This is a genomic window from Streptomyces sp. NPDC001941 (assembly GCF_040296945.1).
In the GTDB taxonomy this organism is placed as follows: domain Bacteria; phylum Actinomycetota; class Actinomycetes; order Streptomycetales; family Streptomycetaceae; genus Streptomyces.
In genome coordinates this window covers 1-115343 of record NZ_JBEOYE010000014.1, presented here as the reverse complement: position 1 = coordinate 115343, position 115343 = coordinate 1, and the positions used below count along the sequence as shown (strand labels likewise).

The window sequence follows — 115343 nt, the reverse complement described above, 5'->3', positions numbered from 1 at the left end:
GCCCCGCGCCGACCGGGACGGCCGCCGCCGCGTACCGCGGCCGGCTGAGGATCGCGCTGGGCATCACGGTGTCCGTGATGGTGGTGGAGATCGTCGGCGGGCTCGTCTCGGACTCGCTGGCGCTGATAGCGGACGCGGCGCACATGGCCACCGACGCGATCGGGCTCGGCATGGCGCTGCTGGCGATCCACTTCGCCAACCGCCCGGCCACCGGCAACCGCACCTTCGGGCTGGCCAGGGCGGAGATCCTGGCCGCGCTCGCCAACTGCCTGCTGCTGCTCGGCGTGGGCGGCTACGTGCTCGTCGAGGCGGTGCAGCGGTTCATCGAGCCCGCCGCCACCCGGGGCGGCCTGACCATCGTCTTCGCGCTGGTCGGCATGGTGGCGAACATGATCTCGCTGAGCCTGCTGATGCGCGGCCAGCGGGAGAGCCTGAACGTGCGCGGCGCCTACCTGGAGGTGCTCGCCGACACCCTGGGCTCGGTGACCGTGCTGGTCGCGGCGGGCGTCATCCTGCTGACCGGCTGGCAGGCGGCCGACCCGATCGCCTCGCTGGTGATCGGCCTGATGATCGTGCCGCGGACCGTCAAGCTGCTGCGCGAGACCCTCGACGTGCTCCTGGAGTCGGCGCCCAAGGGCGTGGACATGGCGGAGGTACGGGCCCACATCCTGGGCCTGGACGGGGTGGAGGACGTCCACGACCTGCACGCCTGGACGATCACCTCCGGCCTGCCGGTGCTCTCCGCGCACGTGGTGGTGCGCCAGGACGCGCTGGAGGGCGCGGGCCACGAGAAGATGCTGCACGAGCTGCAGGGCTGCCTCGGCGACCACTTCGACGTGGAGCACTGCACGTTCCAGCTGGAACCCGGGGGTCACGCGGTGCACGAGGCGAAGGTCTGCCACTGACCGCCGCCCCCGGGCCCTGTCACCGCCCCCTGTTACAGTCGGAATGTACGGAGACAGGAATGTGCATGGACGCGCGTGTCACGCGTGGTGAGAGGAGCTGAGGTTGATGACGGTCACGGTGAACGCTGCCCCGCGCAGTGCCCGGTCCATCCCCCAGCTTCCGGCTTCCCGGCTGATCCGACGCTGATCCGACCCAGCGGTCCGTCGGCCGGGAGCCCTCCCCAGACAAGGGTTCCCCACGTTGTCCGACAACGAGAACACCACCAGCACCACTGACACCCCCGACACCACCTCCGTCACCGACATCACCGACGCCTTCTGGGCGCTGCACCACGGCCTGCCCCGGCAGAGCCCGGGTTCGAACGCCACCACGCGCCGCTTCCTCTCCCTGGCGGGACCGCTCCCCGGGCGTCCGCGCGTCCTGGACCTGGGCTGCGGCCCGGGCCGCGCCGCGCTGCTCCTCGCCGAGGAGGCCGGCGCCGAGGTCACCGCGGTCGACCTGCACGAGCCGTTCCTGGCCGAGCTGGACCGCGCCGCCGAGGAGCGCGGGCTGGCGGGCTCGATCCGTACCGTCCGCGCCGACATGGGCGACCTGCCGTTCGAGGACGGGTCCTTCGACCTCGTCTGGGCCGAGGGCTCGGCCTACTGCGTCGGCTTCGACACCGCGCTGCGCGAGTGGAAGCGGCTGCTCGCCCCCGGCGGGACGCTCGTGCTGAGCGAGTGCGAGTGGACCGTCGCCGAGCCGAGCGCCGGGGCCCGCGCCTTCTGGGACCCGAGCTACCCGCTGCGCACCGCCGCCGCCAACAGCGCGGCGGCCGTCGCGGCCGGCTACCACGTGCTCGGCACGTACACCCAGCCCGACAGCGACTGGGACGCCTACTACGGCCCGCTGGCCGAGCGCGCCGCGGTGGCCGACCCGGCGGCGCCCGGCATGGCGGAGGCGCTCCGGGCCACCCGCGCGGATCTGGCGGCCCGCCGCGAGCACGGTGCGGAGTACGGGTACACGGGCCACGTCCTGCGCCCGGCGGACCCGCGCTGGCGCACCCGGCCCGAGACCGCGGCCGACGCCGCGGCGGTGCGCGCCGTCAACGAGGCGGCCTTCCCCACTCCGGGCGAGGCCGACCTGGTGGACGCGCTGCGCGCCGACCCCTCCGCCTGGGTGCCGGGCCTGTCGTACGTCGCCGAGGACGCGGCCGGAGCCGTCGTCGCCCACGCGCTGGTCACCCGCTGCCACGTGGACGGGGAGCCAGCGCTGGCGCTCGCCCCGTGCGCCGTCGACCCGGCCCGGCAGGGCACGGGGGCCGGCCAGGCGGTGGTCCGGGCGGTGCTCGACGCGGCCCGGCTGCGCGGCGAGGAGCGCGTCGTCCTGGTGCTCGGGCACCCGGAGTACTACCCGAGGTTCGGATTCGTACGGGCGTCGCAGTACGGGATCCGGCCAGGTTTCGAGGTGCCGGACGAGGCGATGATGGCTCTCGTCCTCGACGGTTCCGGGCCTGTTCCGCAGGGCACGATCCACTACCCGGAGGCCTTCGGCGTCTGAGGCCTGATCACGACGCTTCGCCCTCCCGGACGCACGTCCGGGAGGGCGAAGTGCGGACAAGCCGCTTTTGTACGGCAGACTGAGGTGGCCCGGAAGGGCCGAGGACCGATGCGAAGGATGGTTATGCCGACCACACCAGCGACCGCGACCAGCAGCGCGTCGAACGGAACCCAGCCCGCGATCATGCTCGAACTGGTCGACGAGGACGGCAACACCATCGGCACCGCGGAGAAGCTCGCGGCGCACCAGGCCCCCGGTCAGCTGCACCGCGCGTTCTCCGTGTTCCTCTTCGACGAGGCGGGCCGGCTGCTGCTCCAGCGCCGCGCGCTGGGCAAGTACCACTCCCCCGGCGTCTGGTCCAACACCTGCTGCGGGCACCCCTACCCCGACGAGGCGCCGTTCGCCGCGGCCGCCCGGCGCACGCACGAGGAGCTGGGCGTCTCGCCGTCGCTGATGGCGGAGGCCGGAACCGTGCGCTACAACCACCCCGACCCGGACTCGGGCCTGGTGGAGCAGGAGTACAACCACCTGTTCGTGGGCCTGGTGCAGGCCGGTCTGCGGCCGGACCCGGAGGAGATCGAGGACACCGCCTTCGTGACCGCCGACGAGCTGGCCGAGCGGCACGCCACGGCGCCGTTCTCCGCCTGGTTCATGACCGTGCTGGACGCGGCGCGCCCCGCGATCAGGGAGCTGACGGGCCCGGCCGGGGGCTGGTGACCGCGACCGCCAGGGGCAGGGCGGCCCAGATGATCTTGCCGCCGCTCGCGGTGTGCTCGACGTCGCAGGCGCCGCCCTCCTCCCGGGTGATCTCCCGGACCAGCAGCAGGCCACGGCCGCCCGTGGTGGCGTAGTCCGCCTCCAGGGCCTTGGGCCGGTAGGGGTGGTCGTCCTCCACCGAGACCCGGATCCACTCCGCCCCGATCGCCACCTCGACGGCCAGCTGCGGGGAGAGCAGGGCCGCGTGCCGGACGGCGTTCGTCACCAGTTCGGAGACGATCACCAGCAGGCCCTGCAGGACCTCGTCGCGCAGCGGCACCTCCTGGCGCCGCAGCAGGTCCCTGACCGCGTGCCGGGCCTGGGGGACGGAGACGTCGACGGCGGGCGCGGTGAACCGCCACACCCCCTCGTACGGAGCCGGCCGGGCCGGAACGCTACCGCGGCTCTCCATGGTCCGGCCCCCGCCCTCGCGCTCGATGTGCTCGATTGTCGCCACGGTCCGAGTGTTGGGAATCGCTTGGTCCGTACCGGGCCACTGAACAGAAGTCAGCGGGTATCGACGCTTTGCGACCGGGTCGGGCGCAACCGGTCAGCTACGTGACGCGTCCTGCTCCGGTTCTGACCCGCCGTCCCGCTCGGGGCGCTCGTCCGCCGAGGGCTTCGCCAGGGCGTCCGGCACGGCGGCGGGCTCCTCGGGCCCGGCCGGGATCAGCCGGTCGGAGACCATGCTGACCACCCGGCGCCCGCCCACCCCGATCGCGACCAGGCCGAGGCCGTCGAAGAGCAGGGCGAGCGAGAAGAAGCAGCCCAGCACGTACAGGCTGCTGTGCGGCCAGTCGAAGAGCACCAGCAGGCCGAGCAGCAGGCCGAAGGCGCCCTGGAGGAGCGTCCAGCCGAACTGCGGCCCGCGCACCACCACGCTGCCCACCAGCCGGAAGACGCCACCGGTGAGGAACAGCAGCGCGGCGAACATCGTCAGGGCCTCGGCGGTGCCACCCGGATGGCGGATCACCACCAGGCCCGCCGCCAGGTTCAGGGCCGCCACCACCACGCCCAGCCAGAAGTAGTTGGTGCCCCGCGACTGCACCGCGTGCAGCAGGCCGACCAGGCCGCCGACCAGCAGCAGCCAGCCGAAGAGCAGCATCGACGTCAGCGTGGCGACACCCGTGTAGACGAGGCCCACCAGGCCTCCCAGCACCAGGATCGCGCCGAGCAGGGCGAGCCAGCCGAAACTGCGGCTGAGCTTCTTGCCCTCCCGTACGGCATCGGGAGCGTTACCGGCCATCAGCGCCTCCTCGCGGCACCCCCCAGTCGATCGTAAGTTCCCGGTGCCCGGATAGCATCCGGCGCATGCCGTTGGAACACACTGTCGTGGGCGCGGTCGCCACGGTCGTCATCAGCAACCCCGCCAAGCGCAACGCCATGACGACGGGCATGTGGCGCGAGCTGCCCGGGCTCCTCCAGGAGCTGGCCGCGGACCGGGGCGTGCGGGCCCTGGTGCTGACCGGTGCCGGGGACACCTTCTGCGCCGGCGCCGACATCTCCACGCTGCGCGAGCCCGGCGACCACCAGCAGGCCCTCTCGGTCCGCGCCGAGGAGGCCCTCGCCGCCTTCCCCAAGCCGACGCTCGCGGCCGTGCGCGGCTACTGCGTGGGCGGCGGCTGCCAGCTCGCCGCCGCCTGCGACCTGCGGTTCGCCGAGGAGGGCACCCGCTTCGGCATCACCCCCGCCAAGCTCGGCATCGTCTTCCCGTCCTCCTCCACCCGGCGCCTGGTCTCCCTGGTGGGCCCGGCGACCGCCAAGTACCTCCTGTTCTCCGGCGAGTTGATCGAGAGCGAGCGGGCGCTGCGCACGGGCCTGGTGGACGAGGTGCTCCCGGCCGGCCAACTGGACAAGCGGGTCGCCGAGTTCACCGGGATCCTCACCTCCCGCTCACTGCTCAGCCAGGCCGCGGCCAAGGAGTTCGCGACCGGTCGCACCGACCGGGACGAGCACTGGGCGGAGCAGGCGCGGACCAGCGGCGACCCCGCGGAGGGGGTCGCCGCCTTCCTGGAGCGCCGCGCCCCGCGCTTCACCTACGAGGTGTGACGAGGAGGTTGACGCCGCGTCAGCCCCGCAGCAGCTCCTCGGCGCCCTGACCGCGCCAGTACGCCACGATCTCGGCCGGGGCCTTCTCGGGCGAACCCGCGTCGTAGGGCGGCTGCGGGTCGTACTCGGTCAGCAGCTGCACGGTCTGGGCGAAGGCGTCGCCCTCGATGCGGCCCAGCAGGTGCAGCGCCATGTCGATGCCGGAGGAGACGCCCGCGGCGGTGACGTACTTGCCGTCGAACACCACCCGCTCGCCGGTGGGCTCCGCGCCGAACTCCGCCAGCGCCTCGAGGACCGTCCAGTGCGAGGTGGCGCGCCGCCCGCGCAGCAGCCCGGCGGCGGCCAGCACCAGCGAGCCGGTGCAGACGGAGGTGGTCCAGGTGCTGGTGGCGTCCGCGGTGCGCACCCAGTCGAGGATCCGCTCGTCGCGCATCGCCTCGCGCGAGCCCGGGCCGCCGGGCACCAGGACCAGGTCGGGGCGGGGCACCTCGGCCAGGGTGCGGTCGGCGACGACGGCCAGGCTGCCCTGGTCACCGCGGACCGGCCCGGCCTCGGCGGCGACGAACACGGTCTCGGCCCCGGGCAGCCGGCCCAGGTGCTCGTAGGGCCCGATGGCGTCCAGGCCGGTGAAGCGGTCGTAGAGCAGGACGGCGATCTGCATGGCGTGACTCCTGGTCTCGTACGGGGTGGTCTCGTACGGGGTGGTCGGGTTCGGGGTGGTCGGGTACGGGGTGGTCGGGGACTCGGGTGCACCGCGCAGGCGGCGCGGCTCCGGCGTACGTCTCAGGTGCCGGCCGGGGCGTGGAAGCGGCGGCGGTACTCGGCCGGGGGCGTGCCCAGCGCCTTGACGAAGGCCCGGCGCATCGCCTCGGGGGTGCCGTAGCCCGCGGCGCGCGCGACCTCCTGGACGCCGTGGGCGGTGTCCTCCAGCAGGCGCCGCGCGTGTTCGAGCCTGACCCGCTCCACGTAGCGGCCCGGGGTGGTGCCGGTCTCGGCGTGGAAGGCCCGGGCGAAGTGGCGCGGCGAGAGCCGGGCGCGCCCGGCCAGCGCCTCCACGGACAGGTCGCCGCCGGGGTGCTCGGTGATCCAGCGCTGCACCTCGCGCAGTGGCTCGCGGGTCGCGGTCTGGGTGGCCAGCTGGGCGCTGAACTGGGCCTGGTTGCCCGGGCGGCGCAGGAACACCACCAGGTGCCGGGCGATGTGCAGGGCCAGTTCGCGCCCGTGGTCCTCCTCGACCAGGGCCAGCGCCAGGTCGATCCCCGCGGTCACCCCGGCCGAGGTCGAGATCCGGCCGTCCCGCACGAAGATCGGGTCCGCCTCGACGCGGACCTCGGGGTGGCGGGCGGCCAGGTCCGCGCAGTAGGCCCAGTGGGTGGTGGCCCGGCGGCCGTCCAGCAGCCCTGCGGCGGCGAGCAGTTCGGCGCCCGTGCAGACCGAGACGATCCGCTCGGCGGCCGGGGCGCGGCAGCGCAGCCAGCCGGTGACCTCGGGCTGCCCGGCCCGGGTGCCGTGCCCGCCCGGCACCAGCAGCGTGTGCGGGACCGGGGCGTCCGCCAGGGGGCCGTCGGGGACCAGCGTGAGCCCGCTGTGGGTGCGGACCGGGGCGCCGCCCGGGGAGGCGGTACGGATCCGGTACGCGTCCGGGTCGCCGAGGGCGGTGCCGGCCCCGGCGAAGACCTCCACCGGGCCGGTGACGTCGAGGCTCTGCACGCCGTCGAAGAGGACGACGAGGACCGTGCGCTTCGTCATGCCCCCATCCTCGGGTGGCGCCGCCGTGGCAGCAATGACGAATCCCCCACCTTTCCTGCCACGCGCGCACGGGACGGGGCCGGTGGTTCCCTCCGTACTGACCAGTCGGTAGCGTGCTGTGCATGACGACTTCGACTGCTGCCACGGACTCCCCCGGCACGCCGGGCGCCCTGCCCGAGCGGGCCGGGCGGCACTGCCAGAACCAGCTGAACACGCTGCACGCGGCCATCTACTTCTCCCCCGAGCTGGCCGGGGAACTGGCCGCCCTGGGAATAGCCGCCGGGCCCGCGCAGAACTTCGCGGGCCGCGCGGCGGCGATGGGGGCGGTCGGCGCGGGCACCGTGGCGGCCGCCTTCTACAACTACAACCCCGAGCTGGTGGCCCGGCACGTCCCGGCCGTCTGGGAGGTGGCGTCCCCGCAGGCGGTGGTGGACGCGCGGCTGCGGGCGGCGGACGCCCTGTTGCGGAGGCTGCTGGGCACCGAGGTGGTCGAGTCGGCGGAGATGGCCGAGGCGGCGGAGCTCGCGGTGCGGGCGACCGGGGGCTGCTCGCGACACGCCCGGCCGCTGTACTCCGCGCACGCCGACCAGCCGCTCCCCGACCAGCCGCACCTCGCGTACTGGCACGCCGCCACGCTGCTGCGCGAGCACCGGGGCGACGGGCACCTGGCGGCGCTGCTGAGCGCGGAGCTGGACCCGCTGGAGGCGCTGGTCACGCACACCGCGACCGGCAAGGGCATGGCCCCGCGCTGGGTGCTCGCCACCCGGGGCTGGGGGCGCTCCGACTGGGAGGCGGCCGTGGCGCGGCTGCGGGCGCGCGGCCTGGTGGAGGCGGACTCCACCGAGCTCACCGCGGCGGGCGTGGCGCTGCGCGCGGACCTGGAGGCCCACACGGACCGCATCGACCGCGGCCCGTACGAGCACCTGGGCGCCGAGGGCGTGGCGCGCCTGACCGAGCTGGCCCGCGGCTTCGTGGTGCGGGCGGCGAAGGCCGGGGCGTTCCCGGCGGACCTGATCGGCAAGTAGGGCACGCGCGGAAGGCGGGTGCGGCCGGTCCGGCCGCACCCCGTGGGGCGCACGGCCGCCCTGGCAGAATGCCAGGGCAAGCATTGCGCGGGAGAAGGCGAGTCGGACCACGTGACCACGTCCATCGAAGCCAGGATCGCCGGGGAACTCGGCGTACGCGAGCGTCAGGTCAGGGCGGCGGTCGAGCTGCTCGACGGCGGTTCCACCGTGCCGTTCATCGCGCGCTACCGCAAGGAAGCGACCGAGATGCTCGACGACGCGCAGCTGCGCACGCTGGAGGAGCGGCTGCGCTATCTGCGGGAGCTGGAGGAGCGGCGCGCCGCGGTCCTCGAATCCATACGGGAGCAGGGCAGGCTGACCCCCGAGGTGGAGGCGGCGATCGTCGGCGCCGAGACCAAGGCCCGCCTGGAGGACGTCTACCTCCCCTTCAAGCCCAAGCGCCGCACCAAGGCGCAGATCGCCCGCGAGGCCGGTCTCCAGCCGCTCGCCGAGGGGCTGCTGGGCGACCCCTCGGTGGCCCCGGAGGCCGCCGCCCTGGCGTTCGTCGACGCCGACAAGGGCGTCGCGGACCCGGGCGCCGCCCTGGAGGGCGCCCGCGCCATCCTCACCGAGCGGTTCTCCGAGGACGCCGACCTGATCGGCGAGCTGCGCGAGCGGATGTGGACGCGCGGGCGCCTGGGCTCGAAGGTGAAGGACGGCAAGGAGACCGAGGGCGCCAAGTTCGCGGACTACTTCGACTTCTCCGAGGGCTTCGACCAGCTCCCCTCGCACCGGGTGCTGGCGATGCTCCGGGGCGAGAAGGAGGACGTCCTGGAGCTGGACCTGGAGCCGGAGGAGCCCACCGAGAGCGGGGTCTCCACGTACGAGGGGATCATCGCGCACCGGTTCGGCATCGCCGACCGCGGCCGTCCCGGCGACAAGTGGCTCAAGGACACGGTCCGCTGGGCCTGGCGCACCCGGGTCCTGTCCCACCTCGGCATCGACCTGCGCACCCGGCTGCGCACGGCGGCCGAGGACGAGGCGGTGCGGGTCTTCGCGGCGAACCTGCGCGACCTGCTGCTGGCCGCCCCGGCGGGCACCCGCGCGACCCTGGGCCTGGACCCCGGCTTCCGTACGGGCGTGAAGGTCGCCGTGGTCGACGCGACGGGCAAGGTGGTGGCCACCGACACGATCTACCCGCACGTGCCGGCCAACCGCTGGGACGAGGCGCTGGCCAAGCTGGCGCGGCTGGCGAAGGAGCACCGGGTCGAGCTGGTCGCCATCGGCAACGGCACCGCGTCGCGCGAGACGGACAAGCTCGCCACCGACCTGATCGCCGCCAACCCGGAGCTGACGCTGACCAAGGTGATGGTCTCGGAGGCCGGCGCCTCCGTGTACTCCGCCTCGGCGTTCGCCTCGCAGGAGCTGCCGGGGCTCGACGTGTCGCTGCGCGGCGCGGTCTCGATCGCCCGGCGCCTGCAGGACCCGCTGGCCGAGCTGGTGAAGATCGACCCGAAGTCGATCGGCGTGGGCCAGTACCAGCACGACCTGTCCGAGGTGAAGCTCTCGCGCTCCCTGGACGCGGTGGTCGAGGACTGTGTGAACGGCGTCGGCGTGGACGTCAACACGGCCTCCGCGCCGCTGCTCTCGCGGGTGTCGGGCATCAGCTCGGGCCTGGCGGAGAACATCGTGGCGCACCGCGACGCCAACGGCCCCTTCCGCTCCCGCAGGGCGCTCAAGGACGTGGCCCGCCTCGGTCCGAAGGCGTACGAGCAGTGCGCGGGCTTCCTGCGCATCCGCGGCGGGGACGACCCGCTGGACGCCTCCTCGGTGCACCCGGAGGCGTACCCCGTCGTCCGGAAGATCGCGGCGGGCCGCGAGGTGGCCTCGCTGATCGGCAACACCGGCGTGCTGCGCTCGGTGCGGCCCGAGGAGTACGTGGACGAGACGTTCGGCCTGCCGACCGTCACCGACATCCTGCGCGAGCTGGAGAAGCCGGGGCGTGACCCGCGGCCCGCCTTCAAGACGGCCACCTTCAAGGAGGGCGTCGAGAAGATCGGCGACCTGGGGTCCGGGATGGTCCTGGAGGGCGTCGTCACCAACGTCGCCGCGTTCGGCGCGTTCGTGGACGTCGGCGTCCACCAGGACGGCCTGGTGCACGTCTCGGCGATGTCCCGCACCTTCGTCAAGGACCCGCGCGACGTGGTGAAGCCGGGTGACGTGGTGAAGGTGAAGGTCCTGGAGGTGGACATCCCGCGCAAGCGGATCTCGCTGACGCTGCGCCTGGACGACGAGGCGAACGCCTCCGCCGACGACAGCAGGCCCCGCCGCGACCGCGGCGGCCGCCCGCCGCAGCAGCGCCAGGGCGGCGGAGGCGCTGCCCGTGGAGGCGACCGGCGCGGTGGCGGCACCGGCGGCCAGCGCCAGGGCGGCGGGGGTGGCCAGCGGCAGGCCCCGGCGGCGGCCCCGGCGAACAGCGCGATGGCGGACGCGCTGCGCAAGGCGGGACTGCTGGGCAAGGACGGCAAGAAGCGCTGAGGCGGGGGACGCCCCCGGCCCTCACTCCTCCTGGTCCCCGCGGTAGCGGTACCCCAGGCCCCGGACCGCCTCGATCGGGTCCGGGGCCGTGGCGGGGGCCGACTGCTGGAGCTTGCGGCGGACCCGGAGCACCGCGAACTTCACCCGGTCCGGGCCGATCCCCTGCGGGTCGTCCCAGACCTGGTCCAGGAGCTGGCCGGTGGAGACGACCCGTCCCCGGTTGCGCACCAGCGTCTGGAGCAGGCGGTACTCGATGTCGCTGAGGCGCACCTCCTCGCCCCGCCACACCGCCGAGCGCCGCTCCGGCACCAGGCGCAGCGACTCGTCGAGCGCGGTGCCCGTCCAGCGGGCGGGGGCGGCCCGGCGCAGCAGTGCCTCGACGCGGGCGAGCAGTTCCTCGGTGCCGAACGGCTTGGGGAGGTAGTCGTCGGCCCCGGCGCGCAGCCCGCGCACCCGGTCGCTCTCGGCGCCGCGCGCGGTGAGCAGCAGCACCGGCAGGTCGGTCATGTCCCGGGTGCGCTCCAGGACCTGCCAGCCGTCGAGCACGGGCAGCCCGATGTCCAGGATCATCAGGTCCGGCTCGTCGGCGAAGAGCCGGCGCAGCGCGTCGCGCCCGTCGGCGGCGCGCACCACCTCGTACCCGGCGCGGGTCAGCAGCACCCGCAGCGCCAGCGCCACGTCCTCGTCGTCCTCGACGACCAGGACGCGGGTCACGGCGCGTGCTCCGGCCCGGGCCCGGCGACGGGCAGCACCAGGGTGAAGACGGCGCCGCCGCCGGGGTGGTCGGCGACGGACAGCTCGCCGCCGTGGCGGCGCACCACGTCCCGGGTGAGGGTCAGGCCGAGGCCGGTGCCCGGGAAGCCGCCGCTCTCGGCGTTGGGGGCGCGGAAGAAGTCGTCGAAGATGTCCTCGTGGTACTGCGCGGGCACCCCGATGCCGGTGTCGGCGACGTCGACGCGCCACTCGTGGCCGTCGCAGGTGGCGCGCACGTCGATGCGGCCGCCCGCCGGGGTGTACTTGGCGGCGTTCTCCACGAGGTTGGCGAGCACGTGCTCCAGGCGGTGCTCGTCGCCGCGCAGCGCGGGCCCGGGGTGCAGTTCGATGCTGACGAACACGCCCGCCGCCGAGGTGGTGCCCATCTGGTCCAGGACGGCGTTGCGGACCATGCGGGCCACGTCGACCTCGCCGAACTCCAGGCTGAGCTGGACCGCGCGCGCCCGGGTGGCGGCCATCAGGGTGGTGAGGACGCCCTCCATGCGGACGGCGTTGCGCCGGATGGCGTCCAGGTAGCCGCGCTGGTCGTCGGAGAGGGGTCCGGAGACCGGGTCGGAGAGGATCTCGCAGAAGCTGAGGATCGAGGTCAGCGGGGTGCGCAGGTTGTGCGAGGCGGTGGCGAGGAAGGTGTTGCGCTGGCGGGCCAGCTCGGCGAGCGTCTCGTTGTCGCGCCGCAGGTCGGCCTCGCGGCGCTTGTGCTCGGTGATGTCCTCGGCGGTCCACAGGGAGCCGAGGACCTCGCCGTCGGGGCCGTACAGCGGCTCCACGTCGCGGCGGATGACGCGCCCGTCGGTCAGCGGGATCTCGGTGGCGCGGTGCATCTTGCGGCCGGCGATCTCGGAGGTGGTCTGCACGATCCAGGAGGGCGCCTGCTCGAAGGTGGCGACGACCGCGTCCACCACCGGGGCGAGCGCGGCGCCGGGCCTGACGTCGACCCGGCCGGCCAGGCCGAACATGTCGACGAACTTCTGGTTGACGGCCACCACGTGGTCGTCACCGCCCTGGATGATCGCCCCCCGGGGCAGGGCCTCCAGGACGGCCTGGAGGCGGGCGCGCGTCGTCTTCACCCTCCGACCGTACGGCCGCCGGGCCGCGCGCGCCGCCGCGGCTGCTCCGTCCTGCGCAGCCCCGCCCGGCCCGGCCCGGGCCCGCCGTCAGTCCTCGGTGACCTTGCCGTCCGCGACGTCGACGCGACGGGTGGTGCGGACCGCGTCGAGCATCCGGCGGTCGTGGGTGACCAGCAGGAGGGTGCCGGTGTACGACTCCAGGGCCTGCTCCAGCTGCTCGATGGCGGGCAGGTCCAGGTGGTTGGTCGGCTCGTCCAGGACCAGCAGGTTCACCCCGCGGCCCTGGAGCAGGGCGAGGGCGGCCCGGGTGCGCTCGCCGGGCGAGAGCGTGGTGGCGGGGCGCAGCACGTGCTCGGCCTTGAGCCCGAACTTGGCGAGCAGGGTGCGCACCTCGGCGGGCTCGGTGTCGGGCACCGCCGCGCAGAAGGCGTCGAGCAGCGACTCGGTGCCGTGGAAGAGCAGGCGCGCCTGGTCGACCTCTCCGACGACGACGCCGGAGCCCAGGGAGGCGTGTCCGGAGTCCAGCGGGAGGCGGCCGAGGAGGGCGGCCAGGAGGGTGGACTTGCCCGCGCCGTTGGCACCGGTGATGGCGATCCGGTCGGCCCAGTCCACCTGGAGGGAGACCGGCCCGAAGTCGAAGTCCCCGCGGGTCACCCGGGCCTCGCGCAGGGTCGCCACGACCGAGCCGGAGCGCGGCGCGGCGGCGATCTCCATGCGCAGCTCCCACTCCTTGCGGGGCTCGTCGACGACGTCGAGCCGCTCGATCATGCGCTGGGTCTGGCGGGCCTTGGCGGCCTGCTTCTCGCTGGACTCGCTGCGCGTCTTGCGGCTGATCTTGTCGTTGTCGGAGCCCTTGCGGCGGGCGTTCCTGACGCCCTTGTCCATCCAGGAGCGCTGCATGTGGGCGCGCCCCTCCAGGGCGGACTTCTTGTCGGCGTACTCCTCGTAGTCCTCGCGGGCGTGCCTGCGGGCGGTCTCGCGCTCCTCCAGGTAGGCCGCGTACCCGCCGCCGTACAGGGTGATCTGCTGCTGGGCCAGGTCGAGTTCGAGGACCTTGGTGACGGTGCGGGTGAGGAACTCGCGGTCGTGGCTGACGACGACGGTCCCGGCGCGCAGCCCGGTGACGAAGTCCTCCAGGCGCTCCAGGCCGTCCAGGTCGAGGTCGTTGGTGGGCTCGTCGAGCAGGAAGACGTCGTAGCGCGAGAGCAGCAGCGAGGCGAGGCCCGCGCGGGCGGCCTGGCCGCCGGAGAGCGCGGTCATCGGCTGGTCGAGGCCGATGGTGAGGCCGAGGCCCGCGGCGACCTCCTCGGCGCGCTCGTCGAGGTCGGCGCCGCCGAGGTCGAGCCAGCGCTCCAGGGAGAGGGCGTACGCGTCGTCGGCGCCGGGCGCCCCGTCGACCAGGCCCTGGGTGGCCTCGTCCATGGCGGCCTGGGCGGCGGCCACGCCGGTGCGGCGGGCCAGGAAGGCGCGCACGGTCTCGCCGTCGCGGCGCTCGGGCTCCTGCGGGAGGTGGCCGACGTTCGCGGTGGGCGGGGAGAGCCTCAGCTCGCCGCCCTCGGCGGTGTCGAGCCCGGCGAGCAGGCGCAGCAGCGTGGACTTGCCGGCGCCGTTGACGCCGACGAGGCCGATGACGTCACCGGGGGCGACGACGAGGTCGAGTCCGGAGAACAGGACGCGGTCGCCGTGTCCGGCGGAGAGGTCTTTGACGACGAGTGTGGCAGTCATGAGGGGGCGATCCTATCGCCGTGCCGGGACGCCCCCCGCTGGCGCACCCGGCAGGGCGGCAGGGTCAGGGCCGGCGGCCGAGGTCGAACTGGGCGGCGGCGGAGAGCGCGATCCCGGCGAACAGGAACAGGAAGCCCAGCGGGAACGGCACGAAGCGCAGGAGGACCAGCGCCGCGGCCGTGACCAGGGCGCCCAGCGCCCAGACGCGCGGGTTGCGCACGCGGCGGCGCAGCCAGGGCACCACGATCTCGCCGGTGCGCAGGGTGAGCAGGCCCGCGCCGAGCAGGAGGGTGGCCAGGACCAGGGTGAGGACGAGCAGCACGGTGACGTATCCCCCGGAATCTCCCCGTCCGCCGCGCCGGGCGCGCGGACGGTCAGCGCACGACGGGTGCGACCAGCACGCTCCCGGTGGCGCGTGCCACGACGAAGGATCTCCCCCGCACCGCCCCGGCGTCCAGGGGTATCCGGTGACGGCCGGGTGGCAGCTCGGCGTCGAGCAGTTCGGTGGTCCGCACCCGGGAGAAGGCGCCCACGCGGTACGCGACCAGGCGCACCCGGCAGTCCACGGCGACGTCCAGCTCGGCGGCCCCGCCGCGGGCCGCGAGCGCGGTCAGCCGCCGCTGCCGGGCGGTGTCCCGGGCGAGCGCGTGCTCGACCTGGGCGAGCAGCACGGGGAGCACCCGCACCGGCCCGTCGACGTACGCGGCGCGGGCCCCGGCGGCGGTGAGGGCGGCGCGCACGGCGGCGCGCTCGCGGGCGCCGGTGCCGGGCCCGAAGACGACCGCGTCGTAGCGCCGCAGCTCCTCGCGGCCCAGGCCGTCCACGTCGGCGGCGACGTCCGCGCCGACGCCGGTGGTGCGCAGGGCGGCGGCGGGCCTGGCGAGCTCCGCGGTGCGCGCGCCGACCAGGAGCACCCGGCGGCGGCCGGGTTCGCGGCCGGGGGCGCCCAGGAGTTCGTGCAGGGCGGCCCGGTACTCGCCGCCGCGGAAGCGGAACGGCCCCATCCCGGGGTAGCCGTTGCGCGGCAGGTCGACCGTGCGGCCGGTCTGCCAGGCGAAGTCGCGCCAGACCACGTCCTCGCCGTCCCGTTCGATGACGGCGGTGACCGCGCCGCAGCCCAGGTCGCCGCACTCGGGGCAGCCGTACAGCACGTACCGCCCGCCCTCCAGCGGCGCGGGCTCCTTCAGGAGCAGCTTGCGCACGTGCTGGGTGAAGATCGCCGGTGGTACGTCGGCGGCCAGCGGCGAGACCGCGTCCAGGTCGCTGAGCGTGAGCAGCAGCGGCCGGCCGTCGACCACGAAGTCCAGGAAGTCCCGGTGCACCTGCAGCCCGCCCCCGGCGAAGATGCCGCCGGGCCGTACGGCCGGGGCGAGCGCGAACGTCGCGTACTCGGCAGACATGCGGTGAGTATTCCCGCGCCCGGGCCCCTCACCCCGGGTGTGCGCCCGCGCGTAGGGTCCCGGCATGACGGACGACGTGATCGTGGTGGGCGGCGGGGTGATCGGTCTGACGACCGCCGTGGAGCTGGCCGGGCGCGGGCACCGGGTGCGCGTGTGGACGCGGGAGGAGCCGGGCGCGACGACCTCGGCGGTGGCGGGCGCGCTGTGGTGGCCGTACCGGATCGAGCCGGCGGACCTGGTCACGCGGTGGGCGGTGCGTTCGCTGCGCCGGTACGAGGAGCTGGCCGCGGACCCCGGGGCGACGGGGGTGCGGCTGGTGGACGGGGTGTACGCGGACACCGGCCTGGACGGCCTGGGCGACTGGGTCCACGAGGTGCCGGGGATGCGGGAGCTGTCGGGCGCGGCCGTCCCCGGTCCGTACGGGCGCGGGGTCGCGGCGCGGCTGCCCCTGATCGACATGCCGGTGCACCTGGCGTGGCTGCGCGGCGCCCTGGAGGCGGCCGGCGGGAGCCTTGAGGTGCGGTCGGTGGACGGTTTCGGGCGGGCCGCCGCCGGGGCGCGGGTGGTGGTGGACTGCGCGGGGCTGGGCGCGGCGGAGCTGGCCGGGGACGACCGGCTGCGGCCGGTGCGGGGGCAGTTGGTGCTGGTGGAGAACCCGGGCGTCGAGGAGTGGTTCGCGGCGGCCGACGACGAGCGGGAGGACTCGGCGTACTTCTTCCCGCAGCCGGGGCGGCTGGTGCTCGGCGGGACGGCCCAGGAGGGTGCGCGGAGCCTGGAGCCCGACCCGGTGACGGCGCGGGAGATCGTGGCGCGGTGCGCGCGGATCCGTCCGGAGATCGCGTCGGCCAAGGTGCTGGGCCACCGGGTGGGGCTGCGGCCCGTGCGGCGGGGCGGGGTGCGCCTGGAGGCGGAACGGCCGGACGGGGGCGGCCTGTTGGTGCACAACTACGGGCACGGCGGCGCGGGCGTGACGGTGGCGTGGGGGTGCGCCGGGCGGGTGGCGGAGCTGGTGGAGGGCTGACGGCAGGGCGTCGCCCGGGCCGCCCGGCGGCCCGTCAGGTCGCCGGGCGGGCGTCCGGTCGCCGGGCGGGCGTCCGGTCAGCCCGGGAAGGGCGAGCCCGCGCCGTTGTCGGCGTCCTCGCAGGCCTTGGCCTTGGCCCGGTAGGCGTCGGCGAGCTCGTGCAGCCGGGCCGCCTCGGTGCGGTTGCCGAGCTGGGCCTCCTTGTCGGCCTTGCGGTCCAGCTGGGCGGCCTGCTGGCGCAGTTCGGAGGGCTTGCAGGTGATCGGCCCCCGCGCGACGGCGTCCGTGGTGACGGGCGCGGCCTGCGCGGGGACGGCGGCGGCCAGGAGGCCGCCGGCCAGGACGGTGGTGGCCAGTGCGGCGGTGATGCGTCGACGCATGTGTTCGCAACTCCAAATCCCGGGCCGTGGGGACCCGTTGTGTGGGGGGGACGTACTCGCCGGTCACCCTACTCGTCCTGGTGCGCGAACGAGGGACGGGGTTGCGGAACGCGTGTTCGCGTTCCGCAACCCCGCCTTCACCGGTCGTCCACGAACCTCAGCAGCGGTCGACCGGCTGCCCCGCCACCAGGTGGTAGGCCGCGCGCCCGTCGAGCAACAGCGGCACCAGGGCCCGCAGCGGCTGGCGCAGCGGGACGAACGCGCCGTCCCGCGACGGCACGGACACCACTCCGTGCAGCGCCAGTTCGTCCTTCACCTGCCCGAACTGCGCCGCGTCGAGGCGGTATCCGCACGGCGGGTCGGCGAGGACCTCGGCGGGCTCGGCCGGGTCGTTGTCGGCGCCGCCCAGGTAGACCGGGCCTCGGTCGCGCAGGCCCGCGAGCCGGGCGGCCATGGTGGCCGCCCCGATGCCGCCGCGCCGCTCGTCGACGTACCCCCACAGCGCGTGCAGTCCGGTGAGCTGACTGCCCACCCGGCGGCGGTTGTTGAGGGCCGGGTCGGCCTTCTCCGCGTCGGTCTTCGGGTCGACGCGGGTCTCCACGAGCAGGCCCACCGCGCCCTTGACGCCCGCGGTGTTGCGCAGGATGCGCTCCTGGCCGTCGCCCGCGACCTGCTTGACCGGCTCGCCGGTGACCGGGTCCGTCCAGATCCCGTAGATGCCCGTGGTGTACCCGGCCTCCTCGGCGGACGGGCGGACGTGCTCCTCGGACAGGGCGCGGCCCTCGGCGTGCACCCGGCGGTCCGTGTTCAGGTTGCGCGGCCACAGCGCCAGCAGGTCCTTGTCGTAGAACCCGGGCGTGGCCCCGTACTCGTGCAGGTCGTAGACGACGTCGGGCCGCTGGTCCCGCAGCACGGCGGCCATGGCGCGGCCCTCGGCGGTGGCCAGCGTGACGTGGTCGCGGTTGACGTCGACGCCGTCGGAGTTGCCCCGGGTGTCGGCGGCGCGCCCGTCGGGGTTGGCGGTGGGCACCACGAGCACGGTCGTACGGGACAGGAAGGCCCGGGTGGGCCCGTCGGTGGCGAACGCCAGGTCGCGGACCGTGCTCAGGCACGCCTCGCGGCCCGAGGGCTCGTCGCCGTGCTGACTGCAGATCAGCAGCACCCGGGTGGCGGCGCGTTCGGCGCCGATGCGGACCAGTTGCAGCGGGCGGCCCTGTGCGGTGCGGCCGATCTCGCGCAGCGAGGCGCGCCCGCTGTCCCGGTCCACGGCCGCGAGGAACGCCTGCTCCTCGGGCTGGCTCGTCCAGCGCGCCCCGTGGCTCAGCTCGAAGCCGGTGCGCGGCGCCGTGGACGGGCGGGCCGCCTGGGCGCTGCCCGCCAGGGGCAGGGCGAGCGCGGCGGCGCACAGGGCGAGCACGCCCGCGCGGGTGCGGCTCCTCATCGGCGGGCCTCCCCCGGCACGCGGGCGCCGCTCAGGTCGGGCGCGGTGACGCCGCGTGCGGGGGTGCGCGCGGTGAGCGCGGGCCCGGTCTGCGGGTGGCCGCCCCGGGTGGCCAGGGCGAACGCCCGGGCGCCGCCGACCACGGGCAGCCTCGCCGAGGTGCGGGCCAGGTCGAGGGTGATCGTCGGGGTGGTGGACGGCGGGTCGATCAGGTCCTTGTCGGTGCCCGCGACGATCAGGGCGAGCCGGTGCCCGGCCGGGACCACGTGGTCGGTGGGGGCGAGCTTGATGGTCATGGCGTACTTCTTCCCCGGGGTGAGCGGGCGCTGCCTGCCCGGGTCGGCCCAGGTGCCCAGGTCCGCCCAGCCGCGGCTGACGACGGTGAAGTCGACGTCCTTCACGTCGGCCGCCGTGTTCAGGAAGCAGGCGCTGTCCCCGGCCGTGCTCGCGCCCCAGCAGCTGCGGTCGGTGAGCGTGGTGATGCCCTCGCCCGCCGCCCCGTAGTCACGGATGGACGCCGGTCCCAGGTCGACCAGGACGGCCGACAGGTGCGCGGTGGAGGTGGTCGGGGTGGCACTGACGGTCACCGTGGAGGAGCCGGACAGGCGCAGGTCGCGGCCGAGGGTGCCGGTGGTGAACCCGGCCTTCGCGGGGGTGGCGGCGTCCACCTGGGCGGCCCAGTCCAGCTCGCCGAGCGACGGGGTGTCGGTGAAGGTCTCGGTGCTGCCGGGGCGGGCCGGCTCCAGGCCGAGGGTGCCGACGCCGGGGACGGCGCCGGTGGCGGGGCGCACGGTGGTGGCGTCGGCGCCGCGCGCGGGCCAGGCGCGGTCGGTGGTCCAGGTGCCCGGGGCGCGCTCGACGTCGGCCGTCGGCTCGCGGTCCACGCCGTTGTCGTAGCCGAGGAGTTCGTGGTCGAACCAGCGGTGCAGGGTGCGCACCCAGGCGTCGCGGCGGTAGTCGAACGGGTCCACGTGGCCGGTGGTGGAGAGCCAGATCTTGCGCTTCACGCCGTGTGCGGCGAGCGCGTCCCACCACTGCCCGAAGTGGTTGGCGCGCACGTTGAGGTCCTGCTGGCCGTGGACCACGAAGACGCTGGCGCGGACCTTGCCCGCGTCCTTCACGTAGTCGCGCTCGGTCCAGGTGGGCGTCCAGTCGCCGCTGTAGGGCGTGCCCGCGGTGATGCGCGCCTGGACGGCGGCGCACCGGGCCTGGGCGTCGGGGCTGTCCACGTAGTCGGAGAGCCAGCTGGGGTTGGAGTCGTACAGCGGGGCGCCCTGCTGGTGGAAGTAGTCGTACCAGGAGGAGATCGCGCTGATCGGGACGATCGTCTTCAGGCCCTTGACGCCGGTGGCGGCCACGCCGTTGGCGATGGTGCCGTCCCAGCTCTTGCCGATCATGCCGACGTTCCCGGTGGTCCAGCCGGCCGTGGCGCGCGTGCCGCCGGTGCGGGTGGTGTAGCCGCGGGCCCGGCCGTTCAGCCAGTCGACCACGGCCTTGGCGGACTGGACGTCGGAGCGCCCGCCGACGTCGTCGCAGCCGTCCGAGCGATTGGTTCCGGCCAGGTCCACGCCGACGAAGGCGTAGCCGCGCGGCACGAAGTAGTTGTCGTAGAACAGCGGCATCTGGACCACGCGGCCGTCGGCGTCGTACGTCTTGAGCTGGCTCTCGTTGCCGCGCCCGCAGCACGAGTAGTAGGGGCTGGCGTCCATGATGACGGGCACCCGGCGGCCCTGCTGGGCGGCCTCGCGCGGCCGGACGACGTCCGCGGCGACCCGGTCGGTGCGCCCGTCGCCGTCCCCGTCGAGCCCGGTGTCCACCCAGACGGACTCGCGGACCGCGTTCTCGTACGAGTAGACGGGCCGGGACTCCCCGGTGCGCGCGGCGCCCGCCGTCCCGGCCGCGGCGGCGGGCGGGACCAGCACGGCCAGCAGGACGGTGGTGACCGCCGCCACCAGGGTCTTCCACGAGGGGCGGGTTCTCCGCATCGGTATCGGCATGCCCGGACGCTACAGCGGTCAACTGCCGCGCAGAAGGGGGCAGTAGGTCAACCCGTGGGTCACGGAAGGACCTTCGGGCCCGTCGGGGTTCATGGCGACCGAATGGCGATCGTGTGACGACGGGGGCCATGGACATGACCGGGGGGCGGAGGGCTGAATAGGGTCGCAGGAGATCTTGTCGAACGGTCCCACCCGACCGGGTGGTGCCGTTCGACGCCCCTTCGACCGCTACGACTTGGAGCATCCGTGCACCGCAGACTGATCGTCCCGAGCGCACTCGCGGCCTCCCTGCTGCTGGCGATCCCGGCATCGGCAGCCGACTACACGCCGGGCGCCCCGGGCATCGGCGACCCCTACTACCCGGCCAGCGGCAACGGCGGATACGACGTTTCCCACTACGACCTGCGGCTCAAGTACCAGCCGAAGACGGACCTGCTGGAGGGCACGGCGACGCTGATCGCCACCACCAGGCAGAACCTGTCGCGCTTCAACCTGGACTTCGGGCTCGCCGTCAGCGAGATCCGCGTCAACGGCAAGCCGGCGAAGTTCGCGAAGTCCGGCGACCACGAGCTGGAGGTCACCCCGGCCGCGCCGCTCGCCGCGGGCAAGGCGGTCTCGGTGGTGGTGAAGTACGCGGGCAAGCCCTCCGAGCTGAAGATCGGCGGCTGGACCGCCTGGCACCGCACCCCCGACGGCGGCGTCGCGGCGCAGGAGCCGGACTCGGCCGTGTGGTGGTTCCCGTCCAACGACCACCCGCTGGACAAGGCCACGTTCGACGTCTCGGTGTCGGTGCCGGACGGCACCCAGGCCGTCTCCAACGGCGTGCTCGCCTCGCAGACCTCCAAGCTCGGCTGGACCCGCTACAACTGGCGCTCCGGCAAGCCCCAGGCCACGTACCTGGCCACGCTCGCGGTCGGCAAGTTCGACATCACCACCGACACCACCGCCAACGGGCTCCCGGTGGTCAACGCGTACAGCAAGGACCTGGGCGCCAACGCCGGTTCGGCGCGGGCCAGCGTGGAGCGCACCACCGAGGTCGCCGAGTGGCTGGAGTCGGTCTACGGCCCCTACCCGTTCGACGCGCTCGGCGGTTACGTGCCCAACGTGACGGCCGGGTTCGCGCTGGAGACCCAGACCCGTCCGTTCTACGGCCCCGGCCAGTTCCGCAACGGCGCGAACGTCTCCGTGGTGGTGCACGAGCTGGCGCACCAGTGGTACGGCGACAGCGTCTCCGTGGACGGCTGGAAGGACATCTGGATCAACGAGGGCTTCGCCCGCTACAGCCAGTGGCTGTGGTCGGAGAAGGAGGGCGAGGGCACCGCGCAGGAGCTCGCCGACTACGTGTACGACACCCACCCGGCCGATGACGCGTTCTGGACGGTCAAGCCCGGCGACCCGGGCCCGGACGACCAGTTCGACATCGCCGTGTACGACCGGGGCGCGCTGGCCGTGCAGGCGCTGCGCAACACGGTGGGCGAGAAGTCCTTCTTCAAGATCCTCAAGGGCTGGCCGCAGGAGCACGCGTACGGCAACGCGACCGTCGGCGACTTCGTGAAGTACGCCGAGAAGGTCTCGAAGAAGCCGCTGGCCGCGCTCTTCGACACCTGGCTCTACCAGCCGGTGAAGCCGTCCGCCGCGGCCGCCGCGAAGTCCCGCGTGACGTCGCTCGCCGCCGCGCCGGGTGCCGCCTCCGGCGAGGCTGCGGGCAAGGCCGCGAAGCCGGTCCAGCCGAAGTCGTGGAAGCAGATCGCCGCGACCAACTCGGTGCACGAGACCGGGCGTCCGCACGGCCACTGAGCCCCGCGCGCCCGACCGGTGCCGCCGTCCCCCGCCGGGGCGGCGGCACCGCCGCGTGCCCCGGGAACGGGTGGTCCGGCCCGAAAGCGCTCTCGAAAGATCGCCTCCCGGTCTACCCTCGGGGAACACGTACGAAACGAGGAGCCTGACGTGCCCGTACCCTCCGCCGGGTCCCGGCCCACCCTGGAAGCCGTCGCCGCCCGCGCCGGGGTCTCGCGGGCCACCGCATCGCGCGTCGTCAACGGGGGCGCGGGGGTCCGCCAGCCGCTCGTGGAGAAGGTGCAGCGGGCCGTCGAGGAGCTGGGCTACATACCCAACCACGCGGCCCGCACCCTGGTCACCCGGCGCAACGGCGCGGTGGCCGTGATCATCGCCGAGCCCGAGTTCCGGATCTTCTCCGACCCGTTCTTCGAGCAGCAGGTGCGCGGGATCAGCCGCGAACTGGCGGCCAACGACCTCCAGTTGGTGCTGCTGTGGGTCGAGGACTCCGGGGACCACCAGCGCATCGCCCGCTACCTGGGCGGCGGGCACGTGGACGGCGCCCTGGCCTTCTCGCTGCACGACAACGACGAACTGCCGGACATCGTGCGCCGCGTCGAGGTCCCCACCGTCTTCGGCGGGCGCCCCGGCTGGCCCGGCGCCACCGCCGAACTGGCCGTGCCCTACGTGGACGCCGACAACCGCGGCGGCGCCCGCGTCGCCGTGCGCCACCTGCTCTCGCTGGGGCGCCGCACCATCGCGCACATCGCGGGCCCGCCCGACCAGACCGCCGCCCAGGACCGCCTCGACGGCTACCACGACGTGCTCCTGGAGGCGGGCCCCGGGCTCGTCGCGCAGGGCGACTTCACCGAGGAGAGCGGCGCGCGGGCGATGGCCGAGCTGCTGGAGCGCTCCGAGGAGCTCGACGCGGTGTTCGCGGCCAACGACCTGATGGCCTCCGGCGCCCTGCGGGTGTTGCGCGAGCGGGGGCTGCGGGTGCCCGAGGACGTGGCGCTGGTCGGCTTCGACGACATGGCACAGGTGGCCCCGGCGACCGACCCGCCGCTGACGACGGTCCGTCAGGACATCGAGGGCATGGGCCGGTTGATGGTGCGGCTGCTGATGCGGACGCTGGACGAGCCGGGTCCGCGCACCACGACGCCCACGTCCGTGATCACCCCGACGGAGCTGGTGCGGCGCGGCTCGGCGTGAGCCCGGGCGTGCTCAGCCGGCCGCGCTCAGCCGCCCGCGCGGTGGCGGGCCCGGGCGCGGCGGGCCAGCGGCAGGTAGCGCAGCCGCTCGGGGAGCACGGGGACCACGAGGCGCACGACCCGGGACAGCCGGCGCAGCCGCCGCTCCTGGTCCGCGCTCCAGGGCAGCCCGATCGCCTCGCGGGCCCCGGGCGGCATCAGGCCGACGGTGACGAAGGACCGGAAGCGGGCCAGCGGCGGGAGCAGCAGCGGCCACAGGGCCCTCAGCAGCAGCCGCACCGGGAGCGGGCCGCGGTCGGGCGCCGGGACGTGCTGGTCGGTGGCGAGCAGTTCGCGGACCACGGCGGTGGCCTCGACGTCCTCGGCGAGCACCCGGCGGAAGTACGGCCAGAACTCCTCGATGCTCGCGGGCATGTCCCGGTCGTGGATGCCGAGCACCCGGCCGACCCGGAGCCACTCCTCGTACATCCGGCGCTCCTGCGCGGGCGTGAGGGGGCGGAAGAGGTAGCGGGCGGCGTGCTGGAAGACCGGGAAGCCGGTGGCGTGGACCCAGGCGTAGTGGGCGGGGGTGAGCGCGTGGTAGCGGCGGCCCCGGGTGTCGGTGCCCCGGATGGACTTGTGCAGCTCGCGCAGCCTGCGCCCTTCGGCGAGCGCGTCCTCGCCGCCGTACACCCACAGCTGGAGCGAGCGCAGGGAGCGCTCGCCGCGGCCCCAGGGGTCGGTGCGGAAGACGGAGTGCTCGTCGACGCCGGCGCCGACGGCGGGGTGGGCGACCTGGAGGGTGAGGGCGGCGGGGAGCATGAGCAGGCCGCGGACGTCCCCGGTGAGCGACCAGAGCACGCCGCCGGGCGGGGGCGGCAGCGGCTCGGAGGCGCCGCGGGCGGTGGTGCGGGCGGTCCGGGGACGCCACGAGGCGGTGGTCATGCGCGCGCTCCCTGGGACGGCTGGTGCGGAAGGGGCCGGATTCCGGTGATGTCCCAGTATGCGGGGTCGCGGGAGGGCAGTGGCACGGGGGTGGGGTGACGGGTGCGGAAGGCGCGGGCGCGGCAGAGTTGGGGCGCTCGTGCGCACCCGGCAAGATTCCCTGCACCCGATGGCTACCGGAAGGTAACTCAGGCTGATTTGATGTGCCCGGCGCCGCTCCAACCCCCATCCGAACCAGGAGATTTCGTGCCGCACTCCGCCCTCCGCAGCCTCTCCGGTGCAGCCCTGTCCGCCGCCCTCGCCGCCGTCACGCTGGCCGGCACCGCCTCCTCGGCCTCGGCCGACGCCGCGGCCGCCGCGCCCCGGCTGAAGGTGCTCACGTACAACACCTTCCTGATGAGCAAGAACCTGTACCCGAACTGGGGCCAGGACCACCGCGCCGCCGAGATCCCGAAGGCGTCCTTCTTCCAGGGCAAGGACGTCGTCGTCCTGCAGGAGGCGTTCGACAACTCGGCCTCCGACGCGCTGAAGCGCAACGCGGCGGCGCAGTACCCGTACCAGACCCCGGTGGTGGGGCGGAGCAAGGACGGGTGGGACGCCACCGGCGGGTCCTACTCGGCGACCACGCCCGAGGACGGCGGGGTGACGCTGCTCAGCAAGTGGCCGGTCGTCCGCAAGGAGCAGTACGTCTACAAGGACGCCTGCGGCGCCGACTGGTGGTCCAACAAGGGCTTCGTGTACGCGGTGCTGAACGTGAACGGCAGCAAGGTGCACGTGGTGGGCACGCACGCGCAGTCCACCGACCCGGGCTGCGGCGCGGGCGAGGCGGCGCAGATGCGCAGCCGCCAGTTCAGGGCCATCGACTCCTTCCTGGACGCCAAGAACATCCCGGCGGGCGAGCAGGTCATCGTCACGGGTGACATGAACGTCGACTCGCGCTCGCCGGAGTACGCCTCGATGCTCGCGGACGCGGACCTGGCCGGCGCGGACTCGCGCACCGGGCACCCGTACTCCTTCGACACCAAGGAGAACTCCATCGCGCTGGACCGCTACCCGAGCGACCCGCGCGAGGACCTGGACTACGTGCTCTACCGCGCGGGCAACGCCCGCCCCTCGGGCTGGAACAACGAGGTCGTCAAGGAGCAGAGCGCACCCTGGACGGTCTCCAGCTGGGGCAAGCAGTACACGTACACCAACCTGTCCGACCACTACCCGCTGATCGGCCAGTAGCACCCCGCTCCCCCAGGGGCGCCCGCCCCCCGGCGGGCGCCCCTCAGGCGTGCTCGTACACCGTCACGCGCGCCCCGTGCGACGGCGGTCCACCACTGACAACGCCCCGGGACTTTCACACAAGTGGTGTGCCAGCAATACTGTTGAACCGGATCGCAGCGTGGAACGAGGGGCGGAGCGATGACGACGGGGACCGAGGAGCCGACGCTCACCGTGGACGAGCTGGCGGCGCGTGCGGGGGTCACCGTGCGCACCATTCGTTTCTACAGCACCCGGGGGCTGCTTCCGCCGCCGGTGATCGGGCCGCGCCGGGTCGGGCAGTACGGCTCCGCGCACCTCTCACGGCTCGCCCTGATCGAGGAGCTGCAGCACCAGGGCATGACCCTGGCCGCGATCGAGCGCTACCTGGAGCAGCTGCCCGAGGACCTCAGCGCCCACGACCTGGCCATCCACCGGGCCCTGGTGGCGACCTGGGCGCCGGACACGGCCGAGGACGCCAGCCAGGCGGAGCTGGAGCGGCGGGCCGGGCGGCCCCTCGGGGACGAGGACCTGGAGCGGCTGGCCGCGATCGGCGTCCTGGAGCGCGCCGAGGGCACGGACACCTTCCGGGTCGACCCGGGGCTGCTGCGGCTCGGGGTGCAGCTCCTGGACGTGCCGATAGCGCACGAGACGATCCTGGCCGCCCGCGGCGTGCTGCTGGAGCACACCCGCTCGGCCGCGCAGGAGCTGACCCGGCTCTTCCGCGACGAGGTGTGGAGCCCCTACCGCGAGCGGGAGGCCGACCCCGAGCACGTGGCCGCGATGAAGTCGCTCTCGGCCCACATGCAGCCGCTGGTGGTGCAGGCCCTGGTCACCGCGTTCCAGCGGTCGCTGAAGGAGGAGCTGCGGGCCGCCTTCCGCCAGGAGGAGCGGTAGGGCGGCCCGCACCGGACGTCAGTCCGCGAACACCTCGCCGCGCCCGGCCTTCTCCACCAGCAGCGCGGGCGGCTGGAAGCGGTCGCCGTAGCGCTCGGCCAGCTCGCGCGCGCGGGCCGTGAAGCCGGCGAGCCCGCCCTCGTACCCGTTGATGTACTGGATCACTCCCCCGGTCCACGCCGGGAAGCCGATCCCCATGATGGAGCCGATGTTGGCGTCGGCGACCGAGGTGAGCACGCCCTCCTCCAGGCAGCGCACGGTGTCCAGCGCCTCGGAGAAGAGCATCCGCTCCTTCATGTCCTCGAACGGCACCGCCGCGTCCTCGCGCGTGAAGTGCTCGCGCAGCCCCGGCCACAGGCCCGCGCGCTTGCCGTCCTCGTCGTAGTCGTAGAACCCCGCCCCGCCGCTGCGCCCGGTGCGCCCGAACTCGTCGACCAGACGGTCGATGACCGCCTCCGCGGGGTGGGTGGGCCAGGTGCCGCCCGCCTCCTCGATCGCCCGCTTGGACTCGTTGCGGATCTTGCGCGGCAGGGTCAGCGTCAGCTCGTCCATCAGGGACAGCACCTTCGCCGGGTAGCCCGCCTGGGCCGCCGCCTGCTCCACGGACGCGGGCTCGACGCCCTCGCCGACCAGCGCCACGCCCTCGTTGATGAACTGGCCGATCACCCGCGAGGTGAAGAAGCCGCGCGAGTCGTTGACCACGATCGGGGTCTTGTTGATCTGGCGCACCAGGTCGAAGGCGCGGGCCAGCGCCTCCTCACCGGTGCGCTCGCCCTTGATGATCTCCACCAGCGGCATCTTGTCGACCGGCGAGAAGAAGTGCAGGCCGATGAAGTCGGCGGGGCGGGAGACCCCCTCGGAGAGCAGGGTGATCGGCAGGGTGGAGGTGTTGGAGCAGAGCAGCGCGTCCGCGTCGACGACGTCCTGGATCTCCTGGAACACCTTGTGCTTGAGCGCCGGGTCCTCGAACACCGCCTCGATCACCGCGTCGCACCCGGCGAGGTCGGCCGCCTCGGCGGTGGGCGTGATCCGGGCGAGCAGCGCGTCGGCCTTCGCCTGGGTGGTGCGCCCCCGGGAGACGGCCTTGGCGCACAGCTTCTCGGAGTACGCCTTGCCCTTGGCGGCCGCCTCGGCGGACACGTCCTTCAGGACGACGTCGATCCCGGCCCGGGCGCAGGAGTAGGCGATGCCCGCGCCCATCATCCCGGCGCCGAGCACCGCGACCCGGGTGGCCTTGCGCGGCTCGACGCCCTTGGGGCGGCTGGCCCCGGAGTTGACCGCCTGGAGGTCGAAGAAGAACGCCTGGATCATGTTCTTCGCGATCTGGCCCGTGACCAGCTCGGTGAAGTAGCGGGCCTCGATGACCTGGGCGGTCTCGAAGTCGACCTGGGAGCCCTCGACGGCGGCGGCCAGGATGTTGCGCGGCGCCGGGTAGGGGGCGCCGGCCAGCTGCTTCTTGAGGTTGGCCGGGAAGGCCGGCAGGTTCGCGGCGAACTTGGGGCTGGCGGGGGTGCCGCCCGGGATCCGGTAGCCCTTGACGTCCCAGGGCTGCTGGGACTCGGGGTGGGCGTCGATGAACGCGCGGGCCTTGTCCAGCATCTCCTCGGGCGTCGCGGCCAGCTCGTGCACCAGGCCGTTCTCCACCGCGCGCGCGGGCGTGTACTGGGTGCCCTGGAGCAGCACCTTCAGGAGCGCGTCGGCGATGCCCATCAGGCGTACGGTGCGGGTGACGCCGCCGCCCGCGGGCAGCAGGCCGAGGGTGACCTCGGGCAGGCCGATCTTGGAGCCGGGGGCGTCCAGCGCGACGCGGTGGTGGCAGGCGAGGGCGATCTCGTAACCGCCGCCCAGCGCCGCGCCGTTGATCGCGGCGACGACCGGCTTGCCGAGGGTCTCGATGCGGCGCAGCGCGCGCTTGATGCCCAGGCCCGTCTCGAACGCCAGGCGCGCGTTCTCCGGGCCGATCCTGATCATGTCCTTGAGGTCGCCGCCCGCGAAGAAGGTCTTCTTGGCGGAGGTGAAGACGATGCCGCGGATGGAGTCCTTCTCGGCCTCGGCGCGGTCGGCGATCGCCGCGATGGAGTCCTTGAAGGCCTGGTTCATGGTGTTGGCCGACTGGTTGGGGTCGTCCAGGACGAGGGTGACGATCCCGGTGTCGTCCTGTTCCCAGCGAATGGTGGTGGCTTCAGTGCTCATCTGGATGGCTCCGTAAGGGGGGTGAACAGGACGGGAGGTCAGAGGCGCTCGACGACGGTGGCGATGCCCATGCCGCCGCCGACGCACAGCGTGGCCAGGCCGTACCGCTTGTCCTGGCGCTCCAGTTCGTCGACGAGCGTGCCGAGGATCATCGCGCCGGTGGCGCCCAGCGGGTGGCCGAGCGCGATGGCGCCGCCGTTGACGTTGACCTTGTCCAAGGACAGGCCCATGTCCTTGACGAAGCGCAGCACGACCGAGGCGAACGCCTCGTTGATCTCCACCAGGTCGATGTCGTCGATCGTCAGGCCGGCCTTGGCCAGTGCCTTGCGGCTGGCGGGCGCGGGCCCGGTGAGCATGATCAGCGGCTCGGAGCCGGAGACGGCCGCGGAGACGATCCGCGCGCGCGGGGTGAGGCCGTAGCGCTCGCCGACCTCCTGGGAGCCGATGGCGACCAGGGCGGCGCCGTCGACGATGCCGGAGGAGTTGCCCGCGTGGTGGACGTGGTCGATCTTCTCCACCCAGTGGTACTTCTGCAGCGCGACCGCGTCGAAGCCGCCCATGTCGCCGATCGCGGCGAAGGACGGCTTGAGGGAGGCGAGGGAGTCGGCGGTGGTGCCGGGCCGCAGGTGCTCGTCGCGGTCGAGGACGACGAGCCCGTTGCGGTCCTTGACGGGGACGACCGAGCGCGCGAACCGCTCGTCCTTCCAGGCCGCCGCCGCGCGCTCCTGGGAGAGCTCCGCGTACTCGTCGACGTCGCGGCGGGTGAAGCCTTCGATGGTGGCGATCAGGTCGGCGCCGATGCCCTGCGGGGCGAAGTCGGTGTCCCAGTTGGTCATCGGGTCGGCGAACCAGGCGCCGCCGTCGGAGGCCATCGGGACGCGCGACATGGACTCCACGCCGCCCGCGAACACCAGGTCCTCCCAGCCGGAGCGGACCTTGGCGGCGGCCAGGTTGACCGCTTCGAGGCCGGAGGCGCAGAAGCGGTTCTCCTGGACGCCCGCCACGGAGTCGGGCAGGCCCGCGGCGATCGCCGCGATGCGCGCGATGTCGGAGCCCTGGTCGCCGACGGGGCCGACGACGCCGAGCACGATGTCGTCGATCGCGGCCGGGTCGAGGCCGGGGAAGCGGTCGCGCAGCTCGTGGATGAGGCCGACGACGAGGTCGATCGGCTTGGTGCCGTGCAGCGCGCCGTTGGCCTTGCCGCGCCCGCGCGGGGTGCGGATCGCGTCGTACACGTACGCTTCGGTGCTCACTGGGAAGCCTTTCGCGAGGAGCCTGGGGAGGTCGGGGGTGGCGGACGGGGAGGGTGGCCCGGGCGGGCGCTTCAGCCGAGCAGGGAACGGCCGATGATCTCCTTCATGATCTCGGTCGTGCCGCCGTAGATGGTCTGGATCCGGCCGTCGGTGAACGCCCGCGCGACCCGGTACTCGCTCATGTAGCCGTAGCCGCCGTGCAGCTGCAGGCAGCGGTCGGCGACGCGCTTCTGCAGTTCGGTGGCCCACCACTTGGCCATCGAGGCGTGCACCGCGTCGAGCTCCCCGTTCGCGTGGTCCTCGACGCAGCGGTCGAGGAACGTACGGGTGACGGCGCACTCGGTGGCCATCTCGGCCACTTCGAACCGGACGTGCTGGAGCCTGGCCAGCGGGCGCCCGAAGGCCTCGCGCTCCTTCACGTACGCCATGGTGACCTCCAGGAGGTGCTCGGCGGCGGCGATGCCGGCCACGGCGATGCCCATGCGCTCCTGCGCCAGGTTGGTCATCAGGTGCACGAAGGCGCCGTCGAGCTCGCCGAGCAGGTTCTCCTTGGGCACCCGGACGTCGTGGAAGAACAGCTCCGCGGTGTCCTGCGCCTTCTGGCCGATCTTGTCGAGGTTGCGGCCGCGCTCGAAGCCCTCCATGCCGCGCTCGACGACCAGCAGCGACAGCCCGTGCGCCCCGCCCTCCGGGGTGGTCTTGGCGACCACGACCACCAGGTCGGCGAGGATGCCGTTGGAGATGAACGTCTTGGAGCCGTTGAGCACCCAGTGGTCGCCGTGGTCCTCGGCGTGGGTCCTGATGCCCTGCAGGTCGGAGCCCGCGCCCGGCTCGGTCATGGCGATGGCGGTGATCAGCGAGCCGTCGCAGAAGCCGGGCAGCCAGCGCCTCTTCTGCTCCTCGGTGGCCAGCGAGGTCAGGTAGGGGCCGATGATGTCGTTGTGCAGGCCCAGCGCGAGGCCGGGCGTGCCCGCGCGGGTGAACTCCTCGGCCAGGACGGCGGAGTAGCGGAAGTCGGGCTCGCCCCCTCCCCCGTACTCCTCGGGCACGGCGAGGCCGAGCAGGCCCTGCTTGCCCGCGGCCAGCCACGCCTCGCGCGCGACGACGCCGTCCTTCTCCCAGCTCTCGTAGTGCGGCAGCACCTCCTTGGTGAGGAAGGTGCGGACCGTCTCGCGGAATGCCTCGTGCTCGGGGCCGTAGAGGCGCCGTTTCATACCGGTCATGCGGGGGTGCCCTCCCGGAGCCGTCCCTTGGTGGTCGTGGTCACGGTCGCCGCCCGTCCAGCGACGGTACGTCCCAGTCGCGCGCGACCTCGTCGGTGTCGCCGCCCGGCCGGGCCGGCCCGGAGCGCACCGCGCCGGGGGTGGCCGAGAAGCGGGGCGCGGGCGCGGGCTGGGTGAGGCCGCCGTGGTCGACGAACGTGCCGCGCGCGGCCAGGTGCGGGTGGTGCGGTGCCTCGCGCAGCGAGAGCACGGGGGCCACGCACGCGTCGGTGTGCTCGAAGACGGCGGTCCACTCCGCGCGGGTGCGCGTGGCGAAGGCCGCCGCGACGGCCTCGCGCAGCTCGCCCCAGCGGGCCAGGTCGCCGCGGGCGGCGGCCTGCTCGCCGATGCCGAGCAGTGCGGTGAACTCGTCGTAGAAGCGCTGCTCCAGCGCCCCGACGGCCATGTGGCCGCCGTCGGAGGTCTCGTACGTCCCGTAGAACGGGCAGCCGCCGTCCAGCAGGTTGGCGCCGCGCCGGTCCTGCCAGCCGCCCGCCGCGAGCATGCCGTGGATCATCGTGGCGAGGTGGGCGGTGCCGTCGACGATCGCGGCGTCCACCACCTGGCCCTCGCCGTGGGCGCGCGCGTGGTGCAGCGCGGCGAGCACGCCGACGACCAGGTAGAGCGCGCCGCCCGCGTAGTCCCCGACCAGGTTGGCCGGGACGGTGGGCGGCTCGTCGGGCTTGCCGATCATGCCGAGGGCGCCGGTGACGGCGATGTACGCGATGTCGTGCCCGGCCCGCTGGGCCAGCGGTCCTTCCTGGCCCCAGCCCGTCATCCGCCCGTACACCAGGCGGGGGTTGCGGGCCAGGCAGGCGTCCGGGCCGACCCCGAGGCGCTCGGCGACGCCCGGCCGGTAGCCCTCGATCAGCACGTCCGCCCGCTCCACCAGGTCCAGGACGGCCGCCGGGCCCCCGCCGGACTTGAGGTCGACCAGGACGGAGCGCTTGTTGCGGTTGGTGAGGTCGAACTCCGCCTTGATGCCCAGGCCGGAGCCGCCCGGCCGGTCCACGCGCACCACGTCGGCGCCCAGGTCGGCCAGGAGCATCGCGGCGAACGGGCCGGGCCCGATGCCCGCGAGCTCGACCACGCGCACCCCGTCCAGCGGGCCGTTCCCTGTCGCTGTCATCAAGCCCCCAGCACTGTGACACAACTGATGTAACATCAGTGATGCTAAGAACGCGTTCCACTCCGCACAAGCCCCTGGCGTGTGATCGCCGCCCCGCTCCGACGGGGGTGCGCGGCGCGCGCTAGGCTCCGCCCCCGACACGTCACGGTGCACCGGCGGAGGTCTGGATGGACAGGCGGGACGGCGCCGAGCGCGCCTACGACATCGTGCTCTTCGGAGCCACCGGCTTCGCGGGCGAGCTGACCGCGCGCTACCTCGCCGAGCACGCGCCCGAGGGCTGCCGCTGGGCCCTGGCCGGGCGCGACCCGGACAAGCTGGAGCGGGTGCGCGAGCGCGTCTCCGGGGCCTTCCCGTCCGCCGCGGACGTCCCGCTGCTGCGCGCCGACGCGGGCGACGCCGCCGCCCTGCGCGAACTGGCCGCCTCCACCCGGGTCCTGGCCAGCACGGTCGGGCCCTACGTGCTGTACGGCGAGGCCCTGGTCGCCGCCTGCGCCGAGGCCGGCACGGACTACCTGGACCTCACCGGGGAGCCGGAGTTCGTGGACCGGACGTACGTCCTGCACGACGCCCGGGCCCGGGAGACCGGGGCCCGCCTGGTGCACGCCTGCGGCTTCGACTCCGTCCCGCACGACCTGGGCGTCTGGTACACGGTCCAGCGGCTGCCCCGGGACGTGCCGCTGCGCGTCGACGGCTACGTGCGCTCCAGCGCCATGTTCTCCGCCGGGACCTTCGCCTCCGCGCTCACCGCGATGGGCCGCGGCCCGCAGATGCTGCGGGCCGCCCGGGAGCGCCGGCTGCACGAGCCGAGGCTGGTGGGCCGCCGGGCCCGCGCGCCCTTCGCCGGGCCCCGGTTCAGCCCGCAGGCGGGAGCCTGGGCGCTGCCGCTGCCGACGCTCGACCCGCAGGTGGTGGCCCGCTCGGCGGCGGCCCTGGACCGCTACGGCCCGGACTTCCGCTACCGCCACTACGCGGCCGTCAAGACGCTGCCGGTGGCGCTGGGCGGGGTGGCCGCGGTGGGCGCGGGCCTGGCCCTCGCCCAGGTCCCGGCGGCGCGCAGGTGGCTCATCGGCCGCTACGAGCCGGGCCGGGGGCCGGACCAGGAGCGCCGGGCCCGCAGCTGGTTCTCGGTGCGCTTCGTCGGCGAGGGCGGCGGGCGCCGCGTCCTCACCGAGGTGTCGGGCGGCGACCCGGGGTACGACGAGACGGCGAAGATGCTCGCCGAGAGCGCCCTGTCCCTGGCCTTCGACGACCTGCCGCCCACCTCGGGCCAGGTGACCACCGCGGTCGCGATGGGCGGGGCGCTGGTGGACCGGCTGAGCGCGGCCGGCATCCGCTTCCGGGTGGCCGACGCGCGCTGACGCCGGGTGCCGGGACGGGACCTCCGCAGCCCGCCCTGGCCGGGTGCCGGGACGGATCAGCCGCCGTCCGCCACGGCCCCGGCCAGCGCGCGGCGGCACAGCGAGTCGGCGCGGCGGGTGGTCTCGGGGATCCGGTAGCGCGGGCTGAGCAGCAACGCGTGCGCGCACGCGTTGTCCAGCGAGACGCGGTGCCCGGCGGAGACGAAGACCGGCTTGACGCCGTCCTGGGTGCGCAGCGCCCGTCCGACCTCCTCGCCGTCGTCGGCGACCAGCGGCGCGGACTCGCCGCGCGCGGCGCCCGGTTCCGCGTACGAGAAGGTGAACGGGTTCTTCGCCACCCCGATGACCGGCAGGCCGGTGAGCACGCCCAGGTGGCTGGCGAGGCCGAACCGGCGCGGGTGCGCGCGCCCGTAGCCGTCGCAGACGACGAGGCCGGGGCCCCGGCGCAGGGACGCCAGGGCCGCCATCACGGTGGGGACCTCGCGGAAGGCCAGCAGACCGGGCACGTACGGGAAGGAGACCCGGCCGATCGCGGTGGCCTCCTCGACCACGTCCAGGGTGCGGGCGTCGAGCACCACGGCGGCGGCCGCGACGAGGTCGCGCTCGTCGTCGTACGCCACGTCGACCCCGGTGACCAGCCCGGTGCCCGGCTCGGGGCCGGTCTCGTCGCGGACCACGCGGTCGCGCAGCTCGTCCTGGACGGCCAGCGCGGCGGCCTCGGTGGCGGGCCAGCCCGCGGGCACTTCGATGAGGGTGCTCATGGTCCCGGGAGCCTACGGGCAGGCACCGTACGGGCGTTCGCGGGCCCCCGGCCGCCCCGCTCCCGATCCCTCCCGCCTCCTCCCGCACCGGCCGTCCCGGCGCCCGGGGCGGAGGCGTTGTCGGACCCCCGCGCTAGTGTGGCGATCATGTTCGTACTGGAATTGACCTACACCGCCCCGGTCGAGCGGGTCGACGAGCTGCTCGACGCCCACGTCGCCTGGCTGGACGAGCAGTACGCCGCGGGCGTGTTCATCGCCTCCGGCCGCAAGAACCCGCGCGACGGCGGCGTGATCCTGGCCGCCGGGGACGACCGCGCGCGGATCGAGGAGATCGCGGCGGCCGACCCCTTCACCCTGGGCGGCGTGTGCGCGTACCGGATCACGGAGTTCATCGCCACCAAGACGGCGCCCGAGCTGGCCCCCTACCGCCAGCAGCTGCCCTCCTGACGGGTCCGCCGCTCAGCGCTCCAGGCGCGCCACCCGGCCCTTCTCCCCGGCGGCCCAGCAGCCGAGGTCGGGCGTGCAGTCGACGGTGTCGTACGAACCGGTGTCGACGGTGCGCCAGGTGCGCCCGCCGTCCGTGGTCAGGTCGGTCCCCGTGGGGCCGACCGCAAGCGCCGCCGAGCGGCCGTACGGCAGCCAGGCCACGCCGGAGCGGTAGGCGGGCGGGGGCGTGGCGGACTGCCGCCAGCTCCGGCCGCCGTCCCGGGTGACCGCCGCCGCGCGCGGTGACGGCTCCCCGGCGCGGTAGTCGCCGCCGACCGCGAGCCCGGCGCCGCCGCGGAAGGCCAGCCCGAAGACGCCCCGGGCCGGGTCGCCCGCCGGGATCGTCGACTCGGCGGCCCGCCAGGTCAGGCCCCGGTCCGCGGAGTGCAGCACGCGCGCGGTGGCGCCGCCCCCGGTGGCCAGCCAGACGTCCCGGGGCCCGGAGCTGACCAGGCACTGGCCGCTCGCGGCGAAACCGGCCTCGCCGGGCTGCGCGGCGGGCATCCCCGCGCTGGGCAGCACCCGCCAGCTGCGTCCGCCGTCGCCGGTGGAGAGGATGCGGTACTTGCCGTCGACCGGGTCGCTCATGGCGAGTCCGTGCCGGCTGTCGAAGAAGGTGACGCAGTCGTAGAACGCCTTCGGGTCGGGGTTGCGGAAGGACTCCGTCCAGCTCGCGCCGCCGTCCTCGGTGCGGTAGATCCGGGACGCCTCGCCCTCTCCGATGGCGAGCACCACGGCCCGGCGCGCGTCGAACGCCTCGACGTCGCGGAACTCCAGGTCCGACGCCCCGGGCGGGGAGACGTTCCGCCAGCCGCGCCCGCCGTCGGTGGTGCGCAGCACCGTGCCCCTGGACCCGGCCACCCAGGCGGTGGACCGGCTCACCGCGGCCAGGCCGCGGAAGCGCGCGTCCGTCCCGGTGTCCTTCAGCCGCCACCCGGGCGCCCCGTGGCCGCCCCGGTCCGCGGGCTGCGCCGCCTGCGCCGGTGCGGTCAGCACGGCGGCCGCGAGCGCCGCCCCCGCCAGTCCCGCCGACAACGTCCGTCTCGTGATCCCCTTGGCCCTCATGGCGCTGGAAGCTAGCCCACGGCCCCGGGCCCGTCCAGAGTGCCCCGTCCGGGATGCCGGGGCCGTCCGGGTGCGGCGGGCGCCCCGGGTGCGGCGGGCGCCGGCCCTTCCTACGCTGGGGCCATGCCCGAGCAGCCCGAGAAGCCCCCGGTCAGGGAGTACGCAGGCCGTCTGGTCTCCGTGACCTTCGAGGCCCGCCGCTGTCTGCACGCCGCCGAGTGCGTCGGCGGACTGCCGCAGGTCTTCGACCTGGCCAAGCGCCCGTGGATCCAGCCGGACGGGGCGCCCGCCGACCTGGTCGCCGACGTGGTGCGGCGCTGCCCTTCGGGGGCCCTGCGCTACCGGCTGGCGGACGGCGAGGGAGGAAAGGGCGAGGACCCGGCGGTGCCGACCACGGTCGCCCGGGACGCGGCGGGGGCCCTCACGGTCCGCGGCGACCTGTCCGTGGAGACCGGCGAGGGGGTGCGTCGCGAGGTGCGCGCGGTGCTCTGCGGCTGCGGGGCCAGCGGGAACCAGCCGTTCTGCGATCACGCGGGGGCGTGCGGGGCGGGGTGACGCCGAGCCGCACGGCGGCCCCCTGGCGTCCCGTACTCCTGTCCCGTACCCCTGTGCGGTGACACAGCTCACGCATGGCCCCGATGCACGCGCGGCCCCGAATCGTCGTCCTCCTCTTTGTCAGGGAGACGTCAGCAGCAGCCGCGTGCGAGGAGCATGCCTTGTCCCACGTCATCGAGCAGGCCGTCCAGGCCCGACTTGTCGCGTCCGCCCCCCGGGCGGAGAGCGTTCCGGCGACCCTGCGCTACGACCGCGACGATCCCTTCGCCGTGCGCATGGCCTTCCCTCCCCAGGCGACCCTGGAGGGCATCGAAGTGTCCTGGGCCTTCTCCCGCGAGCTGCTGGAGGAGGGCGTGGACGCGCCGTCGGGCCGCGGGGACGTGCGGGTGCGCCCGTACGGCTACGAGCGCACCGTCCTGGAGTTCCACGCGCCCGAGGGCGTGGCGATGGTCCACGTGCGCACCTCCGACGTCCGCCGGTTCCTCAAGCGCTCGCGGCACCTGGTGCCGGCCGGCCTGGAGCACCGCTACCTGGACCTCGACCAGGACCTGCGGCAGCTGCTGCGCGACGCCTGCTGAGGCTTCGCGCCCGCCGAGGCGCGCCGCTCCCCCACGCGCCCGTGCCGGGCCTGGGGGAACGGCGCCGGGGAACGGCGCGTAATTCGATTGCCCCCACCCGACGGGCGGGCGTACCGTCGCTGACGTCCCTGTAGTCGTCGAATGGAGCAGGACGTTGCTCGTCTGAGGTCCCGAGACACCGTGTCGCGCGGAGCCATCGCTCTGCGGCGTACGGGTGTGACCTCATGTCCGAGCCGTCCCCTGGCCCCCGGTGGACCGGTGTCTCACTCCGTTGCCTGTGCTTCTTCGACGCCGACGGGAGACATCCATGTCACAGACCTCCGCACACATCACCCTCACCTCGCTGAGCTTCGCCTGGCCGGACGGTACCGGGGTCTTCGACGACTTCGACCTGGCGGTCGGCCCCGGCCGCACCGGGCTGATCGGTCTCAACGGCTCGGGCAAGTCGACCCTGCTGCGGCTGGTCTCCGGTGAGCTGACCCCTTCCGCCGGCTCCGTCCGCACGGTCGGTGACGTGGCCCGGCTGCCGCAGAACCTGGTCCTGGACACCGGTCTGCGGGTCGACGAGGTCCTCGGCATCGCGGACACCCGCGCCGCGCTGCACGCCATCGAGGCGGGCGACGTCGGCGAGGAGCACTTCGCGGCGGTCGGCGACGACTGGGACGTCGAGGAGCGGGCCAGGGCGGCCCTGGACCAGCTCGGCCTCGGCGCGGTGGACCTGGACCGCACGATCGGCCAGGTCTCCGGCGGCGAGGGCGTGCTCCTGAAGCTCGCCGCGCTGCTGCTGGCCCGCCCGGGCGTCCTGCTGCTCGACGAGCCGACCAACAACCTGGACCTGCACGGCCGGCGCAGGCTGTACGACGCGGTGGACGCCTGGCAGGGCGTCCTGGTGGTGGTCAGCCACGACCGCGAACTCCTGGAGCGCGTCGACCAGATCGCCGACCTGCGCGACGGCGGGGTCGCCTGGTACGGCGGGAACTTCTCCGCGTACCAGGAGGCCCTGGCCGTGGAGCAGGAGGCGGCCGAGCGCATGGTGCGGGTCGCCGAGGCCGACGTACAGCGCCAGAAGCGCGAACTGGCGGACGCCCAGGTGAAGTTGGCCCGCCGCAAGCGGTACGGGCAGAAGATGTACGAGTCCAAGCGCGAACCCAAGATCGTGATGGGGGCGCGCAAGCGGGCCGCCCAGGTCTCGGCGGGCAAGCACCGCACCATGCACACCGAGAAGCTGTCCGAGGCGCGCGAGCGGCTCGACGAGGCGGTGGAAGCGGTGCGGGACGACGAGGAGATCCGCATCGAGCTGCCGCGCACCACGGTCCACCCGGGCCGCGAGGTGCTGCGCCTGCGCGCGCTCGAACTGGCCCACGGAGCAGGCGCGTTGGGCGATCTGGAGATCCGGGGCCCGGAGCGGATCGCGCTGGTGGGGCGCAACGGGGCCGGGAAGACGACCCTGCTGCGCACGCTCGCCGGTGAACTGGAGCCGGTGGCGGGCGAGTCGGAGACACTGGTGCCCTCGCGCTTCCTGCCGCAGCGGCTCGACGTGCTCGACGACGCCCTGTCGGTCGCGGACAACGTCGCCCGGTACGCGCCGGACGCGACGAACAACCAGGTCCGGGCGCGGCTGGCACGGTTCCTGTTCAAGGGGGCGCGGGCCGACCAGCCCGCCGGGACCCTGTCGGGCGGCGAGCGCTTCCGGGCCTCGCTGGCGGCGCTGCTGCTGGCCGAGCCCGCGCCGCAGCTGCTGATGCTGGACGAGCCGACGAACAACCTGGACCTGGCGAGCGTGCGCAAGCTCACGGCGGCGCTGGAGGCGTACGAGGGGGCACTGGTCGTGGCGAGCCACGACGTGCCGTTCCTGGAGTCCCTGGGCATCACGCGCTGGCTGCTTCTCGACGGCGGGCTGCGCACGACCAGCGCGGAGGAGGTGCGCGAGGCGCTGGCGCGGGGGTAGGGCGTGCCGCGAAAGCAGCGCCGTCCGTCCGGAGGGCGGGGGCCGGTCGCGGGTTCATGGCGATCGGGCGGACGGCGACGGTCGCGCCGTGTGAGACTGGCGCTACCGAACGTAGCGATCCGGCGGGGGCCAGCGCTCCCGCCGGCCGTCGCTCCGGCCACACCGTCGGCACCCGCGCCGACCTCAGGGGGGAGGACCCGCATGCCGCCGAGGAGTGCCCCGACGGCCCGCCAGCAGCGGCTCGGCGGTGAACTGCGCAAGCTGCGCGAGCAGTCGGGGATGTCGGTGCAGTGCGCCGCCGCCCTGCTGGGCGTGGACCGCACCCGCATCCCCAACATCGAGTCGGGCCGGTTCGGCATCAGCGACGAGCGGGTCCGCACCCTGGCCCTCAACTACGGCTGCCGGGACGCCGAGCTGGTCGACCAGCTCGCCGCGATGGCCCGGGAGCGGGACAAGGGCTGGTGGGAGGAGCACCGCGGACTGCTGCCCGCTCCCCTCCTGGACGTCGCCGAACTGGAGCACCACGCGGCGGAGTTACGCACCGCGGCCACCGCGCACGTCCCCTGCCTGCTGCAGACCGAGGAGCACGCCCGCGCCGTCCTCGACACCGCCGCGCCGCCGCTGGAGGGGCCCGGCCTGGAGGCCCGGCTGGCGCTGCGGCTGCGCCGCCAGGAGGTGCTGGACCGGCAGCGGCCGACCCCGTACGAGGCCGTGGTGCACGAGGCCGCGCTGCGCATGCGGTTCGGCGGGCCGAAGGTGGCCCGGGCCCAGCTGGAGCACCTGCTGGAGCGCTCCGCGGGCCCGGCGGTCACCCTGCGCGTGATCCCGTTCGACGCGGCCGGCTTCCCCGGCGCCGGGCAGGCGTTCACGTACGCCCGTGCCGCGCTTCCCCAGCTCGACACCGTCCAGCTCGACTCCTCGCACGGCTCGACGCTCCTCGACGCCGCGCCGGAGCTGCTGGGCTACCACGGGCTGCTCGACCGGCTGCGGGCCCTGTCGCTGCCGGAGCCCGCCTCCCGCGACCTGGTCCACGCCCTCGCCCGGGACCTGGAACGCTGACGGGCCCGGCGCCGTACCGCCCCGCCCCGACCCACCCCGCTCCGGCTGCCGCCACCGCCCGTAAAACCGGACAGAAGGTGTCGGGTATCCCGCCTAGCGTCGAGGGCATGAACCAGAACATCGTCATCGCCGGCGCACGCGAGAACAACCTCCGGGACGTCTCCCTCACCCTCCCCAAGGAGCGCATCACCGTCTTCACCGGGGTCTCCGGGTCCGGCAAGTCCTCGGTCGTCTTCGACACGGTCGCGGTGGAGTCGCAGCGCCAGCTCAACGAGACCTTCAGCTGGTTCATCCGCAACCGGCTGCCCAAGTACGAGCGCCCGCAGGCCGACGGGATCGACGACCTGTCCGTGGCGATCGTCGTCGACCAGCGCCCGCTCGGCGGCAACGTGCGCTCCACCGTGGGGACGGCGACCGACATCCACTCCGTCCTCCGCGTGCTGTTCTCCCGCCACGGCACCCCCAGCGCGGGCCCCGCCACCGCGTACTCCTTCAACGACCCCTCGGGCATGTGCCGCGCCTGCGACGGCATCGGGCGGACCGTGCGGCTCGACCTGGACCGCGCGGTCGACTGGTCGAAGTCGCTCGACGAGGGCGCGCTGCTGCTCCCGGGCACCTCGGTGGGCAGCTGGCAGTGGAAGCTGTACGCGCACTCGGGGCTCTTCGACAGCGCCAAGCCGCTGGCCGCGTACACGGACGCCGAGCGTCGGACGCTGCTGCACGGCACCGGGGAGGCGCCCGTGCGGGTGCGCCTGGAGATGAAGTCGGGCTCCGCGGAAGTGGAGTTCGAGGGCCTGGTGGACCGGTTCGAGCGGCTCTACCTCAAGCGCGACACGGCCGGACTCTCCGACGCGTACAAGGAGACCGTGGCGCGCGTGACCGCGCAGGGGCTCTGTACGGCCTGCGGCGGGGCCCGGCTCAACCCGGCGGCGCTGGCCTCCCGGATCGACGGCCTGGGCATCGCCGACTACGGCCGGATGGAGGTCGCCGACCTGGTGGAGGTGGTGCGCCGGATCGACGACCCGGTGGCCGCGCCGGTCGCGGACGCCGCGCGCGAGCGCCTTGAGCGGCTGGTCGGTATCGGGCTCGGCTACCTGTCCCTGGACCGGGAGACCTCGACGCTCTCCGGCGGCGAGGGCCAGCGGCTCAAGATGGTGCGTCACCTGGGGAGTTCGCTCACCGGACTGACGTACGTGTTCGACGAGCCGAGCGTCGGGCTGCACCCCCGCGACGTGGGGCGGCTGAACGACCTGCTGGTGCGGCTGCGCGACCGGGGCAACACGGTGCTGGTCGTGGAGCACGACCCGGACGTGATGGCCGTCGCCGACCACGTCGTCGACATGGGCCCGCACGCGGGCACCGGGGGCGGTGAGGTCGTGTACGAGGGGCCGTACGCGGGACTGCGCGACGCCGACACGCTCACCGGGCGCTGTCTGCGCCACCGCACCGCGATGAAGACGCGCTTCCGGGCGCCGACCGGCCGACTCCCCCTGAAGAACGCGGACCTGCACAACCTGAAGAACCTGGACGTGGCGTTCCCCACCGGGGTCCTCACGGCGGTGACGGGGGTGGCGGGTTCGGGCAAGTCGACGCTGGTGTCCGAGGTGTTCACGGCCCGCCACCCGGAGGCGGTGGTCATCGACCAGTCCGCGATCACCGCGTCGTCCCGGTCGACCCCGGCCTCCTACCTGGGGGTCATGGACATCGTACGGACCCTGTTCGCCCGGGAGAACGGCGTCCCGGCCGGGCTGTTCAGCTTCAACTCCTCCGGCGCGTGCGGCCAGTGCGCGGGGCGCGGGGTGATCCACACGGACCTGGCGTTCATGGACCCGGTGACCACCACGTGCCCGGTGTGCGAGGGGCGGAGGTTCCAGGACGAGGTACTGCGTCACCGGGTGCACGGCCGGTCGATCGTCGACGTACTGGACATGACGGCCGATCAGGCGCTCGTCTGGGCCGAGGAGTTCACCGGTGACCGCAAGCTCGTCGGGAAGCTGCGCACCCTGGTGGAGGTGGGCCTCGGCTACCTCGCGCTGGGGCAGCCGCTCAGCTCCCTCTCGGGCGGCGAGCGCCAGCGCGTCAAACTGGCGACGCAGCTGCACCGCACGGGAAGCGTGTACGTGCTGGACGAGCCGACCACCGGACTGCACATGGCCGACGTGGACACCCTGGTCTCGCTCCTGGACCGGCTGGTGGACGCGGGCAACACGGTGATCTGCGTCGAACACGACATGGACGTGGTCAAGCGCGCGGACTGGGTGGTGGACCTGGGCCCGGAGGGCGGCAAGCACGGCGGCGAGCTGGTCTTCGAGGGCACCCCGGCGGACCTGCTGGCGCACCGGGGCTCGCACACGGCGGAGCACCTGCGGCGCGACCTGGGCCTGGCCTGACCCGGGGACGGCTCCGGCTCCGGCTCCCGCGCAGAAGACGTGACCGGAGGCGTGACGGGAGGGCGTGACCGGGAGCCGATGGCCGACCGGGGGCTTTACGCGGGGCCCGGGCGCCGCACAGGATGGGCGGGGGCGCACGGCGTGCTCCCGGGCGGCTGAAAGCTCCTCGTGGCCGCCCGTGCGCCCGAGAGCGCGGAACCGCTCCGGGACCCCGGGCGCGAACCCGTTGTAGTCGACATCAGTGGGGCGGGGACGGCCGGGGGTGCGTGACCTGCATCTCCGTCCGGCCGCGGGAGTTGCATGCATAACGGAACGTAACCGGACACCGGAGGCGGCCCGGGTGGCCGGAGCCGACCAGGACTGGCGTCGTGCTTATCTCATCTTTAACCTACGCCTACGTAGGCTACGAAGCCGTAGGTTACGAGACCGTAGGTTTCCACTTCCTGCCCCGCTTTCCCTCCGTCCCCAGGAGCCCCCGTGACGCTCACCTCTCCCCACCTCGGCAGCTCGGCCGCGTGGACCGACGCCAAGCTGCTGTACGCGCTGGAGGAGGTGGTGGAGAAGGAGCTCAACCGCCACCTCAAGGTCGCCAAGGACTGGATGCCGCACGAGTACGTGCCCTGGTCCGACGCGCGCAACTTCCCCGGCCAGTTCGACGACGGCGAGGCCTGGGAGCCCCGGCAGTCCAAGGTCACGGACATCGGCAAGATCGCGCTGGTCGTCAACCTGCTGACCGAGGACAACCTCCCCAGCTACCACCACGAGATCGCCAGCCTCTTCGGCCGCGACGGCGCGTGGGGCACCTGGGTGCACCGCTGGACCGCCGAGGAGGGCCGGCACGGCATCGTGATGCGCGACTACCTGCTGGCGTCGCGCGCGGTGGACCCGGACAAGCTGGAGCAGTTCCGGATGGCGCACATGAGCGAGGGCTTCGAGTCGGACAACCGGCACTCGATGCTGCACTCGGTGGCGTACGTCGCCTTCCAGGAGCTCGCCACCCGCATCTCGCACCGCAACACCGGACACCAGTCCGGCGACCCGGCCTGCGACCGGATGCTGTCGCGCATCGCGACGGACGAGAACCTGCACATGGTCTTCTACCGCAACCTCCTGGGCGCGGCCTTCGAGCTCGCCCCGGACGAGACGATGTGCTCGGTACGGGACGTGGTCGTCGGCTTCCGCATGCCGGGCCACGGGATGCCGGGCTTCGAGCGGGCGGCGGCGCAGATGGCGATCGGCGAGATCTACAACCTGCGCATCCACCACGACGACGTGCTGCAGCCGGTGCTGCGGTTCCTGAAGGTGATGGAGATCGACGGCCTCGGCCCCGAGGGCCGCAAGGCGCAGGAGGAGCTGGGCCTGTACATGGGCGGACTGGACAGCGAGGCGAGCAAGTTCGACGAGAAGCTGGCGGCGCGCAAGGCGCGGATGGCGGCGCGCGGCAAGTAGCGCACGCCGACGGGGGATCGCGGGCCGGGGCGGCCTCTTGGAAGGCCGCCCCGGCCCGCTGCCGTGCGTACGCGCCACTCGTGCGGGTGACGGGCATTTCGGGGCACCGGCCCGGATCTGCCAAGGTGCCGCCATGGACCGTGATCTCCGGGTGGACACCGGGCAGTTGGCCCGCTTCTCGCACGCGCTGGACCAGTCGCTGACGTCACTGGCGGAGGCGAGGCGGGCCCTGGAGCACGCGCGCGCCGACGCGCTCGGCACCCGCGAACTGGACGAGGCGTGCGACGGCTTCCAGCGCCACTGGGCGCGCGGGGCCGAGGAGTTGGGCACCCGGATCGGCGCGGTGCAGGACGGGGTCAGGGCGAGCGCGGAGGGGTTCGCGGGGCTCGACCGGGCGATCGAGGAGGCGTTCCGGGGGCTGGACGCGGGCGCGGCGGGCGGCCCGCGATGACGGCGTACGAGCACCTGGGCTGGGACCCGGCGCCGGGCAGCCCGACGGAGATCGCGGCGCTCGCCGGGAAGTTGGGCGCGTCGGCGAAGGCGCTGGGCACGGCGCACGACCTGGTGACGCGGCTGCTCGCGGAGAGCGGGGGCTGGCGGGGCGAGGCGGCGGGCGCGTTCCGGGAGGCGCTGGACGGGGAACTGCCGGGGCAGCTGGGGCGGGCGCGCCGTTCACTGGCGAAGGCGGCGGGCGGCCTGACCCGCTGGCACGACGACCTGGTGGGCTACCGGGAGACGGCGCGCCGCTACGACGCCCGGGCGGCCCGCGACACGACGGCGCTGCGGGCGGCGGAGGGGGCCTACGAACGGGCCCGCACGACGGGTGAGGACCTGGAGGCGGCGGGTGCGGCGCTGACGCGTGCGCGGGCGGCGCTGGCGTCGGTCCTGGTCGCGGCCCGCGAACTGGAGGAGACGCACCGGGCGGGGGCGTCGGCGGTGGCGAAGTGCCTGGAGGGGGAGGTGGGGAAGGGGCTGCGGGGGGAGGTGGGGTGGCTGGAGAGGGGGTTGGGGTGGGTGGATGAGAATCTGGGGGACCTGCTCTCCGACGTGTCGGCCGTCTCCGGGCTCCTCGCCGTGACGGTCGGCGCGCTCTTCCCGCCGGTCGGCGTCGCCCTGCTCTTCGTCGCCGCGGGGGCGAGCACGGGCGCCCTCGCGGTGCACCTGGCCGACCCCAAGGTGCGGGCCTCCCTGAAGGACGGGCTGACCCGGGGGAAGTGCGACGCCGAGTTCTGGGACAACGCGGTCACGGTGACGGGGGACGCCCTGGGCTCGGTTCCCGGCGTGGCCGTCCTGGGGCACGGGGCCAGGTCCGCGACCGCGGCGGCCCGGGTGGCCGCGGCGGCGGGCGAGGCCGGATCGCTGACCGGCCTCCGTTCCCTGGCCGGTGAGTTCGCCGGCGGCGCGCACACCGCCATGAGCGAGCTGAGGACGGTGGAGAACCCGCTCAGCGAGTGGGCGCTGAGGAGGGCGTCGCCGACGGTCAGGACGGTGGCGAACGTCGCGGTCCCCGCTACCGGAGCGGCGACCGCCGTCAGCCACTACACGCCCCTGGACGAGGACGAGGCGTTCAGCGGCACGGCGACCGTCGTCGACGGAGCCAGGACCCTCACCGACGACGCGCCCGGCACGGCGGCGAAGGCCGCCCACGCCTGGACCTCGCTCTCCCGCTGACCCACTTCAGTAAGGCCGCACATGCCCCTCACCGGTCCTCCTCCGGCACCACCGCTCTGGTTCCGTACGCCGCCGGGCTTCCACGACCTGGCGGCCGTGTCCCGCGAGGCGCTCGGGGACGTGCTCGACGAGCTGGCCGGGGTGCTGCCCGACGACCCCGCGTCCACCGAGCGCGTACGGCGCGAGGGCGAGGCGCTCCTGGGCCTGCTCGCCGCCCTCCGCGAGGCGGGTGCCGCGTACGCCGCACTGGGCTGGCACCCCGACCAGGCGGACGGCGTCAGCACGTCCCTGCTCTCCCTGACGGTGGTCGGCGGCTCGGCGCCCACGGGGCGCGCGACGGCGGCCCGCGCGGCGCTGGACATCGCGCGGTGCCCGATGTGGTCAGAGAGCGACCGGCGGCTGTTCGACCTGCCGGACGGCACGGCCTGCGCCCTGGTGTCGGGACGGCCCGCGCCACCGCCGGGCGACGTGCCGGGGCGGGCGGGAGCCGCGCGGGAGCCCGCGCCCCTGTTCCAGGCGCGCGCGGTGGTGCCGTACCCGTCCGGGCCCCATGCGGCGGTGCTGGACCTGACGAGCACCTCCGTGCGGCACTCGGAGGCGTACACCGACATCCTGGAGGCCATTGCCTGCACGATCTCCTTCACCGATCCGGAGCCGGGCCCGGCGGACACGCGGCCCGGGCGGACGGGCGCGACGCGCTCCTCCCGCATCCTGGAGGCGCTCGGATGAGTGCCCCCGGCGGTGCGCTGCCGCTCCCCGCGCTCAAGGCCGCCTTCGACCACCGGCCGACGGCGCGCGGACACGTCGTCCTGGTCCGTCGCCGCAGGGCGTGGTGCGCGCTCACCGTCGCCATCGCCGTGGGAGGCGCCTATCTGCACGTGGTGCGCTGGTCGCCGGGTCTCACGGTGGTCTACCTGCTCCTGGCCCCCACCCTCGTGGGGGCGACCGCCGCGACGCTGCGGCAGGCGCGCCGCATCGAAGCGGTCCTGCGGGCGTACCCCTGGCGCGCGTACGCGTGCTCCTATCCTCCGCACCCGTCGACCGGACCGGTGACGATCGCGATCCGCTTCGACGACGCGTACGCACCCGTGCTGCGCCTGACGCCCCACCCGGTGGAGCTCGAGCACAAGCGGAACCCTCGGCCCGACACCATCTGGTTCGCCGGTGACCCGCGCTTCGGCGGCGTCGTCTCCCCGGTCGGCGGCCACTACCCGGTGCGCGTGGTCCCCCAGGACCTCGGCGACCACGTGCCCCCGGGGACGACCGAGGAGGACGCCCGCGCGGAACGGGCCGGGATCCAGCACCGGGGCCGGGCCCGACAGCTGTGAGGCCCCGCACCGAAACCGCCCCCGCCCGCCGCGAGGCCCTCACCCCGCCCCCGAAGCCGAACGAGCCGGTCTCGCACGGGGCGGGCGGTACGTGAGCCTCTGGTTCTAGCGGCCCCGCACCGAGGCCCCCAGGCTCCGGTCCCCCCGCACCACCCCCACCCCCCGCTCCGCCACCGCCACCACCGCCGCCTGTGTGTGGCCGCGGGTCTGGGCCGGGAGGACCGAGGCGTCCACCACCCGCAGCCCCTCCGTGCCGCGCACCCGCAGCGACGGGTCCACCGGGGCCCCCTCCGCCAGGCCCATCGCGCACGTCCCCACCGGGTGGTAGAGGGTCTCGGCGCTCCCCCGGACCGCCTCCGCCAGCGCCTCGTCGGTCAGGCCGGGACCGGGGTACGGGGCCAGCGGGCCGGAGACGTACGGCGCCAGCGCGTCCGTCGCGAGCAGGGCCTCCGCCCGGCGCACGCCCGCCAGCAGGCGCGGCAGGTCCGCCGGGGCGCTCAGGTACGCCGGGTCGATCCGCGGCCGGTCCAGCGGGTTGGCGTTCTCGATGGTGATCCGGCCCTCGCTCTCCGGCTGCAGCAGCACCGCCCCCACCGTGATCCCGTGCTCCGCCGGCGGCTCCAGGCCGTGGTTCACGAACGGCACCGGCGCGAACACCAGCTCCAGGTCCGGCGCGGCCAGTCCGGGCGAGCTGCGCACGAACGCCACCGCCTCCCCCACGTTCGACGTCAGCGGCCCCCGCCCGGCCGCCACCGCGCGCGCCAGGTTCACCACCGTGTCCGCGCCCGTCAGCGTCACGGGCCTGGGGCAGCGCACCGTCACCGCGTACGACAGGTGGTCGCGCAGCCCGCGCCCCACCCCCGGCGCCTCCACCCGCACCGGCACCCGCGCCGCCCGCAGCACCTCCGGGTCGCCGATCCCCGAGTGCATCAGCAGGTGCGGCGTACCGATCGCCCCCGCGCAGAGCAGCACCTCGCGGCGGGCCCGCAGGAGCCCCCGGTCCGCCAGGACGCCGGTCGCGCGGGTCCCCTCGAACGCGACGCCCCGCACCCGTACCCCGGTGACCAGCGTCAGGTTCGGCCGCCGCAGCGCCGGGCGGAGGTAGGCGTCGACCACGCTCCAGCGCCTGCCGTCGCGCTGGTTGACCGGGGCGAACGCGGCCCCGCTGTGGTCGGGGCCGTTCGGCTCGGCCTCGCCGATCCCCGCCTCGCGGCAGGCGTCCAGGAACGCGCGCGTCGCCGGGTTCGGTTCGCGGGTGGCGGCCCGCGGCTCCAGGGCCTCCTCCGCCCTGCGGAAGTACGGCAGCAGCGCCTCGTACCCCCACTCCCCGCCCGCCAGGGCGCCCCACGCGTCGTAGTCGTCGCGGTGCCCGCGCAGCCACATCATCGCGTTCATCGACGAGCAGCCGCCCAGCATGTGCCCGCGCGGCCAGTACAGCGGGCGTCCGTCCAGGGCTGGTTGCGCCGTCGTGGCGAAGTCCCAGTCGTGGCGGGTCCTGAACAGCCGGGGGAACGCCGCCGGTATCCGGCTCCCCGGCCTCGGGTCGCGTCCGCCGGACTCCACCAGGGCCACCCGCACCGCCGGGTCCTCGCTGAGCCGCGCGGCCAGCACGCAGCCCGCCGATCCCGCGCCGACGATGACGTAGTCGAAGCCGGGACCGCTCGTGGTGCGTGCGGTGCCGCGCCGCCCTCCGCCTGCCGGTCCGCGCCCCTGCCGTCCGTTCGCCAACTCGACTCCCCTCGGGTCAGGCCCGGTTGCCCCGCCGCAGGCTCTCCCGCTCCTTCTCGGAGAGTCCGCCCCAGACGCCGAACCGCTCGTCGTGCGCCATCGCGTACTCCAGGCAGGCCACCCGCCCCTCGCAGGCGTTGCAGAGCATCTTCGCCTCGCGCGTCGAGGAGCCGGGGGCCGGGAAGAAGAACTCCGGGCCCGCCTGGGCGCACAACGCGTCCTCCTGCCAGGACAGTTCACCGTCCGCCGGGGCGGCCGGCGGCTGGGTGGGGGTGCCGGTCAGCGTTCCGGCGTTTGCGTACATCGTGTTGATCGCCATGCGGAACACGCTGCACCGTCGCGATAAACACCGGATCAACGTCCCATCAACCCCGCCCCTCGCGGCGTTTTCCGTCGCTCCCCGCGCCCTTGTCGCGCCCCCAGCATGAGCCGCCCCGCACCCCGTCGGCAAGCGGTTCCGCGCCATGCGCGCGTCGGCTTGATCGGGACGGGGGGCCGACACGCGCTCCGACGAGGACCCCAAGCCTCGCCCTAGTGCCCCGCGTGGGCCCCGTCCTTGCTCCCGCCCGCGCCCCCGCCCTCCGCCTTCGGCGCCGCGTGGTGCGGGTCGTACCCCGGGATCGTGCCGTCCGGCTTCGCCACCAGGAACAGCCCCGCCATCCCCATGTCGGAGTGGCTCTGCACGTGGCAGTGGTACATCCACGCCCCGGCCCCCACGTGCTCCCCGGCGATGACCTGGAAGCCGAACGAGTCGGCCGGGCCGGTGATCTTGTTGTCCACCACCCTGCTCGGGTCGTCGGGACCGGTCAGCAGGCCCGTGCGGTTGTCCGCCCAGCGGTGACCGTGCATGTGGAAGGTGTGGTAGTACTCGCCGTGCGTGATCATCACGATCTCCACCCGCTCCCCCACGGTGGCCCGGAAGTCCGGACTCTGGTGGCCCGGGCGGTTGTTGATCGTCATGTCGTTGAAGACGATCGTGAACGTGCGGTCCGGCAGGACGTCCCCCTTGCGCCGCACCACCACCGGCCCGTAGAGCCCCTTGCGGATGCCGCCGGTGCCGTGGTCGGTGCCGACCACGTGGTCGTGGTAGTGCCAGTAGCCCGCGCTGCCCGGCCGCCAGGTGCCGTCGGCGCGGCGGCCGGGGGCGTGGGTGCGCCAGGTGTACGTGCGGGTGGCGCCCGGCTCCACGTGGCCCCGGTTCATCCGGGTGCCGTCGCTGGCCACGTCGTAGTCCACGCCGTGCACGTGCAGGCTGGCCGCGGTGTCGGTGAGGTTCTGGAACTCGATGTGGAGCGTGTCTCCCTCGTTGAGCTCGATCAGCGGCCCGGGCACGGTCGCCCCGCCCTTCTCGAAGCCGTAGCCGAGCTGACCGTCCGCCAGCTTCTCCGCGTACATCGTCAGATGGCGGACCTCGCCGCCCGCCGGGGCCGTCCTCGGCGGCGTCTGGGCGGCCTGGGCGGGGCCGAGCGACAACGATGTCGCGCCGGCCGCGCCGATCGCGGTGACCGCCGCGCCGCCCGCGAGGAGCCGGCGGTTGAAGCTGCGCCTGTCGATGCTCATGCCGAACTCCCGTGTCGTGGGGGCGGGTCGAGGGTGCCGGTCGCCGGGGCCCACCGGGGCGGGACGGACTGCGGCGGGGCGGACCAGGGCGGGGTCCGGCGGTCTCCGGCGGGGCCACACCGTAGCCGTCCGCGCCTTCGTTTATCCACACCCAGGACAAAGTTCGCCCGATTCCTGTCGCATCCCTTGGCCGTTCACCGAAAGCCGTCTAGCTTCAACGGCGTTTGCTGGCAACCGATGTGAACCGACGTCACTACCGAGGGACGGGTGAGCACATGCAGCACGCACCACACCCCAGGCCACCGCACCACCGTCCGAGATCCCGGCGCGGGTTCGCCGCGGCCCTGGCCGTCGGGAGCCTGGCCGTGGCCGCGCTCGCCGGTACCGCACCGGCCAGCGCCAAGCCCGTCCCGGAACCGCCCCCGTCCGGTCAGACAACGTTGTCCGTGGCGTCCCCGCCGGGCGGCGCCAACGGGGTGGTGAACGTCCTCGTCTTCCACGCCTCGGCCACCGCCGAGTCGCCCACGGTGGACGCGGGCATCGCCGCGATCGAGAACATCGGGCAGACCGGGCCTGCCGCGGGCCGCTTCCGCACCAGCGCCACCGACGACGCCGCCGTCTTCACCGACGCCACCCGGCTGGGCCGCTACAACGCGGTCGTCTTCCTCACCGGCGGCGGCGACGTCCTCGACCCCGAGCAGGAGGCGGGCCTGGAGGCGTACATGGAGGCCGGCGGCGGGTTCCTCGGGGTGCGGGACGCGGCGCGCACGGAGCCGTACTCCGACTGGTTCACCGGCCTGGTGGGGGCGCGGCCCGCCGCGAACAGCCCGACGGCCGTGCAGCGCGCGGTCGTCGAGGTCGGCGACCGGGTGCACCCGGCGACCGCGGCGCTCCCCCTGAACTGGAAGCGGCCCGACAAGTGGTTCAACTGGCAGGTGAACCCGTCGGGTTCGGTGCACACCGTGGCCCGGGTCAAGGAGAGCTCGTACGCGCCGGGGGCGGGCGCCAACGGCTGGGACCACCCGGTCTCCTGGTGCCGCGACTACGACGGGGGCCGCTCCTTCTACACCGCGATGGGCGGTACGGTCGAGAGCTTCGCGGAGACCGACTTCCGCGACCACCTGCGCGGCGCCCTGCGGTGGACCACCCGCCTCTCGCAGGCGGACTGCAAGGCCACCATCGACGCCAACTACACGGCGCAGCGCGTCACCCAGCCGAACCAGCCGGGCCAGAACGACCAGATCGGCGAGCCGCACGGGATGGTGGTGGCGCCGGACGGGCGGGTGTTCTACATCGGCCGCGGCGGCGCCGACTCCTCCAAGCCGGTGGTGACCGACTGGAACGACCCGGACGTCGGCAAGGGGCAGGGCCAGGTCCACGTCTACGACCCGAGGACCGGCAAGGTCCAACTGGCGGGCTCGCTCACGGTGTTCGGCAACAAGGGCGGCGGCGACGAGCTGACCAAGGTGGAGGAGGGCCTGCTCGGCATCGAGCTGGACCCGGACTTCCTGAGCAACGGCTGGGTCTACCTGCACTACACCCCGCACTCCCGGATCAACCGGGACGCGCACACGGCCGAGCGGTACGTCTCGCGCTTCACCCTGGACCCGGCGACGAGCACGCTGGACCCGGCGAGCGAGAAGGTGCTGCTGAAGTGGCCGGTGCAGATCCACAGCTGCTGCCACGCGGGCGGCGGCCTGGCCTGGGACTCCAAGCGGAACCTGTACATCGCGACGGGTGACAACAACTCGTCCGGTTTCAGCGGGGGTTACTCGGGCAACAACCCGCAGCCGAACTTCAAGGGCGTCTCCTTCGCCGACGCGCGCCGCACGGCGGGCAACACCCACAACCTCAACGGGAAGATCCTGCGGATCCACCCCGAGGCCGACGGCACGTACACGCTGCCGGAGGGCAACCTCTTCACGGGCCGCGAGCCGGACGAGGGCGGCGGCAAGACGCGCGGCGAGATCTACGTGATGGGCGTGCGCAACCCGGCCCGGATCTTCGTCGACAAGAAGACGGACGTCCTGTACGCGGGCTGGGTCGGCCCGGACGCGGGCGCGCCGTCGACGACCTGGGGCCCGGCGAAGTACGACACCTTCTCGGCGATCACCAGGGCGGGCAACCACGGCTGGCCGTACTGCATGGGCAACAACCAGCCCTACCGGGACCGCAACCTGCCGGACCCCGAGCAGCCGCTGGGCTGGTACGACTGCGCGAAGCCGAAGAACGAGTCGCCGAACAACGACGGCCTGGTGAACCTGCCGCCCGTCACGCCGAACACGATCTGGTACTCGCCGCAGGGCGGCGGGGTGGACTACCCGCGCGACGCGAACGGCGTACCGAGCTACAAGCAGGAGGAGCAGAAGCTGCTGCTCCCGTGGCTCAAGGGCGGCGGCCAGGCGACCATGAACGGGCCGGTGTACCGCTTCGACGCCGGCAGCGCGAGCACGGTGAAGTGGCCGGCGTACTGGGACGGCAAGTGGTTCGTCGGCGACTTCTACGACGGCGACCAGCCCCGGCACGCGGTGCTGACCGACCCCAGGACGGTCGGCAAGGGCGGACTGCCCGTGCACGCCGAGTCGTTGAAGAAGATCATCCCGATCGGGAACGACGGCATCAAGAACCTGATGGACTGGAAGTTCGCCCCGGACGGGTCGCTGTACGTCCTGGACTACGGGCGCGGCTTCTTCACCTCCGACTCCAGGTCCGCGCTGTGGCGCGTGACGTACAAGGGCGGCGGGCCGACCCCGGCCGCCGGACAGCTCGCGAGGAAGGCGGCGCAGTGAGACAGGGACCCGTGCGTCTGTGGACGGCGCTCTGCGCGGCCGTCCTGATGCTCCTCGGCCTGACGTCGACGGCGGCGTCCGCCCGCCCCGACGGGCCCGGCACGGCCGCCGCCCAGGTGCTGACCTGGACGGCCGGCGACCCGATCGACCACTACCTGTCGTTCCCGACGACGGCGGTGGCCGGCGCCACGACGATCGTGTTCGAGAACAGCACGGCGACCGGCAACACCACGGGCATGCCGCACACGCTGACGTTCGACGTGTCGGACCCGGAGTACAACAACGACGTACCGCTGAACGTCCTGGCCAACCCCAACGACGACCAGGGCGGCAAGCACACCGCCGAGGTGACCCTGACCCCGGGCCGCTACCGCTTCCACTGCACGATCCCGGGCCACGGCCAGATGCAGGGGATCCTGACGGTGACCGAGCCGGGCGGCGGGGACGACACCACGGCGCCCGAGACGGCGGCGCAGGTCCAGGGCGACCGGAACGCGGACGGCGCGTACGTCGGCCACGCGACGGTCACGGTCAGCGCCACGGACACCGGATCGGGCGTCAACACCGTGGAGTACGCACTCGGTTCGGGCGCCTGGCAGCCCTACACCGCACCCGTGATGATCCACGAGGTCGGCAGCCACACGGTCCGCTACCGGGCCACCGACAAGGCGGGCAACGCCGCCGCGGAGAAGTCCGTGGACTTCCGGGTGGTGGCGCCGCCGACGGACGACACGACCGCGCCGGAGACCTCGGCGACGGTGAGCGGCGAGAAGAACGGGCAGGGCCAGTACCTGGGCATGGCGACGGTCACGGTGACCGCGTCCGACGCCGGTTCGGGCGTCAACACCATCGAGTACGCACTCGGTTCGGGCGCCTGGCAGCCCTACACCGCACCCGTGATGATCCACCAGGTCGGCAGCCACACGGTCCGCTACCGGGCCACCGACAAGGCGGGCAACGCCGCCGCCGAGAAGTCGGCGTCCTTCGAGGTCGTCGCCCCGCCCGCGCAGGACACCACCCCGCCGGTGACGGCGGCCGAGGTGAGCGGGACGAGGAACTCCGACGGCGCGTACGTGGGCAGCGCCCGGGTCGCGCTGTCGGCCGCCGACACCGAGTCCGGGGTGGAGAGGCTGGAGTACTCCCTGGACGGCGGCCCCTACCTGGTCTACTCGGCGCCCCTGGTGGTCGACCGGATCGGGTACCACACGGTCCTGCACCGGGCCACCGACAAGGCCGGGAACACCTCCGGGGCCGCGAAGTCCGTCTTCTCGGTCACCACGGGCGGCGGGGTCCCCGCGCCCGACTGCCCCGAGTTCGACGAGCGGTTGACGGTGATCGTGGGCACGGTCGACTCGGGTGTGCCGAACCGGATGACGCGCTCGCGCTGCACGGTCAACGAGCTGATCGAGGACGAGAAGGACTGGAGCTCGCACGCCCTGTTCCTCAAGCACGTGGACGGGGTGCTCGACCGGCTGCTCGCGGACAACGTGATCGACGCGCGCGAGCACCAGAAGATCTACGCGACGGCGAAGCGGTCCGGCATCGGCAAGCCGGGCCAGAACACCGGCTACCGGGACCTCTTCGACGGCACGGCGTCCTCGTTCGCCAAGTGGCAGCAGGTGGGCGGGGGCGCGTTCGGCCTGAACGCCGACGGGTCGATGACCTCCAGCACCATGGTGGCGGGCATGGGGATGCTCTGGTTCCCGCAGCGCGCCTTCGGCGACTTCTCGCTGAAGCTGCGCTGGCGCGACGACGCGCCGGGCACCGGCAACGCCAACGGCGGCGTGTTCGTCCGCTTCCCCGCCGTCCACGACCACCCGGAGGAGCCGCGCCCGGAGTGGGTCGCCATCAAGTACGGACATGAGATCCAGATCCTGGACCGCCCGGACGGCGACCTGTACAAGACGGGTTCGGTGTACGGCTTCGACCGGGTCGGCCTCGGCGGCGCGGGCGTCACGCCCAAGGGCACCTGGAACGACTACGAGATCCGGGTGGAGGGCCAGCACTACTCGGTCCTGCGCAACGGCGTGCTGGTGAACGAGTTCGACAACGCGGGCGGCCAGGACTTCTACCCGGCCCGCGCGGACGACCCGGGCACCGACGGCCGCCGGTACGCCTCGGGCTACATCGGCCTCCAGGTGCACGGGGTCACCGACGTGATCTCGTACCGGGACGTACGGATCAAGGAGCTGTAGGAGCCGTAGGAGCCGTAGGACCCGTCCAACGGCTCTACGGTCCGTCAGTCCCCGTGCTCGGGCGGGTGCTTGGCGGCGCGGCTCGGCTGGACCCGCTTGGGCTCCCCCGGCATCTTGGGGTAGTCCGGCGGGTACGGCAGGTCGCCCAGCCCGCGCTCCTTCTCGTCCCGGTCGGCGAGGTCCAGCAGGCCCTCGAGACCGAAGGCGTTCTCGTCCATGTCCGCGTGCACGTCGCCGAGTTCGGCGAAGCGCGCGGGCATGGTCACGATGTCGAAGTCGTGCGGATCGGCCGCGTCCAGCTCCTCCCAGCGCAGCGGCGCAGAGACGGGGGCGTGCCGGCGGGGGCGTACGGAGTAGGCGGAGGCGATCGTGCGGTCGCGGGCCGTCTGGTTGTAGTCCACGAAGATCCGCTCGCCGCGCTCCTCCTTCCACCAGGCGGTGGTGACCTCGCGCGGCATGCGGCGCTCCAGTTCGCGCCCCAGGGCGATGGCGGCCCTGCGCACGGCGGTGAAGTCCCAGCGCGGCTCGATGGGGACGAAGACGTGCAGTCCGCGCCCGCCGGAGGTCTTGGGCCAGCCGCGCAGCCCGTGCTCGTCGAGCAGGGCGCGCAGCTCGTGGGCGGCGCGCACGGCGTGGGAGAAGTCGGTGCCGGGCTGCGGGTCGAGGTCGACGCGCAGTTCGTCGGGGTGGTCGGGGCGGTCCGCGCGCACCGGCCAGGGGTGGAAGGTGAGCGTGCCGTACTGGGCGGCCCAGAGCACGGCGGCCGGTTCGGTGGGGCACACCTCGTCGGCGGTGCGCCCGCTGGGGAAGGAGATGCGGGCGGTGGGGATCCAGTCGGGCAGGTTCTTCGGGGCGCGCTTCTGGTAGAAGGACTCGCCCGCCACGCCGTCGGGGAACCGCTCCAGGGTGGTGGGGCGCGAGCGCAGGGCCCGGGTGATGCCGTCGCCGACGGCGAGGAAGTAGCGGGCGACGTCCAGCTTGGTGTAGCCGCGCTCGGGGAAGTACACCTTGTCCGGGCTGGACAGCCGCACGGTCCGGCCGCCCGCCTCCAGTTCCACCGCTGCTCCCATGGGGGCCACGGTAGGCCGGGCGTACCCGAGTCGCACATCGGGACGATCCGGCCCAGGATCGGATCATGGACCTGCCGGTGATGCCGCCCCTGAAGCCGATGCTCGCCAAGGCGGTGAAGAGGATCCCGCCGGGGATGCAGTACGAGGCCAAGTGGGACGGCTTCCGGGCGATCGTGTACCGCGACGGCGCCGAGGTCGTCGTCGGCAGCCGCACCGGCAAGGAGCTGACCAGGTACTTCCCCGAGCTGGTGGCGGCGCTCACGGAGCGGTTGCCGCGGCGCTGCGTGCTGGACGGGGAGATCGTGATCGTGCGCGAGGGGCGGCTGGACTTCGACCGGCTCACCGAGCGCATCCACCCGGCCGCCTCCCGGGTGGAGCTCCTCGCGGGGACGACCCCGGCGAGCTTCGTGGCCTTCGACGTGCTGGCGCTGGACGACCGGGCACTCCTGGACACGCCGCTGTCCGAGCGCCGCGCCCTCCTGGAGGAGGCGCTGCGGGGCGTGACGGCGCCGGTGCACCTGGCCCCGGCGACCACGGACCCGGAGCTCGCGGCGCGCTGGTTCGAGCAGTACGAGGGCGCGGGCCTGGACGGGGTGATCGCCAAGCCGCTGGACCTGCCGTACCGGCCCGACGCGCGGCTGATGTACAAGATCAAGCACGAGCGGACGGCGGACGTGGTGGTCGCGGGCTACCGGCTGCACAAGAGCGGCCCGGTCGTCGGCTCGCTGCTGCTCGGCCTGTACGACGACGCGGGCGTCCTGCAGCACGTCGGCGTGTGCGCGGCCTTCACCGCCGCGCGCCGCGCCGAGCTGGTAGAGGAGCTGGAGCCGCTGCGGACGGAGTCGGCCGAGGGCCATCCGTGGGCGGCCTGGGGCGACGCGTCCGCGCACGAGGGCGCCCGGCTGCCCGGGGCGCAGAGCCGCTGGTCCGGCGGGAAGGACCTGTCGTGGGTGCCGCTGCGCCCGGAGCGGGTGGCGGAGGTCGGCTACGACCACATGGAGGGCGACCGGTTCCGGCACACGGCCCAGTTCCGCCGCTGGCGCCCGGACCGCACCCCGTCCGGCTGCGGCTACGGGCAGCTGGAGGAGCCGGTGTCGTACGACCTGGCGCAGGTCCTCACCCCGGGGGACGGCGGCTGAGACCGCCCCCGGAGCGCGCCCCCGTCACCGGATGTGGTGCCCCGAGATCGCGCGGGCGATGACCAGGCGCTGGATCTCACTGGTCCCTTCGAAGATCGTGTAGATCTTGGAGTCGCGGAACATGCGCTCGACCGGGTGCTCCCGGCTGTAGCCCGCGCCGCCGAGCACCTGGATGGCCTTCTCCGTGGCGGCGACGGCCAGTTCGCCGGCGCGGAGCTTGGACATGGAGCCCTGGGCCGCGTCGAAGGACTTGCCGTTGCGGGCCATCCAGGAGGCCTGCCAGATCAGCAGCCGTACCGCCTCGATCTCGGTCCGCAGGTCGGCCAGCGCGAAGGCGATGGCCTGGTTCTCGATGATCGGCCGCCCGAACGCCTCGCGCTCGCGCGCGTAGTCCAGGGCGTACTCGTAGGCGGCGCGGGCGATGCCGAGGGCCTGGGCGCCGACCGTGGGGCGGCTGACCTCGAAGGTGGCCATCGCGGCCTGGCCCTTGGCGGTGGCACCCTCGCGGGCCCGGGCGAGGCGGGTGTCCAGCTTCTCCTTGCCGCCGAGCAGGCAGTGCCCGGGGACCCGTACGTCGTCGAGGAAGACGTCCGCGGTGTGCGAGGCCCGCAGCCCCAGCTTCTTGATCTTGCGGCCGCCCTCCAGGCCCCGGGTGCCGGGCGGCACGATGAACGCGGCCTGGCCGCGCGCGCCCAGCTCCGGCTCCACGGAGGCGACGACCACGTGGACCGCGGCGATGCCGCCGTTGGTGATCCAGGCCTTCTGGCCGCTGAGCACCCACTCGTCCTTCGCCTCGTCGTAGCGGGCGCGGGTGCGCATGCCGGAGACGTCGGAGCCGGCCTGCGGCTCGGAGACGCAGAACGCCGCCACCTTGGGGTCGTCCTCGTCGCCGAAGCACTGCGGCACCCACTCGGCGAGCTGGTCGGGGGTGCCCGCGGAGAAGATCCCGGCGACGGCGAGCGAGGTGCCGAACAGGGCCATGCCGATCCCGGCGTCGCCCCAGAACAGCTCCTCGTTGGCGATCTGCAGGCTGAGCCCGCTGGGGTCGCCGTACATCTCGGCCAGGGACTCGAAGCCGTACAGGCCGATCTTGGCGGCCTCCTGGATGACGGGCCAGGGGGTCTCCTCGCGCTCGTCCCACTCGGCGGCGGCGGGGCGCACCACTTCGGCGGCGAAGCCGTGCACCCACTCGCGCAGGTCCCGCTGCTCCTCGCCCAGTTCGAGGCTGAAGGCACTCATGGCGTCACGCCTTCGGTATGTCGAAGTAGCGGGTGAGGCCGGCGGCGAGGCCGACGTCCCCGGCGATCTTCAGCTTGCGCGTCATGAACATCGTGACGGGGTTGGCGTTGCCGGAGACCAGCTTGAGGAACTCGGGGTCGGCGAGGATCAGCGTGATCCGCGACTCGGCGTTCGAGCGGCCCTCGGAGACCGCGCAGGTGCCGTTCGCGATGTGGGTCTCGAAGACGGCGTCCTCGCTGGCGCCGGTGATCTTCCAGCGGATCAGCGCGTCCAGCGATCCGGCCACGTCGGGCTTGAACTGGCGCTCCATCCGGGCGAAGACCTCGCGCAGCACGCGCATCCGCAGCCCGGCGTCGGCCGCGAGCTGCTCGATCTCCCGCTTGCTCAGGCCCTTGACGATCCGGGCGAACTCCTCGGGCGAGACCTGGGAGAAGTCCAGGTCCGCGATCGAGCTGATGTTGTCTGCCACAGCGCTTCCTTACTCCGAAGTAAGCTTACTTCGGAGTAAGGCTAGGCACGCGGGCCCGGCCGGGCAACCCCCTCCCGGCGAGCGGGCGGAGCACGGCCGGCGGGTGCCCCGCGTACGGGACGTCAGCGCGGCAGCAGCACCAGCCGCGGGTTGTAGGCCGCGAGGACCTTGTTCGACCTGGCCAGCACGGCCAGCGCCCGCTCGCGGTCGGCCCGGTCCTCGTCGCACAGCGGGGTGCGGAAGCGGCGCGCCTCGCGTGCGGCGCACTCGGCGTCGATCTCCGCCTGCAGGACGCCGATCGGCATGCAGCCGCCGATCAGGGCCGCGACGCGGTCGGGGATCGGGACGGGGACGAGGGGCGAGGCGAACACGTGGCATTCCTTAGGTCGTCGCTGCTCGTGGCAGCCCTGGGGCGAGGCGGATGCCTCCATGGGACCGGACGCGCTTCCTGGTTTCGCGCCGACTGTGTCTCTGTGCGGCAACCATTTGCGGCGGCGCCGTTGATTTCTGGTTACGCGGGAGTAAGTTGACTCCCCAGTAAGTCTGAGGTCCCCGGAATCTCCCCGCCCCGCGAACGCGAACAGGAGCCGAACCATGGGCGTACGCAAGGACTTGAAGAGGGCCCGGCAGCGGAGCGACCTCGCGCGGCGCGTCCGGATCGACGTCATCCGGGACGACACGGACCCGGGCATCGTACGCGAAGTGCGCGCACACGCCCTCGCCGGGGCGGACGTACCGGTCTCGCTGGCCGAGATCCCGTTCGCCAACGCCGCGGCCGCACCCGGGGAATCGCTGCTCAAGCGCAAGGAGGACGGCGTCTGGCGGCCCGTCACCTCGGCGGCCTTCGCCGCCGAAGTCGCCTCCGTCGCCAAGGGGTTGATCGCCGCCGGACTCGAACCCGGCGGCCGGGTCGCCCTGATGTCGCGCACCCGTTACGAGTGGGCCGTGATCGACTTCGCGGTGTGGGCCGCGGGCGGCCGGTCCGTCCCCGTGTACGCGACCTCCTCCGCCGAGCAGGTCGCCTGGATCCTGGCCGACTCGGGCGCGCGGCTCGCCGTGACCGAGACCGCGGAGCACGCCGCCACGCTGGAGACGGCCGCCGCCGGGCTGGACGCGCCGGTACGGAGCTGGGGCGTCGAGGACGGCGCGCTCGCCCAGCTCACCGCCCTCGGCAAGGACGTCGGCGACGAGGAACTGACCAAGCGGCGCGCGGAGTTGACGCACGATACGGTCGCCACCATCTGCTACACCTCCGGCACCACCGGAAACCCCAAGGGCTGCGTGCTGACCCACGGCAACCTGCTCGCCGAGGCCGCCAACACCGTGGAGCTGCTGCACCCCGTGTTCAAGGCGGTCACCGGGCAGACCGCCTCCACCCTGCTGTTCCTGCCGCTCGCCCACGTCCTGGGCCGCACCATCCAGATCGCCTGCCTGCTCGCCCGGATCGAGATCGGCCACTGCCCCAGCATCAAGCCCGACGAGCTGCGGCCCGAACTGCGGGCGTTCAGGCCGACGTTCGTCGTCGGCGTGCCCTACCTCTTCGAGAAGATCCACGACACCGGGCGGGCCACGGCCGAACGCATGGGCCGGGGCGCCTCCTTCGAGCGAGCCGACCGGATCGGCGTGCGCTTCGGCGAGGCCACCCTGCGGCGCTACCTGGGCGCGGGCAAGGGGCCGGGCCCCGGCCTGAGCGCCGCCTGGGCGCTGTACGACCTGCTGGTGTACCGCCGGGTCCGCAAGGAGGTCGGCGGCAGGCTGCGGTACGCGATCAGCGGCGGGTCCCCGCTGGACCGCCGGCTCAACCTGTTCTTCTACGCCGCCGGGATCGTGATCTACGAGGGGTACGGCCTGACCGAGACCTCCGCCGCCGCCACCGTCACCCCGCCGCTCTCCCCGCGCCCGGGCACGGTCGGCCAGCCGGTGCCGGGCACCTCGGTGCGCATCGCCGACGACGGCGAGGTGCTGATCAAGGGCGGGATCGTCTTCACCCGCTACTGGAACAACCCGACGGCCAGTCAGGAGGCACTGAAGGACGGCTGGTTCGCCACCGGTGACCTCGGATCCCTGGACGACGACGGCTACTTGACGATCACCGGCCGCAAGAAGGACATCATCGTCACCTCCGGCGGCAAGAACGTCTCGCCCGCCGTCCTGGAGGACCGGCTGCGCAGCCGCCCGCCGGTCGGCCAGTGCGTGGCCGTCGGCGACAACCGCAGCTACGTCGGCGCGCTGGTCACCCTGGACCCGGAGGCCGTCGCGCACTGGCTCGCGGTCCGCAAGCGCCCCGCGGACACGCCCCTCACCGCGCTGTCCGAGGACCCGGAGATGATCGCCGACGTGCAGAAGGCCGTCGACTACGCCAACGAGGCCGTCTCGCGCGCCGAGTCGATCCGCAGGTTCCGCATCGTGCCGGGCGAGTTCACCGAGGACAACGGGCTGCTCACCCCCTCGCTCAAGGTCAAGCGGCACGCGGTGGCGCTGGCGTACGCGGCCGACATCGAGGCCCTGTATGGCTGAGGGGCGGGCCCGGAGACCGACCGAGGGCGGGGACGAGGGCTCGTACGACGGACCGGCCGGGGACGCGTACGACTACGACGTCATCGTCGTCGGCTCCGGCTTCGGCGGGTCCGTGGCCGCCCTGCGCCTCACCGAGAAGGGCTACTCCGTCGGCGTCCTGGAGGCCGGCCGGCGCTGGACGCCCGCGACGCTGCCGCGCTCCTCCCTGGACCTGCGCCGCTACCTGTGGGCGCCCCGGCTCGGCCTGTACGGGATCCAGCGCGTCCACCTGCTGCGCAACGTGATGGTCCTGGCGGGCGCGGGGGTCGGCGGCGGCTCGCTGAACTACGCCAACACCCTCTACGTACCGCCCGAGCCGTACTTCCGCGACCCGCAGTGGGGCCACATCACGGACTGGCGGCGGGAGTTGGCCCCGTACTACGACCAGGCGCGCCGGATGCTCGGAGTGCGGACCAACCCGACCGTGACCGAGGCGGACGAGTACCTGAGGGACGTGGCGGCGGAGCTGGGCGTGCCGGAGACGTTCCGGCTCGCCCCGGTCGGGGTGTTCTTCGGCGACGGCCGGGACGCGGACGGGCGGACGAGGGCCGCGCCGGGGCAGGAGGTGCCCGACCCGTACTTCGGCGGGGCGGGCCCGGCCCGGCGGGCGTGCGTGGAGTGCGGCGAGTGCATGACGGGCTGCCGCCGGGGCGCCAAGAACACGCTCCTGGAGAACTACCTGTACCTCGCCGAGCGCGCGGGCGCCCGGATCCACCCGCTGACCACGGCGACGGCGGTACGGGAGGACGGGCGCGGCGGCTACGAGGTGACGGCCGCGCCCACCCGGGGCCGGGGCCGCCCGGAGGTGCTGCGCTGCCGCCGCGTGGTGCTCGCGGCCGGGACGTACGGCACCCAGACGCTGCTGCACCGGATGAAGGCGACCGGCGCGCTGCCGGGGCTCTCGGACCGGCTCGGGGTGCTCACCCGCACCAACTCCGAGGCCCTGGTCGGCGCGCTGACCTTCCCGCGCCGCTACCGGCGCCGCACCGGCCGGCGGACCCTGGACTTCACCCGGGGCGTGGCGATCACCTCGTCCATCCACCCGGACCCGAGCACCCACGTCGAGAACGTCCGGTACGGCAAGGGCTCCAACCTGATGGCGCTGATCTGCGTCCCGCAGTACCGCACGGACCGGCCCAAGGCGCTCGCCGCCACGGCCGCGTTCCTGCGCCACCCGCTCCTGGTGGCCCGCACCGCGCTGACGTACCGCTGGTCGGAGCGGACGATCATCGGGCTCGTCATGCAGACCCGCGACAACTCGCTCACCACCCGGCTGACCCGGCGCGGACTGACCGCCGAGCAGGGGCACGGCGCGCCGAACCCGGTGCACATCCCGCAGGGCTGGCGGGCGGCCGAGCTGCTGGCCCGGCGGATCGACGGCTTCGCGGGCACCAATCTGGGCGAGCTGACGAACCGGCCGCTGACCGCGCACTTCCTGGGCGGCTGCCCGATCGGCGACGGCCCGGAGAGCGGGGTCGTGGACCCGTACCACCGGCTGTACGGGCATCCGGGCGTCTCGGTGGTGGACGGCTCGGCGGTCTCGGCGAACCTGGGGGTGAACCCGTCCCTGACGATCACCGCGCAGGCGGAGCGGGCGATGGCGCTCTGGCCGAACAAGGGCGATCCGGACCCGCGCCCGGCGCAGGGTGAGGCGTACACGGTGACATGTGCCGTGGCACCGCGCTCCCCCGCCGTGCCGGAGCACGCCTTCGCCCGGCTGGTGCTCCCCGTGCCCCGGGTGCCGCCGAAGGAGTGAGCGCCCCGGGGCCGCGCGGGCGCCCGGGGCGCGGGGCGCGGTCACCGGTTGGGACCCTTCCCGCATGCGGGGCGCCGGGCGGGGTGCGAGGGTGCCAGGGTGACCACCACCAGCGAGAACGCGCCCGCACCGGCGGCCCCGGCGCCGCCCGTGCTCGACATCCGGCAGCGCAACATCGTCTTCGGGACGATCATGCTCGGCATGCTGCTGGCCGCCCTGGACCAGACGATCGTGGGCACCGCGCTGCCGACGATCGTCTCGGACCTGGGCGGGGCCGCCCACATGTCGTGGGTGGTGACGTCGTACCTGCTCGCCGAGACCGTGGCGACGGCCCTGGTCGGCAAGTTCGGCGACCTGTTCGGGCGCAAGCTGGTCTTCCAGGTCTCGGCGGTCATCTTCATCACCGGCTCGTTCCTGTGCGGCCTGGCCACCAACATGACGCTGCTGATCGCCTGGCGCGGCATGCAGGGCATCGGCGCGGGCGGCCTGATGGTCACCGCGATGGCGCTGATCGCCGACGTCATCCCGCTGCGCGAGCGCGGCAAGTACCAGGGCGCCATCGGCGCGGTGTTCGGCGTCTCCACGGTCATCGGCCCGCTGCTCGGCGGCCTGTTCACCGACCACCTCAGCTGGCGCTGGGCGTTCTACGTGAACGTGCCGATCGCGATCCTGGTGGTCATCGCGGCCGCCCGCACGATCCCCTCGGTGCGCTCGGTGGCCCGGCCGGTCATCGACTACCTGGGCATCGCGCTGGTCGCGGTCGGCTCCAGCGCCCTGATCCTGGCGACCAGTTGGGGCGGCAACGAGTACGCCTGGGGCTCGCCGGTGATCATCGGCCTGTTCGCGGGCGGCCTGCTGGCGCTGGCGCTGTTCTGCTGGGCGGAGACCCGCGCGGCCGAACCGATGCTGCCCATGCGGCTGTTCTCCAACCCGGTCTTCACGGTCTGCTCGGTCCTCAGCTTCGTCGTCGGCTTCGCGATGCTCGGCGCGATGACCTTCCTGCCGACGTACCTGCAGTACGTCGACGGGGACTCGGCGACCATCTCGGGCGTGCGCACCCTGCCGATGGTCATCGGCCTGCTGATCGCCTCGATCTTCAGCGGCAACGTGGTCAGCAAGACCGGCAGGTACCGGGTCTTCCCGATCGCGGGATCGCTGGTGATGGGCTTCGGCCTGTTCCTGCTGTCGCTGATGGGCACCCAGTCCAACGCGTGGCTGGAGTCCCTGTACATGTTCGTGCTCGGCATCGGCATCGGCCTGTCCATGCAGGTCCTCACGATCGCCGTGCAGAACACGGTGGACTACGCCGACCTGGGCACCGCCACGTCCGGCGTGACGTTCTTCCGTACGCTGGGCAGCGCCTTCGGCACCGCCGTGTTCGGCACGATCTACGCCAACTCCCTGAAGCCCAACCTGGAGTCCGGGGTCGCCGAGGCGGCGCGGATCGCCGGGACGGCGGACCCCTCGGGGCTCGTCAGAGCGGCGCAGAGCCCCGAGGGCCTGCACTCGCTGCCGTCCGACCAGGCCGCGCCGATCGTCCAGGCGTACGCGGACACCCTGCACACCGTGTTCCTGTGGACCGTGCCGGTGGCCGTGGTCGGCTTCGTCGTGGCGCTCTTCCTCAAGCAGGTGAAGCTGCGCGACACGGTCCGCACCGCCGCCTCGGACATGGGCGAGGGCTTCGCCCAGCCGTCGACGGGTGACTCGCGGAAGCTGCTGGAGGCGGCGGTGGGCCGGATCATGGTCGACGCGGACCTGGACACGGCCCGCCGGATCGTGGCCGACTCCGACACCCGTCTCGACCCGGCCGGCGCCTGGGCGGTGATGCAGGTGGAGATGTTCACGCGGCTGGTCGGGTACGCCAGCATCGGCCTGGTCGCCCAGCGCCGGCACATGCCGCCCGAGGTGCTGGTCCCGGTCTTCGAGCGGATGGTGGACGAGGGGTACCTGACCCGCGAGGGCGGCTACCTGTCGCACACCGCCGCCGGGGAGCGGGAGGCCGGCGTGATCACCCGGGCGTGGTCGGACTGGCTGGGCGCGCGCGTGGAGGAGGAGCGGGGCCGCGCCAGCGAGCCCGAGCTGCGCGCGGCGGTCGACGCGATCGCCAAGCGGCTGATGGCGGAGGACCTGGCGCACGGGCTTCCGCCGACCCCGGCGCGCACCTGAGCCGGGGGCGGCCTGCGGGTAGCCGGGTACGTCCGGGGCGGACAGCCGCTCGGAGGGTGCGTTCCGGGGCGCCCGGGCCCCTCCCCCGTACCCCTGTCCCGTGCCGTCCCTCACCGGCCCCCACCCCCGCCCCGCGCGGGCCGTGTGACATTGCACGGCACAATGTCACCCATGGCACGTCGTACGTCACGCCCCCGGCGCACCCCCGCCGCCCCGCGCGCACCCCGCGTCACCGCGCAGAGCCCCTGTCCCTGCGGCCTGCCCGCCGCCTACGGGGAGTGCTGCGGGCGCTTCCACGCGGGGACGGCCGCCGCGCCGACCGCCGAGCTCCTGATGCGCTCGCGCTACAGCGCCTTCGTGGTGCTCGACACCGCCTACCTGCTGCGCACCTGGGCACCCGCGACCCGCCCCGACCCGCTGGAGCTGGATCCGGCGATGCGCTGGACCGGCCTGGAGATCGAGGGCGCCACGGACGGCACGGCCTTCCACAGCACGGGGACCGTCACCTTCACCGCCCGGTACGCGCACGGCTCCGACGAGGGCGCCCTGCGCGAGCGGAGCACCTTCGAGCGGCTGGACGGCGCCTGGGTCTACCGGGACGGCACGTTCCTCGACTGAGCCTCCCGGGCCGCAGCCCCCTGCGGTCGCCCCCGGTCGGCGCCTTCGCGCCATTGTCGGACGCGGCCGGTGCACCACTTCCCGCTCCCGCGCCCCCTCCGTATGCTCCCGCACCGGACATGACACGTTACCGGCGGTAAAGGGGTGGGGCATGCACGGTACGGGAACCACGCGGCGCTCGTTCGTGGCGGGCGCGGCGGCCGTCACCGCCGGGGCGGCCTCGGCAGCCGTCGCCGCCACCGCCCCCGCGTCCGCCGCGACGCCCGCCGCCACCCCGGCGGCCGGCACCGACGTCGCCGTGTTCGGCGGCGGCGTCGCGGGCCTGACCGCCGCCCACGAGCTGGCCGAGCGCGGCTTCCGGGTCACCGTGTACGAACGCCGCGCGCTCGGCGGCAAGGCCCGCAGCATGGACGTCCCCGACAGCGCGCGCGGCGGGCGCCGCCCGCTCCCGGCCGAGCACGGCTTCCGCTTCATCCCGGGGATCTACCACAACCTCCCCGACACGATGCGCCGCATCCCCTTCCCCGGCAACGCGCAGGGAGTCTGGGACAACCTCGTCGCACCCGCCGAGATGTCCTTCGCCCGCACCGGCCGCGAGGACCTGCGCATCCCGCTGCCCTGGCCCGGCCACCGCCCCGCGCAGCTCACCTTCGACGAACTGCGGCGCGCGCTCGAAGCGTTCGTGGACACCGCCCGGGGCATCCCGCTGGCCGAGGCCGCGTACTTCGTGAACCGCATGCTCGTCTTCATGACGAGCTGTCAGCAGCGGCGCGACGAGACCTGGGAGCGCACGCCCTGGTGGACCTACCTGCGCGCCGAGCGGATGTCGTACGACTACCAGCGCGTCCTCGCCGTCGGACTGACCCGCAACATCGTGGCCACCAAGGCCGAGGAGGCCAGCACCCGCACGGTCGCGACCCTCCTGGAGGCGTTCCTCTTCAACGCGCTCGGGCGCGGCGCGGACGGGCCGCTGGACCGGATACTCAACGCCCCGACCAACGAGGCCTGGATCGACCCGTGGGTCGCCCATCTGCGGTCCCTGGGCGTGGAGTTCAGGATCGGCTGGACGCTGCGGGACCTGCCGTTCACCGACGGCCGGGTGTCCGGGGCGGTCCTGGAGGACCCCTCGGGCGCGCGGGTCACGGTGTCCGCCGACCACTACGTGTCCGCGGTGCCGGTCGAGCACGCCCGGCCGACCTGGGGCCCCGCGCTGCGCGCCGCCGACCCGCAGCTCGGGCGGTGCGACGCGCTGGAGACGGACTGGATGACGGGCATCCAGTTCTATCTGACGCGCAAGGCTCCGCTGCTGCACGGCCACCTCAACCTGATCGACTCCCCTTGGTCCCTGACGGCCATTCAGCAGGCCGAGCACTGGCCGCACCGCGACTTCCCCCGGGACTACGGGGACGGCGCGGCGGTCGACTGCGTCTCCGTGGACGTCTCCGAGTGGGACCGGCCCGGCATCCTGTACGGCAGGACCGCCAAGGAGTGCACCCGCGAGCAGGTGGCCCGCGAGGTGTGGGCGCAGCTGAAGGCCGCGCTCAACGACACCGGCCGCACCGTCCTCAGCGACGGCGACCTGCACTCCTGGTTCCTGGATCCCGGCGTGGACGGCCTGGGCACCCCCCACCCCACCAACGAGGACCAGTTGCTGGTCCACCCGGTGGGCACCTTCCACAACCGCCCCTCGGCCGGCACCCGGATCCCCAACCTCTACCTCGCCGGGGACTACGTCGCCGTGGACATCGACCTGGCGACCATGGAGGGCGCCAACGCCTCGGCCCGCCAGGCCGTCAACGCCCTGCTCGACCGCACGGGCTCGGCCGCGCCCCGGTGCACCGTCCGGAAGCTGTTCGAGGCGCCGGAGCTGGCGTCCCTGCGCCGCACCGACCTGTTCCGCCACCGCCTGGGCCTGCGCAACGCGCTCGACCTGGGGTGACGTACGCGGCCCCGGCCCGGCGCCGAATAGCGTGCGGTGCATGAAGCTGACGATTCTGGGCGGCGGCGGGTTCCGCGTGCCGCTGGTGTACGGGGCGCTGCTCAACGACCGCGCGGAGGGCCGGGTCACCGAGGTGGCCCTGTACGACCTGGACGCGGACCGGCTCGGCGCGATCGCCAAGGTGCTCGCCGAGCAGGCCGCGGGCGTGCCGGACGCGCCCGCGGTGACCGCGACCACCGATCTGGACGAGGCCCTGCGCGGCGCGGACTTCGTGTTCTCGGCGATCCGGGTCGGCGGCCTGGAGGGCCGGGCGGCCGACGAGCGGGTGGCCCTGGCGGAGGGGGTGCTCGGCCAGGAGACGGTGGGCGCGGGCGGCATCGCGTACGGGCTGCGCACCGTGCCGGTGGCCACCGCCCTGGCCCACCGGATCGCCCGGCAGGCGCCGGACGCCTGGGTCATCAACTTCACCAACCCGGCCGGACTGGTCACCGAGGCCATGTCACGCGTCATCGGTGACCGGGTCATCGGCATCTGCGACTCCCCGGTGGGCCTGGGCCGCCGGGTGGCCCGGGTCCTCGGGGCGGACCCGGACCGGGCGTGGATCGACTACGTGGGCCTGAACCACCTGGGCTGGCTGCGCGGGCTGCGGGTCGACGGGCGCGACCGGCTGCCGGAGCTGCTCGGGGACCCGGCGGCGCTGGGCTCGTTCGAGGAGGGCAAGCTGTTCGGCGCCGAGTGGCTGCGGGAGCTGGGCGCGATCCCCAACGAGTACCTGCACTACTACTACTTCAACCGCGAGGCCGTCCGCGCCTACCAGGGAGCCGAGCGCACCCGGGGCGCCTACCTGCGCGACCAGCAGGCCGGCTTCTACGCGCGCATGGGCGAGCCGGACGCGCCGCCGCTGGAGACCTGGCACCGCACCCTGGCCGACCGCGAGGCCACCTACATGGCCGCCAACCGCGAGGCGGCCGGGGTCGGCGAGCGGGACGAGGAGGACCTGGAGTCGGGCGGGTACGAGAAGGTGGCGCTGGCCCTGATGCGGGCCGTCGCGCGCGACGAGCGGGCCACCCTGATCCTCAACGTCCGCAACCGCGGCACGCTTTCGGTGCTGGACGCGGACGCGGTGATCGAGGTGCCCTGCCTGGTCGACGCGAACGGCGCCCACCCGGTGTCCGTGGACCCGCTCCCGTACCACGCGGTCGGCCTGGTCACGTCGGTGAAGGCGGTGGAGCGCGAGGTGATGGCGGCGGCGGAGTCGGGGGCGCGGTCCACGGCGGTGAAGGCGTTCGCGCTGCACCCGCTGGTGGACTCGGTGGCGGTCGCGCGCCGCCTGCTCGACGGCTACACCGCCGCGCACCCGGGCCTGGCCTACCTGCACGGCCAGTAGGGCGGGGGCCGGGGCGTGGCCAACTCGGCTGTCTTTACGCCGCATTGGGCGCCCCGTACGCTCCGGCCCCATGACTTCCACCACCTCACATGTGACATGTCACACCCGCCGAACCCGGCGGCGCTCCACCGCCGGATTCCTCGCCTGCGCCGCCCTGCTGGCCACCAGCCTGCTCGGCGCGGCCCCGGCCGGCGCGAGGACGGGCGGGGCGGGCGGGCCGGGCCCGGCCACGGTCGCCGACGTCACCGAGGCCGCGACCGTCGTCCCGGTGCGCACGACCGGCCCGGCCGACAAGCGGTTCAACATCGTGGTGCTCGGCGACGGCTACACCGCCGCCGAACTCCCGAAGTTCCGCGCGGACGTGGAGAAGCACATCAACGTGCTGTGGAGCGTGGAGCCGTTCGCGTCGTACCGCTCCTACGTCAACGTCTACGCCGTGGAGCTGGCCTCGCCCGAGTCCGGGGTGGACTGCGACCCGGGCCTGGACGCGCCGCGCCGGGACACCCCGCTCGACATGTCGTTCTGGGGCGGCTGCGACCCCGACAGCGTGCAGCGGCTGCTGACCGTGGACACCGCCAAGGCGAGCGCCCTGGCCGACCTGGTGCCCGGCGCGACCGGCGCCAACCGGCAGATCGTCGCGCTGGCCAACAGCGCCACCTACGGCGGCGCGGGCGGCGCCTGGGCCACCGCCTCCGGCGGCAACGCCCTGTCCTCGCTGATCACCCCGCACGAGATAGGCCACTCGCTGGGCGGCCTCCAGGACGAGTACGACTACTACGCGCGCGGCGTCCCCGGCGGCACGTACACCGGCGGCGAGCCGCGCTCGGCCCACCACACGCTGCTCACCGAGGAGCAGATGCGCGAGCAGCGGGCCAAGTGGTGGCGCTGGCTGGGCGAGGAGAGCGAGTCCGGCGGGCGCGTCGGCCGCTTCGAGGGCGGCATGTACAGCACCAAGGGCGTCTGGCGGCCCAGCAAGCACTCGATCATGAAGACGCTCGGCTACTCCTTCGACCAGGTGGAGCGCGAGGTGATGACGGGCGCGATCGCCCGCAAGGTCGACCTGGTCCAGGGCCACACGCCGAACTCCGCCCCGATCGGCGCGGACCGCACGGTCTGGGTGGACACCCTGCACCCGGAGGGCGGTGAACTCGCGGTGTCCTGGAGCCTGGACGGCCGTCCGGTCCGCCCGACGGACGGCGCCCGCACTCTGGACCTGCGCCGGCTGCGCCCCTCCCCCGGCACCCACGCGCTGCGGGCCACGGTGACCGACCCGACGCCGTTCGTACGGGACCCGGCGCTGCGCGCGTCCGCCGCGCTGACCCGTACCGTCTCCTGGACCGTGGACACCGCGCTGACCACGCCGCGCACCCCGGTGGCGCCCGCGTTCACCGCGCACACCGCGACCGACGCCCCCGTCGGCGCCCGCACCGTGGTGTACGCGGAGACCTCGCACCCGGTGGACCGCGCGCTCGCGGTGCGCTGGTCGCTGGACGGCCGCCCGCTGGCCGACACCGGCAACGACCGCGACCTGGACCTGTCGGAGCTGCGGCTGTCCCGGGGCGGGCACCGGCTGACCGCCCGGATCGCGGGCACGGACCGGGTGCTGGCCTGGACCGTGGACGCCGCCCCCGCCACCACTTCCTACGCCCTGTCGAAGCCGCTGCGCACGGTGCACCGGCCGGGCAGGCCCGTCGAGTACGTCTACGACGGCGAGTTCACGATGCGGCTGACCGGCGCGGACGACCGCGAGGGCGCGCTGGTGTCGCAGTTCCGGGTGGACGGCGACGGCTGGTACACGTACTACGGCTGGCCGACCGACGCCACCGCCCCGTACCGCTTCTCGCCCGGTGGCACGGTCATCGACGGCCTGGTGTTCGGCAAGCTCGGCACGAGCCGGGCGGTGCCGTGGGACGACGCGACGCCGGACTACGGCACGCACACGGTGGAGTACCGCACGATCGACGCGGCCGGGAACACCGCCCCGGCCCGCTCGTTCCTGGTGACCCTGCTCCCGCCGAAGACCTCGAAGCCCTGACCCCGAGGTCCTAGGGCTTGCGGGCCACGCCCGCGTACCCGGGGATGGGCTCGTCGCCCTGGACCGGGACCCGCTCGCCGAGCTCGGGGTGCCACTCCTGCGTGAGGGAGACCCCGGGCTCGGCGAGCTCCAGGCCCTCGAAGAAGCGGACGAACTCGGCGCGCGAGCGCGGCCGCAGGGTCATCCCGCGCGCCTTGTACATGCCCCGGGCCCGCTCCGCGCCCTCCGGGTCGAAGTCACCGGTGACCTGGGAGAGCACCAGGTAGCTGCCGCCGGGCAGCCGGTCGAGGAGCCGCGCGATGATCTCGTACGCGCCGTCCTCGTCGTCGAGGAAGTGCAGCAGCGCCAGCATGGACAGGGCGACCGGCCGGGAGAAGTCAAGCACCTTGCCGGCCCGCTCCAGGATCTCCTCCGGCTCGCGGGCGTCGGCCTGGATGTACTCGGTGGCGCCCTCGGGCGTGGAGCGCAGCAGGGCGGCGGCGTGGGCGAGCACGATCGGGTCGTTGTCGCAGTACACGACGCGTGCCGCGGGGGCCGCGCCCTGGGCTATCTGGTGCAGGTTGGGCTCGGTGGGGATGCCGGTGCCGATGTCGAGGAACTGGCGCACGCCCCGCCCGGCCAGCCAGCGCGTGGCCCGGTGCATGTACGCCCGGTTGACCCGGGCCATGTCCCGGCCCCTGGCGTCGACCTGGAGCAGCTGGCGGGCCATCTCCTCGTCGACCGGGTAGTTGTCCTTGCCGCCCAGGAACCAGTCGTACATGCGCGCGGGATGCGGCTTGCTCGTGTCGATCCTGACGACGGCGGGGTCCTGCCCGGTCATGTGGCGGCTCCTGGGGGTCTGCGGCGGTGACAGCGGAACGGCGCGTGGGGGGTGCGGTGGCGCGGGGCCAGTGTGACGGGGTGCGGCGGCCGCGACCAGGGGTCCGGGTGGGGTTCCCGGCCCGGGGCCGGGCGGTCAGGTGAGCAGGAAGTCGGCCTGGCCGGCCTTGGCGCCCTGGATGAAGGCGGCGATCTCGCCGTGGGTGTAGATCAGCGCGGGGCCGTCGGGATCGGCGGACTGGCGCACGGCGACGCGTCCGTCGGCCAGCTTCATGGCCTCGACGCAGTTCCCGCCGTTCCCGCCGCTCCACGGCTTGTGCCAGCCCTCGGCGCCGAGCTCCGCGGCGGGCATGCCGTTGTATATGCGGTCCATTCACAGCTCCTTGCGGAGATCCTTGAGGATCTCCTTCGTGCGTTGTGCGGTGGCGGCCTGAGCCGCCATGCGGTCCATGACCTCGAGGTGCGAGGCGACCTCGGGACGCGCGTCCAGGTAGACGGCGCCGGTCAGGTACTCGCTGTAGACCATGTCCGGGAGTTCGGGCATGGCGAAGCGGAACAGCACGAAGGGTCCGTACGTGCCGGGGTGGTGCCCCGAGGCGAACTCGGCGACCTGGAGCGTGACGTGCGGCAGCTCGGTCGCCTCGATCAGCCGGTCCAGCTGGCCGCGCATCACCCGCGGGTGCTCGCCGACGGGACGGCGCAGCACCGTCTCGTCCATGATCACCCACAGTTTCGGGGCGTCCTCGCGCGTGAGCAGGGCCTGTCTCTCCATGCGCAGCGCCACGTGCCGCTCGATGTCCTCCTCCACGACCTGGCCGATCGCCCCGCCGCGCATGATCGCGCGCGCGTAGTCCTCGGTCTGGAGCAGGCCGGGCACGAACTGCGGTTCGTACGCGCGGATGACGCTGGCGGCGCCCTCCAGGCTGACGTACATGCTGAACCAGCCCGGCAGGACGTCGTGGAAGCGCTGCCACCAGCCGGGCAGGTTGGCTTCCTCGGCGAGCTCGACGAAGGCCTCGGCCTCCTCGTCCGGGACGCCGTAGGCGGGCAGCAGCAGCTGGACGTAGGGGATCTTGAGGGCGACCTCGGCGGTCTCCATGCGCCGGATGGTGGCCGGGGCCACCCGCAGGACCTTGGCCGCCTCCTCGCGCTTGAGCCCGGCTCGCTCGCGCAGGTCCTGGAGACGCTTGCCGAGGACGACCTGCCCCACGGTGGGGGCGGACCGCGGCTCGCTCACTGGTGACCTCCCCGACGCACGTTTTCGACGAGTGTGCCATGTCCCGGCCGCTCAGGACACAGCACTCTGCATTTTTCAGAGTGCTACTTGCCAAGTGTCCGATGCGGGAGGACAGTATTCCGTTGAACCAGTTCACGCGGCTGCCGCGCGCTCTGCCACGAGAGGCGTACGTACGGCATCCGCTTCCCACTGTGAGGTCTCGGTCGTGGCACCTGGTAACGCGCTCACCCACCGGCTCATGCACCCCCGGCCGCAGACCGACGTCCGCCGCTTCGCCTTCGAGCTGCCCGCCCGCGCCGAGTCGGTCGCCCGGGCCAGAGCCCTCATACGGGAGCGCCTGGTGCGCTGGGGCGTCCACGAGGACACCCGCGACACCACGGCCCTGGTCGTCTCCGAACTGGTCACCAACGCCGTCGTCCACACCGCGAGCGACCGCGTGGTCTGCGAGCTGCGCGACAACGAGCGGCGGCTGCGCGTCGCCGTCCACGACGAGGGCGGCCCGGTCCTCTCCCCCCAGGTGCGCGACGTCGAGGAGTGCGGCCGCGGCCTGCTCCTGGTGGAGGCCGTGAGCAGCGCCTGGGGCGCCCACGACAGCTCCCGCGGCACCGGCCGCGTGGTGTGGGCCGAGCTCCCGCACGCCCTGGGCACCCCCACCGCGCCGCTCGCGCACGCGGCGGGTGAGCCGTGCTGAAGTCCATGGCCTCCCTGCTCCACTCCCGCGACCGGCGCGAGCGCGTGCGCTGGACCGGCGAGGACGCGCTGACCCGGCTGGCCCTGCCCGCCGGCCTGGACGCCTCGCTCGGCCTCGACGCCGTCGGCGTCCCGGCCCGCTACGGCTTCCGCGTGCTGTCCCGGCTGCCCGCCAAGGGCGCCGTCTTCGCGGACAGCGACTGGTGGTGGTGGATCGTGCCGGACGGCTCCGACCTGGACCTGACCTGGCCGCTGCCCGCCTGCTACGCGCCCGGGGGCCTGGTCCCCGACCGCGCGCCCCGGCTGGTGCACCGCCCGGACGGCTCCTCCCCGTACACCCCGCCGATCCCCCTCTACCTGCTGACCTGCCAGCTCACCGGCATCGCCCCGGCGTGGACGGCTCCGCCGGAGGTCCCCAGCGCGCTCTGAGCGCACGCGGGCGCACCGAGTAGCGGGCGGTCACGCCCTGTGCTCGACTGGCGGCATGGGGCACGACCACGGGCCGCCGTCCGCGGCCACCGGAACGCTCAGCGGCTCGTTCCGCAACCGGCTGCTGTGGACGATCGGGATCAGCGTCACCATCACGCTGTTCCAGGTCGTCGGCTCGCTGCTGTCCGGCAGCCTCGCGCTGCTCGCCGACGCCGCGCACAGCCTCACCGACGCCGTAGGCGTCTCCCTCGCGCTGGGCGCCGTCACGCTCGCCCAGCGGGCCCCCACCCCGCGGCGCACCTTCGGCTTCTTCCGCGTGGAGATCTTCTCCGCGGTGCTCAACGCGCTGCTGCTGGTCGGCATCTTCGTCTGGGTGCTCATCACCGCGATCCGCCGGTTCAGCGAACCGGTCGAGGTCCAGGGCGGCACCATGTTCCTGGTGGCGCTGGTCGGCCTGGCGGCCAACGCGGTGGGCCTGTGGCTGCTGCGCGACGCCAAGGACCAGAGCCTGAACCTGCGCGGCGCCTACCTGGAGGTCCTGGGCGACGCCCTCGGCTCGGTCGCGGTGATCGTCGGCGGCCTGGTCATCCTGTTCACCGGCTGGCAGGCCGCCGACCCGGTGGCGTCCATCGTGATCGGGCTGCTGATCGTGCCCCGCGCCTACGGCCTGCTGCGCGACGCCGTGCACGTGCTCCTGGAGGCCACCCCGCAGGACATGGACCTGACCCAGGTCCGGGCGCACCTCCTGGACGAGCCGGGCGTGGTGGCCGTGCACGACCTGCACGCCTGGACCGTCACCTCCGGGATGCCCGTCCTCACCGCGCACGTCGTCGTCGACGACGCCACGCTGCGCGGCGAGGACCAGGGCCATCTGCTGCGCCGCCTCCAGGCGTGCCTGGGCGACCACTTCGACGTCGCCCACTCCACGCTCCAGCTGGAGCCGGAGGGGCACGCCGAGGGCGAGGGGGCGCTGCACCCGTAGGGCGTGCCGCCCCGCCGCCCTGCGGCTGGAAGTCGGAGTCGGACTCAGACGGTCAGGGTCGCCGGGTCGCTCACCCCGGACGCGCCCGTCTCCACGTGCCCGGCGAAGCGGCGGCGGAAGTCCGCCACCCCCTGGGCGGTGACCGTCACGTCGTACCAGCGGCCCGAGGCCCGCAGGTCGACCGTGTGGTTGACGGTCGCGCCGGGGCGGACGGTGAAGGTCTGCGGGGCGCCGCCGTAGGCGCCGGCGACCGTGAGGTACGCGTCGGCGGTGCCCGCGTTGGTGAACGTCAGGTCCAGGTTGCCGGTGGTCCCGTTGTGCCGGGCCCGCGCCTCGGCGCCCGCCGTCCTGCCCGGGTTGCGGAAGGAGCGCAGGAAGCCGTTGGGGCCGTGCACGGTCAGGTCGGTGACCCCGCCGGAGTACTGGGTGTTCCAGGCGTCCGACACGCTCTTGCCCGCCTCGGCGGTGTACGTCCACGGGCCGTCGGTCCGGTTCGGCGAGGTGACCAGGAACTGGGCGCCGGCCGCCGCTCCCCCGCCGAAGGCCAGCGAGAACTTCCCGGTCGAGACGTCGGCCGCGCCGTCCACCACGGGCGCGTACCGCAGCGGGCGGGTCGGCTTCGAGCCGCGCTCCTGCTTCGGCATGGCGCCCGTGGCGGGCGGCACCGGCTTGAAGTCCGGGTGCCTGACCCGGTCCGGCGGCTGGTAGGCGGCCGTCGACGGCAGCGCGGCCGGTCCCGCGTCCGTACGGGAGAAGTCGAAGGCGGACGTCAGGTCACCGCAGATCGCGCGGCGCCACGGGGAGATGTTGGGCTCGCGCACCCCGAAGCGGCTCTCCATGAAGCGGATGATCGAGGTGTGGTCGAACGTCTCCGAGCAGACGTAACCCCCCTTGCTCCAGGGCGAGATGACCAGCATCGGCACCCGCTGGCCCAGGCCGTAGGCGCCCGCCGCGTAGGAGGCGCCGCCCTTGTACAGGTCGGCCGACGCGTCGACGGTGGACAGGCCCTGGTTGGCCGAGGACGGCGGGAACGGCGGCACCACGTGGTCGAAGAAGCCGTCGTTCTCGTCGTAGGTGATGAACAGCGCGGTCCTCGCCCACACGTCCGGGTTGGAGGTGAGCGCGTCAAGCACCTGCGAGATGTACCAGGCGCCGTAGTTGGCGGGCCAGTTGGGGTGTTCGGTGAAGGCCTCGGGCGCGGCGATCCAGGAGACCTTCGGCAGCCGGCCGGCCTTGACGTCGGCGCGCAGGACGTCGAAGAGGCCGCCGCCGTTCTTGATGTTCGTGCCGGTGCGGGCCTTCTCGTAGAGCGCGTCACCGGGCTTGGCGTTGCGGTAGTTGTTGAAGTACAGCAGGGAGTTGTCGCCGTAGTTGCCGCGGTAGGCGTCGTTGATCCAGCCCCAGCCCCCGGCCGCGTCCAGGCCGTCGCCGACGTCCTGGTAGACCTTCCAGGACACCCCGGCCCGCTCCAGGCGCTCGGGGTACGTCGTCCAGCCGTACCCCGCCTCGTCGTTGCCGAGGACGGGCCCGCCGCCGGTTCCGTCGTTGCCGGTGTGACCGGTCCACATGTAGTAGCGGTTGGGGTCCGTGGAGCCGATGAAGCTGCAGTGGTACGCGTCGCACACCGTGAAGGCGTCGGCGAGCGCGTAGTGGAAGGGGATGTCCTCGCGCGTCAGGTACGCCATCGTGGTGGCCGTCTTCGCGGGCACCCACTGGTCGTACTTGCCGTTGTTGAACGCCTTGTGGCCGCCCGCCCAGTCGTGGTTCAGGTCCTGGATGAACTGCATCCCCAGGTTGTCTGCCTTGGGCCGGAACGGCAGCACCTCCTTGCCGCCGCCCACCTGGTTCCACACCGGCTTCCCGCTGGGCAGGGTCACGGGACGCGGGTCACCGAACCCGCGCACGCCCTTGAGCGAGCCGAAGTAGTGGTCGAACGAACGGTTCTCCTGCATCAGGACCACGATGTGCTCGACGTCCTGGATGGTGCCGGTGGCGCTCACGGCGGGGACGGCGGCGGCCCGGGCGATGCTGCTCGACATCGCCGCGAACGCGGCGGTGCCACCGGCGAGCTGCATGAAGCGACGGCGGTTGACCTCGGACATGGCTGGGGTGACCTCTGCAGACGTGTGGGGACAGAAGCGAAGTGGAGTGTTCCAAGGAGAGCGAGCGCCCCGGAAGAGTGCGTTTCGCCGCAGTGACCGGCTGCCGTACAGCCGGCGAAGGAACCGCGGCGGCCCGGTGGGAAGCCCCTGGCGGGGGCGGCTGCCCGGGGTGATCGTCCAAGGGATGCCCGGACATGTCGTGATCGGATCCGCCGAGTACTTCCGGCCACGGGGAAGGTCCGGGGCGGGGGTGAGGTGGGCGGGAGGTGGGCGGGAGGGGGCTCGCTCCGGGGCAGCGGGCGGGCCCGGGGTAGGGTCGCGCGTCCGAGTCGCACGGCCGGATCGCACATCCGGGTCGCACGGCCGGATCGCACATCCGGGTCGCACGGCCGGACGACACCGCGGTACGCACCACGCAGCACACCACGATGTACAGACCAGGCAGTACAGAGCACGCAGCACAGACCATCAGGAGGGTCACGTGACCGACGCCGCAGAGTTCCGCGCCATCCCCACGACCACGCTCGCCGACCTGCTCGGGCGCGGCCGGGTCATGGACGTCGGGGTCCGTCCGCTGTGGTCCGGCGGGCCGCGCGTCGCCGGGCCCGCGTTCACCGTGCGCTGCCCCGCGGGCGACAACCTGATGCTGCACGCGGCGATCCACCGGGCCGCCCCCGGCTCGGTGGTCGTGGTGGAGTCCGGTGACACCGACTACGCGCTGGCGGGCGGCAACGTGTGCGCGGTCGCCCAGCGGCGCGGCATCGCCGGGTTCGTCCTGGACGGCGTGATCCGCGACCTGGCCGAGGTCCGGGCGCTGGGCTTCCCGGTGTACGCGCGCGGTGTCATCCCGGTCCCGGGCGCCAAGGCCGAGGTCACCCCGCTGAACGAGCCGGTGCGCTGCGGCGGGGTGACCGTGGCCCCGGGCGACGTCGTGGTGGCCGACGAGGAGGGCGTGGTCGCCGTCCCCCGCGACGAGGCCGCCGCCGTGCTGGCCGCGGCCCGCGCGAAGCTCGCCAAGGAGGAGGCGGAGACCCTGGACGACTGGGAGCGCGCGCACCGGGCCCGTATCGACGAGATCCTGCGGGCGAAGGGCGTCACGGACTGATCCGGACAGCGCACCGTCCGCGCCGGACAGTGAGTGCACCCATCGGCGCCGGACAGCGCACCGTCCGCGCCGGGCCGCACACCCTCTGAGCTGGGGCGCGCACCGCCCTGCTCCCGCACGGGCCTTCATCCGGTCGGCGCGCACCTGTCCGCAGCATTTCGGCCGCCGACCCGCCGAGCCTGAGGGAAACGATTGCCATTTCATGGGCTTAATGATCTTGGCTTCCCCCCTCCCCGTTCTGCTCTGCTCCACAGGGCCGCGCTCCGTCCGGGGGAGAGGCACGCCCCGCTGCGGGGCGTACACACGAGGAGCAAGGGAGCGAGAACCGCATGGCGGTCGACTCCAGTTCACCCGACGCGCGCGGCGGCCCGTCCGCCGGCCGGGCCCGCCGAAGGATCGGCAGGAACGCGTCCACGGCCCGTGCCCGCCAGCGCCTCAGGCGCCGGCTGCGGCGCAGCCTCACCGCCGCGGGCACCGCGGCGGGCCTCGCCGTCGGCTCGTTCGCGGCGGGCCCCCCGGCCGGCGCCCTCGACGGGCCGCACGGCCCGGGGGCCCGCCCGGTCGTGGAACGCCCGGCCGTGGAACGCCCGGCCCTGGTCGCCGAGTCGTTCGGCGGCCCCACCGTGCCCTCCGGCGCCTGGCTCTCGGGCCCCGGCGACCCGGGCAGCGGCTTCGCCTGCCTGACCGCGGCGAGCGGCCGCAAGGGCCCCCTGCGGGCCTGCCCCGGCACCCCCCTGGACAAGCCGGGCCGCGGCGTGCTGCGGCTGACGAACAAGACGCGGATGCAGAGCGGTTACGTCTTCCTGGACCGCCCGTTCACCTCGCGCCAGGGCATCTCCGCGACGTTCGACACCTTCCAGTACGACACCAGCACCGCGCGCGGTGCCGACGGCATCAGCTTCTTCCTCGTCGACGGCTCCGTCCGCCCGCGCCGCCCCGCCCTCACCGGCGGCTCACTGGGCTACCGGGGCCTGGAGGGCGGCTACATCGGCCTCGGCTTCGACCAGTTCGGCAACTTCTCCACCCCGGAGTGGGGCGGCCGCGGCGGCCCCGGACAGCGCCCCAACTCGGTCGCCCTGCGCGGCGCGACCGGCATCGGCGCCCCCTACCTGACCGGCACCCGCACCCTCGTCCAGCCGCTGTCCCTGGCCAGGGCCAAGCAGCGCGCGGCCGCCCTGCGCACGATGCGCGTACGGCTGTCGTCGGCGGCCGTCCTCACCGTCGAGGCCGACTTCCACGACGGCGCCGGCTACCGCGCGCTCCTCGGCCCCGTCGACCTGAAGGCGGTGCCCGGACAGCCCGCACTGCCGGACACCTTCAAGCTGGGCTTCGCCGCCAGTACGGGTGACAGCACCGCGATCCACGAGGTGCGCAACCTGCGCGTGGAGCAGCTCCCGCCGGACCTGTACGTCACCTCCGCGGTCACCGAACAGCTGGTCGCCGGAGGCACGGGCAAGCTCGTACTGACCGTCGCCAACCGGCCGTTCGCCGGTCCGAACACCCGCAGGACCGCCCTGCGCGCCGTACTGCCGCCCGGCCTCGAACCCGTCTCCGCGGCGGGTTCCGGCTGGACGTGCCAGGTGACCGGCGCCCGGGTGGGCTGCGAACGCCCCGGCTCCCCCACCGACCGGCTGGACCCCGGCACGGCCTACCCGCCGGTCGTCGTGGACCTGCGCACGCCCCCGGACGCGGCCGGACGGCTCCCCGTCCAGGTCGGCCTGAGCACGACCGACGACGACACCGACCCGCGCGACAACGCCGTCGTGCTGCCGGTGCCGGTGGTCTCCCGGGTCGGACTGTGGATCACCGACAGGGTGGCCCCGGACCCGTACGTGGCGGGCGGCCCGATCACGTACACCGTCAGCGTCGGCAACCACGGCCCCGGGCGCGCCCGCGGGGCGCGCGTCACCGCGCGCGTGCCGCACCAGCTGACCGGCGTGCGCTGGACCTGCGAGGCGACGGGCGGGGCGGCCTGCCCCAGCACCCGTCCGGGTCCGGTGCTGTCCCAGGAGGTGGACCTGCCCGCCGCGTCGCGGCTGACGTTCACCGCGACCGGCACGGTCCCGCCGTCCGTGATCGCCCCGCTGGGCTCCACCGCGCGCGTGGTGCCGCCCAACCTGGCGCTGGACGAGGACTGCGCCGAGGGCTGCGACGCGGACGCCGTCGCCTCCGGCTCGGTGCGCACCGCGCTGGCCGTACGCCACTGGCACAGCCCGGAGCCGCCGCGGCCCGGTGAACGGCTGACGTACACCACGGTGGTCCGCAACAACGGCCCCTCGGACGCGATCGGCACCCGCATCGAGCAGGACGCCCCGGACGAACTGTCCGAGCTGCCGTGGACCTGCCGCGCCAAGGCGCCCAGCCGCTGCGGCGAGGCGGCCGGGCGGGGCCCGCTGGACACCACGGCGGACATCGTGGCGGGCGGCGGCGAGGTCGTCTACACGATGACCGGCGTCCCGCCGCACCGCCAGGTGGTCAGCGAGGTGCGCGTGGAGCCGCCGACGCTGGCGCAGGACACGGCGTGCGAGAACGAGTGCGCGGCGAAGGACACGGCCTTGCTGCCGTGACCCGTACGCGACACCACGGAACACACCGCTGAACGCACCACTGAACACACCGCTCAACACCGTGCGGCCCGCACCGGAGGGATCTCCGCCGCGGGCCGCACGGTCGCGTCACGTACAGCCGTCCCGTTTCCACGCCGTTCCCCTAACGCCAGAGCAACTGCCCTCCGGTCACCGCGAGGTCGGGGCCCTTCCCCTCGATCATCAGCCCCATGCCGCGCGCCACGCACTCGTCGGGCCGCTCCGCGGTGTGCACCGGCAGCCCGGTCGCCTCCCGCAGCAGCGTGTCCAGGCCCGGCAGCCGGGTGACGCTGCCGGCCAGCATGATCCCCCGGTCGGCGATGTCGACGACCAGGTCGGGCGCGCAGTTGCGGAGCACCTCGCCGACCCCGGCGAGGACCTCGCTGAGCGGTGTGGTGGTCGCCTCGCGCACGGAGTCCGGATCGGCCCGTACGGTCCGCGCGAGCCCACTGGCCAGATCACGCCCGTCGACCTCCCAGCCGAACTTCGGCGCGCCGCCCTCCGATTCGAACACCTTCAGCAGTCCGTGCACGGACTGCTGGGTGAGGGCGACCCCGTGGCGGACCCGGAAGTACTCGGCGATGGACCGTCCGAACGCGTCGCTGCCCACCGGGACGGTCTCGGAGGCCACGACCGACCCCATCGACAGCACGGCGATCTGGGTGGTGTCCGCGCCGGTGAGGACGATCATCGACGCCTCGGGGTGCTGCACGGGCAGCCCGGAGCCGATGGCGGCGGCCATCAGGGTGTCCACGAGCTCGACCCGGCGCACCCCGATCCCGTACAGCGTCTCGACCGCGCTGCGGCAGGCCACCGGCGGACTGTCGTACGGCAGGGCCAGCGCGGCCCGCAGCAGCGGGGTGCGCAGCCGTGCCCAGCGCATCTGACCGCCGACGGCGTAGCGCAGCAGCCGCTGCGCCAGGTCCACGTCGACGACCATCCCGCCGACGATCGGCCGGACGACCTCGATGTGGTCGGGTTCGCGGCCCACCATCTGCTCGGCGCGCTCCCCGAAGGCGAGGGCGTCGCGGTGGCTGCGGTGCAGGGCGATGGTGGTGGGGACGTCGACGAGGAGGCCGCCGTCCTTGAGGTGGACCCGCACCCGGTCGGTGGCGAGGTCGACGGCGATGGAGCAGCGCTGGAGGCGGCCCAGGGCGTCGGGTGTCAGCATGAGCGGCCCTCCACGAGCTCGGAGTCGGTACGGGGCTCCTCGGCGTCCTCGGCCGGGCCGCGCGGCGGTTCACTGCTCTCGATGAGGGTGCCGAGGCCCCGGATGACGGCGAGTTCGGGCTCCTCGACGACGTGCACGGGCATGCCGGTCGCCTCGCCGAGCAGGGCTTCGAGTCCGGGGACGACGGCGCTGCCGCCGGTGAGGACGATGCCGCGCTCGGCTATGTCGACGACGAGGTCGGGCGGGCAGCCGCGCAGCAGACGGCCGATGCCTCCGACGACGGCGGCGAGCGGCTCGCGCAGGGCCTGCTCGAACTCCTCGGTGCCCAGCCGTACGGAGCGCGCGAGACCACTGGTGACGTCCTTGCCGTGCACCTCGGCGTGGCCGCGGGGGCGCTGCCCGGCGGTCTCCACGAGGGCGCCGTGCAGAGGGAGCAGCCCCTGGTGGGGCAGCATCAGTTCGTGACAGTGGCGCAGGTGCTCGTAGAGCGCCTGGTCCATGTGGTCACCGCCCACGGGTATGACCTCACCGGCGACGACTCCGCCGAGCGACAGGACCGCGACCTGGGTGAGGGTGGCGCCGCAGATGACGACCATGGCGGCCTCGGGGTGCTGCACCGGCAGCCCGGACCCGACGGCGGCGAGCAGCGGGGCCTCGACGAACTCCACGTCCCTCAGACCGGCCCCGGCGAACGCCTGCAGCAGGGCCTGCCGGGGCATCGGCCCCAGCCCGTACGGCACGGCGACGGCGGCACGCGGACGGGCCTGGCGCCGCCACACGGTGCGTATGCGCTCACCGAGCCGGTCACCGAGGAGCGTACGGAGCACCATGGCGCCCATCGTCGCGTCGTCGATGCCTCCCCCGCTGAACGGCCGGGTGACGCGGATGTGCTCGGAGGTGCGCCCGGCCATCCGGGCGGCGAGCGCGCCGGCGGCTATGAGCTCACCGGTACGCATGTCCACGGCGGCCAGGCTCGGTTCGTCCACCACCAGGCCGGACCCCTTGAGCCAGACGCGGGTGCGGGTGGTTCCGGGGTCGATGGCCAGGGTGCAGTGGCGCAGCGGTCCAATCATGTGGGTCACGGGGTTCTCCCTCACCTGCCGGCCCGGCTACCGCCGCGCCCGTGACGCCCACCCTGGTCCCCCACCCGCCGTGCCGCCCGCCGGGGTGCTCCGGGCGGGGGACGGGAGTCACCCGTATTGGCCGGTGGGAGGGCCGTCCCGGAGGGAGGCCTGTCACTGGTCCGTCTAGACCAGGGTGATTCCCGCCTTGGCCTTGATCGCGTCCACGGCTTCGTTGGTGAGGAGCCGGAGAGGGACCACGGTCCACGCGTCGCCCTTGCGCATGACCAGCGCCTTGCCATCCTGGGTCCGGCCGACGTGCACGAACCCGTGATCGCGGTGCAGATCCTGCGCCAGGTGCTCACCGTGGACCATCGGACCTACTTTCCCTCGCGGTCGTCGCCGTCAGCCATGCTGCTGTGGACGTCGCCGTTCTGCGAGACGCGGGTGTCCGGGTCGGTCGCCTGGTCGCGGTGCTCGTCCGGGTCCCACTCGTCTGTGGTCTTCTTCCCCATAGTGCCCCGCCTCAGTGATCAGTAGGGTGCGCTGGCTGCGGCACAGCTCTGCGGACAGGTCCCTGAACTCAGGGTGTGCCGCAATCGGGGCCCACAGTCATCACGCACGCGGGGCTGGGGGTCAGCGCCGGGCGGTCAGCGCGTAGCCGCACAGTGCCCAGGTGGCCAGCGCGGCGCCGACGATGAACGCGCGCATCAGGCGCTTGTTCACTGGTGCTCCGAGTGGGCGGCCAGCTCGGTGTTCGCGGCGCTGATGGCGCCCCAGTCCTGGACACCGCGCGCGTAGGCCCGCTGGCGCCGAAGAGCCCGGCACACGTCGCAGTGCGCGTCCCCGGTCGGTTGGGGAGCATCCGTGAACGGGGAGTCACCGGGCTCCACCAGGACCACCAGCGCGGGGGCTTCCAGCGGGCACCTGGAGCATGCCAGGGCGCTCACGGCCGCCTCCCGGCCCATTCGCGGTTTCTCGCCCACGCGGGCAGTTGCCCCTCCGCAGGCTGCTTCAGTTCGTTCGGCGGCACGGCCCATTCCAGGGAACCCGGCCCTGCCTTGCTGACCGTTCGCAGGTAGGCGCTGCCCTCGAAGAGTCTGTGGACCACGCCCAGGTACCCCTTGCCGTCCACGGCCAACTGGCCTTCAACAGGCGTCCAGTCACTGTCCTGCGCGCGGTGTCGTTCGTCAGGCATGGGGGTGCTCACCAGCCGTTCATGGGAGGGCAGTTGAGGTAAGGCGACTGGCTCCCACGATGGCTCGGCGCATTGCGCCGTGCAAGCTTTCACCACGAACCAAGCACTAAGTAGGGGTGCATTGCAAAGCGTGCCCCCGACTGCTTTCATTTCGGAGACCCACAGTCCTTCATACTGAAAGACCAGGGAGGCCCTGTCATGACGGTGGAAGATCAGGGGGCGGGTTCAACAGTCCCGCGTCGTCAGTTAGGGCGGTACTTGGCGGAGTTACGCGCCAAGGCCGGGCTGACCACACGCGCCGCCGCCCGGTATCTGGAGTGGTCAGAGACGAAGATCTGGCGCATCGAGACGGGCAAGACCCCTCTGCGCAGCCTGGACGTCAAGGCGATGTGCGAGATCTACCAGGCCCCTGGCGACTTGACGGAAGCCCTCTGCGCGCTCGCCAGGACCACCAAGGACAAAGGGTGGTGGCATGCCTACGGTGAAGTCATCCCGGAGGGCTTCGACCTCTACATCGGGCTCGAGGCGGCGGCCTCCCAACTGGACACGTACGAGACCGATCTGGTCCCAGGGCTCTTGCAGACGGCCGACTACGCCCAGCAGATCATGCAGGCCGACCATCAGGACAACGGCTCTTTGGACGCTCGCGTCAGCCTCCGAGTGCAACGTCAAGCCCTGCTCACCCGCCCCAAAGGGGCACCGACGTTCAACGTCGTCCTCAGCGAGACTGTCTTGAGGCGGGTGATCGGCGGCCCAACGATCATGCGTGATCAGCTACAGCACCTGCTTGAAACCAGCCAGATGGATCACGTGGACATCCGCGTCGTCCCCTTCGGCGCCGGCCTTCACCCTGGCGTCATGACGGGGGCCTTCACCATCCTTCAGTTCCCGCCAGGACTAAACGGCGTGCCCTCTGAACCGCGAACTGTCTACTGTGACGGCTACACGGGCGCGCTCTATCTGGACAAGGAACGGGAGACCCGAGAGTACGCAGACGGCTTCCAGGCGATCTGGGACGCAGCGCTCTCTCCGCATGAGTCAACCGAACTGATCACGGAAACGGCAGGAAGCTATGCCTAAGCCCGCGTGGCGCAAGTCGAGCTACAGCAACCAGAACTCCAACTGCGTAGAGGTCCAGGACCGCGTTCCCGGCCTGGTGCCCGTCCGGGACAGCAAGCGTCCCAACGGGCCGACCCTGGCCCCCAGCGAAGCTGCCTGGCAAGCGTTCGTGGACAGCCTGAAGAGCTGAGCCCTGGCGGCCTCAAGCAGACAAGCCCCCGCCCGTTTCGTTCCGGGCGGGGGCTTGGTCGTCTACGAGGCCGGGAAGAACCCCGTGCAGGGCTCCGCGAGCATCCGGCCCCACTCGCCGGGCTACGCCGTGCCCCGCTACGGGCACAGCCGGAAGCACGCGGCACGGAAGCCGGCGGCGTCCAGCGTGGGCCGACCCGGTCTCGCCGACCCCCGCCCCGGTCCAGGGCAAGATCGCCGGGCCGTAGGTCACACAGCCGGTCACGTCACCGCCCAGAAACGCAAAAAACCCCAGATCAACTGGGGTTTTCGCTGGTGTCCGAGGGGGGACTTGAACCCCCACGCCCGATAAAGGGCACTAGCACCTCAAGCTAGCGCGTCTGCCATTCCGCCACCCGGACAAGGTGTCTGTCGCTCCGGGTTTTCCCCGTGGCGACAGAGATAACTCTACCAGGGGTTCGAGGTGCCGTTCACCCGCGTTTTACGTGGTCAGGTGCCCGGCGTCGCCTTGTTCGAGGCGATCCAGTCGTCGTTGTACTGCCATGCGTGCAGAGTGTCGCCGTCCAGGTACGCGTAGTACTGCTCGCAGCGTGCCGCCGCCTTCTCGTGGGCCGAGGACGGGAACCAGGACGCGTTCAGCGCGGGCTTGCCCAGCGCCTTCGCCGGCTGTCCGGGCGTGCAGCCCTTCGGCAGCTGTGCGGAGGCCAGCTTCGCGGTCAGGATGCGGTCGCCGCCCGTCGTCTTCATCCCGTACTCCACGCGCCCCGCGTCGTCCGGCAGCCAGCGCGGCACCGACGCCCGGGCGTCCTTCGCCGCGGTGCCGGACGCATAGCTGTCGTACTGGTCGTGACGGCCGTCGAACCAGCTCTGCGCCGCGGGGACGGCGATCGTGGCGCCGAAGACGGCGGCAGCGGCTACGGACACGGTGGCGAGGACGACGGTCTTGCGGTTCACGGGTGCGGTGGCCTTTCGGTACGGGAGCAGCGGGGAGGCGGAACAGGGGGTGAGGGGCCGGTTTTCCGGTGTCCCTTCCGCTCTTCCATCCTCGGCGCCCGCACCCCTCCCCCTCGTACGTCCGGAGGACCAATGGACGTACGACCTGAGAGCCACGGGGCGTCGTCCGTCCCCCAGGGGTCCCCCGCCCTTACCCTGCGCCGCGTGAGCCTCACGACCTCCTCCTACCGCCCTCCCCGCATGCTCTCGCCGCTGCGCGAGCACCTACGGGACACCTTCTGGTTCGCGCCCGTCGCCGCGATGGCCGCCGTGTTCCTGCTGTGGTGGCTTGCCTACGGCCTCGACGCGTTCCTGCTCGACGCGCTGCGCGACGATCGGGACTACGACCAGATCCGCCAGCTCATGGGCATCGCGGACGACATCAAGACGGTCGTCACCACCATCAGCTCGGCGATGATGACCTTCATCGGTGTCGTCTTCAGCATCTCGCTGGTCGCCGTACAGATGGCCAGTGGCCAGTTCACGCCACGGGTCGTACGGATCTTCGTCCGCAGCCGCATCACCAAGGCCACCTTCGCGGTGTTCCTCTCCACCTTCCTGCTGTCCCTGCTGGTCCTGACGGCGTACGACGGCGAGGGCGAGCCGGAGCGCGTGGACAGCGTGCCGTTCTTCCAGTCACTGCTCACCCTGCCGATGGTCGCGCTGAGCCTGCTGCTCTTCGTCGCGTACGTGAACTCCACCCTCCGGCTCATGCGGGTCGGCCACGTCGTCCACCGGATCACCGCGGAGAGCTTCCGGGTGCTCGCCAGGCACCCGCTGAACTACGCCGGCGCCGCCCCGCTCCCCGACGTCACCGGCCAGGTCGTCCACGACGGGCAGTCCGGAGTGCTGCGCGACGTCGACATCGCACGGCTCGTGCGCGCCGCCCGCAAGCACGGCGTCGTACTCCGGCTCGTCCCCCGCATCGGGGACTTCGTCATGCCCGGCACCCCGCTGCTCACCGTGCACGGCGGCAGGGTGCCGCCGCTGCGCGTCCTACGGCACTCCATCTCCGTCGGCGTCGAGCGCACCTTCCACCAGGACCTCGGCTTCGGGCTGCGTCAGCTCGCCGACATCGGGCAGCGGGCCCTCTCCCCCGCCGTGAACGACCCCACCACCGCCGTCCAGAGCCTGGACCGGATCTTCCAGATCCTGGCGGCGGTGGCGCCCTGGGAGCTCGGCGCCGTACGGCACCTCGACGGGACGGGCGAGGTTCGCCTGGTGCAGGACGTGCCCACCTGGACCGACCTGGTCGACCTGGGCCTCACCGAGATCCGGCTCTGCGCCGGCGCGGAGCCGCAGGTGACACGGCGGCTCCTCGCCGGCATCGACGACCTGCTCGCCCTGCTCCCCGGGGAACTGTCCGGGCGCCGCGAACCACTGCTGCGGCACCGCACGCTCCTGGTGCGGGCCGTGGAACGCACGGTCGCCGAGCCCGCCGAACGCGCCTTCGCCCTGGAACCGGACCGTCAGGGCATCGGCTGACGCACCCGCCGGGCCCCTCACGCCACCATCAGGGCCTTCAGCAGTCCTTCTCGCGCAGTCCGTGCAGGTGCGCGCTGGACTTGCGGGCGAAGGCGAACGACTCCACCGGGTTGTCGTGCTCGGCCTGCCAGTGGTGGTCGCGGCGGCCCCGGTGGGTGCGGTTCACCGCCGAGATGAACCGCTGGTAGTCGATGTCGCCGTCCCCCACGTCCGTCATCCGGTACCCGTCCGTCGCCGACGCGTCGTGCTCGCCGTCCTTCACGTGGAACAGCGGGTACCGGTGCGGCTGCTTCAGCACGTACGCCAGCGGGTCGAACCGCGCCGGACTGCCGTCCGCCCGCTTGCCGAACCGGAACTGCGCCACGTACGCCCAGTAGATGTCCATCTCCAGGTAGACCAGCGACGGGTCCGTCTCGGCCAGCAGCACGTCGTACAGCCGGGTGCGCGGCCGGTCGGTGGCGAAGGAAAACTCCTCCGCGTGGTTGTGCTGGTAGAACCTCATCCCGCGGGCCCGCGCGGCGGCCCCGAAGCGGTTGAAGTCCTCCGCGCAGCGCTTCCAGCCGTCGACCGTGGCGCCGTAGCGCCAGGGGCCCGACGCGGTGCCGATGTGCTTCAGGCCGAGCGCCTGGGCGTCGTCGAGGACCTTCTCCAGGTTCTGCGCGAAGGTGTACGCGCCGGGGTTGGCGTCGTCGTAGTAGCCGACGTGGCTGCCGATCGGGGTCAGGCCGTGGTCCCGGGCCAGCGCCTTCAGCTGCGCCAGCGTGATCGGGCCCGCGGAGCCCTGGCCGTACCCGGCGAACTCGATCTCGTCGTAGCCGTACCTGGCGAGCTCGGCGAAGACCGGCGCGAAGCCGAGCGTGGCGACCTTGTCGCGCAGCGAGTAGAGCTGGATGCCCAGCCGCCCGGGCGGCAGCACGGGCCGGCCGTGGCCGTGGCCGCCGCCGCGGGACTCGGTGCGGGCGCCGTCGGCCGCGGGGGCTGCCGGGGTCGCGGCGGTGGCCGGGGCGGCGGCGCCCAGGAGCGCGGCGGCGGTCGTCCCGGCGGCGACGCCGAGCATGCCGCGCCTGCTGAGCCGATGGCCCAGCTCGGCGTCGGCCGCCTTGGTGGAGGGGGTGAGCGGGCCCGGGGTCCGGGGGCTCCTCGGGCTCGCGGGGTGCTCGGGGCTGCGGCTCATTGTGGATAACTCCTCGGTGTCAGTGGAGTGTGGTTCAGTTGAGACCAGCGAGTTGAAGCAGCAGGGACTTCACATCGGTGGCCGCGACGCGGCCACCCACGGCGCGGGGGGTGGAGCACAGAATGAGCGGACCTTCGTCATCGCTCTCGGGGAGGCGGCCATGGCTGCCGCGAATAGGTGAGGGATCCAGGGGCACGACCGCGAGCCGGTAGCGCATGCCCAGCTTCTTGCGGGCGATCGCCTTCGCCGCCTTGAGCTTCACATAGGGGTCGAGCGGGTCCATGAACAGCTCGACGGGGTCGTACCCCGGCTTGCGGTGGATCTCGACGAGCTGCGCGAAGTCAGGCGCCCTGGCGTCGTCCAGCCAGTAGTAGTACGTGAACCAGGCGTCCGGCTCCGCGACGGCGACCAGCTCGCCCGAGCGCGGGTGGTCCAGGCCGTGCTCCTTCTTGCCCTGGTCGTCCAGGAGTTGGCCGACACCCGGCAGTGCTTCCAGTTCCGCGCGGACCGCGTCCAGGTCCTCGGGGCGCTTGACGTACACATGGGCGATCTGGTGGTCGGCGACGGCGAACGCCCGTGAGGCCATGGGGTCCAGGTACTCCATGCCGTCCTGGGTGTGCACCTCCAGGAGGCCGGCGCGGCGCAGCGCCCGGTTGATGTCCACGGGCCGGCTCACCCGGGTGATGCCGTACTCGGACAGGGCCACCACGGTGCGGCCCTCGGCCAGCGCGTCGTCCAGGAGCGGGGCCATGACCGCGTCGAGGTCGGCGGCGGCCCGGTGCGCGCGGGGGTCGTCGGGACCGTAGCGCTGCAGGTCGTAGTCGAGGTGGGGGAGGTAGCACAGGGCCAGGTCGGGGTGGCGGGTGCGCAGGATGTGGCGGGTGGCGTCGACGATCCACCGGCTGGAGACGATGTCGGCGCCCGGGCCCCAGAAGTGGAAGAGGGGAAACGTGCCCAGTTCCCCGGTGAGTTCGTCGTGCAGCGACGGAGGCCGGGTATAGCAGTCGGGCTCCTTGCGGCCGTCGGCGTAGTAGACGGGGCGGGGCGTGACGGTGAAGTCGGTGTCGGCGCCCATGGCGTACCACCAGCAGATGTTGGCGACGGTGTAGCCGGGGTGGGCGCGGCGGGCCGCGTCCCACAGCTTGTCGCCCTCGACGAGCCCGTTGTGCTGGCGCCACAGCAGGACGTCGCCGAGGTCGCGGAAGTACCAGCCGTTGGCGACGATGCCGTGTTCGGAAGGGAGGGTGCCGGTGAGGAAGGTGGACTGGGCGGCGCAGGTCACGGCGGGCAGCACGGTGCCCAGCGGCGCCTGCGAGCCGCTCTCGGCGAGCCGCCGCAGCCGGGGCATGTGGGCGAGCAGCCGGGGGGTGAGCCCGACGACGTCCAGGACCAGCAGCGGGGCGGGGCCCTGCGCGGAGGGGGTGGTGGTCACGGCAGTTCCTTGAGGCCGAGGTCGGTCAGCAGGTCGCGGGCGAGGGTGAGTTCGGCGGCGATCCCGTCGGCGAGCTGGCCCCTGGTGCGGGGGCGCAGTGCGGGCGGGAGGGCCTGCCAGGTGTACGTCTCGACCTCCAGGTGCCGGGTGAGCGGCTCCGGGCCGCCGACCAGCCGGGCCAGGACGTCCTCCAGGACCGGGAGCGTCGAGGTCAGCGGGGGTGCGGGCGGCGCGTGCAGCGGGACGTGGAAGTGGGAGCGCCAGGGCGTGCTGTCGGGCAGGGCGTCGCCGGCCAGGGCCTCGGCGAGGTCGTCGGTACCGCGCAGCCCGGCGGTGGTGCGGGTGCGGGTCTGGTGCAGGAAGCGGGGTTCGGCGAACGCGGCGAGGGCGTCGCGCACTTCGGGGAGGTGGGGCAGTTCGGCGTGCAGGGCGGCGGAGAGCTGGGCCTTGGGGATGGCGATCCCCGCGGCGACGAGGGCGCCCACGGCGGTGCCGGGGTCTTCGAAGGAGGTGGCGAGGTGGCAGGTGTCGACGCAGACGCCGATGCGGTGGCTGGCGATGTCGGTGAGCGGGGCGATGGCGTCGGCGGTCGTCTCCACGGTGCAGCCCGGCTCGGGCTCCAGGGCGATGCGCAGGGACTTGCCGGTGAGCTCCTGCAGGGCGTCCAGTTGGCCGGCCAGCGTGCGCAGGGCAGTGCGGGCGGTCGCGGCGCCCTCGGCGTCGAACGCGGTCCGCCAGGCCAGCGGCAGTGTCGAGACGGAGCCCTCGGTGACGTCGTCCGGCAGCAGCGCGGCGAGCAGGCGCGCCAGGTCGCCGGTGTGCGAGAGGCGCTCGGGGCGGGTCCAGTCCGGCTGGTAGACCCGGTACTTGACCTCCTGCGCGCCGAAACCCTCGTACGGGAAGCCGTTGAGGGTCACCACCTCCAGGCCGCGCCGCTCCAGTTCGCCGCGCAGGCCGCGCAGCGCCGCCGGGTCGCTGCCGAGCACGCGGGCCGCGTCCCGGGCCAGCCACAGGCCGACACCGAGCCGGTCGCGGCCCAGGCGCTTGCGCACCGGTTCGCAGTGGTCGCGCAGCTGGGCCAGGACTCCGTCCAGGGTCTCGGCGGGGTGGACGTTGGTGCAGTAGGAGAGGTGGACGGTGGAGCCGTCGGGATGGCGGAAGCGCATCGGCTCACTCCCCGCCGCGCAGGATCGAGTTGCCCTCGTGCAGCGCGCCCGGTGCGGGGACGTCGAGCCGGAGCCGGCCGCTCAGGCCGTAGAAGGCGACCGGGTTGCGCCACAGGACCTGGTCGACGTCGTCCTCGTCGAAGCCGTCGGCGAGCATCGCGTCGGCGACCTTGCGGGTCTTCAGCGGATCGCTCTTGCCCCAGTCGGCGGCCGAGTTCACCAGGACCCGGTCGGTGCCGTGGGAGCGCAGCACGGCGACCATGCGCTCCTCGTCCATCTTGGTGTCGGGGTAGACGGAGAAGCCGAGCCACGCCCCGGAGTCGGCGGCCTCCTTGACCGTCGTCTCGTTGAGGTGGTCGATCAGCACCCGCTCCACCGGCAGGTGCGACTCGCGCACCACGTCGAGGGTGCGGCGCAGGCCGGTCAGCTTGTCGCGGTGCGGGGTGTGGACGAGGGCGGGCAGCCCGTGGTCGGCGGCCAGTTGCAGCTGGGCGGCCAGGGCGGTGTCCTCGGCCGGGGTCATGGAGTCGTAGCCGATCTCGCCGACGGCGACGACGGAGTCCTTGACCAGGTAGCGGGGCAGGACGTCGAGGACGGGGGTGCAGCGGGGGTCGTTGGCCTCCTTGGGGTTGAGGGCGAGGGTGCAGTGGTGGGCGATGCCGTACTGGGCCGCGCGGAACGGCTCCCAGCCGAGCAGGGCGTCGAAGTAGTCGAGGAAGGAGGAGGGAGAGGTACGGGGCTGGCCGAGCCAGAACGACGGCTCGACGACCGCGCGGACGCCCGCCGCGTACATGGCCTCGTAGTCGTCCGTGGTCCGGGAGGTCATGTGGATGTGGGGGTCGAAGATGCGCATCAGGACTCCTCCGGAGCGGGGGCGGGGGCCGTGAGGGCGAGGACGCGGTGCAGGTCGGCGGGGACGGTGCGGCCGGCGGCGGTGCGCTCCCGGGCGTAGTCGCCCAGCATCCGGGCGAGTTCGCCGTCGCCCCGGGCCCGCTGGGCCGTCCCGGCGACCGCGTCCACCGGGACCCCGGTGAACAGGCACTTCAGGACGGCGTGCCGCCAGGCGTGCGAAGGGAGGTGGACGGCGGCGTAGGGGCCGACGGCGGCCGCGACGAGCCGGGTGTCGTTGGTGCGCAGCGCGTCCTCCACCAGCGGCAGCGCCTCGGGTCCGGCCACCAGGTCGGGCAGCGCCAGCAGCACGGCGCGGCGCTCGTCGGCGGTGCCCTGCTGGTAGAGGCGGGTGAGCGTGGCCGGGTCGGCGCACGCCTCGCGCAGCAGCAGGGAGCGCGCGGAGTCCGCGTACCGCGCCCCGCAGTGCCGCCCGGCGGCGGCGAAGCGGAGCTCCCAGGAGGGAGCGGGGAGGAGGCGGGGGTCGGGGAGGGCGGGGGTGGGGGTGGGGGGTGGGGGGGTGGGGGCCCCCGGAGGAGGTGCGTCGGCAGCGGCGGCAGCAGCGGCGGCCAGGGCTCCCCCGGTCCGGCCGGAAGCGTGCGCCGCTTCGGCGAGGGCTTCGTGGAGCCAGGCGCGGGCGGCGCCGGGGAGGGCGGCTTCGAGTGCGGTGCGGGTCAGGGTGGTCATGCGGGGGCCTTCTCCGTGCCGGGGGCGTCGAGGTGGGAGCGCAGGAACTCCAGGGAGTGCCGGGCGAGTTCGGGGCCCGCGTGGGAGTGGCGGGGCAGTTCGACGACGGTGAGGCCCTGGTAGCCGACGTCGGCGAGGGCGGCGAGGACGGGTGGGAAGTCGATCTCGCCGTCGCCGAACGGGAGGTGTTCGTGGACGCCGCGCCGCATGTCCTCGATCTGGACGTGGCGCAGCCAGGGCGCGGCGGCGCGTACGCAGTCGGCGGGTGGCAGCGGTTCGAGGCACTGGCAGTGGCCGATGTCGAGGGTGAGGCCGAGGTGCCGGGGGTCGGGGTCGCCCAGGAGGAGGCGCAGCCGGTGGAAGTCGTCGAGGGTGGCGAGCAGGTGGCCCGGTTCGGGTTCGACGGCGAGCGGGACACCGGCTTCGGCGGCGACTTCCAGGACGGGGGCGAGGGTCGCGGCGAGGCGGTCGAAGGCGGTGGTGGGGTCGTCGCCGGGTGGGGTGTGGCCGCTGAAGCAGTGGACGGCGTGGGCGCCGAGTTCGGCGGCGACGCGTACGGCGCGGATCAGCAGGGCGACGCGTACGGCTCTGGCTTCGGGGTCCGGGTCGAGGAGGGAGGGGCCGTGTTTGCGCCGTGGGTCGAGGACGTAGCGGGCGCCGGTCTCGATGGTGGCGGTGAGGCCCAGCTCGGCCAGTCGTGCGCCGGTCTTGCGGGTGCGGGCGAACAGGTCCGGGGCCAGTGGGTCGAGGTGCATGTGGTCGAGGGTGAGTCCGACTCCGTCGTATCCGAGGTCGGCGAGCAGGGTGAGGGCGTCGTCGAGGCGGAGGTCGGTGAGCCCGTTGGTGCCGTAGCCCAGGCGCAGCCGGGTGGCGGGCAGCGCGGGGGCGGGTGCGGGGGCGGGTGCGGGGTGGGGGGTGGTCATGTCGCGCTCACCTTTCGGGCCAGGGTGCGGGCGAGGGGGGCGAGGGCGAGTACGGCGAGCCCGGTGGCGGGGGATCCGGCCCGGGCGGCGAGGGCGGCCTGGAGCGGGATCATCGCGCGGATGCCGCCGCCGACGGCGCGTTGGGTGAGCGGCGGTGAGGGGTTGAGGGCGGCGTGCAGGAGGGGGCGGGCGGAGGTGCGGGCGTAGAGGGCGGTCAGGGCGAGGGTGGTGAGGGCGGTGGCCGGGGTGCCGGGGGCGGGCCCGCTGGTGGCGATGGCCGCGGGGGTGGGACTGCGGGTTTCGCGGGGGCCTGGCGTGGTGAGGGCGTGGAGATGGTCCCGTACCGCAATGGGGTCGCGCAGGTGGTCCCGTACCCCGGTGAGGGCGCGGAGGTGTCCTCGTACCGTCAGGGTCGTGAGCAGGCCGGTGGTGGCTAGTGCGGTGAGGGGGGCGGTGGTCGAGCCACCTTGGGTCTCGTGGCGGGACACCGCGGTGACGGCGTACGTGTGTGCGCCGAGCACACAGGACGGCAGGAGCGCGTGGTGGGCGCGGGTCCGGTCGGTGGCGGTGGCACCGAGGAGGAGGTCCAGGGCGCGGGCGGTCGCCATGGCGGCGGGGCCTGCCGGGGTGTGTTTGAGCCATGTGTCGTACGACCACACGGTGACGGCGAGTGTGGTGGCGACGGCCAGGGGGGCGCGGCCGGCGCGGGCCGCGCAGGCCAGGCCCCCGGCGGTGAGGCCGGCGGCGGCGGTGAGGGCGGCGGTGGGGCTGATGCGGCCGGAGGGCAGGGGTCGGTGGGGGCGTTCGGCGGCGTCCTCGTCGCGGTCGGCCCAGTCGTTGAGGGCCATGCCCGCTTCGTACAGGCAGAGGGAGGTGGCGAGGGCGAGGGCGGTGGCGCGGTGGGGGCGCCTGCCGACGGCGGCGGCTCCGGCGAGGGCGTCGCCGGGGACGCTGAAGAGGGCGGAGACGCGCAGGAGTTCGGCCCAGGCGCGGGCTCGTTGCCGGGGGCTCTGTGGGGCTCGTGGCCGTGTGTTCGGTGGTGGTGTGGCCGCTCCTCCATGGCGGGCGGGGGTCATCGGCCGGTCCCGGGGTGGTCGGTGCCGGGGCGATCGGTCCCGCCGTGGCCCGTCTCAGAACGGCCGGTTGCGAGGCGGTCGGCGAAGTGCAGGAGGGTGCGGTACTGGTCGGCGAGGGAGGCGGGGCCCGCGCCGTCGGGGTCCTTGAAGTAGAAGGCGAGTTCGGGCAGCGGGCCGCTGAGGCCGGTCTCGTGGGCGCGGGCGGTGAGGCGGGCCAGGTCGAGGACGAGGGGGGCGGCGAGGGCGGAGTCGCAGCCCTGCCAGATGGTCTGCAGGACCATGCGGGAGCCGAGGAAGCCGTCGAAGGCGATGTGGTCCCAGGCGGTCTTGAAGTCGCCGAGGGCGGGGACGTCGTCGATGTGGACCTCGCCCTGGGGGGCGGTGCCGAGGGTGTCGGCGAGCACGCGTTCCTTGCCGGCGTTCTTGGCGGCGGCCGCGGCGGGGTCGGCGAGCGCCGCGCCGTCGCCGCCGCCCAGGAGGTTGCTGCCGGACCAGGCGCGTACGGCGAGGGCGCGCTGGACGAACATGGGGGCGAGTACGGAGCGGAGCAGCGTCTGGCCGGTCTTGCCGTCGCGTCCGGCGTGCGGAAGTCCGCGGGTGGCGGCGGCGTCGGTGAGGGCGGGGGTGCGCAGCCCGGTGGAGGGGGTGAAGTTGACGTACGGGCATCCGGCGTGGATGGCGGCGGCCGCGTAGAGGGAGCTTGCGGCGAGGCGGGTGGCGTCGGGGCCGGGGGCGGGTTCGGTGGAGGCGACGTTGACGACGACGACCCGTTCGAGGGCGTGGCGGCGGCGGAAGTCGGTGAGGTCGGCGGCGAAGTCGGTGATGAGCTCTTCGTCGGTGCGGCTGTCGCCGGGCTGGGGGCCGCCGGGGCGTATCTCCTCGTCGGCGCGGGTGAGTTCGGCGTGCAGGGCGGTGGCGGTGCCGTGGGGCAGGACGCCGCCGGCGGTGAGCTCCTCGGCGCGCTTGGGCAGCGGGCAGGTGGCGGTGTCGTGGCCGCCGAAGACGAGTGCGGTCAGGAGTGGCAGTCCGGCGTGGCTGAAGTGGTCGGTCTCGGTGACCATGCCGGTGGGTGGGTGGAGGCCTGCGGTGACGGCGGCGCAGCCGGTGATGGCCGTGGTGGCGACGGAGCCGCGTGCTCCGATGAACCAGACTCCCGTGCGTCGTGCGGCGGTCACGGCTGCCTCCTTGGGTCCGGGGCACCACCCGGGGCGGTGCGTCGTTCCGTATGACGTGTGCCGTATGACGGGTGAAATGTGACGTGTGGAGCGTGCGGTGCCGCCGGTGACGTGTGCCGTGTGACGTGTGACGCATGCCGTGTGACGTGTCGCACCGCGCTGACGTGTGGAGACGGCGGGCGGGGGGTACGGCGCCTCCCCGCCCGCCGCCGTTCTCGGGGAATGCTGCTACGTGCCGCTCGGCAATTCCTTGAGCTGTACGTTGCGGAAGGCGGCCTGGTCGTCGGCTCCGTGGTTCTGGAGGCCGATGTGGCCGTCCTTCAGGCTGCGGGCGGGGTCGGTGTTGGTGTAGTCGTTGATCTTGACGCCGTTGAGGAAGACCTGGAGCCGTTCGCCCTGGACCTTGATCTCGTAGCTGTTCCACTGGCCGGGCGGGCGCAGGACGCGGTCGCGGGCCTTGAGGTCGGCGGACTTGAAGCCGTAGACGGCGCCGGTGGTGCGGTCGGGGGCGTCGGTGGCGTCGATCTGCACCTCGTAGCCGTTGTTGACGGCGGACCAGGGGTCGTCGGAGGCGGGGAAGCCGACGAAGACGCCGGAGTTGTCGTCGCCGTCGAGCTTCCAGTCGAGCGTGAGGCTGTAGGAGCCGAGCTGCTTGGCCTGGTACCAGAGCAGGCCCATGCCGCCTTCGCTGCGCAGTTCGCCGTCGACGACGTTGAACTTCCCGGGCCCCGCCTGCTTCCAGCCTTCCAGGGTCTTGCCGTTGAACAGGGGCCGGTAGCCGGTGGTGGGGCGGCAGTCGGCCTTGGCCTGGCCGGTGGCGTAGCGGAGGCCGCCGAGCAGGTGGGCGCGGAAGGCGGGGTCGGCGTAGGACTCCTTGGTGTGGCCGCCGCCGGTGTAGAAGGAGCGGCCGCCCTGGTAGGTCTGGCACCAGGCGATGGGGTGGTCGCCCTTCATGGTGCCGCCCTGGTAGGTGGTTTCGTCGAGGGTGGCCAGGACGCGTACGGAACTGCGCGGGTTGGCGCGGTAGTTGTACCACTCGTCGGTACGGTTCCACTCGTCACCGAGGTGGGCGGTGGCGGGGTGGGTGTGGTCCTCGACGCGGACGGTGGCGTCCTGGATCTGCGGGTGGGAGGCGAAGTAGGCGCCGACGAGGCCGCCGTAGAAGGACCAGTCGTATTCGGTGTCGGCGGCGGCGTGGACGCCCATGTAGGCGCCGCCGGTGCGGATGTAGTTCTCGAACGCCTGCTGTTGTCCGGCGTCGAGGACGTCCCCGGTGGTGGAGAGGAAGACGACGGCGTCGTAGCGGGCGAGGTTGCTGGTGGTGAACTGCTTGGGTTCTTCAGTGGAGTCGACGGTGATGTTGCTTCCGGCGCCGAGTTCCTTGAGGGCGGCGGTGGCTTCGGGGATGGAGTCGTGGCGGAAGCCGCCGGTCTTGGAGAAGACGAGGACGCGCTTGGCGGTGCGGTCGACGGGGGTGCTGGAGAGTTCGAAGTCGTCGAGGTCGTAGAGGGCGCCGGCGCCGCCCTTGAAGACGAGGAAGAGTTCGGTGGTCTTCTTCGGCACGTTCCTCAGGGGTACGTCGACGTCCTGGAAGGTCTCCCAGCCGCCGGTGACGGGTACGGGAGCGGAGCCGAGGAGGGTGCCGGTGGCCGATCCGGCGCGTACTTCGAGGAAGCCGCCGGCGCCGCCGGAGGAGATGCGGGCGGTGAGCTTGGTGGAGCCGGTGAGCAGGTAGGGCTTGAAGGAGATCCAGTCGCCGTTGTCGATGTCGCCGACGGTCTTGCCGCCGTGGGCGGGGGCCTTGTCGTAGGTGCGGATGCCGGACTGGGCGTTGAAGTGCTCGGCCTGGCGGTGGCGGGGCTGGAGCTGGGACTGGTCGTGGCTGGTGAGGGGGGCCTGGCCGCCGCCTCCGCCGTCGGTGTACTCGGCGTTGATGACGCCGAAGATGTTGGCGTTGGGGTCGTGGCCGCCGTCGGAGCTGGTCTTGATGGTGCCGGTGCAGCCGGTGGCGGAGGTGATGGGGTGGCCGTGGCTGTCGTGGCCGAGGACGTAGGTGACCTTGACCTTGGCGCAGTCGACGGTGCCGTCCTCGGGGTCGGTGACGGTCACCTTGAAGGGGATCTCGTCGCCGAAGCTGAACAGCTGCCCCTCAGCAGGCAGTTGGAGGTCGACCTTGGGCGCGGTGTTGCCGACGGTGAGGTGCACGGAGGCGGAGCCGGTGCGCCCTGAGGGGTCGTGGGCGGTGACGGTGGCCGTGTAGGTGCCGTTGGTCTTGTACGTGTGGGTGGGGTTGGCGGCGGTGGCGGTGGCGCCGTCGCCGAAGTCCCAGGTGTAGGTGAGGGCGTCGCCGTCGGAGTCGGTGGTGCCGGCCGAGGAGAAGGTGACCTTCAGCGGGGCCTTGCCGGACGTCTTGTCGGCGGTGGCGGCGGCTACGGGTGAGTGGCCTCCGGTGGCGTTCTCGATGCGGTACAGGCCGGAGTTCTCGTCGCCGCCGAACCAGGCGGTTCCGTAGTCGAGCACGTAGAGGGCGCCGTCGGGCCCGAAGGCCATGTCCATCACCTGGGTGCCGGTCCAGGGAACGGGGTTGATGCTCGCGACGGTGCCGTCCTCGCCCTGTTCGACGCGCTTGATCCAGCGGCGGCCGAACTCGCCGGCGAAGAAGTCGCCGTCGTACGCCTCGGGGAACTTCACCGGGGACGGGTTGTCGGCGTCGTAGCGGTAGACGGGGCCGCCCATCGGGGACTCGGAGCCGTCGCCGAACTCGGGCAGGGAGCCGCCGTCGTAGGGGATCCAGGCGGGCTGGGCCGGGGGCAGGTCGGTGAGTCCGGTGTTGTACGGCGAGTCGTTCTTCGGGGCGGCGCAGTCGAAGGGGGCGCCGGAGGTCTTGGTGGCGAAGTCGTAGTCGACGTAGGCGTTGTTGGCGCCGGTGCAGAACGGCCAGCCGAAGTTGCCGGGGGCGGTGACGCGGGCGAACTCGACCTGTCCGGCGGGGCCGCGCTGGGGGTCGGCGGCGCCCGCGTCGGGCCCGTAGTCGCCGACGTACAGGGTGCCGGTCTTCTTGTCGACGCTGAAGCGGAAGGGGTTGCGGAAGCCCATGGCGTAGATCTCGGGCCGGGTCTTCGCGGTGCCGGGGGCGAAGAGGTTGCCGTCGGGGACGGTGTAGCTGCCGTCGGCGGCGACCTTGACGCGCAGGATCTTGCCGCGCAGGTCGTTGGTGTTGCCGGAGGTGCGGCGGGCGTCGTAGGCGGGGTTGCGGCCGGGGCGCTCGTCGATGGGGGTGAAGCCGTCGGAGGCGAAGGGGTTGGAGTCGTCGCCGGTGGACAGGTAGAGGTTGCCCTGGGCGTCGAAGTCGATGTCTCCGCCAACGTGGCAGCAGATGCCGCGGGTGGCGGGGATGTCGAGGACCTTCTTCTCGCTGGCGTTGTCGAGGGTGCCGTCGTCCTTGAGGACGAAGCGGGAGAGCCGGTTGACCCCGTCGAAACGGGCGAAGTCCTCGGCGGTGCCGTCGTTGGGCGCGTCGCCCGCGGGGGTGTTCAGCGGGGGCGCGTAGTAGAGGTAGATGGCCTTGTTCCGGGCGTAGTCGGGGTCGACGCCGACGCCCTGGAGGCCCTCCTCGTCGTGGGAGTAGACGGGGACGGTGCCGATGACCACGGTGTTGCCGGTGGCGTCGGTGCGGCGCAGTTCGCCGTTGCGTGAGGTGTGCAGGACGCTGCGGTCCGGGAGGACGGCGAGCGACATGGGTTCGCCGACCTCTTCGGCTCCCTTGGCGAGGGTGACCTGCTGGAAGTCCTCGGCCGCCGCCCTGCTGTCGGGGTCGGCGGCGCGGGCGCCGGGGGCGGCGCCGAGCGCGAAGGAGGTGAGGGCGAGCAGTCCGCCGGCGAGCAGGGCGAGTGCCTTGCGGGAGCGGGGGGTGCGCGGGGTGCGGGGGCGGGCCGGGGGGTGGTGGCCGGTGGCGATGGGGTGCGGTTGGTTCCTGCGCCTTCTGGTGTGCACGAATGTCCTCCGGGGGGCCGGTCGTACGTGTCGTACGGGCGGGTTGCGCCGGGTGGTCCGGGGACCGGCGTGCGCCGTCATGCCGGTCTGGGGGGTCTATGTCCTGTACACATCACGGGACGGTAGCGGGCTTCGTCCAGGGCCGAAACCCCTTGCGCGCCAGGCGAGTTGAACTTTCTCCCGGGTCAGGACAAAGCGGTGCCGGGGCAGGCGGAGGCGACCCGGCGCGAGACGTGCCACCGGGCCTGTTCCGGGCACTCCGGGGCGCGTCTCCGGGCGCGTCGCCCTCCGCGTCCGGGCTCTGCGACTACCGACCCCAGGCTGCTACTCACCGCCTCCGAACGCGGCGTCGAAGGAGGCGGCGGGCGGGTCGAAGTCGTACCGCTTCAGGGTGGTGAGGGCCTCCGGCGCGCCCGCGAGGCGGTCCATCCCCGCGTCCTCCCACTCCACCGAGACCGGCCCGTCGTAGCCGATCGAGTTGAGCATCCGGAAGACGTCCTCCCACGGCACGTCGCCGTGGCCCGCCGACACGAAGTCCCAGCCGCGCCGCGGGTCGCCCCACGGCAGGTGCGAGCCGAGCCGTCCGTTGCGCCCGTCGAGGCGGCGCCGGGCCTCCTTGCAGTCCACGTGGTAGATCCGGTCGCGGAAGTCGTAGAGGAAGCCGACCGGGTCGAGGTCCTGCCACACGAAGTGGCTCGGGTCGAAGTTCAGGCCGAACGCGGGCCGGTGGTCCACGGCTTCCAGCGCGCGGTGCGTGGTCCAGTAGTCGTACGCGATCTCGCTCGGGTGCACCTCGTGGGCGAAGCGCACGCCCTCGGCGTCGAAGACGTCGAGCACCGGGTTCCAGCGCTCGGCGAAGTCCTCGTAGCCGCGCTCGATCATGTGCGGCGGGACCGGCGGGAACATCGCGACCAGGTGCCAGATCGAGGAGCCGGTGAAGCCGATGACGGTGCGTACGCCGAAGGCCGCGGCCGCCCGGGCCGTGTCGGCCATCTCGCGCGCCGCCCGCTGCCGCACGCCCTCGGGTTCGCCGTCGCCCCAGATGCGGGCCGGCAGGATGCCCTGGTGGCGCTCGTCGATGGGGTGGTCGCAGACGGCCTGGCCGACCAGGTGGTTGGAGATGGCCCAGCACCTCAGGCCGTACTTGTCGAGCAGGGCGTGGCGGGAGTCGAGGTATCCCGGGTCGGCCAGGGCCTTGTCGACCTCGAAGTGGTCTCCCCAGCAGGCGAGTTCGAGGCCGTCGTAACCGAAGTCGCGGGCGTACCGGCAGACTTCCTCCAGCGGGAGGTCGGCCCACTGGCCGGTGAAGAGGGTGAAGGGGCGGGGCACGGGGTGGCCTCCTCGGGGGTACGGCGTACGGGATGCGGGTGCGGGTGGCGGGACGCGGGTGCGGGTGGTGGAGTGCGCCGGTCGTGCACACGGGGGTTGCGTACGGGTGGTGGGGTACGGCTCCGGTGGCGCGTACGGCAGGCGGGGTACGGGTCGGGAGTGCGGGACCGTTGGCGCGTACGGGTGGACCGGCCGGGGCTACCCCGCCACCGGTGTGTACGCCGCGTTCTTCGCCGCGCTCTCCTCCACCGCCGCGAGCACCCGCTGGACCTGGAGCCCGTCGGCGAAGGTCGGGTGGGGCGGGGTGCCCTCGGCGATCGAGGTGAGCAGGTCGCGGGCCTGGTGGGCGAAGGTGTGCTCGTAGCCCAGGGCGTGGCCCGGCGGCCACCACGCCTCCAGGTAGGGGTGGCCGGGTTCGGTGACCAGGATGCGGCGGAACCCGGCGAGGTCGGCGGGTTCGGTCTGGTCGTGGAAGGACAGCTCGTTGAGCCTCTCCAGGTCGAAGGCGAGCGACCCGAGCTCCCCGTTGATCTCCAGGCGCAGCGCGTTCTTGCGTCCGCTGGCCATCCGGGTCGCCTCGAAGACGGCGAGGGCGCCGCCGGTGAGCCGTCCGGTGAAGACCACCGCGTCGTCGACGGTGACCTGTCCCCGCTCGGTGGTGCCGGCGCCGGAGAGGCCGCTGGAGGCGCCCGAGAGCACGGGTCGTTCGCGTACGAACGTCTCCGACAGGGCTGATACGCCCGCCAGTTGCTCGCCTGCCAGGTACTGCGCCAGGTCGACCGCGTGCGCGCCCAGGTCCCCCAGCGCGCCCGAGCCCGCGTGCTGCTTCTGCAGCCGCCAGGTGAGCGGGAAGGCGGGGTCGACCAGCCAGTCCTGGAGGTAGCTGACGCGCACGTGCCGCAGGGCGCCGAGGCGTCCGGCGGCGATGAGGCGGCGCGCGTACGCGATCGCGGGCACCCGGCGGTAGTTGAAGCCGACCATCGCGATCTGGCCCCGGGCGGCGGCCCGTTCGGCGGCCTCCGCCATCGCCTCGGCCTCCTCCACCGTGTTGGCGAGGGGCTTCTCGCACAGCACGTGCTTGCCGGCCTCCAGGGCCGCCACGGCGATCTCGGCGTGGCTGTCGCCCGGGGTGCAGACGTCGACGAGCTGCACGTCGTCGCGGGCGACCAGGGCGCGCCAGTCGGTCTCGGCCGCGGCCCAGCCGTGCCGGTCGGCGGCGGCCCGCACGGCGCCCGCGTCACGGCCGCAGATCGCCGCGAGGCGCGGCCGCACGGGCAGGTCGAAGACGTGGCCCACGGTGCGCCAGCCCTGGGAGTGGGCGGCGCCCATGAACGCGTATCCGACCATGCCGATGCCGAGTGCTGGCTTGGCCGCCTCGCTGTCGGTCTGTTCGCTGCGGGCTGTGCCGGTCATGGTTTCCTCCTCGTCGGTGACGCGCGGTCGGGGCGGGGCGGGCCGCCCGTCAGCTGAAGCCCGTCGGCAGGTACTCGTCGACGTTGTCCTTGGTCACGACGGCGGAGTAGAGGGTGAGGGAGGCGGGGATCTCCAGTTCGGAGAGACCGCCCACGCCCTTCTTCTGGCCCAGCGCGCGGGCCAGGTCGATGGCGGAGGCCGCCATGGTGGGCGGGTAGAGGACGGTGGCCTTCAGGACGCTGTTGTCGGCCTTGATGGCGTCCATGGCGGACTTGGAGCCGGCGCCGCCGACCATCAGGAAGTCCTTGCGGCCGGACTGGGCGATGGCGCGCAGCGCGCCGACCCCCTGGTCGTCGTCGTGGTTCCACAGGGCGTCGAACTGGCTCTGGGCCTGGAGGAGTTGCGCCATCTTGGCCTGGCCGGACTCGACGGTGAAGGAGGCGGCCTGGCGGGCCACCTTCTGGATGTTGGGGTAGTTCTTCAGGGCGTCGTCGAAGCCGCGGGTGCGCTCCTTGGTGAGCTCCAGGTTGTCCAGGCCGGCCAGTTCGATGACCTTGGCGCCCTGCTTGTCCTTGAGCTGCTGGCCGATGTAGTTGCCCGCGTTGAGGCCCATGCCGTAGTTGTCGCCGCCGATCCAGCAGCGGTAGGCCTGCGGGGAGGCGAAGACCCGGTCGAGGTTGATGACCGGGATGCCCGCCTTCATGGCCTGCAGGCCGACCTGGGTCAGCGCCTTGCCGTCGGCGGGCAGGATGACCAGGACGTCGACCTTCTTGTTGATGAGGGTCTGGATCTGGCCGATCTGGGCGGCGGTGTCGTTGGAGCCCTCGGTGATCTCCAGGGTGACCTCGGAGTACTTGCCGGCACGGGACTTGGCGTTCTCGTTGATGGCGTTGAGCCAGCCGTGGTCGGCCTGGGGCCCGGCGAAGCCGATGGTGACCGGGGTGCCGGGCTTGTCGTCGGCGGCGGGCGCGTTCGACTGCGCGGCGGCCTTCTCCTTGGGCTCGTTGCTGGTGCAGGCGGTGAGGACGGCGCCCGCGGAGACCGCGGCGGTGCCGAAGAGGATGCCTCTGCGGCTGGGGCTGGAGCTGGGCAGACCGTTGCGTGGCATGGCGGGGCGACCCTTCGCGCGATGGACGGACAACAGGGTGGGAAGTGAGGGGTGGTGAGGGAGCGTCAGCCGTCGGCGTCGCGGACGGTACGGCGCTGGACCAGGACGGCGGCGACGATGATCGCGCCCTTGGCGATCTGCTGGACGTCGCTCTGCAGGTTGTTCAGGGCGAAGATGTTGGTGATCGTGGTGAAGACCAGGACGCCGAGGACGGAGCCGACGATGGTGCCGCGGCCGCCGCTGAGCAGGGTGCCGCCGATGATCGCGGCGGCGATGGCGTCGAGTTCGTACAGGTTGCCGTTGGTGTTCTGGCCCGACCCGGACAGGATGACCAGCAGGAACGCGGCGATGCCGCAGCACAGGCCGGACAGCAGGTAGAGGTAGAGGCGCTGGCGGCGTACGTCGATGCCGGCGAGGCGGGCCGCTTCGGCGTTGCCGCCGACGGCGATCGTGCGCCGGCCGAAGGTGGTGCGGTTGAGCACCAGCCAGCCGGCCACCGTGACGGCGGCGAAGACCAGTACCAGCGGCGGGACTCCGAGGACATACGCGTCGGGGACGCCCAGGTCGAGCACCGAGTTCACGCTGACGATCTGGGTCTTGCCGTCGGTGATCTGCAGGGCCAGGCCGCGCGCCGAGGCAAGCATGGCGAGGGTCGCGATGAAGGGGACCATGCCCCCATAGGCGATGAGCAGTCCGTTGACCAGGCCGCAGGCCAGGCCGACGACGACGGCGGTGAAGAGGATGCCCGCGAAGCCGTACTCCTGGGTGGCCAGCGTGGTCGCCCACACCGAGGCGAGGGCGACGATCGCACCGACGGACAGGTCGATGCCGCCGCTGGTGATGACGAAGGTCATGCCGACGGTGACGACGCCGATGACGGACGCCTGGGTGAGCACCAGTTGGAGGTTGGAGGTGGCGAGGAACTGGTCGGGCTTGGTGATGCCGCCGACCGCGATGAGCACGGCGAGCACCCCGAGCAGCGAGAGGTTGCGCACGTCGGCGCGCAGCCCGAGGCCCGGCCGTCGTCGACTTCCCTTGTCCTGCGGTGACTTGACGGCCTTGGTCGGCGCGTCCCGCTGGGCGGGCGAGGCGGGTTGCGTCATGGCGTCGGGCTCCCTTCCATCACGAGGTCGAGTACGCGGTGCTCGTCCAGGTCCGCGGCGGGCGCCGTGTGCACGACGCGGCCCTCGCGCAGGACCAGGACGCGGTCGGCGAGTCCCAGGACCTCGGGGACCTCGCTGGAGACGAGCAGGACGGCCAGGCCGTCGTCGGCGAGCCGGCGGATCACCGCGTACAGCTCGGCGCGGGCGCCGACGTCCACGCCCCGGGTGGGTTCGTCCAGGAGCAGCACGCGGCAGCCGCGCAGCAGCCAGCGGGCCAGGACGGCCTTCTGCTGGTTGCCGCCGGACAGGGTGCGGATGCGGACCTCGGGGTCGTCGGGGCGCAGGGACAGCTCGCGGGTGGTGGCGCGGGCGGCGGCGCGCTCGGCGCCGCGGTCGACCCAGCCGCCGCGCGAGAAGCGGGACAGGGAGGAGACGGACACGTTGCGGGTGACGGACTCCAGCATCAGCAGGCCCTGGGCCTTGCGCTCCTCGGGGGCCAGGCCGAGTCCGGCGCGGACGGCGGAGCGGACGCTGCCGGGGCGCAGGGGCCGGCCGTCGACCAGGACGCGTCCCGCGGTGGGGCGGCGGGCGCCGTACACGGTCTCCAGGATCTCGGAGCGGCCCGAGCCGACGAGCCCGGCCAGGCCGACGATCTCGCCGGGGTACAACTCCAGGTCCACGGGCGCGAACTCGCCTTCCCGGGCCAGCCCCTCGACCCGCAGGACGGGTGTGGACGTGGCGGACCCGGCGGTGGTGGACCCGGCGTCGGCGGGCGCCCGTTCGGGGAAGACGTGCTCGACGGCGCGGCCGGTCATCATGGCAACGATGTCGCGCGTAGGGGTGTCCCGTGCGGGCAGTCCCCCGGCGACGGCCCGGCCGTCCTTGAGGACGGTGACGCGGTCCCCGATGCGGCGGATCTCCTCCAGGCGGTGGGAGATGTAGACGACGGCGACGCCCGCGGCGGTGAGGTCGGCGACGATGCGGAACAGGTTGTCGACCTCGTCCGGGTCCAGGGCGGCCGACGGCTCGTCCATGACGATCAGCTTCACGTCGTGGGAGAGGGCGCGCGCCATGGACACGATCTGCCGCTGTGCGGCGGAGAGTCGGCCGACGAGACGGGCCGGGTCGATCTCCGGGTGCCCGAGCCGGGCGAGGAGCGCGGCAGTCGCGGTGCGGGCGGCCCTGGCCCGTACGACGAATCCGGCGGTCGTCGGCTCGTGGCCGAGGTGGACGTTCTCGGCGACGGACAGGCCCTCGACGAGGTCGAGCTCCTGGTAGATGGTGGCGATGCCCAGGCGCATCGCGGCGATCGGGGACCTCAGGGCGACGGGCGCGCCCTGCCAGGTGATCGCGCCGCCGTCGGGCTGGTGGGCGCCCGCGAGGACCTTGATCAGGGTGGACTTGCCCGCGCCGTTCTGGCCGAGCAGGCAGTGCACCTCACCGGCCTGGACCTCCAGGTCGACGCCGTCGAGGGCGCGGACTCCGGGGAAGGACTTGGTGATGCCGGCCATGGCCAGCAGCGGCAGGCCGGGGGTTGGGTGCGGGGAGGGTGGTGCCGGGGCGGGTGCCATGCGGGGGTCCCCTCGGGCGGGTGACGACGGGGTGCTGGAGCGGGATGCGGGGCGGGGGTGGGGCGGGAGCGGAGTGTGCGGGGCGAGGCGGGGGTGGAACTGGGTGCGCTGTGCCATGTCACGCGTTACGTGTGATGGGTGCCGTATGACCGGTGCTAGGTGATCGGTGCCGTGTGCGCGGTGCCGTGTGATCGGTGCCGTGTGCCATGTCACGCGTCACGTGTGCTGCGGTACGAGTGCTGCGTGATGAGCACGCTGTTACGGATGCGCTGTTACGGGTACGGAGGTGCCGGTGCGTGTGGTGCGGCTCTTGGTACGCGTGGTGCGGCCGTGCTCGTAGTGCGAGGCTGTACGGGACGTGCGGGGCCGTGCGGGACGAGCGCTTGGTGCCCTTCGGCCGACTACCGACCGCTGTCCGTCCGACCCACCCGGTCGGCCGTCAGCGGCCGGCGGTCACGCCGGTGAGAACAGGTGGTCGCTGATCAGACGGGCCGCGCCCGTCACCCCCGCCGCCGGGCCCAGTTCGCCCAGGACGATGGGGAGGTTTCCGGTGGCCAGCGGCAGGGACTGCCGGTAGACCTGGGTGCGGACGCTGGCCAGCAGGGTGTGGCCGAGTCCGGTGACCCCGCCGCCGATGACGACGAGGCCGGGGTTGAAGAAGCTGACGAGCCCGGCGATGACCTGGCCGACCCGGTTGCCGCCCTCGCGGATCAGGTCGAGCGCGGTGGCGTCCCCGGCGGCGGCAGCGGCGGCCACGTCGGCGGCCGTCAGCCGTCCGGCGGCCTCCAGGCGCGCGGCCAGTTCGTGGGAGCGTCCGGCACGGGCGGCGTCCTCGGCGTCGCGGGCCAGGGCCGCACCGCTGAAGTGGGCCTCCAGGCAGCCCCGGTTGCCGCACGCGCAGGGGCGTCCGTCCGGCTCGACCTGGATGTGCCCGATGTCGCCCGCGCTGCCGGTGGTGCCCCGGTAGACCTCGCCGCCGACGACGATGCCGCAGCCGATGCCCGTACCGATCTTGACGCAGAGGAAGTCGCCGACGGAGCGGGCGACCCCGGCGTGCTGTTCGCCCATGGCCATCAGGTTCACGTCGTTGTCGACCATGACCGGGCAGCCCAGCTCCTGGCTGAGGGCCTCCCGCACGGGGAAGCCGTCCCAGCCCGGCATGATCGGTGGCGCAACCGGTACGCCCTCGGGGAAGCGGACCGGGCCCGGCACCCCGATGCCCGCGCCGTCGAAGCCCTCGGCGACGCCGGACGCCCTGAGCTTCGCGGCCATCGCGAGCACCTGCTCGAAGACGGCGACGGGGCCGTCGCGGACGTCCATGGGCTGGTTGAGGTGGCCCAGGACCTCCAGTTCGGCGTTGGTGACGGCGACGTCCACCGAGGTGGCGCCGATGTCGACGCCGAGGAAGCGCAGCGCGGGTGCGAGCCGGATGTTGTGGGAGCGACGGCCGCCCCGGGAGGCGGCGAGTCCGTCGGCGACGACGAGCCCGGTCTCCAGGAGCCGGTCGACCTCCACGGCGAGCTTGGATCGCGAGAGGTCGATCATGTCGCCCAGCTGGGCGCGGGAGTTGGGGCCGCCGTCGCGCAACAGGCGCAGCAGGCGCGCCTGGTGGGCATTGGCGGGTCGTGCCGTCATGCGTCTCACGCGCCCTCCCCGCCACGATGGCCGAATTCCCTTGCCCCGCCGGGTTGTTCCGGCGGGCTTTCGAGGGGAACGTAGCAGCGCTTCGCCCGAGGGGGAAGAAGTTGCGCACGGATCCACGACGACTTTCTCCCGATCGAGGACAAAGCCGGGGCTGGTACGGGACAAGCACCACTGCCTCCGGGGCCGGTACGGGACAAGCGCCACCGCCTCCGGGGCCGTTACGGGACGAGCCGCCGAGGCCCCGGGTCCGGTACGGGACGAGCCGCCGAGGCCCCGAGGCCGGTACGGGACGAGCCGCCGAGGCCCCGAGGCCGGTACGGGACGAGCCGCCGAGGCCCCGAGGCCGGTACGGGACAAGCCGCCGAAGCCCCGAGGCCACCCTCCCACGCCCCCGGCCCGGGCCCCCGCCCCCTCCCTCACACCACGGCGGCCGACCGCCCCCGCTCCCCCGCTGCCCCCGGCTCCCCCTCCCACTCCGCGGCACCCGGGTCCCGCGCCGTCGCGGGCAGCGGCTCCGGCGCGCGGTCGCTCACCCTCAACAGCAGTGCGATCAGGACCCAGTTGGCGACCAGTGACGAGCCGCCCTTGGCGAGGAAGGGCAGCGCCTTGCCGGTCAGCGGGATCAGTCCGAGCACCCCGCCCGCGACGACGAACACCTGGAGGGCGAGCGCGGCGGACAGTCCGACGGCCAGGAGCTTGCCGAAGGGGTCGCTCGCGGCGAGGGCCGCCTTCAGGCCGCGCTGCACCAGCAGTCCGTACAGCACGAGGATCGCCATGGTGCCGGCCAGCCCCAGTTCCTCGCCGACGGTGGTGAGGATGAAGTCGCTGCGGCCCGCGAAGCCGATCAGGTCGGGGTGGCCCAGGCCCAGGCCGGTGCCGGTGGCGCCGCCGCTGCCGAAGCCGAAGAGCGCCTCGGCGGACTGGGCGGAGACCAGGCCCGCGGGCCGCCGCTCGACCGGCAGGTAGATGTCCATGGGGTGCAGCCAGGCCATCACGCGGCCCTTGACGTGCGGCTCGGTGGAGCCGACGGCGAACGCGCCGACGGCCGCCATCAGCAGGCCGCACACGATCCAGCTGGTGCGCTCGGTGGCGGCGTAGAGCATCACCACGAACATGCCGAAGAAGATCAGCGAGGTGCCCAGGTCGCGCTCGAAGACCAGCACCAGCAGGCTGATCAGCCAGATGGTGACGATCGGCCCGAACTGCCGCCCGGGCGGCAGCCGGAGGCCGAGGACCTTGCGTCCGCTGAGGGCGAGCGCGTCGCGGTTGAGGACCAGGTGCCCGGCGAAGAACACCGCGATCATGATCTTGACGAACTCGCCGGGCTGGAAGGAGAGCGGCCCGAGGAAGATCCACCGCTTGGCGCCGTAGGTGTCGCCGGGGAAGAACGCGGGCGCCAGCAGCAGCACCAGCGCCACCGCCATCGTCAGGTACAGGTAGCGGCGCAGGTGGCGGTGGTCGCGCACCACGACCAGCACGACCAGGCACACCGCGACGCCGATGACCGTCCACAGCAGCTGCCCGGTCGCGGTCGGGGCCGCGTCGAATCTCTTCGCGTACGTGATGTCCAGGCGGTGCAGCAGGACGAGCCCGATGCCGGTCAGCAGCACCGCGAGGGGCAGGATCAGCGGGTCGGCGCGCGGCGCCCAGCGGCGTACGGCGAGGTGGGCGGTGAGCGCGAGGAGCAGCAGGCTGACGGCGAACCCGGTGAGCCCGTCGGCGGGTGACGCGGTCATCGCGGCGCCGACGCACACGTACCCGTACAGCGGGATCGCGACGGCGAAGAGCAGCAGGACGGCCTCGGCGCGGCGGCGCGCGCCGAGGGCGGCGGTCAGTCCACGCACGGGATGCCTCCGCCGTCCAGGGTGCGCACGCCGTCGTCCCCCGCCCCGCCCGAGGGTTTCGCGCCGGGTTTCGCAGACGGTTTCGCGCCGGGCTTCGCGGACGGCGTGTCCGAGGGGCTCGGTGTGCCTGAGGGGGCCTTCGCCAGCCTGGAGCGCACCACGTCCCGTACCCGGGCCGCGTCGACGAGGTTGACGTCCTCGTTGTTGTGCTTGCCGAAGCCCGCGATGGGCAGGGTGGCGAACTCGACGTTCCCGCCGGAGAGGTTCTTGGCCTGCTCGATGAAGGAGAGCAGGTCCCAGCCCTCGTCGATGACGAGGTCCTTCTTGGCGGTGTCGAGCAGCTTGACGAGCTTGCCGGGGTCGGTGAAGGTGCCCGCGGAGTTCAGCTGGTGCGCGGCGGAGGCGAGGAACGCCTGCTGGCGGCGGGTGCGGTCGAGGTCGCCGCGCGGCAGCCCGTGGCGCTGGCGGACGAAGGCGAGCGCCTGCTGCCCGTCGAGGGTCTGGCGTCCGGCGTGGAAGTCGGCGCCCGAGTAACGGTCCTTGACCGCCTTGTTGAGGCAGACGGGGACGCCGCCGAGTGCGTCGGCGATGTGGAAGAAGCCGGCCAGGTTGACCTCGGCGAAGTGGTCGATCGGCACGCCGAGGAAGTCGCGTACGGTACGGATCTCGGCCTTGCGGCCCGCCTCACGGCCCTCGTGCTCCAGCTTGCGCCGGTCGGTGACGCCCTGGCGGGCGAGGCGCCGCTCGGTCTCGTACTTGGCGAGTCCGTACGCCTTCTTGATCTTGTCCTTGCCGTGTCCGGGTACGCCGGTGAGCTCGACGAGGTCGTCGCGCGGCACGGAGAACGCGGTGGCCTTGGAGCCGTCGCCGGGGACGTGCAGCAGGATCAGGGTGTTGGTGTTGTAGCCGCCGATGTCGGAGCTGCCGGCGTGGAGCTTGTCGAGGACCGCGTCGGGCAGGTCCTGGCCGTTGTTGTCCTTGCGGCTGTCCAGGCCCATCAGCAGGATGTTGGTGTCGCCGTACTTCGAGCGGGGCGCGCCGTCGTCCAGGGCCTTGGAGCTGCCGATGCTGCGGGTGAGGTCCCGGTAGAGGTACCAGCCCCCGCCGGCGGCGCAGACGGCGGCGGCCAGGCCGGTGCACAGCAGCACCCGGGTGATCCGGGACCTTCTCGACCTGGGACGCCTGCGCGCGCCGCTCCTCGCGCCGGTGGCCCCGGCCCTGGTGGCGGTGGTGACCTTCCCGGTGGCCTTCTCGGCGACCCTCCCGGTGGCCTTCTGGGTGGCCGTCCCGGTGGTCTTCTCGGTGTTCTTCGCCCGACGGTGCTTCACACCGCACGATCCTCGGATCACGGCGCTGAAGGACTCCTGAAGGTCCTGAAACCCCGCTCAGGAACCCATTCAGGAACCCGCTCAGGAACCCCCGTCAGGAACTCACTCAGGAACCCCGCACAAGAACAACGCTCAGGAACCCCGGGCCGCCCGGGCCGCCCGGGCGCCGGTCCCCGGCAGCGTCGCCACCAGCCGCGCGCCGCGCGGGCTGTCGGCGACGACCAGGTCCCCGCCGTGGGCGCGGGCGATGTCGCGGGCGATGGCCAGGCCCAGGCCGGTGCCGCCGCTGCCCCGGGTGCGGGCGGCGTCGAGGCGGGCGAAGCGCTCGAAGACGTGCGCGCGGGCGGCGGGCGGGATGCCGGGGCCGTCGTCCGTGACCTCCAGGACGGGGGTGGCGTGCTCCAGCGCGGCCCGTACCCGTACCTCGCCGGCGGCGTGCCGCAGCGCGTTGTCGACCAGGTTGGCGAGGAGCCGCTCCAGCTGGGCGGGGTCGCCGCGCACCGGTACGGGCGTGTCCGCGTCGACCACGAGCCGGGCGCGCGCGGCGCCGCGCCGGGCCGCGTCCTCGGCGGCCAGCAGGGCGAGGTCGACGGGTTCGTCGCGCACGGCGGGCCGGGCGTCCAGGCGGGCGAGCAGCAGCAGGTCGGCGGCGACCTGCTGGAGGCGCTCGGTGTCGGCGAGGGCGGCGCGCACGGCGGCCTCGTCGGGGTCGGCGAGGGCGACCTCCAGGCGGGAGCGGACGGCGGCGATGGGGCCGCGCAGCTCGTGGGAGGCGTCGGCGACGAAGCGGCGCTGCTGGCCGACGGACTGCTCCAGGCGGTCCAGGGTGGTGTTGACGGTACGGGCGAGCAGGGCGATCTCGTCGCCGCCGGGCGGCTCGGGGACCCGCCGGTCCAGTTCGCGGGCGGTGACGGCGTCGAGTTCGGTGCGGATCGCGGCGACCGGGCGCATCGCGGCTCCGGTGACGGCCCAGGCGAGGGCGGCGGCCAGCCCGATGAGCAGCGGGGCGGTGGCGACCAGGACCCAGCCGATGGCTCCGGTGGCGGCGTCGACGTCGCTGAGGACGGTCATGCCGTAGACGTAGCGGGCCTCGCCGCCGGGGGTGGTGGCGCGGACGACGACGAGGTCGTGGCGTTCGCCGCCGGGCAGGATGCGGGTGGCGCTGTCCTCGCCGGTCGGCGGGCGGAAGCCGGTCAGCGCCGGGGTGGGCGTGGTGTCGCGGGTGGCGGCGACGACGTGGCCCCGGGCGTCGAGGACGACGACCAGGTCGACGCCGCCCTCGGGCGCGGGCAGCCGGGCGGGCAGGGTGCCGGTGTCGGCCTGGGAGGCGACCTTGCGGGCGGCGAGTTCGGTGCGGCCGTTGGCGTTCTCCAGGAGGTTGGCGCGCAGCAGGGTGTGCAGCCAGGCGCCGCCGACGGCGAGGAGGAGGGCCATGGCGAGGGCGGCCGCCGCGGCGCTGCGGCCGCGCACGGTACGGGGCACGAGGCGGGGCGGCCGGACGCGGCGCGGGCGGGTGGTGCGGGACGGTGCCGTGCGCGGGGTGTCAGCCACCGTCGGGGGCCATGCGGTAGCCGGTGCCGTGGACGGTGAGCAGGGAGCGCCGCCCGAAGGGGGCGTCGATCTTCTTGCGCAGAGAGGAGACGTACACCTCGACGATGTTGGGGTCGACGCTGGTGGGGGCGTCCCAGACCTCGTCGAGGATGTCCTGCTTGGCGACGGCGCGCCCGGGCTGGGCGAGCAGGCAGGCGAGGACGGCCATCTCGCGGGCGGTGAGCTCGATCTCCGTACCGCCCCGGCGGCAGCGGCGGCCGACGACGTCGAGGGTGAGGTCCCCGGCCTGCAGGGTGCGGTCGTCGCGGGCGCCGCCGCGGCGGCCGAGCGCGCGCAGCCGGGCGAGGAGCACGACGAAGGAGAAGGGCTTGGTGAGGTAGTCGTCGGCCCCGGTGTCCAGGCCCTCGGCCTCGTCGTACTCGCCGTCCTTGGCGGTGAGCATGAGCACGGGCGTGGGGTCGCCGAGGCGGCGCAGCCTGCCGCACACCTGGTAGCCGTTGAGCCCGGGCAGCATCAGGTCGAGGACCACCGCGTCGTAGCCGCCGCCGAGGGCGAGCTCCAGGCCGCGGTGCCCGTCGTGGGCGACGTCGACCCAGTGCCCCTCGGCGGACAGGCCGCGCCGCAGCGAGTCGGCCAGGCTCTCGTCGTCCTCCACCACCAGGATGCGCATCGCTCCAGCTTCACATAACCGGACGGGTGGGCGTCGACCGGGTGGAAGGGTTCAATTCGCCTGTACGTCGACGAGGCGGGCGTAGCCGACGACGTTCCCGTCGTAGCCCTTCTTCTTGGTGAAGCCGCCGCCGCAGGTGATGACGCGCAGCTCGGGCACGGTGGCGTCGCGGTAGACCTTGTCGGCCGGGAAGCCCTCCTTGGGGACGACCTCGATGGCGTACAGCGCGAAGACGGCGGTGCGGCCGTCGGCCCGGCGCACCTCGATGCGGCTGCCGGGCTGGAGCGCGCCGAGGCCGTAGAAGACGGCGGGTCCGCTGCGGGTGTCGACGTGCCCGACGAGGACGGCGGTGCCGCGCTCGCCGGGGGTGACGGCGCCGGTGTACCAGCCGGCGAGGTTGTCGTCGGTGGGCGGCGGCGCGTCGATCCAGCCGTCGCCGTCGCGGCCGACCTGGGTGACGGGCGCGTCGACGCCGATGGCCGGGATGCGCACCCGGTCCGGCGCGGACCCGTCGAGCGGGTCGGGCGGTGTGCCGGTCAGGTACGCGGCGCCGTCTTCGCGCTGTACGCCATCGAGGTCGTCCCCAAGGAGGGCTTCCCGGCCGACAAGGTCTACCGCGACGCCACCGTG

Annotated in this window: 98 protein-coding genes and 1 tRNA gene (1 of these 99 running past the window's edge); 41 read left to right on the top strand and 58 right to left on the bottom strand. The window is 73.5% G+C overall.

The annotated features are described in order from the left end of the window. From ABT160_RS13445 to idi, 3 genes are all read left to right on the top strand, one after another. On the top strand, positions 1 to 905 hold the 3' portion of the coding sequence (locus tag ABT160_RS13445; protein ID WP_351647022.1) for a cation diffusion facilitator family transporter. It extends 43 nt beyond the left edge of the window; only the last 905 of its 948 coding nucleotides appear in the window; its start codon lies beyond the left edge, outside the window; its stop codon occupies positions 903 to 905. A gap of 304 nt (positions 906 to 1209) precedes the next feature. Then, a complete protein-coding gene (locus ABT160_RS13440; protein WP_351647057.1) occupies positions 1210 to 2445 on the top strand; it encodes a GNAT family N-acetyltransferase in 1236 nt (411 codons plus the stop codon). Between the two features lie 123 nt (positions 2446 to 2568). Beyond that, the gene (idi, locus tag ABT160_RS13435) at positions 2569 to 3162 is read left to right on the top strand and encodes an isopentenyl-diphosphate Delta-isomerase (RefSeq protein WP_351647021.1); all 594 of its coding nucleotides are present in this window, start codon (positions 2569 to 2571) and stop codon (positions 3160 to 3162) included. Here idi and ABT160_RS13430 read toward each other — a convergent pair. After that, a complete protein-coding gene (locus ABT160_RS13430; RefSeq protein ID WP_351647056.1) occupies positions 3128 to 3613 on the bottom strand; it encodes an ATP-binding protein in 486 nt (161 codons plus the stop codon). The two genes, idi and ABT160_RS13430, sit on opposite strands and share 35 nt — an antisense overlap. A 138-nt stretch (positions 3614 to 3751) precedes the next feature. Beyond that, positions 3752 to 4447: an HdeD family acid-resistance protein gene (locus tag ABT160_RS13425; RefSeq protein WP_351647020.1), complete on the bottom strand. Its 696-nt coding sequence runs from the start codon at positions 4445 to 4447 to the stop codon at positions 3752 to 3754. Between the two features lie 65 nt (positions 4448 to 4512). On the opposite strand from ABT160_RS13425, the gene ABT160_RS13420 reads away from it, so the two are divergent. Further along, positions 4513 to 5250 carry an enoyl-CoA hydratase/isomerase family protein gene (locus tag ABT160_RS13420; protein WP_351647018.1) on the top strand — a complete coding sequence of 246 codons (738 nt, stop codon included), beginning with the start codon at positions 4513 to 4515 and terminating at the stop codon, positions 5248 to 5250. A gap of 19 nt (positions 5251 to 5269) precedes the next feature. Here ABT160_RS13420 and ABT160_RS13415 read toward each other — a convergent pair whose 3' ends face one another. Both ABT160_RS13415 and ABT160_RS13410 read right to left on the bottom strand, forming a co-directional pair. Beyond that, positions 5270 to 5911, bottom strand: coding sequence for a DJ-1/PfpI family protein (locus ABT160_RS13415; protein WP_351647017.1), 642 nt, complete (start codon positions 5909 to 5911; stop codon positions 5270 to 5272). A gap of 122 nt (positions 5912 to 6033) precedes the next feature. Next, positions 6034 to 6999: a GlxA family transcriptional regulator gene (locus ABT160_RS13410; protein WP_351647016.1), complete on the bottom strand. Its 966-nt coding sequence runs from the start codon at positions 6997 to 6999 to the stop codon at positions 6034 to 6036. A gap of 122 nt (positions 7000 to 7121) precedes the next feature. Here ABT160_RS13410 and ABT160_RS13405 point away from each other — a divergent pair, with 122 nt between their 5' ends. Together ABT160_RS13405 and ABT160_RS13400 are read left to right on the top strand one after the other, a co-directional pair. Continuing rightward, entirely contained in the window at positions 7122 to 8024 is a 903-nt protein-coding gene (locus tag ABT160_RS13405; protein WP_351647014.1) for an SCO6745 family protein, read from the top strand. Positions 8025 to 8135: 111 nt separating this feature from the next. Next, on the top strand, positions 8136 to 10541 hold the full coding sequence (locus tag ABT160_RS13400; RefSeq protein WP_351647013.1) for a Tex family protein: 2406 nt from the start codon (positions 8136 to 8138) through the stop codon (positions 10539 to 10541). Between the two features lie 21 nt (positions 10542 to 10562). On the opposite strand, the gene ABT160_RS13395 is transcribed toward ABT160_RS13400, so the two are convergent. The 5 genes from ABT160_RS13395 to ABT160_RS13375 all read right to left on the bottom strand — a co-directional run bounded on the left by ABT160_RS13395 (position 10563) and on the right by ABT160_RS13375 (position 15507). Beyond that, entirely contained in the window at positions 10563 to 11255 is a 693-nt protein-coding gene (locus tag ABT160_RS13395; protein WP_351647012.1) for a response regulator transcription factor, read from the bottom strand. Further along, the gene (locus ABT160_RS13390; protein WP_351647010.1) at positions 11252 to 12382 is read right to left on the bottom strand and encodes a PAS domain-containing sensor histidine kinase; all 1131 of its coding nucleotides are present in this window, start codon (positions 12380 to 12382) and stop codon (positions 11252 to 11254) included. Before ABT160_RS13390 ends, ABT160_RS13395 begins: the two co-directional genes overlap by 4 nt. Before the next feature lie 87 nt (positions 12383 to 12469). Continuing rightward, positions 12470 to 14107 carry an ABC-F family ATP-binding cassette domain-containing protein gene (locus ABT160_RS13385; protein WP_351647009.1) on the bottom strand — a complete coding sequence of 546 codons (1638 nt, stop codon included), beginning with the start codon at positions 14105 to 14107 and terminating at the stop codon, positions 12470 to 12472. A 64-nt stretch (positions 14108 to 14171) separates the two neighbouring features. Next, positions 14172 to 14429: a hypothetical protein gene (locus tag ABT160_RS13380; protein WP_351647008.1), complete on the bottom strand. Its 258-nt coding sequence runs from the start codon at positions 14427 to 14429 to the stop codon at positions 14172 to 14174. A 52-nt stretch (positions 14430 to 14481) separates the two neighbouring features. Then, positions 14482 to 15507 carry an oxidoreductase gene (locus tag ABT160_RS13375; protein ID WP_351647006.1) on the bottom strand — a complete coding sequence of 342 codons (1026 nt, stop codon included), beginning with the start codon at positions 15505 to 15507 and terminating at the stop codon, positions 14482 to 14484. A 64-nt stretch (positions 15508 to 15571) separates the two neighbouring features. On the opposite strand from ABT160_RS13375, the gene ABT160_RS13370 reads away from it, so the two are divergent. Then, positions 15572 to 16528, top strand: coding sequence for an FAD-dependent oxidoreductase (locus tag ABT160_RS13370; protein WP_351647005.1), 957 nt, complete (start codon positions 15572 to 15574; stop codon positions 16526 to 16528). Between the two features lie 77 nt (positions 16529 to 16605). Here the strand turns inward: ABT160_RS13370 and ABT160_RS13365 are convergent, their stop codons facing one another. The 3 genes from ABT160_RS13365 to ABT160_RS13355 form a co-directional block, all read right to left on the bottom strand. Continuing rightward, entirely contained in the window at positions 16606 to 16908 is a 303-nt protein-coding gene (locus tag ABT160_RS13365) for a hypothetical protein (RefSeq protein ID WP_351647003.1), read from the bottom strand. A 157-nt stretch (positions 16909 to 17065) separates the two neighbouring features. Continuing rightward, positions 17066 to 18349, bottom strand: a complete 1284-nt coding sequence (locus tag ABT160_RS13360) for a M14 family metallopeptidase (RefSeq protein WP_351647002.1) — start codon at positions 18347 to 18349, stop codon at positions 17066 to 17068. Further along, positions 18346 to 20346, bottom strand: a complete 2001-nt coding sequence (locus ABT160_RS13355) for a Xaa-Pro dipeptidyl-peptidase (RefSeq protein ID WP_351647000.1) — start codon at positions 20344 to 20346, stop codon at positions 18346 to 18348. Before ABT160_RS13355 ends, ABT160_RS13360 begins: the two co-directional genes overlap by 4 nt. 246 nt (positions 20347 to 20592) lie before the next feature. Between ABT160_RS13355 and ABT160_RS13350 the strand changes: the two genes are divergently transcribed. Both ABT160_RS13350 and ABT160_RS13345 read left to right on the top strand, forming a co-directional pair. Then, positions 20593 to 22143 (top strand): M1 family metallopeptidase, encoded by a 1551-nt coding sequence (locus tag ABT160_RS13350; protein WP_351646999.1) that lies wholly within the window; start codon positions 20593 to 20595, stop codon positions 22141 to 22143. 150 nt (positions 22144 to 22293) lie between these two features. Next, a complete protein-coding gene (locus ABT160_RS13345) occupies positions 22294 to 23334 on the top strand; it encodes a LacI family DNA-binding transcriptional regulator (protein ID WP_351646997.1) in 1041 nt (346 codons plus the stop codon). Between the two features lie 26 nt (positions 23335 to 23360). On the opposite strand, the gene ABT160_RS13340 is transcribed toward ABT160_RS13345, so the two are convergent. After that, complete coding sequence (locus ABT160_RS13340) at positions 23361 to 24257, bottom strand: oxygenase MpaB family protein (protein ID WP_351646996.1); 897 nt, start codon at positions 24255 to 24257, stop codon at positions 23361 to 23363. Positions 24258 to 24503: 246 nt separating this feature from the next. On the opposite strand from ABT160_RS13340, the gene sph reads away from it, so the two are divergent. Together sph and ABT160_RS13330 are read left to right on the top strand one after the other, a co-directional pair. Beyond that, the gene (sph, locus tag ABT160_RS13335; RefSeq protein ID WP_351646995.1) at positions 24504 to 25487 is read left to right on the top strand and encodes a sphingomyelin phosphodiesterase; all 984 of its coding nucleotides are present in this window, start codon (positions 24504 to 24506) and stop codon (positions 25485 to 25487) included. A gap of 180 nt (positions 25488 to 25667) precedes the next feature. Further along, on the top strand, positions 25668 to 26402 hold the full coding sequence (locus ABT160_RS13330) for a MerR family transcriptional regulator (protein ID WP_351646993.1): 735 nt from the start codon (positions 25668 to 25670) through the stop codon (positions 26400 to 26402). A gap of 18 nt (positions 26403 to 26420) precedes the next feature. On the opposite strand, the gene ABT160_RS13325 is transcribed toward ABT160_RS13330, so the two are convergent. From ABT160_RS13325 to ABT160_RS13310, 4 genes are all read right to left on the bottom strand, one after another. Next, on the bottom strand, positions 26421 to 28595 hold the full coding sequence (locus ABT160_RS13325; protein ID WP_351646992.1) for a 3-hydroxyacyl-CoA dehydrogenase NAD-binding domain-containing protein: 2175 nt from the start codon (positions 28593 to 28595) through the stop codon (positions 26421 to 26423). A gap of 38 nt (positions 28596 to 28633) precedes the next feature. Further along, positions 28634 to 29848 carry an acetyl-CoA C-acetyltransferase gene (locus tag ABT160_RS13320; RefSeq protein WP_351646990.1) on the bottom strand — a complete coding sequence of 405 codons (1215 nt, stop codon included), beginning with the start codon at positions 29846 to 29848 and terminating at the stop codon, positions 28634 to 28636. A gap of 71 nt (positions 29849 to 29919) precedes the next feature. Further along, positions 29920 to 31062: an acyl-CoA dehydrogenase family protein gene (locus tag ABT160_RS13315; protein ID WP_351647054.1), complete on the bottom strand. Its 1143-nt coding sequence runs from the start codon at positions 31060 to 31062 to the stop codon at positions 29920 to 29922. 49 nt (positions 31063 to 31111) lie between these two features. Beyond that, on the bottom strand, positions 31112 to 32275 hold the full coding sequence (locus ABT160_RS13310) for a CaiB/BaiF CoA transferase family protein (protein ID WP_351646988.1): 1164 nt from the start codon (positions 32273 to 32275) through the stop codon (positions 31112 to 31114). A 131-nt stretch (positions 32276 to 32406) separates the two neighbouring features. Between ABT160_RS13310 and ABT160_RS13305 the strand changes: the two genes are divergently transcribed. Beyond that, positions 32407 to 33597, top strand: coding sequence for a saccharopine dehydrogenase family protein (locus ABT160_RS13305; protein ID WP_351646987.1), 1191 nt, complete (start codon positions 32407 to 32409; stop codon positions 33595 to 33597). Between the two features lie 56 nt (positions 33598 to 33653). On the opposite strand, the gene ABT160_RS13300 is transcribed toward ABT160_RS13305, so the two are convergent. Then, on the bottom strand, positions 33654 to 34358 hold the full coding sequence (locus ABT160_RS13300; protein ID WP_351646986.1) for an endonuclease V: 705 nt from the start codon (positions 34356 to 34358) through the stop codon (positions 33654 to 33656). 147 nt (positions 34359 to 34505) lie between these two features. Between ABT160_RS13300 and ABT160_RS13295 the strand changes: the two genes are divergently transcribed. Continuing rightward, positions 34506 to 34805 (top strand): YciI family protein, encoded by a 300-nt coding sequence (locus ABT160_RS13295; protein WP_351646984.1) that lies wholly within the window; start codon positions 34506 to 34508, stop codon positions 34803 to 34805. 12 nt (positions 34806 to 34817) lie between these two features. Here ABT160_RS13295 and ABT160_RS13290 read toward each other — a convergent pair whose 3' ends face one another. Further along, positions 34818 to 35909 carry a WD40/YVTN/BNR-like repeat-containing protein gene (locus tag ABT160_RS13290; protein WP_351646983.1) on the bottom strand — a complete coding sequence of 364 codons (1092 nt, stop codon included), beginning with the start codon at positions 35907 to 35909 and terminating at the stop codon, positions 34818 to 34820. Between the two features lie 123 nt (positions 35910 to 36032). Between ABT160_RS13290 and ABT160_RS13285 the strand changes: the two genes are divergently transcribed. The 10 genes from ABT160_RS13285 to ABT160_RS13235 all read left to right on the top strand — a co-directional run bounded on the left by ABT160_RS13285 (position 36033) and on the right by ABT160_RS13235 (position 46887). Beyond that, positions 36033 to 36464 (top strand): (4Fe-4S)-binding protein, encoded by a 432-nt coding sequence (locus ABT160_RS13285; protein WP_351646981.1) that lies wholly within the window; start codon positions 36033 to 36035, stop codon positions 36462 to 36464. A gap of 161 nt (positions 36465 to 36625) precedes the next feature. Beyond that, complete coding sequence (ssgD, locus tag ABT160_RS13280; protein ID WP_351646980.1) at positions 36626 to 37042, top strand: spore wall synthesis regulator SsgD; 417 nt, start codon at positions 36626 to 36628, stop codon at positions 37040 to 37042. A 307-nt stretch (positions 37043 to 37349) separates the two neighbouring features. Continuing rightward, on the top strand, positions 37350 to 38990 hold the full coding sequence (locus ABT160_RS13275) for an ABC-F family ATP-binding cassette domain-containing protein (protein ID WP_351646978.1): 1641 nt from the start codon (positions 37350 to 37352) through the stop codon (positions 38988 to 38990). Positions 38991 to 39191: 201 nt separating this feature from the next. After that, positions 39192 to 40049: a helix-turn-helix domain-containing protein gene (locus ABT160_RS13270; RefSeq protein ID WP_351646977.1), complete on the top strand. Its 858-nt coding sequence runs from the start codon at positions 39192 to 39194 to the stop codon at positions 40047 to 40049. Between the two features lie 107 nt (positions 40050 to 40156). Continuing rightward, positions 40157 to 42439 carry an ATP-binding cassette domain-containing protein gene (locus tag ABT160_RS13265; protein ID WP_351646976.1) on the top strand — a complete coding sequence of 761 codons (2283 nt, stop codon included), beginning with the start codon at positions 40157 to 40159 and terminating at the stop codon, positions 42437 to 42439. Positions 42440 to 42916: 477 nt separating this feature from the next. Next, positions 42917 to 43888 (top strand): acyl-ACP desaturase, encoded by a 972-nt coding sequence (locus ABT160_RS13255; RefSeq protein ID WP_351646974.1) that lies wholly within the window; start codon positions 42917 to 42919, stop codon positions 43886 to 43888. Positions 43889 to 44021: 133 nt separating this feature from the next. Then, entirely contained in the window at positions 44022 to 44339 is a 318-nt protein-coding gene (locus ABT160_RS13250) for a hypothetical protein (protein ID WP_351646973.1), read from the top strand. Next, on the top strand, positions 44336 to 45559 hold the full coding sequence (locus tag ABT160_RS13245; protein WP_351646971.1) for a hypothetical protein: 1224 nt from the start codon (positions 44336 to 44338) through the stop codon (positions 45557 to 45559). Before ABT160_RS13250 ends, ABT160_RS13245 begins: the two co-directional genes overlap by 4 nt. A gap of 21 nt (positions 45560 to 45580) precedes the next feature. Further along, positions 45581 to 46288 carry a hypothetical protein gene (locus ABT160_RS13240; protein ID WP_351646970.1) on the top strand — a complete coding sequence of 236 codons (708 nt, stop codon included), beginning with the start codon at positions 45581 to 45583 and terminating at the stop codon, positions 46286 to 46288. Continuing rightward, positions 46285 to 46887: a hypothetical protein gene (locus tag ABT160_RS13235; RefSeq protein ID WP_351646968.1), complete on the top strand. Its 603-nt coding sequence runs from the start codon at positions 46285 to 46287 to the stop codon at positions 46885 to 46887. Before ABT160_RS13240 ends, ABT160_RS13235 begins: the two co-directional genes overlap by 4 nt. A gap of 105 nt (positions 46888 to 46992) precedes the next feature. Here the strand turns inward: ABT160_RS13235 and ABT160_RS13230 are convergent, their stop codons facing one another. The 3 genes from ABT160_RS13230 to ABT160_RS13220 form a co-directional block, all read right to left on the bottom strand. Further along, positions 46993 to 48525 (bottom strand): GMC family oxidoreductase, encoded by a 1533-nt coding sequence (locus ABT160_RS13230; protein ID WP_502984221.1) that lies wholly within the window; start codon positions 48523 to 48525, stop codon positions 46993 to 46995. Between the two features lie 106 nt (positions 48526 to 48631). Then, a complete protein-coding gene (locus ABT160_RS13225; RefSeq protein ID WP_502984220.1) occupies positions 48632 to 48919 on the bottom strand; it encodes a WhiB family transcriptional regulator in 288 nt (95 codons plus the stop codon). A gap of 227 nt (positions 48920 to 49146) precedes the next feature. Beyond that, positions 49147 to 50169 carry a multicopper oxidase domain-containing protein gene (locus ABT160_RS13220; RefSeq protein WP_351647053.1) on the bottom strand — a complete coding sequence of 341 codons (1023 nt, stop codon included), beginning with the start codon at positions 50167 to 50169 and terminating at the stop codon, positions 49147 to 49149. A 281-nt stretch (positions 50170 to 50450) separates the two neighbouring features. On the opposite strand from ABT160_RS13220, the gene ABT160_RS13215 reads away from it, so the two are divergent. Together ABT160_RS13215 and ABT160_RS13210 are read left to right on the top strand one after the other, a co-directional pair. Next, complete coding sequence (locus tag ABT160_RS13215; RefSeq protein WP_502984218.1) at positions 50451 to 52964, top strand: ThuA domain-containing protein; 2514 nt, start codon at positions 50451 to 50453, stop codon at positions 52962 to 52964. 47 nt (positions 52965 to 53011) lie between these two features. Beyond that, entirely contained in the window at positions 53012 to 55159 is a 2148-nt protein-coding gene (locus ABT160_RS13210; RefSeq protein WP_351647050.1) for an OmpL47-type beta-barrel domain-containing protein, read from the top strand. A 44-nt stretch (positions 55160 to 55203) separates the two neighbouring features. Here the strand turns inward: ABT160_RS13210 and ligD are convergent, their stop codons facing one another. Then, the gene (gene ligD, locus ABT160_RS13205; protein ID WP_351646964.1) at positions 55204 to 56229 is read right to left on the bottom strand and encodes a non-homologous end-joining DNA ligase; all 1026 of its coding nucleotides are present in this window, start codon (positions 56227 to 56229) and stop codon (positions 55204 to 55206) included. Between the two features lie 65 nt (positions 56230 to 56294). Between ligD and ABT160_RS13200 the strand changes: the two genes are divergently transcribed. Next, the gene (locus ABT160_RS13200) at positions 56295 to 57368 is read left to right on the top strand and encodes an ATP-dependent DNA ligase (protein ID WP_351646963.1); all 1074 of its coding nucleotides are present in this window, start codon (positions 56295 to 56297) and stop codon (positions 57366 to 57368) included. Positions 57369 to 57392: 24 nt separating this feature from the next. Here the strand turns inward: ABT160_RS13200 and ABT160_RS13195 are convergent, their stop codons facing one another. The 3 genes from ABT160_RS13195 to ABT160_RS13185 form a co-directional block, all read right to left on the bottom strand. Beyond that, positions 57393 to 58607 (bottom strand): acyl-CoA dehydrogenase family protein, encoded by a 1215-nt coding sequence (locus tag ABT160_RS13195; protein WP_351646962.1) that lies wholly within the window; start codon positions 58605 to 58607, stop codon positions 57393 to 57395. A gap of 4 nt (positions 58608 to 58611) precedes the next feature. Beyond that, positions 58612 to 59076 (bottom strand): SCP2 sterol-binding domain-containing protein, encoded by a 465-nt coding sequence (locus ABT160_RS13190; protein WP_351646960.1) that lies wholly within the window; start codon positions 59074 to 59076, stop codon positions 58612 to 58614. Positions 59077 to 59198: 122 nt separating this feature from the next. After that, positions 59199 to 59447 (bottom strand): hypothetical protein, encoded by a 249-nt coding sequence (locus ABT160_RS13185; RefSeq protein ID WP_351646959.1) that lies wholly within the window; start codon positions 59445 to 59447, stop codon positions 59199 to 59201. Positions 59448 to 59670: 223 nt separating this feature from the next. Here ABT160_RS13185 and ABT160_RS13180 point away from each other — a divergent pair, with 223 nt between their 5' ends. From ABT160_RS13180 to ABT160_RS13150, 7 genes are all read left to right on the top strand, one after another. Further along, a complete protein-coding gene (locus ABT160_RS13180) occupies positions 59671 to 61593 on the top strand; it encodes an AMP-dependent synthetase/ligase (RefSeq protein WP_351646958.1) in 1923 nt (640 codons plus the stop codon). Continuing rightward, entirely contained in the window at positions 61586 to 63388 is a 1803-nt protein-coding gene (locus ABT160_RS13175; protein ID WP_351646956.1) for a GMC oxidoreductase, read from the top strand. Before ABT160_RS13180 ends, ABT160_RS13175 begins: the two co-directional genes overlap by 8 nt. Positions 63389 to 63487: 99 nt before the next feature. After that, on the top strand, positions 63488 to 65554 hold the full coding sequence (locus tag ABT160_RS13170) for an MDR family MFS transporter (RefSeq protein WP_351646955.1): 2067 nt from the start codon (positions 63488 to 63490) through the stop codon (positions 65552 to 65554). Between the two features lie 171 nt (positions 65555 to 65725). After that, positions 65726 to 66172 (top strand): YchJ family protein, encoded by a 447-nt coding sequence (locus ABT160_RS13165; RefSeq protein ID WP_351646953.1) that lies wholly within the window; start codon positions 65726 to 65728, stop codon positions 66170 to 66172. 151 nt (positions 66173 to 66323) lie between these two features. Next, positions 66324 to 68111: a hydroxysqualene dehydroxylase gene (locus ABT160_RS13160; protein WP_351646952.1), complete on the top strand. Its 1788-nt coding sequence runs from the start codon at positions 66324 to 66326 to the stop codon at positions 68109 to 68111. A 40-nt stretch (positions 68112 to 68151) separates the two neighbouring features. Further along, entirely contained in the window at positions 68152 to 69498 is a 1347-nt protein-coding gene (locus tag ABT160_RS13155) for a 6-phospho-beta-glucosidase (protein ID WP_351646951.1), read from the top strand. A 70-nt stretch (positions 69499 to 69568) separates the two neighbouring features. Then, on the top strand, positions 69569 to 71533 hold the full coding sequence (locus tag ABT160_RS13150; RefSeq protein WP_351646949.1) for a M64 family metallopeptidase: 1965 nt from the start codon (positions 69569 to 69571) through the stop codon (positions 71531 to 71533). A gap of 10 nt (positions 71534 to 71543) precedes the next feature. On the opposite strand, the gene ABT160_RS13145 is transcribed toward ABT160_RS13150, so the two are convergent. From ABT160_RS13145 to ABT160_RS13135, 3 genes are all read right to left on the bottom strand, one after another. Beyond that, the gene (locus tag ABT160_RS13145) at positions 71544 to 72353 is read right to left on the bottom strand and encodes an SAM-dependent methyltransferase (RefSeq protein ID WP_351646948.1); all 810 of its coding nucleotides are present in this window, start codon (positions 72351 to 72353) and stop codon (positions 71544 to 71546) included. A gap of 135 nt (positions 72354 to 72488) precedes the next feature. Next, positions 72489 to 72725, bottom strand: coding sequence for a DUF397 domain-containing protein (locus ABT160_RS13140; RefSeq protein WP_351646947.1), 237 nt, complete (start codon positions 72723 to 72725; stop codon positions 72489 to 72491). Then, a complete protein-coding gene (locus ABT160_RS13135; RefSeq protein WP_351646945.1) occupies positions 72726 to 73589 on the bottom strand; it encodes a Sco1979 family transcriptional regulator in 864 nt (287 codons plus the stop codon). A gap of 205 nt (positions 73590 to 73794) precedes the next feature. Between ABT160_RS13135 and ABT160_RS13130 the strand changes: the two genes are divergently transcribed. The 3 genes from ABT160_RS13130 to ABT160_RS13120 are packed head-to-tail and all read left to right on the top strand — an operon-like array spanning position 73795 to position 75690. Further along, positions 73795 to 74280 (top strand): ATP-binding protein, encoded by a 486-nt coding sequence (locus ABT160_RS13130; RefSeq protein WP_351646944.1) that lies wholly within the window; start codon positions 73795 to 73797, stop codon positions 74278 to 74280. Continuing rightward, complete coding sequence (locus tag ABT160_RS13125) at positions 74274 to 74708, top strand: hypothetical protein (protein ID WP_502984217.1); 435 nt, start codon at positions 74274 to 74276, stop codon at positions 74706 to 74708. Before ABT160_RS13130 ends, ABT160_RS13125 begins: the two co-directional genes overlap by 7 nt. 55 nt (positions 74709 to 74763) lie before the next feature. Continuing rightward, on the top strand, positions 74764 to 75690 hold the full coding sequence (locus tag ABT160_RS13120; RefSeq protein WP_351646942.1) for a cation diffusion facilitator family transporter: 927 nt from the start codon (positions 74764 to 74766) through the stop codon (positions 75688 to 75690). 44 nt (positions 75691 to 75734) lie between these two features. Here the strand turns inward: ABT160_RS13120 and ABT160_RS13115 are convergent, their stop codons facing one another. Then, positions 75735 to 77792, bottom strand: a complete 2058-nt coding sequence (locus tag ABT160_RS13115; RefSeq protein ID WP_351646941.1) for a phosphocholine-specific phospholipase C — start codon at positions 77790 to 77792, stop codon at positions 75735 to 75737. A 481-nt stretch (positions 77793 to 78273) separates the two neighbouring features. On the opposite strand from ABT160_RS13115, the gene ABT160_RS13110 reads away from it, so the two are divergent. Further along, positions 78274 to 78897: an RraA family protein gene (locus ABT160_RS13110; RefSeq protein ID WP_351646939.1), complete on the top strand. Its 624-nt coding sequence runs from the start codon at positions 78274 to 78276 to the stop codon at positions 78895 to 78897. Between the two features lie 329 nt (positions 78898 to 79226). Continuing rightward, positions 79227 to 81464 (top strand): lectin-like domain-containing protein, encoded by a 2238-nt coding sequence (locus ABT160_RS13105; RefSeq protein ID WP_351646938.1) that lies wholly within the window; start codon positions 79227 to 79229, stop codon positions 81462 to 81464. A gap of 142 nt (positions 81465 to 81606) precedes the next feature. Here the strand turns inward: ABT160_RS13105 and ABT160_RS13100 are convergent, their stop codons facing one another. From ABT160_RS13100 to ABT160_RS13075, 6 genes are all read right to left on the bottom strand, one after another. Then, entirely contained in the window at positions 81607 to 82653 is a 1047-nt protein-coding gene (locus tag ABT160_RS13100) for a rod shape-determining protein (RefSeq protein WP_351646937.1), read from the bottom strand. Next, a complete protein-coding gene (locus ABT160_RS13095) occupies positions 82647 to 83726 on the bottom strand; it encodes a rod shape-determining protein (RefSeq protein WP_351647047.1) in 1080 nt (359 codons plus the stop codon). The genes ABT160_RS13100 and ABT160_RS13095 overlap by 7 nt, the downstream gene beginning before the upstream one ends. Positions 83727 to 83900: 174 nt before the next feature. Beyond that, positions 83901 to 84089, bottom strand: coding sequence for a hypothetical protein (locus ABT160_RS13090; protein ID WP_351646935.1), 189 nt, complete (start codon positions 84087 to 84089; stop codon positions 83901 to 83903). A 5-nt stretch (positions 84090 to 84094) separates the two neighbouring features. Continuing rightward, positions 84095 to 84229 (bottom strand): hypothetical protein, encoded by a 135-nt coding sequence (locus ABT160_RS13085; protein WP_351646934.1) that lies wholly within the window; start codon positions 84227 to 84229, stop codon positions 84095 to 84097. 207 nt (positions 84230 to 84436) lie between these two features. Then, positions 84437 to 84664 (bottom strand): hypothetical protein, encoded by a 228-nt coding sequence (locus tag ABT160_RS13080; RefSeq protein ID WP_351646933.1) that lies wholly within the window; start codon positions 84662 to 84664, stop codon positions 84437 to 84439. Further along, a complete protein-coding gene (locus tag ABT160_RS13075; RefSeq protein ID WP_351646931.1) occupies positions 84661 to 84924 on the bottom strand; it encodes a hypothetical protein in 264 nt (87 codons plus the stop codon). Before ABT160_RS13075 ends, ABT160_RS13080 begins: the two co-directional genes overlap by 4 nt. A 192-nt stretch (positions 84925 to 85116) precedes the next feature. Here ABT160_RS13075 and ABT160_RS13070 point away from each other — a divergent pair, with 192 nt between their 5' ends. Both ABT160_RS13070 and ABT160_RS13065 read left to right on the top strand, forming a co-directional pair. Beyond that, on the top strand, positions 85117 to 85992 hold the full coding sequence (locus ABT160_RS13070; RefSeq protein WP_502984219.1) for a helix-turn-helix domain-containing protein: 876 nt from the start codon (positions 85117 to 85119) through the stop codon (positions 85990 to 85992). Beyond that, a complete protein-coding gene (locus tag ABT160_RS13065) occupies positions 85985 to 86161 on the top strand; it encodes a DUF397 domain-containing protein (RefSeq protein ID WP_351646929.1) in 177 nt (58 codons plus the stop codon). Before ABT160_RS13070 ends, ABT160_RS13065 begins: the two co-directional genes overlap by 8 nt. Before the next feature lie 312 nt (positions 86162 to 86473). Here ABT160_RS13065 and ABT160_RS13060 read toward each other — a convergent pair. Next, positions 86474 to 86561 (bottom strand) — tRNA-Leu (locus ABT160_RS13060). Between the two features lie 88 nt (positions 86562 to 86649). Further along, a complete protein-coding gene (locus tag ABT160_RS13055; protein WP_351646927.1) occupies positions 86650 to 87114 on the bottom strand; it encodes a hypothetical protein in 465 nt (154 codons plus the stop codon). A gap of 240 nt (positions 87115 to 87354) precedes the next feature. Between ABT160_RS13055 and ABT160_RS13050 the strand changes: the two genes are divergently transcribed. After that, positions 87355 to 88638 (top strand): DUF2254 domain-containing protein, encoded by a 1284-nt coding sequence (locus ABT160_RS13050; RefSeq protein ID WP_351647046.1) that lies wholly within the window; start codon positions 87355 to 87357, stop codon positions 88636 to 88638. 37 nt (positions 88639 to 88675) lie between these two features. Here ABT160_RS13050 and ABT160_RS13045 read toward each other — a convergent pair whose 3' ends face one another. From ABT160_RS13045 to ABT160_RS12950, 20 genes are all read right to left on the bottom strand, one after another. Further along, positions 88676 to 89695: a sugar phosphate isomerase/epimerase family protein gene (locus tag ABT160_RS13045; protein ID WP_351647045.1), complete on the bottom strand. Its 1020-nt coding sequence runs from the start codon at positions 89693 to 89695 to the stop codon at positions 88676 to 88678. A 151-nt stretch (positions 89696 to 89846) separates the two neighbouring features. Further along, entirely contained in the window at positions 89847 to 91244 is a 1398-nt protein-coding gene (locus tag ABT160_RS13040) for an alkaline phosphatase family protein (protein WP_351646926.1), read from the bottom strand. Then, positions 91241 to 92410, bottom strand: coding sequence for a metabolite traffic protein EboE (gene eboE / locus ABT160_RS13035; protein ID WP_351646925.1), 1170 nt, complete (start codon positions 92408 to 92410; stop codon positions 91241 to 91243). Before eboE ends, ABT160_RS13040 begins: the two co-directional genes overlap by 4 nt. Positions 92411 to 92414: 4 nt before the next feature. Then, complete coding sequence (locus ABT160_RS13030) at positions 92415 to 93263, bottom strand: TatD family hydrolase (protein WP_351646924.1); 849 nt, start codon at positions 93261 to 93263, stop codon at positions 92415 to 92417. After that, on the bottom strand, positions 93263 to 93985 hold the full coding sequence (locus ABT160_RS13025) for an EboA domain-containing protein (RefSeq protein WP_351646922.1): 723 nt from the start codon (positions 93983 to 93985) through the stop codon (positions 93263 to 93265). Before ABT160_RS13025 ends, ABT160_RS13030 begins: the two co-directional genes overlap by 1 nt. Next, entirely contained in the window at positions 93982 to 94908 is a 927-nt protein-coding gene (locus ABT160_RS13020) for a sugar phosphate isomerase/epimerase family protein (protein ID WP_351646920.1), read from the bottom strand. Before ABT160_RS13020 ends, ABT160_RS13025 begins: the two co-directional genes overlap by 4 nt. Next, positions 94905 to 95984 carry an SCO3242 family prenyltransferase gene (locus ABT160_RS13015; RefSeq protein WP_351646918.1) on the bottom strand — a complete coding sequence of 360 codons (1080 nt, stop codon included), beginning with the start codon at positions 95982 to 95984 and terminating at the stop codon, positions 94905 to 94907. Before ABT160_RS13015 ends, ABT160_RS13020 begins: the two co-directional genes overlap by 4 nt. Further along, the gene (locus tag ABT160_RS13010) at positions 95981 to 97159 is read right to left on the bottom strand and encodes an inositol-3-phosphate synthase (RefSeq protein WP_351646917.1); all 1179 of its coding nucleotides are present in this window, start codon (positions 97157 to 97159) and stop codon (positions 95981 to 95983) included. Before ABT160_RS13010 ends, ABT160_RS13015 begins: the two co-directional genes overlap by 4 nt. 228 nt (positions 97160 to 97387) lie before the next feature. Next, entirely contained in the window at positions 97388 to 101233 is a 3846-nt protein-coding gene (locus ABT160_RS13005; RefSeq protein WP_351646915.1) for a ThuA domain-containing protein, read from the bottom strand. 243 nt (positions 101234 to 101476) lie between these two features. After that, entirely contained in the window at positions 101477 to 102481 is a 1005-nt protein-coding gene (locus ABT160_RS13000) for a sugar phosphate isomerase/epimerase family protein (protein ID WP_351646913.1), read from the bottom strand. A 198-nt stretch (positions 102482 to 102679) separates the two neighbouring features. After that, a complete protein-coding gene (locus tag ABT160_RS12995) occupies positions 102680 to 103894 on the bottom strand; it encodes a Gfo/Idh/MocA family protein (RefSeq protein ID WP_351646911.1) in 1215 nt (404 codons plus the stop codon). 49 nt (positions 103895 to 103943) lie between these two features. Further along, positions 103944 to 105002, bottom strand: a complete 1059-nt coding sequence (locus ABT160_RS12990) for a substrate-binding domain-containing protein (protein ID WP_351646909.1) — start codon at positions 105000 to 105002, stop codon at positions 103944 to 103946. 65 nt (positions 105003 to 105067) lie between these two features. Then, positions 105068 to 106105 carry an ABC transporter permease gene (locus tag ABT160_RS12985; protein ID WP_351646907.1) on the bottom strand — a complete coding sequence of 346 codons (1038 nt, stop codon included), beginning with the start codon at positions 106103 to 106105 and terminating at the stop codon, positions 105068 to 105070. Next, positions 106102 to 107676, bottom strand: a complete 1575-nt coding sequence (locus ABT160_RS12980; protein ID WP_351646905.1) for a sugar ABC transporter ATP-binding protein — start codon at positions 107674 to 107676, stop codon at positions 106102 to 106104. Before ABT160_RS12980 ends, ABT160_RS12985 begins: the two co-directional genes overlap by 4 nt. A 453-nt stretch (positions 107677 to 108129) precedes the next feature. Continuing rightward, positions 108130 to 109311 carry an ROK family transcriptional regulator gene (locus ABT160_RS12975; RefSeq protein ID WP_351646903.1) on the bottom strand — a complete coding sequence of 394 codons (1182 nt, stop codon included), beginning with the start codon at positions 109309 to 109311 and terminating at the stop codon, positions 108130 to 108132. A gap of 425 nt (positions 109312 to 109736) precedes the next feature. Then, positions 109737 to 111164: an FtsW/RodA/SpoVE family cell cycle protein gene (locus ABT160_RS12970; RefSeq protein ID WP_351646901.1), complete on the bottom strand. Its 1428-nt coding sequence runs from the start codon at positions 111162 to 111164 to the stop codon at positions 109737 to 109739. Further along, complete coding sequence (locus tag ABT160_RS12965; RefSeq protein ID WP_351646899.1) at positions 111152 to 112492, bottom strand: LCP family protein; 1341 nt, start codon at positions 112490 to 112492, stop codon at positions 111152 to 111154. The genes ABT160_RS12970 and ABT160_RS12965 overlap by 13 nt, the downstream gene beginning before the upstream one ends. A gap of 132 nt (positions 112493 to 112624) precedes the next feature. Continuing rightward, a complete protein-coding gene (locus ABT160_RS12960; protein ID WP_351646897.1) occupies positions 112625 to 114043 on the bottom strand; it encodes a sensor histidine kinase in 1419 nt (472 codons plus the stop codon). Then, positions 114036 to 114713, bottom strand: coding sequence for a response regulator transcription factor (locus ABT160_RS12955; protein WP_351646896.1), 678 nt, complete (start codon positions 114711 to 114713; stop codon positions 114036 to 114038). The genes ABT160_RS12960 and ABT160_RS12955 overlap by 8 nt, the downstream gene beginning before the upstream one ends. A gap of 51 nt (positions 114714 to 114764) precedes the next feature. Next, positions 114765 to 115343 (bottom strand): class F sortase (locus ABT160_RS12950; RefSeq protein WP_351646894.1); only part of this gene is annotated, 579 nt, incomplete at its 5' end.

Coding starts and splice junctions, on each gene's coding strand:
- ABT160_RS13065 (WP_351646929.1), top strand. CDS start 85,985: ATGCCTAAGCCCGCGTGGCGCAAGTCGAGCTACAGCAACCAGAACTCC.
- ABT160_RS13420 (WP_351647018.1), top strand. CDS start 4,513: ATGCCGTTGGAACACACTGTCGTGGGCGCGGTCGCCACGGTCGTCATC.
- ABT160_RS13325 (WP_351646992.1), bottom strand. CDS start 28,595: ATGAGCACTGAAGCCACCACCATTCGCTGGGAACAGGACGACACCGGG.
- ABT160_RS13290 (WP_351646983.1), bottom strand. CDS start 35,909: ATGAGGGCCAAGGGGATCACGAGACGGACGTTGTCGGCGGGACTGGCG.
- ABT160_RS13195 (WP_351646962.1), bottom strand. CDS start 58,607: ATGAGTGCCTTCAGCCTCGAACTGGGCGAGGAGCAGCGGGACCTGCGC.
- ABT160_RS13200 (WP_351646963.1), top strand. CDS start 56,295: ATGGACCTGCCGGTGATGCCGCCCCTGAAGCCGATGCTCGCCAAGGCG.
- ABT160_RS13365 (WP_351647003.1), bottom strand. CDS start 16,908: ATGCGTCGACGCATCACCGCCGCACTGGCCACCACCGTCCTGGCCGGC.
- ABT160_RS13165 (WP_351646953.1), top strand. CDS start 65,726: ATGGCACGTCGTACGTCACGCCCCCGGCGCACCCCCGCCGCCCCGCGC.
- ABT160_RS13225 (WP_502984220.1), bottom strand. CDS start 48,919: ATGTACGCAAACGCCGGAACGCTGACCGGCACCCCCACCCAGCCGCCG.
- ABT160_RS13150 (WP_351646949.1), top strand. CDS start 69,569: ATGACTTCCACCACCTCACATGTGACATGTCACACCCGCCGAACCCGG.
- ABT160_RS13370 (WP_351647005.1), top strand. CDS start 15,572: ATGACGGACGACGTGATCGTGGTGGGCGGCGGGGTGATCGGTCTGACG.
- ABT160_RS13155 (WP_351646951.1), top strand. CDS start 68,152: ATGAAGCTGACGATTCTGGGCGGCGGCGGGTTCCGCGTGCCGCTGGTG.
- ABT160_RS13430 (WP_351647056.1), bottom strand. CDS start 3,613: ATGGAGAGCCGCGGTAGCGTTCCGGCCCGGCCGGCTCCGTACGAGGGG.
- ABT160_RS12990 (WP_351646909.1), bottom strand. CDS start 105,002: ATGCCACGCAACGGTCTGCCCAGCTCCAGCCCCAGCCGCAGAGGCATC.
- ABT160_RS13265 (WP_351646976.1), top strand. CDS start 40,157: ATGAACCAGAACATCGTCATCGCCGGCGCACGCGAGAACAACCTCCGG.
- ABT160_RS13015 (WP_351646918.1), bottom strand. CDS start 95,984: ATGACCCCCGCCCGCCATGGAGGAGCGGCCACACCACCACCGAACACA.
- ABT160_RS13275 (WP_351646978.1), top strand. CDS start 37,350: ATGTCACAGACCTCCGCACACATCACCCTCACCTCGCTGAGCTTCGCC.
- ABT160_RS13215 (WP_502984218.1), top strand. CDS start 50,451: ATGCAGCACGCACCACACCCCAGGCCACCGCACCACCGTCCGAGATCC.
- ABT160_RS13410 (WP_351647016.1), bottom strand. CDS start 6,999: ATGACGAAGCGCACGGTCCTCGTCGTCCTCTTCGACGGCGTGCAGAGC.
- ABT160_RS12980 (WP_351646905.1), bottom strand. CDS start 107,676: ATGGCACCCGCCCCGGCACCACCCTCCCCGCACCCAACCCCCGGCCTG.
- ABT160_RS13235 (WP_351646968.1), top strand. CDS start 46,285: ATGAGTGCCCCCGGCGGTGCGCTGCCGCTCCCCGCGCTCAAGGCCGCC.
- ABT160_RS13330 (WP_351646993.1), top strand. CDS start 25,668: ATGACGACGGGGACCGAGGAGCCGACGCTCACCGTGGACGAGCTGGCG.
- ABT160_RS13095 (WP_351647047.1), bottom strand. CDS start 83,726: ATGATTGGACCGCTGCGCCACTGCACCCTGGCCATCGACCCCGGAACC.
- ABT160_RS13375 (WP_351647006.1), bottom strand. CDS start 15,507: ATGTCTGCCGAGTACGCGACGTTCGCGCTCGCCCCGGCCGTACGGCCC.
- ABT160_RS13385 (WP_351647009.1), bottom strand. CDS start 14,107: ATGACTGCCACACTCGTCGTCAAAGACCTCTCCGCCGGACACGGCGAC.
- eboE (WP_351646925.1), bottom strand. CDS start 92,410: ATGCGCTTCCGCCATCCCGACGGCTCCACCGTCCACCTCTCCTACTGC.
- ABT160_RS13240 (WP_351646970.1), top strand. CDS start 45,581: ATGCCCCTCACCGGTCCTCCTCCGGCACCACCGCTCTGGTTCCGTACG.
- ABT160_RS13305 (WP_351646987.1), top strand. CDS start 32,407: ATGGACAGGCGGGACGGCGCCGAGCGCGCCTACGACATCGTGCTCTTC.
- ABT160_RS13310 (WP_351646988.1), bottom strand. CDS start 32,275: ATGTTACATCAGTTGTGTCACAGTGCTGGGGGCTTGATGACAGCGACA.
- ABT160_RS13210 (WP_351647050.1), top strand. CDS start 53,012: ATGCTCCTCGGCCTGACGTCGACGGCGGCGTCCGCCCGCCCCGACGGG.
- ABT160_RS13100 (WP_351646937.1), bottom strand. CDS start 82,653: ATGCTGACACCCGACGCCCTGGGCCGCCTCCAGCGCTGCTCCATCGCC.
- ABT160_RS13270 (WP_351646977.1), top strand. CDS start 39,192: ATGCCGCCGAGGAGTGCCCCGACGGCCCGCCAGCAGCGGCTCGGCGGT.
- ABT160_RS13340 (WP_351646996.1), bottom strand. CDS start 24,257: ATGACCACCGCCTCGTGGCGTCCCCGGACCGCCCGCACCACCGCCCGC.
- ABT160_RS13245 (WP_351646971.1), top strand. CDS start 44,336: ATGACGGCGTACGAGCACCTGGGCTGGGACCCGGCGCCGGGCAGCCCG.
- ABT160_RS13020 (WP_351646920.1), bottom strand. CDS start 94,908: ATGACCACCCCCCACCCCGCACCCGCCCCCGCACCCGCCCCCGCGCTG.
- ABT160_RS13300 (WP_351646986.1), bottom strand. CDS start 34,358: ATGAGCACCCTCATCGAAGTGCCCGCGGGCTGGCCCGCCACCGAGGCC.
- ABT160_RS13175 (WP_351646956.1), top strand. CDS start 61,586: ATGGCTGAGGGGCGGGCCCGGAGACCGACCGAGGGCGGGGACGAGGGC.
- ABT160_RS13115 (WP_351646941.1), bottom strand. CDS start 77,792: ATGTCCGAGGTCAACCGCCGTCGCTTCATGCAGCTCGCCGGTGGCACC.
- ABT160_RS13415 (WP_351647017.1), bottom strand. CDS start 5,911: ATGCAGATCGCCGTCCTGCTCTACGACCGCTTCACCGGCCTGGACGCC.
- ABT160_RS13025 (WP_351646922.1), bottom strand. CDS start 93,985: ATGACCACCCTGACCCGCACCGCACTCGAAGCCGCCCTCCCCGGCGCC.
- ABT160_RS13425 (WP_351647020.1), bottom strand. CDS start 4,447: ATGGCCGGTAACGCTCCCGATGCCGTACGGGAGGGCAAGAAGCTCAGC.
- ABT160_RS13085 (WP_351646934.1), bottom strand. CDS start 84,229: ATGGGGAAGAAGACCACAGACGAGTGGGACCCGGACGAGCACCGCGAC.
- ABT160_RS12975 (WP_351646903.1), bottom strand. CDS start 109,311: ATGACGGCACGACCCGCCAATGCCCACCAGGCGCGCCTGCTGCGCCTG.
- ABT160_RS13295 (WP_351646984.1), top strand. CDS start 34,506: ATGTTCGTACTGGAATTGACCTACACCGCCCCGGTCGAGCGGGTCGAC.
- ABT160_RS13250 (WP_351646973.1), top strand. CDS start 44,022: ATGGACCGTGATCTCCGGGTGGACACCGGGCAGTTGGCCCGCTTCTCG.
- ABT160_RS13140 (WP_351646947.1), bottom strand. CDS start 72,725: ATGGACCGCATATACAACGGCATGCCCGCCGCGGAGCTCGGCGCCGAG.
- ABT160_RS13030 (WP_351646924.1), bottom strand. CDS start 93,263: ATGCGCATCTTCGACCCCCACATCCACATGACCTCCCGGACCACGGAC.
- ABT160_RS13050 (WP_351647046.1), top strand. CDS start 87,355: ATGCTCTCGCCGCTGCGCGAGCACCTACGGGACACCTTCTGGTTCGCG.
- ABT160_RS13405 (WP_351647014.1), top strand. CDS start 7,122: ATGACGACTTCGACTGCTGCCACGGACTCCCCCGGCACGCCGGGCGCC.
- ABT160_RS13360 (WP_351647002.1), bottom strand. CDS start 18,349: ATGAGGAGCCGCACCCGCGCGGGCGTGCTCGCCCTGTGCGCCGCCGCG.
- ABT160_RS12955 (WP_351646896.1), bottom strand. CDS start 114,713: ATGCGCATCCTGGTGGTGGAGGACGACGAGAGCCTGGCCGACTCGCTG.
- ABT160_RS13005 (WP_351646915.1), bottom strand. CDS start 101,233: ATGACGGCGCACGCCGGTCCCCGGACCACCCGGCGCAACCCGCCCGTA.
- ABT160_RS13045 (WP_351647045.1), bottom strand. CDS start 89,695: ATGCTCGGCGTCGCCGCCGGGACGACCGCCGCCGCGCTCCTGGGCGCC.
- ABT160_RS12985 (WP_351646907.1), bottom strand. CDS start 106,105: ATGACGCAACCCGCCTCGCCCGCCCAGCGGGACGCGCCGACCAAGGCC.
- ABT160_RS13120 (WP_351646942.1), top strand. CDS start 74,764: ATGGGGCACGACCACGGGCCGCCGTCCGCGGCCACCGGAACGCTCAGC.
- ABT160_RS13105 (WP_351646938.1), top strand. CDS start 79,227: ATGGCGGTCGACTCCAGTTCACCCGACGCGCGCGGCGGCCCGTCCGCC.
- ABT160_RS13355 (WP_351647000.1), bottom strand. CDS start 20,346: ATGCCGATACCGATGCGGAGAACCCGCCCCTCGTGGAAGACCCTGGTG.
- idi (WP_351647021.1), top strand. CDS start 2,569: ATGCCGACCACACCAGCGACCGCGACCAGCAGCGCGTCGAACGGAACC.
- ABT160_RS13160 (WP_351646952.1), top strand. CDS start 66,324: ATGCACGGTACGGGAACCACGCGGCGCTCGTTCGTGGCGGGCGCGGCG.
- ABT160_RS12995 (WP_351646911.1), bottom strand. CDS start 103,894: ATGACCGGCACAGCCCGCAGCGAACAGACCGACAGCGAGGCGGCCAAG.
- ligD (WP_351646964.1), bottom strand. CDS start 56,229: ATGGGAGCAGCGGTGGAACTGGAGGCGGGCGGCCGGACCGTGCGGCTG.
- ABT160_RS13315 (WP_351647054.1), bottom strand. CDS start 31,062: ATGAAACGGCGCCTCTACGGCCCCGAGCACGAGGCATTCCGCGAGACG.
- ABT160_RS13145 (WP_351646948.1), bottom strand. CDS start 72,353: ATGACCGGGCAGGACCCCGCCGTCGTCAGGATCGACACGAGCAAGCCG.
- ABT160_RS13180 (WP_351646958.1), top strand. CDS start 59,671: ATGGGCGTACGCAAGGACTTGAAGAGGGCCCGGCAGCGGAGCGACCTC.
- ABT160_RS13285 (WP_351646981.1), top strand. CDS start 36,033: ATGCCCGAGCAGCCCGAGAAGCCCCCGGTCAGGGAGTACGCAGGCCGT.
- ABT160_RS13090 (WP_351646935.1), bottom strand. CDS start 84,089: ATGGTCCACGGTGAGCACCTGGCGCAGGATCTGCACCGCGATCACGGG.